Genomic DNA, 115,343 nt, shown 5'->3' with positions numbered 1-115,343 from the left:
AACCCCACAGCTCGTCCCATGATATGGCAGAGTCTACATGATGCATCTGGTATAGCTCGATATGATCGGTCTGTAAGCGGCGGAGGGAACCTTCCAGATGCCGTCTGATTTTGTAGGCGGAGAGGCCAGCTTCGTTGTTGGGACCATCTGTATCATCATGCATGGAGCCATATACTTTGGTGGCCAGAACCACTTTCTCACGTCTGCCACCACCCTGGTTGAACCAACGTCCGATAATTTCTTCGGTAAGACCGGAATTTTCACCCCAACCGTAGATGTTAGCGGTATCAAAAAAGTTCACGCCTGCATCGAGTGCTGCGTCCATAATGCGGAAAGCTTCTTTTTCATCTGTAGCAGGCCCGAAATTCATGGTACCGAGACAGATTCGGCTGACCTTGAGGCCTGATTTACCCAAATACGAATATTGCATGTTGCTTATCCCTCCTGCGTACCTGATTTGAATTCAGCTATATTCTAACCCAGCGGGGAGGTCAGAACAACTTGGAAAGGCCAATCTCTATTGGCTTATAGGTAAAATCTATTAAAGTCATAGATTGTATATCTTGGTCAAATGACCTTCCTTGGAATATGATACAAAAGAGAGATTTAATATGAGACGTTACTTTATGAATAATTAATGAATGAAATATAAGGAGTGGACAACCCAATGGCAGACGTGAAAAAAATTGCAGTTATTGCAGGTGACGGAATCGGGCCTGAAGTCGTAGCTGAGGCTGAGAAAGTTCTTAAACGTACGGAGGAAGTATTCGGTTATCGTTTTGAGACAGAGCATGCGCTGTTTGGCGGAATCGCAATTGATGAGAAGGGTACACCCCTTCCTGAAGAAACACTGAGCGTATGTAAAAGTGCAGATGCAGTCCTGCTTGGAGCGGTTGGCGGTCCAAAATGGGATAACAACAGCAAGGAGCTTCGCCCGGAAACAGGCCTGCTGGGTATTCGCAAAGCACTTGGATTGTTCTCCAACTTGCGTCCGGCTGTCGTATTTGATTGCTTGAAGGATGCTTCAACTCTGAAGCCTGAAGTACTGGAAGGTACAGATCTGATGGTGGTTCGTGAATTGACAGGTGGGATCTACTTCGGTGAGAAATTCAGACGTGAAAGTGCACAGGGCGAAGAGGCTGTAGATACATGTGCATATAATGTAACAGAAGTGGAGCGGATCGTTCGTCAGGCATTCGAAATTGCGCAAGGACGTCGCAAAAAGCTGGCTTCGGTAGACAAAGCCAACGTATTGGAAACTTCCCGTCTCTGGCGTGAAGTCGTGAACCGGGTAGCACCGGATTATCCGGATGTTGAACTGGAGCATGTACTGGTAGACAATTGCGCGATGCAATTGCTGCGTCGTCCGTCCAGCTTCGATGTCATCGTAACGGAAAACATGTTCGGAGATATCTTGAGTGATGAAGCAGCGATGTTGACAGGTTCCATCGGTATGCTCGCATCTGCATCACTGGGAGAGGGCAGCTTTGGCCTCTATGAACCGGTACACGGTTCCGCACCGGATATCGCAGGTCAAGGCCTCGCTAATCCGATTGCAACTATTCTCTCTTTGGCGTTGATGTTCCGTACAACCTTTGGTTATGCAGAAGGTGCGGATGCTATTGAAGCAGCTGTGTCGGATGTATTGAACGCAGGACACCGCACGAGTGATATTGCTGTAGACAAGAGCACAGCGATCAGCACGACCGAAATGGGCGATTTGATCGTGGCGGCTATTCAGAAACAGGCGTAATTATATTACCAACTACAGGCAGCCCTTTGTTTCCAGTTATGGAATGTACAGAGGGCTGTTCCTTTGTCATTTTTGCCACGAAAAATCCTTATTTATAATGATTATAAAAAAATAATGTTTATAATCTTGACTTTGGGAAGTCCGGATGATAACATTTTACTTGTACTTGTTATCAAGGTTCAAATCATTTTAATTACAGGAAAAGCGTACGCGTTTTTCTTGATGATGAGCAATCCGCAAGGATGCTTACATAATCCCAAAGGAGGAATTTTTAGTTATGGCAGAACGTTTGGTAGGTAGACCAGCACCGGATTTCGCAATGGAAACAGTATCGGGAGATGGACAAGACTTTGGTTCCGTTAAACTGTCCGATTATCGTGGCAAATGGCTTGTATTCTTCTTTTATCCTTTGGACTTCACATTTGTGTGCCCAACTGAAATTACAGCTTTGAGCGTTGCTTCTGAGCAATTCAAAGCTTTGGATACAGAAATCCTTGGCGTGAGTGTAGACTCCGTACACAGCCACAAAGCATGGATCAACACACCTGTTGACAGCAATGGTCTGGGTCAATTGAACTTCCCGCTGGCTTCCGACATCACGAAGCAAGTGGCTAAAGATTACGGCATTCTGATCGAAGAAGAAGGCATAGCATTGCGCGGTCTGTTCATCATCGATCCAGAAGGCGAATTGAAATATCAAGTGGTTAACCACAACGATGTGGGCCGTAGTGTTGAAGAAACACTTCGCGTACTGCAAGCACTGCAATCCGGCGGATTGTGTGCAATGAACTGGAAACCAGGCGACACTAACCTGTAAGCAGGTTAACTTGAACGGTTTTTGTTCAAGCCCTCATCCCGTTAGGGATTGAGGGCTTTTTGCACCCTTTTGCCGGAAGTTATCACGAAGTTAATCAAAAGTGTTTGAACAAGCAGCTAAGCGTGTTAATAATATATTAGAAGAAAGTCTTCTTTTTATCTGTTGAAAGAGGAATTGATGGCCTTCAAGGCGAATAGGGTATGGAAACCCGGTAAATATTCCGGTGCTCTGCATTTATAATCTGTACATGAATGTGATACACTGATGGAACTATTCCTTTTCGGAAGTGCTGGAAGTGTACGGGATGGCATTTTAACAAAAAAGTCCCGGCACGTAATAAGGAGGGTGAACAAAAATGAGTTACTGTTGTGGGGCAAGTATGGTTGGAACGAAGGGCACGCTGAAACATTACCGCACCCAGGTTCATAATGTTCCCCTGCTGTTTTGCCCGGTGTGTCATCGGGTTGAGGTGCATTATAAAGTGGAAAATGAATACGAAATTCTGGCTGAATATGCGCATGGAGACGGTGCATCCGAGATCGACTTTCAAGATTATGTTACAGAAGATGAGGATGCGATTTTTGAAAACTGTGTAAACCGTGAGAGTGAGGATGCCATGGTCATTGTGCAGCGCCAGATTGATATGGCTCTGGATTTGCTCAGGCTCGCCAAGGAAACCAAAGACGAGAAGTGGGAAAGCGAACTTAAACGTCGATTAGCTGTGATGAGTCAGCGCAGACTGAAAATTCAGCATAATAAGACCGGACTATAGATGATCTCGGATATATCACAAATTAAAGATATTAAAAACGAAGCTGATTTGCCTATGGGGTGAAACGGCTTCGTTTTTGTGCGTTGTTATGGAACTAATTCGAGGTTTTTTTTAAAATAATTTCCATTCGACACTTTCTCCGATTGACTCTCTTCTATAAACTTGTCTATGATAAAAACAGACTTGCAAAGAGGCGGAGCAAAAAATGTTCGTGTTTGGGAATAGGAGAAGGTCAGAATGGGACAAACGTATATGATTTTCCGGATCGACTGTTGGTTACCGGGAATAGACCAGCTTGAGTTCCGGCCATGCCATCCATATTTTCGGCTCAGCCCCCCAACGAAAGGGCACCGGTAATGAAAAATAAAATCGGCCCTTCCTGTTTCTGTGATGATATGATGTCCGAATGGCAAGTTTATCATTTACGTGAAAAGGAGGAACCTGACATGATTAGTGAATTTCAGGATACAGTGCCTCAACCAACGGATGGATTCCCGCCTGTGCATCTGGATAACAACAAGTACGAGAATGTACTGGAACATCTGGATAGCGGTATTATGTTGTTTGACAGTCACGGTGTATTGACGTTTATTAACGTTCAGATGGCAAAGTTGTTGGAGCTTCCACGAAGTCTGTTGAGCGGCTGCACCCTGATGCAAATGCTGCATCATCCGCAGATGAGCCGATTCAAGAAAAAGAAAATTTTACGTATCTATCGGGAAACTATTTTTCACCGTAAGCGCTATCATGAGTTGATTGATGAATACGGAAGGCATTGGCTGGTTACTGTGACGTACGGTGATCAGATGGATGGCGACTTCTTGTTCAGCGTCAAAGATGTATCTGATTATAAACAAATTGAACAGACCGCTTATCAAAATGACAAACTTGCGATGCTGGGGCGAATTTCAGCATCTATTGCTCATGAAATTCGTAATCCGTTGACTGCAATCCGTGGGTTCATCCAACTGCTCAGGCCCCATTTGCTGCAGCTCGGCAAAGACGAGTACGCTCGAATCATACTGACGGAGATTGATCGGGCGAATGACATCATCTACGAATTTTTGAATTCTTCCAAACCGTCAGCTCCACAGAAGACCGTGATGTCCGTCGACTCTTTGCTCAAAGAGGTGGTCTTGCTGACCGAAAGCGAAGGTTTGATGAAGGGATGCGAGATCGTACTGGATGAAGGGAATGCCCCACTGAATGTATCCATTGATGTCAAACAGATTAAGCAGGTTATTTTGAATATGGTGAAAAACGCAATGGATGCCATTGAGGAAGTCGGCGAAGAACATACGGGTCTAATTCGAATATCTACCGCCACGGAAAACAAGTTCGTGCAGATCTCCATCGCGGATAACGGTCATGGGATGGACCATAACACGCTTGTACGTCTGTTTGATCCATTCTTCACGACCAAGGAGAGCGGAACGGGGCTTGGACTTTCGGTGAGTTACCGAATCATCAAGAACCATGGAGGCACCATCTCTGTGGATAGCAAAAAGGGCGAAGGCACGCGGTTTATAATTATGTTACCCTTGGTATATTGAGAAAAGCGGGGAGTCGAGGAGTTGGCCATTTGCCAACTCCTTTGTTTTATGTTGCCAATAAGGGTTATAGTTAGTAATGAATGCGAATACATAAGCTCCATAACGGAAGGATGAGATGCAGATGGAAATCCAGGGAATGGAACGAATGAATCAACAATTGATGGATCACGTGGGAAAAGTGATTGTGGGAAAAGAGCATACCATAGAGCTGGTGATGACAGCGATCATAGCGTCAGGACATGTGCTGCTGGAGGATGTACCGGGTACCGGGAAAACGATGCTTGCCAAATCGGTAGCCTCTTCATTGGACTGCACATTCCAACGGATACAGTTTACACCGGACTTGCTGCCCTCTGACTTAACAGGGATTCATTTTTTTAATCAAAAAGAAGGGGATTTTGAATTCCGACCCGGCCCCTTGTTTGCCAATCTTGTACTTGCCGATGAGATTAATCGGGCTACACCGCGTACCCAATCAAGTTTGCTGGAGTGCATGGAAGAGCGCCAGATCAGTATCGACGGTTCAACGAGACAGCTGGAACGGCCATTCATCGTTATCGCCACCCAGAATCCTGTAGATAACCAGGGAACTTTTCCACTACCTGAAGCGCAGATGGATCGTTTTATGATGAAAATTCGCATGGGTTATCCAAGCAGTGAAGAGAGTGTAGAAATTTTGAGACGTACGGTAGCCAGTCGTTCTGTTGATGATCTCTCGGCAGTGATCAGTCGTGAAGAACTTTTGAAGGCACAGGATACGTATAAAACAGTGCAAATCAACGAAGATTTGCTACGATATATCATTCAGTTAACCGAAGCGACAAGGCAACATCCCGAGCTCTCGCTTGGCGTAAGTCCACGAGGGGCTCAGGCATTACTCAAGGCAAGTCAGGCATGGGCTGCACTGCATGGCAGAGACTTTGTTTTGCCTGATGATATTAAAGTACTGGCGGAACCTGTGCTGGCGCACCGACTTGTGTTTCGTAACCGGATCAGACAACAAGAGGGCTTGGCGGAGCGTATCATCCAGGAACTTCTGAATCAGACAGAAGTGCCTACGGAGAATCTCGCTACAAGCGGGCGTTAATCTTATGGCATTATTATGGCTTGTCCTTGTTGGAGGCATTGTCGTTGTTATACATGGTGTGTGGTTTGGACGACCTGCACTGCGAAAGCTCAAGTACAGCAGACAATTCAGCAAGCTGCGTTGTTACGCTGGAGATGAACTTGAGATGGTGGAGACGATATCGAATGAGAAACGAGTCTCCGTACCGTGGCTCAGACTTGAATCGATGATGCCAGTGTCGTTTGTATTTCGTTCCGACTCAGGTATGGATATTAGCCAAGGCGAAATCTATCAGAACCATAAGAGTATTTTTACGTTGAAACCGTTTACCCGTATTACGCGCAAGCATCCTTTTACATGTACTCAGCGTGGGATTTATCCATTAAATACAGCAACGATGACAGGTGGGGATCTCTTTGGTGTGTGGCGTTCCACCAAACCGATTCCTTTGCAAATGTCTATGATCGTGTATCCTTCATTAGTGAATGCAGAGGATCTTCCTGCAATTTATCAGGTATGGCAGGGAGAAGTGGAAGTATCACGATGGATCGTTGAAGATCCTTTCTTGATCCTGGGTGTTCGGCCTTATGGTGCAGGCGACCCCATGAATCGTATTCACTGGAAAGCGAGTGCACGTACAGGTGAATTACAAGTCTACAAGCAGGGATGGACGGCTGATCCGCAATCCTGGATTGTAGTTAACATTCAGGAATCTGCAGATATGTGGAGTGTTGTTACTCGACCGGAAAAGATTGAACGGGCACTTCGTTACGCTGCCACGGCTGCAGTGGATGCCATCGGTAGAGGGTTGCCGGCAGGTTTCGCCCATAATGGCTATCATGTGGGTGGAGGCCGCGATACACTTCGGATTGAGCCGGATTATGGCACCCCGCATCTGGAACGGTTACTGGAAGCTATGGCTGAGACAGAGTTGAAATGCATGGTGCCCATGGAGCAATTCCTGAATGATGAAGTACGTCTGAATGAAGAAGCACAGCAAATCCGCAGCTATCTGCTGATTACATCCTATGTATCTGCCGCTATGGAGCAGGAGATTGCACGTCTGCACGAACAAGGACATCGTGTAACGATTCTCCCGGTAGAGGACGTGAAGGGTAATACGAAGGCGGTGAGTGCATGAGGAACAGACCGGTAGCGACGACCACAGGACTCATAGCAATGCTTGCCGTCTTGATGGCGGGCATATACCTTTTCCCGATATTTACGCTTGCTTCATTCTACGCAATGGAACATTTGCCGTTCACATTATTCATCCTGGTTGTTCTTGTAGGTTGGTTAGGACAGTTCATTCAGCATAAAATTCCAGGTTTTAGCGAGAAAAGTACACTCATTCGTGGAGTAACGGCACTCGTCATAGGACTTCTCTTCGCACTCGTTGTTGGGATGAGCCTTATTCTCCCGTTGCCGGATATCATCACATTGGTACTGTGTGGAGTCATCTCGGCTTATGCAGGTCTGACCTTCAAGCCAGTCTTTCATTCAGTGTTGTTATGGCGCTTGCAGATTATGGGTGTAATCAGTGCAATCGTGCTTATGATTGCTTCGAACTCGTTGGAATTCATGCAGCCGATACGAACCTATACCCTATGGATCTATATTGCCGGAGTGATCAGCTTTGCCTTTTGGCTGGTTGGACGATATATGCTGCAACTGGATCAGGCAATACTCAATGACGGCAAGAGAAGATTGGTATTAAGAGATTTTGCACGTGCGAATCATCAGCGGTTCATGTGGATATTTATTGTTATCGTCGCGATTGGTGCTTTCCCAAGTCTGGCTGCCTGGCTGGGACCGCTACGTGATCGCTTGCTCGCATGGATCAGGGGATGGTTTGGTCCGATTTCCGGCGAGGAGCCACGATTACCAATGGACAACCCCAATCAGCCGCTAAATATACCGAATGACTGGAGAGAGCCTCCATCCGAGCCCTCAGTCTTCTGGAACATCCTCGGATGGGTAGTGATGTGTGCTGTAGCAGGAGCAATCCTGTGGCTGCTTATGAGGTTGGGACAAAAAACGATAAACAGACTTATGGACCGATTCAAGGGGATGTTACAACCAGGTGAAAAGAAGGCAGAACCACGGACGGAGTATATCGATGTCAGTGAGACGCTTGATGCGCCAGCAAAAGTCCGAAAGAATTGGTTTCGGAAGAAAGAAGCGCCACCTGCACAGGATGCTGAACGTGTTCGGTATTACTATCGGACTTGGATTGAAAGAGCTGCTCATCGAGGCGTGGGAATACAGGGGACGCACACTCCGCTGGAGGCTGCACAGACCATTATTCAGAATGGTGTGAAGGTAGAGGAAGATGAGCTGTCTTCGAGACTGCCAGATACGTATAATGCCGTCCGTTATGGAGAGAAAGTTCCCGATCGTTCCGATATGGTTGAGATTGACCGAATTTGGAGATCTTATCGAAGTAAATAAGTCCGGAATCCCTTTACTTTTCTTGTCACGTTCAAGTATCATGAGAGGAATACACAAGTTGGTCAGAAAAGGAGCAGACATTAATGAAGACAAATCATTGCAAAATTGTAGATTGTACGATCCGTGATGGCGGATTGGTGAATAATTGGGACTTTAGCGTGGACTTTGTTCAACAGCTATATGCTGGATTGAATGAAGCTGGCGTTGATTATATGGAAATTGGATATAAAAACTCTCCGAAGTTGCTTAAAGGCGCCGAGGAAGCAGGACCATGGCGTTTCCTGAACGATGATTTCCTGCGTAAAGTTATTCCTCAAAAAGGCAATACCAAACTGTCTGCACTGGTTGACGTAGGTCGTGTGGACGAAAATGATATCTTGCCTCGCAGTGAGAGCATGCTGGATCTGATCCGGGTTGCCTGCTACAGCAAAGATGTAGACAAGGCACTTGCACTGGTTCAAACATTCCATGATCGTGGATATGAAACTACACTTAATATTATGGCACTCTCCAATGTTATGGAGAATGAATTGCTGGAAGCATTTGAATTGATCAAAGAAAGCTCCGTAGATGTGGTTTACATTGTAGATTCTTACGGCAGTCTGGATCATAATGATGTGAAATATCTGGTGGAGAAGTTCAAGACTCACTTGCCTAACAAGCGTCTTGGTGTTCACACACATAATAATATGCAACTTGCGTTTTCTAACACATTGGTTGCGGCGGAACTTGGCGTTGAACTGCTTGATGCTTCTGTGTATGGTATGGGACGTGCGGCAGGTAACTGCCCAACCGAATTGCTGGTAGCTCATCTGAAAGGAACGAAATACAATCTGCGTCCAGTACTTGGTGTATTGGAACAGTTGATGGTTCCACTGAGAGAAAAAGAAGAATGGGGTTACATTCTGCCTTACATGATCACAGGTGCGTTGGACGAGCATCCGCGTTCAGCGATGGCGATTCGCTCATCGGAAGACAAGGATAAGGTTGTTGATTTCTATGATAAATTAACAACACCAGAAGTGAATTTTGATAAGTAATATAGTCTGAAATACAGTTGTAAATTAGGAAAACATGGACTCTAACTGGAGATCCATGTTTTTTTAGTTCTTAATGCCTTGTTTTTCTCTATATTTATGAATAAATATTCCTAGGAGTAACTATTTTTTAGTTCACGTATACAAAATTAAATGTTATTATGTACCAGATAGCATGTGTATGCATGTGAATTGAACGTTGGTTAATATGTTTTTTGTCGAATCATGTAGTAAGCTGTTAAGTTTGGTTAATGTAATTCAGGATAGGTGATCCCGGGAAGGAAAACACGGCATGAAGGTTAATCTGCAAGATCAGAGAAAAATAAGTTGGGTCGCTGTGTGCGGCTTAATGTGTTTCCTCGCAAGTCAATGGTTTCGTTATTCTTCAAGTTCTGATCTGATCATATCGGGTTACCCGGTTTTGACACTCTTGGGTGGATTTGCTGCGGCAGCGGCTTGTATCGGCATCTACAATCAAAGCTGGTTGTTTCGGACACAGAAGCTAACTCTTCGGAGGACATTATTGACAACACTCTTTTTATTGATTGGTCTGTTTGAACTGGTTCATATCGTTTCATTTGCAGAAGAGATTCCAAACGGAGCCATGATGGAATCGGAGTTCTCCTTAATGATGACAACCATGGGATCTTTGGTATGTTCAGTAGGTTTATTGCTCGTGTATACCTTAAATGAAAAAGAAATTGCATTACCACGCAAATTCTTACTGTTCAGTGGGACATTGGGTACCTTTGTTATTTTGTACATACTGGCTATTCAGGAATGGAGTATGTTACCAAGTATGCTTGATGGGGATGTGCTTGGTGGAATCTTCACCCGAGTTCATTTTATGGTCGGATTGCTCTATGGCATTATTGCAGTTCTTTTGTTTGTACAATGGAAAAAAACCAAAGACGGTGATTTACCAACCATTCTATGTGGCATTCTGTGTTTCTTTTTTGGTGAATGTTATTTTGTTTCAGCAACTGGGGTGAACGATCTCAATCTGTTATTAGGATTGCTGAGTAATTGTATGGCATATTTTTTCATTCAAAAAGGACTGTACACGTCTGTAGTGGACACGCCTTTCCTGCAACAGCAGGTGGCGGAAGCCAAGATGAACTATATTGCTCATCATGATGATGTAACGGGACTTCCAAACCGTCGTCGCCTTTCACAGCGGTTGAAAAAGATGATGGATGATGCCGTGGTGCAGGAACAGCTTGTGGGTGTACTGGTCCTGAATATTAATCGGTTCAAGACCATTAATGATTCGCTCGGACAGCAAGCAGCTAACCGGGTTTTGCGTCAGGTAGGTCAACGACTGAAACATTCGTCACTTCCAGGAGAAGAAGTCTTTGGATTGGGAAGAGATGAGTTTGCATTAACGATGACAGATTTCAGTTCAACCGATACAGCGTTGCGTCGGACAAGATCCATATTGCAACTTTTTGAGAAGCCGGTCTTGGTTGATGGCAATGAGTATCATCTTACCCTTGGAATTGGGATGGCCATTTTCCCGCATGATGGGGAGTCACCACTGGAGATTATTCAGAATGCCGATACGGCTCTGCACAGTGCAAAGGAACAAGGGATGGAACTGAATCGTTTTGCCCATGCAATGCAGATGAAGGCACAGGAGCGTATGCAGCTTGAAAATGATCTGCGCAAGGCGTTGGATCGAGGTCAGTTCTACCTGGTCTACCAGCCGCAGGTTAATCTGCAAAGTGGGCTAATCGTTGGCATGGAAGCATTGGTTCGTTGGCAGCATCCGCAGCGAGGTTCGGTATCTCCGGCAGAATTTATTCCTCTGGCAGAAGAGAGTGGGCTCATTGTGCCACTTGGCGAATGGGTGCTGCGTGAAGCGTGTGCACAGAACAAACAGTGGCAGGAAGCCGGTTATCGTAAACTGTGTGTTTCGGTGAATTTGTCGATGAGACAATTCAGGCACTCCCATTTGTTGGACAATATCAATGGAATTCTCAAAGAGACGGGACTAGAGCCTGTATGGCTTGAACTGGAGATTACAGAGAGCATGACATTTGATAAAGATCGGTCATTCGAACAGTTGCGCAAAATCAAAGAAATTGGTGTGCATATCAGTATTGATGACTTTGGAACGGGATACAGCTCGTTGCACTATCTGAAGGATCTGCCGATTGATCGGCTCAAGATTGACCGTTCATTCGTTAATGAAGTCATGGAGGACAGCAATAACGCCGCGATCGTATCTACCATCACTTCAATGGCGCATCATTTACAATTAAAAGTGACAGCTGAGGGCGTGGAGAACGAAGATCAGATGGTCTTTCTTCGCGATCAGCACTGTCACGAGGCTCAGGGTTATTTCTTCAGCAAACCGATTAAAGCCGCTGAATTTGAAAAGCAGTTTTTGAGAGATGTGGATAAGCCTACAGGATAGGGAACAGCGGGGGCGCGAGGGTGCTCCTGCTTTTTTAAGATGGATGTGTAAATGAAAAAAATTGTAAATGTGACTTGCATGCTATAGAGGATCATGGTATATTATTCTTTGTAAAATCACTGTTAAATTCCGAACGGAACTTAACAATTAAATCTTCAATCATGCGGGTGTAGTTCAATGGTAGAACTTTAGCCTTCCAAGCTAATAGCGTGGGTTCGATTCCCATCACCCGCTTAACGAAGCAGTACCCAGAGCCCCTGCGATGCAGGGGATTTTTCTTTTTCCCTAAAAAAATCTGGGGATACCCTTTGCTTTTTTACAATGATCTGGTACAATAACGGAGAAATTGATACTACACATGAATGAGAGGTAACCATACGTCCCATGAAGTAAAACACATGAATTGAACCCCAGTTAACTGCAGACGGTTTTATGACGCAGTCAGCCAGAGCGGCTGAGCAATGAGGGGATTCGTGTGTCCAAATTCAGCTATGGGAAAAGGTATGGAGCAAGTAAGCCATTGAGGTTTACGTGTACCCTGTGTTTGGGGTTTCTTTGTTCATGCCGTAGCTTACCTTAGATCTGTCTTTGAATGCTTGATCCAACCCTGAATTGCCAAACCGCCGGCTGATGCCAGCGGTTTTTTTTGTTCAGCAAAAAGGATGCAGGAAGGATGAGGCCTCATGATGACATTGGTACGCTTACATGAAGTATCAAAAGAGTGGAACGGTATTGAATTGTTTACAGGATTGAATTTGGAGATTAATGAGGGCGAACGACTCGCCATTTTGGGTCGCAACGGATGCGGCAAGACAACGTTGTTACGTATCATTTTGGGTGAGGAGCATGGTGGTGGACGGATTGAACGTCATATCCCTCAGCAGGAATGGGGGTTCATGCGCCAGCGCTCGGAGATTGAGACCGGGATGAATGTACTGGATGCGGTCCGGCGTGAGAGCGGTCAGATCTATGAAGTGAAACGGAACTTGGAAGAACTGGAACAACGGTTGAGCATGAGTACTGAAGCGGATGAAGAGCTGCTTGCAGCTTATACACAAGTGATGGAGCAATATGAACAGTTGAACGGTTATATGTGGGAGACTGAGGTAGAGAAAGTACTGACTCGCCTCGGATTATCCGCAGAGCATTGGAATAGACCCTATCATTCCTTGAGTGGTGGACAAAAAACAAAGGCTCGTTTGGCGGGGCTACTTGTCAGCAAACCCAAGTTCCTGATCCTGGATGAACCGACGAATCATCTGGATGAGGGAAGCATGCGTTGGCTGGAAGAGTGGTTATCCTCATATGAAGGTACGCTGTTATTTGTATCACATGATCGTACGTTTATTGATCAGGTAGCAACAGGAGTCATTGAGTTCAGTCCAGATGCCCTGACCAAATACAAGGGCGGATACTCCGACTACAAGATCCACAAAGAGCGTGAATTACGCGAACAGGAAACGATCTACCGCAGGCAGGAATTGGAACGTAAGGCGCTGGAAGAAACGATTCGAAATTATCAGGAATGGTTCCATAAAGCGCATAATTCGGCGACTGATGTGGAGGTGAAGATCACCCAGAGCTTCTACAAAGCTAAAGCCATCAAAAATATTTCACGTTACCATGCAAAACAAAAACAGCTGGAGCGTTTGGAGCGGGAACGGGTGGATAAACCTCGTGAAGCCGCAAAGTTGAACATGGAATTACAGATGAATCCACTGGCTGCACGCCAGTTGCTTGCGCTGGAAGAGGTGAGTTTTTCATATACGGGAGACAAACTATTGCTGCGCAATCTTCGAATTACTGTGGAACGCGGAGATCGGCTTGCTGTACGGGGTCCTAATGGAACCGGCAAGACAACACTGCTGAAGTTGATGATTGGTGAACTGGAACCTTCGCAAGGCAAGGTCACACGGCATCCACAGCTGAAAATCGGTTACTTTTCACAGGAGCTGGAAGGGCTCCCTGAGAACCTGACGCTGCTGGACAGCTTGCTTACCCTTCCATCGATGACACAAAGTGCGGCACGTACCATTCTGGGATGTTTCCTATTTTCCAGGGATGATGTGTTCAAGCGCATTGGGGATTTGAGCATGGGGGAAAAGTGCAGAGTGGCATTTCTGAGACTGTATTTTGGCGGAGCGAATCTGCTGGTGCTGGACGAACCAACGAACTATCTGGACATCGATACCCAGGAAGTCATGGAAAATGTATTAAAACAGGCTTCAGGTGCTTTGGTGCTTGTATCCCATGACCGGATGCTGACGAAGTCACTCGCGAATCGGTTATGCGATCTGGAGGCTGGTGGCACAGCAACTCTGTTTGAAGGAGGTGTGTCGGATTGGGAGCAGTCCAACAAACTTCGGGAGGTGGCGCTGGAGACCCGGGAATCTGATGACGAGCGGTTACGATTGGAGATGCGACTATCGGAGTTGCTGTCTCCTGTGAGCACTGCTGGAAAAGACAGTCTGACACAGCCGGAGCATTCGAATGAGCGAGCAGTCGAGGCAGCTGAGATTCGCGAAATCCAGCAGCGCCTGAAACAATTGAAAGATAAAGGTGCAAACATAAATTAGAACATGGACGGCTTGCTATTTCGATCTATTTTGCATATAATTATGAACGATCATCGATGATTACATCGATATGGGTAAACTAAGCAAACGTGATGATGGAGATAAGTAAGCAGTGCCTCTGGACAGGGAGGAAGCGCCGTAGATTGAGAGCGTTTCTGTAGAACAAGGCTGCCGAAATTCACTCCGAAGCGGTTCCCTGAACCTGTTTGTGTGCAGACACAGAGGCAACAGTAGGGGCAAACGGTTAACGGTCGTTATTCCGTACAAAGTGAGACAGAACCAGTTGCAGGCCAGAAGGGCCACGCAGCAATGGATGTCTAACAAGGGTGGTACCACGGTCTTTTCGTCCCTTCAGGGGAGAGAAGGCCTTTTTTTGTTGCAAAAACACCACAAAAAGGGGGCAATTACACATGAAAGAACGTTTAGAGGCATTGAAGATCGAAGCGCTGGAGCAGTTGTCTGGTGTGAATGATCCGCAGACGCTCGGTGATCTGCGTGTAAAGTATTTGGGGAAAAAGGGTGCATTGACTGAAATTTTGCGTGGTATGGGTGCGCTTAGTGCGGAGGAACGTCCAGTTATTGGTCAAGTAGCCAATGATGTTCGGGCTGCCATTGAGGAAGTCATCGACAGCAAGCAGGATCAGTTCCAGAAGGAAGAGACAGCGAAGCGTCTGCAATCCGAGAAAATTGATGTGACCCTGCCAGGACGTCGTGGACGTCAAGGCGGACTGCATCCACTGACCAAAGTGGTACAGGAGATCGAAGATATTTTCATCGGTATGGGATACCGCGTTGCGGAAGGTCCTGAAGTCGAAATGGATTATTACAACTTTGAAGCATTGAATCTGCCGAAGAATCACCCGGCGCGCGATATGCAGGATTCTTTCTATGTTACCGAAGACTTGTTGATGCGTACCCATACATCTCCTGTTCAAGTACGTACCATGCAGAGCATGAAGGGCGAAGTGCCTGTCAAAGTCATCTGCCCAGGTAAAGTATACCGCCGTGATGATGACGATGCGACGCACTCTTTCCAATTCAACCAGGTTGAAGGATTGGTCATCAGCGAAAACATTCGTATGAGCGATCTGAAAGGAACCCTGCTGCAATTCGTACGCGAAATGTTCGGTTCCCACACGGAAATTCGTCTGCGTCCAAGCTTCTTCCCGTTCACAGAGCCAAGTGCGGAAGTGGATGTAACCTGTGTACAATGTGGCGGCAGCGGCTGTCGCGTATGTAAGCAAACAGGCTGGCTTGAAATTTTGGGCGGCGGTATGGTTCACCCGAAAGTACTGGAAATGGGTGGCTATGATCCGGAGAAATACAGTGGTTTCGCATTTGGTATGGGCGTAGAGCGTATCGCGATGCTGAAGTATGGAGTCGATGATATCCGTCATTTCTACAATAGTGATCTGACCTTCCTGAAGCAATTCGGAAGGCTGTAACTTTAAGACAAGAAAGATTAACCATATAGAGCAAGCGAATGAACCGGGAACACCAATTTATAGATGAAGGAAGTGAACGTCCATGAGAGTATCGACAGATTGGCTGTCTGATTATATTTCCCTTGAAGGTGTGACGCCACAGGAATTGGCAGAGAAAATCACCCGTGCGGGTGTCGAAATTGATGTAGTGGAGAACCGCAACAAGGGCGTGAATAAAGTTGTTGTAGGTTATGTGAAGAGCAAGGAGAAACACCCGGATGCAGACAAACTGAATGTATGTGTTATTGATGCTGGTCAGGAAGAAGATCTGCAGATCGTATGTGGTGCAAAAAATGTGGATGCAGGCCAAAAAGTAGTCGTAGCCCTGGTTGGAGCAAAGCTCCCTGGTGGATTGGATATCAAAAAAGCCAAACTGCGCGGTGTTGTCTCCCTTGGCATGATCTGTTCCGCCAAAGAGCTGGGCATGAACGACAAATTGTTGCCGAAAGATCAGCAGGAAGGTATTCTCGTTCTGCCGGAACAAACAGAGGTTGGCACGCCAATCAGTCAGGTTCTTGGTCTTGACGATCATGTGCTTGAACTGGACCTGACACCGAACCGTTCCGACTGTCTCAGCATGCGTGGTGCAGCTTATGAAGTGGGTGCCATCTTGGGTCGTGAAGTGAAGCTGCCGAGTCCCAAAGACCAACTGGCTGAGGTTGGTGATGCGGCTGCGAATCATATCTCTGTAGCGATTAAAGCGCAGGAGCAATGCAGTCACTATGCAGCTCGTTATGTAACAGGCATTAAACTGGGTGCTTCCCCGCTGTGGATGCAAAACCGTCTGATGGCCGCAGGCGTTCGTCCAATCAACAACATCGTTGATATCACGAACTATGTCATGCTGGAATACGGTCAACCGCTACATGCATTCGATGCGGATAAGCTGGAAAAAGGCCATATTGAAGTGCGGATGGCCAACGAAGGCGAAACGATTGTTACGCTGGATGGACAGGAGCGCAAGCTGGAGCCGCACATGTTGCTCATCACAGATGGCGTGAAACCTGTAGCCATCGCTGGGGTTATGGGTGGCGAGAATTCCGAGGTATCGGAAGGCACGGTGAATCTGTTGCTGGAATCCGCCAAGTTCGATGGTGGAACCGTTCGGAAAACGTCGCGACAATTGGGGCTACGTTCCGAAGCAAGCATGCGTTTTGAGAAGGAAGTAGACCCGGGTGCGGTGATTACGGCTTTGGATCGTGCGGCTGAACTGATTCAGCGTTATGCTGAAGGTGAAGTGCACCAGGGAATCGTGGAAGCTGGAGCAGAAGCTGCGGAGAAACGTGTAATTCAATTGTCGCTGGACCGACTGAATCGTTATTTGGGAACCGATCTGTCTTTGCTTGAGGTGAAAACCATTTTCGCTCGCTTGCACTTTGCATGTGGTGATGCTGATCAAGGATTGCTGGATGTGGAAGTACCAACACGCAGAGGGGATATTACGCTCGATGTAGACTTGTTTGAAGAGATTGCACGCCTGTACGGATACGACAACATTCCAACCACATGGATTGAAGGACCTACGACTCCAGGGGCGTATACACGCTCTCAAGCGATGCGTCGCACCATTCGTGGAGTGCTCTCAGGCAGTGGCTGGCAGGAAATGATCAGTTACTCCTTTGTACACCCGGATAAAGCGACATTGTTCCCGGCATTGACACAAGGCAGTAAAGCCGTGAAACTCGCGATGCCTATGAGTGAGGACCGCAGTGTGCTTCGTACGAGTATTTTGCCGCAAATGCTGGATGCAGCGGTGTATAACATGAACCGTAAACAGGATTCACTGGCTGTATTTGAAGTGGGCAATGTGTTCTTCACTGAAGAAGATCAGTTGACCAAGCAACCGCATGAGATTCCGGTACTGGGCTTGCTGCTCACCGGGAATCGTGCAAGCCAGCAGTGGAATGTTGGAGCGGAGAAAGTAGACTTCTTTGATCTGAAAGGTGCTCTTGAGCATCTGTTCGCCTATGTGGGGCTTGAACAACGCATTCGCTTGGTAGCAAACAGCCCTGAAGGATTCCATCCGGGACGTTCCGCATCGGTTTACCTGGAAGGTAAGGATGGCGGGGAAGGCAAATTGATCGGTACATTGGGTCAATTGCATCCGGAACTGCAACAGCAGTATGATCTGAATGATGTGTACATCGCAGAGATTGCACTTGAATCGATCTACAGCGAAGCAGACGCTGACATTCGTTATCGTGAGCTTCCGCGTTTCCCAGCCATGGAACGTGATATCGCGGTTGTTGTGGATGAAGATATTGAAGCGGGAGATATGCTGCGCGCCATTCGTGAATCGGCGGGTGAATTGTTACAAACCGTACAGGTATTCGATGTGTTTACTGGCAGTAAACTGGGTGAAAACAAGAAGAGCGTGGCGATGGCACTGGTATACCGGAATCGTGAACGTACACTGACCGATGAGGAAGTTACTGAAGTTCATGCCCGTGTAGTGGCTCGTCTGGAAGAGCAATTCGGAGCGGAATTGCGTAAATAGGACAAAAGAAGATTTTTTGAACAAAGATTAGCAGGAATTGTTTGAAGTCACATCGAATCCTTAGCATTAGAGGATCGATGTGACTTTTTTGTGATTACAGCTTAGAATCAACATACAGACTTGAAGGAGGGCACAACTGTGACTACACCTGATCGTACACGCGTCACCGTAGAGATCTACGGGACTTCCTATAAACTGGTTGGCAGCAGTGCCGACTATATGAAACAAGTAGCTAACCTGGTAGATGAGCGTATGGGCGCAATCTCCAAGCAAAATTCCCGTCTGGATACTCCGCGTATTGCGGTACTGGCGGCTGTACATATGGCTGAACAGTCTCTTCAGACTCAGGAAATCCGTAATGAACTGAAGATGCTTACTGGAGAACGTACAGAACTGAGAAACGAATTGAATCGGTTGAACGCCATACAAAATGAACATCAACAAGAATTGGAACGGCGTGACCAGGCTCTTGCTGAATTGCAAAAGCTGAAGCTTGAAGCAGAGCAGGCGCTGCAAAAGGCTGAAACGGACAAAAATTCAGAGATAGCCAAGTTGAATACGCTGCTGGAGCAAGAACGCGCTCAAGCAACGGAGCGAGTGCAGAAATTGCAGGCCCAAGCGACGGCACAACTCAAGGAAGCAGAAGCCAAGGGAACGAAACAGCTGAAGGAAATGGAAGAGAAAGCGGCTAACCAGCTTAAAAATGCACAGGCACAGGCTGCTTCCCAGCTCAAAGAAGCTCAGAACCGTTCTGCAGCTGAATTGCAGCAGGCGCAGGCCAAAGCTGCGGCGCAATATAAAGAGTTGCAGGACAAGACTGCAGCTCAATTAAAAGAAGCCGAAAGCCGTGCCGTTGCAGAACGTCAACAGATTGAAGCCAAAGCTGCGCAGCAGGTTCAGGCAGCCAAGGAAGAAGCCGAGTCGGCCATTTTGTCCGAGTTGGAGCAGGCAGAGAGCAATCTGAAGAAAGCTCAGGAAGAAGCAGCGCTGCAATATAACGAACTTCAGCAACAGATGGAACTTCGTCTTCAACAGGCTGAAGAAAAAGCGCTGCAACAGACACAAGAGCTCACGGATCAGGCGAATCAGGAACGGGCTGCCTTGCAGGAACAAGCGGAGCAGAAGCGCCTGACTGAGATAAATCAGTTGAATGCGGAGTTCAAGGCGTTATCCGAGCAGTTGGAACTCGAATGGATGGAGAAAGAAGCAGCCCTCGAGGAACAATTGCAGCAAGCCAAGGAAGCAGCAGCGTCCCAGGCAACAGAAGCCGCATCGGCTGCAGAGGCCATACTTCAAGAAGAACGGGGCAAGCTCAAGCAGCAACTTGAGGAACAACGTAAACAGGCGGAGACTCGACTATTAGATGTCGAAGAACAATTAGAAGAAGTAATGACCCAGCTCATCAGTGCACAGGACATGGTTGCAGAGCAAGAACAGCAGCTTCAGCACGAGCGTGGTCAATTGGAATCGTTACGTCATGAGCATGGGGTTCGTAAACAGGAGCAGGAAGTTCAGACCCGCCGAATTACGGAACTGGAGCAGCACCTGGAACAGTTGAAAGAGGACCGTTCCCAGTTGCAGGAGCTTCTTCGTGAAACGGAACAGGCTGCCCAGCAATCCCGTGATTCACAGGAACAATGGAAGCAGAAGTATAATGAAACTGTGGATAGAGAAACCTCTCTCACAGCACAGCTACGCAAACTTCAGGAGCAACATGCACAGCTTGAACAGGAAGCCCAAAAGCTTCGTGAGGCTGAAGTGAAGTCGGAAGAGGAACAGCGCAGACTGCAAAAAGTGCTTGAACAGGCTCATGCTGCGGTGCGTACATTGCAGCATGAGATCGGCACGCTTACGGAACGTGAGCAGTCCTTGAAGGACCTTGCTGAGCAGCGATTGGCTGAGATCGGAGACCTGGAGAATCAGATTCTTGAAGTTGCTGAACAAAATGAAACGTTGGAGTCTGGTGTACAATCCCTTCATGATGAATTGTCCGTGGTGAAGGAAGAGTCTCGTTTCAACCATGAAGAGGCTGTGCAGTACCAGAAGGATGCAGAGCTTTTGGAAGAGAAACGTAATCAGCTTGAAGTTGAGCTAAATGTTGTTCGGGAAGAGCTGAACCGACTTCAGGATAACTATAAACAAATCCGTAATGATTACAGTGATGCATTACAACGGGAAGAGAATTACAGTTCCAAGCTGGATGAATTGAGCAAAGAGAAACAAGAGATTGTGAGCGCACTTGAAGAAGCAAGAAAGTCTTCAGCTAAACTTTCCGAGCGCTACTCGGAGCAAGAGAGTCGGCTAGCCCAGACTGAGGAAGAAGCGTTGGAGTGGCAGATCAGACACGAAGAACTGTCAGCCAAACAGACCGAGTTGGCATCCCGTCTGGAGCAGTTTACAAGACGTGAAGAAGAACTTCGCTTAAGTGTTGAACAAGCAGAGCAGAACGACCAGGTATGGCAACGCCGTGCAGACGAATGGGCGGCTCAGGAGCAATCCTGGCAGGAGCGCTGGGCTGCACTTGAGAATGAACTGACGGTTTGGAAGAGAGAAAGTGCGGCAAGTAGTGAGTTGCTGGATGGACTGGAGCAAGAACGACAGCAGCTGGACAAATTACGTGCAGAAGCGACCCAAGAAAAAGAGATCATGGAAACGGAACTGCTTGAGATGGGGGAGCGTTACGAACTAGCGGCCAATCAATTACGTTTGTTACAGGTTGAACGTGAAATGGAGCAGGAGAAGGCAGAGCAGCTGAACACTGAATATCGTCAGTTGCATGATGAATATACGAAATTGCAGACGGAATATAACGAATGGATTGAATTGATTGAACAGGACCAGACCTAGCGGAATGAATGTAGCAGAACTGGCTCGTGGGCAACGTACTCTGGTACAATTTGTTATACTAAAGAAGGAGCTCCCGTCGCTGCGGGGGCTCCTTGTCTTGAATACTATTCTTCAACGATAATTTTGGAGATCATGCTGCTGTGTCCTGAACCACAGAAGACAGAACAGGACATTTCAAACTCACCAACCTTGTCCGGGGTTATGACTTTGGAGCTGTTTCTGGTATCCAGTTGAAGATTCAGCTCAGGCACAAGCATACCGTGATTTCCGTTTACATTTTCATAAACAATGTTAACGGGAACGCCTTTTTTAAGATGGTACTCAGGTTGATCGAATTCATAGTTACTTGCCTTGATGACCAATTCTTCACTGGCTGTAACTCCAGCATCAGCATCGGATCCATTGCTGCCAGATTCTACGGACTGTTTCGCCCCTCCACATGCAGTGAGTACCAGAATTAACATACAGGCAGCAAGCCATGTAATGCCTTTCTTCATCATATGCCTCCTTAAAGCGTGATATGGATAAAATTTGAATGATTGCTCCAGTCATCATACCGCAATATGTGAATGCCTGTACACGCTGTGTATGTCGTTTTTTTGAAAATTGTACGTGTACGGCAGAGCGTGCGTACTGCCCGAATGAAATAAACCCCTTCCGGCGCAGGGCCTTCAGAGGTTTAGGAGAATTCATGGGGACGTTAAGGTGAAGTGGAGATTAACTTTTGGAGCTTCGTCCGGCATCAAAAGGGGTGGATACCGGGATGAAGAGATCGATAATCCCGATGACCAGCGCAGCGAGAATGGCACCGAGCAGGCTGACTTCAACATGATCTACAACATATTGACCAAGCCAAATCACCAGTGCGCTAACGATAAATCCGACAATACCGCGACCAAACGGGTTGACTCTTTTGCCGAAGATACCTTCAACGATCCAGCCGAGCAGGGCAATGACAAGAGCAAGCAACAGGGCGCTCCAGAAGCCACCAACGGCGAATCCGGGAACGATCCAGCTAACCACCATTAATACAATTGCAGCGATGATAAATCGCACGACATGTCCCAGGAAATTCATGGTGTTTACCTCCTTTTAATCGGATTGAACTGAGCAGGGCAACTCCAAGGGGATGGAGAGGTTGCACAATCCTGACACCTGTAGTTTGTGGTGCTATGGTTGAAGTTATGTGTGGAAGGATTCGTTAAATAGCGTAAGAAAGTTTCTTTCGTTATAATACAGATATAGTTTGGAAGGAGTTGTACACTTGGACACGAAAATTCTACACACACTGGAATATCGCAAAATTTTAAATACATTGCTTAGCTTTGCCCAGACGACCATGGGAAAAAAGAAAGCGGAGCAACTTGAACCAAGCAGTGAACTTGAAGAAGTGAAGCGGTTGCTGCAGCAAACCGATGAAGCCTTCACATTTGATCGCCTGAAAGGCTCACCGTCGTTTGGGGGAATTATAGATATTACGGCTTCCATCAAACGTGCTGAAATTGGAGGCACACTTAACCCTCACGAGCTTTTGGGAATATCCAATACGACCTTTGCGGCGCGGCGATTGAAACGTCAGATTGGTACTTTGCATGAAGATGAGCTCATCGAATCATTGTTCTATATCAGTGATCAACTGTCAGAGCAAAAAACGCTTGAGGATGCCATCAAAATCTGTATTGACGATAATGCAGAGGTTGCCGACAGTGCGAGCGTAACGTTGGCGCAGATTCGTCGTGAGCTGCGAGGCGGAGAAGTGCGGATTCGCGAAAAACTGGATTCCATGATTCGATCCTCTACCGTATCCAAGATGCTGCAGGATCAGCTCATCACCATCAGAGGAGACCGTTTTGTTATTCCAGTGAAAGCTGAATATCGTTCGTACTTTGGCGGGATTGTGCACGATCAATCTGGTTCGGGAGCAACATTGTTCATTGAGCCGGAATCCATTGTTGCAATGAACAACAAATTACGCGAAACCCGGATTCGGGAAGAACGCGAAATAGAAATTATTTTGCAGAAATTGACGGCACTTGTCAGTGAGCAGGGAGAGTGGCTGTTGTATGATGTCGACTTGCTGGGATCACTTGATTTTATCTTTGCCAAAGCACGTCTGGCTCGTGAACTGAAAGCAACATTGCCTCGCATGAATGACCGCGGGTTCCTGAAGCTCAAGAAAGGCCGTCATCCACTGATTCCGATTGAAAACGTGGTTCCAATCGACATAGAGTTGGGCAATGATTACACATCCATTATCGTGACAGGTCCGAATACGGGTGGTAAAACGGTAACGCTCAAAACGATTGGATTGCTGAGCCTGATGGCTATGTCCGGTTTATTTGTTCCGGCTGAGGATGGCAGTCAGTTATGTGTATTTGATGCGATCTATGCAGACATTGGGGACGAGCAGAGTATCGAGCAGAATCTGAGTACTTTCTCCAGTCATATGACCAACATCATTCGCATTCTGAAAAACATGACACCAAAAAGTTTGGTATTACTCGATGAACTTGGCGCAGGGACAGATCCGGCTGAAGGTTCCGCACTGGCGATCTCCATGCTGGAGCATATGCACCGGACGGGATGTCGCATGGTTGCAACCACTCACTACAGTGAACTGAAAGCATACGCATATGAGCGTAAAGGTGTCATTAATGCCAGCATGGAATTTGACATCAACACACTGAGTCCAACCTATCGCCTTCTGGTGGGTGTACCTGGACGAAGTAATGCATTTGCCATTGCAGAGCGACTGGGACTGCCGGGTTACATTCTCGACTACGCCCGTGGCGAAGTGAAGGAAGAGGATCAACGGATTGAGCACATGATTGCTTCTCTTGAAGAGAACCGTCTTACGGCTGAACAAGAGCGTGAGAAGGCAGAGAGCCTGCGCCAGGATATGGAGAAATTACGCAGTCGTCATCAGACTGAACTGGAGAAGCTGGAACAGCAGCGTGATCGCCGGATTGAAAAAGCAGAAGAAGATGCACGCAGCATTGTGGACAAGGCTCGCGCGGAAGCGGAGAAGATTATAGCCGATCTTCGCCTGTTGGCTATGGAAGAAGGTGCTTCCGTGAAGGAGCACAAACTCATTGCTGCCCGCAAACAGCTGGACGAGGCAGAACCGGAGAAACGCAGGAAAACGTTCAAGAAGACGGCAACAGCGCCGAAGACTCGTGCTATCGGTCCTGGTGATGAAGTGCTTGTCTACAGTTTGAATCAAAAAGGGCATGTTGTAGAGATGTCGGGTAGCAAAGACGCTATGGTACAACTGGGGATTATGAAAATGAAAGTATCTCTGGATGACCTGGAACTGCAGCAATCGGCTCCCGCAGCCAAACCGAAACAAAAACCGGTAACGGGTATGAAACGTACACGTGATGACAATGTGAAAAGTGAATTGGATCTGCGTGGTACCAACCTGGAAGAAGCCCTGATGGAGACAGATCGGTTCATTGATGAAGCTTTCCTTGCCAATCTGGGCCAAGTTTATATTATTCACGGTAAAGGTACAGGAATTTTACGTTCCGGTATTCAGGATTACCTGCGTAAGCATAAACATATTAAAAGCTACCGGCTGGGCAATTACGGAGAAGGCGGGAACGGTGTGACCGTCGCAGAATTGGAATAGCCGGTCCATGAATCAATGATATTCTGTGACCTTATTCATGAAGGTCGCAGATGGGGAGAGGGGAACGGTGCGTGATAGAAAGCATTGACCAATTGCTGTCTCATCCCTTGGGGATGGTACTCGGTTTTTTCTCGGTAGCGATTATGGAGCTGCTCGTATTTCTGGCTTGCTTCGAACTGGTGACCAAGTATAAATGCTGGACAGAGATCAAGAAGGGCAATGTAGCCGTTGCGATGGCTACAGGAGGCAAGATCTTCGGGATCTGCAACGTATTGCGGTTTTGCATACAAGCCAAATCTTCGGTGTATGAAGCCATGACGTGGTCAATTGTAGGGTTTATCCTTCTGCTCATTGCCTATTTTTTGTTCGAATTCCTGACACCCGTGTTCTCCATTGATAAGGAGATCGAAGCGGATAACCGAGCTGTCGGATTGATATCCATGATTATTTCAGTCTCGCTGTCGTTTGTTATTGGCGCGAGCATTATCTAGGGGGACCGGTCATGAAGATATTGATACGGATTCTGTTTGCGGCATCGATCGTATTTTTTGCCATCGGTGTGATCTATGTAATGAATACATGATGATTTGAAGAGAGAGGTTGATTCAATATGGAAACAACAATATGCCCTTGGTGTCACACGGAAATTGTATGGGATGAGGAACTCGGTCCTGAAGAAGAGTGTCCATACTGCCACAATGAATTAAAGGGATACCGTACGCTCAATATTAACATCGATGATGAAGAGAACGATGAAGCTCAGGACGACATCTATGATGTAGACGATGTAACGAACGAGAAACAGACTACGGATCTTTCGGATCTGTGGGGGGATGAAGTTGAACTCAAATTGCCGGAGTTGCGAACGTTAACCAAATACGCGGATGAAGGTAATGATCTCATTCAGTATGAACAAGGTGTACAGAAGCAACTTGATCATCAAGAAGAAGTACCAGAGTGCCCGAATTGCCGGGAATTCATGATTCTCGCAGGTACACAAGCTGCAACGCAGGATAACTTCATGCCAGTTGCTAACGCAGCTTCAGGCGAAGGGTCACTATTGGCATCACCTTTTAAAGTATTGACCTATGTATGCTCGGGATGTTTCCAAGTTCAATACAGTCTGTCTGAGGAAGATCGTCTGCGTCTGATCAAGAACCTGAGTACGCAGAAATAAACATTTCGGAGATTCTAACCAATTTCATAGCAATCCTGAAGATTCATCATGTTTTCCTCTTGCTTGGGGCACGTTAACCCTAAGACCTACCTGTACATAGTTCACTTCAGGTGGATGAAGGAGGAGCAGATGAAGATTACTTTAGGCCGACAATCCATTCTGCTTTTGGGCGTGAATGGATTGTTTGCGTTAGCCGGAGCACTCTCGGGAACCTTTTTGAATGTGTTTCTGTGGAAAAGCCGTCCGGATTATGCCATGTTGGGGTGGTTCACTCTAAGCCAGCAACTGGCCATTGGACTGACATTCTGGCTTGCTGGCAAATGGGTCAAGGAACACAATAAAATGAGTGCACTACGACTAGGTACTGCGCTGTCCGGCATATTTTATATGATCGTCCTCTGGGCTGGTTCCAAAGCTGTAGACTGGATATGGCCTCTGGGTATACTACTGGGTTGTTCCCTGGGGCTATTCTGGATTGCATTTAATGTCGTGTATTTTGAAATAACGGATCGGGAAAACAGGGATCTGTTCAATGGCTGGGTCGGGTTACTTGGCTCGATGACAGGAATTATAGGTCCATGGTTCTCCGGTCTGATTATTACTCGCATGACAGACAACACAGGATATCGGCTCATCTTCACAGTATCGCTCGTTATTTATGTCATAGCGGTAGTCTTCAGTTTTTTTCTGAAAAAAAGAAAGGTGAGCGGTACATACCGCTGGTCAGAACCTTGGATACAGCTATCCAAGCGGGATAGTCCCTGGAGGACCTTAGCCTTGGGTTTATTCGCTCAGGGCGCACGTGAAGGTGTATTTGCCTTCCTGATTGCACTGCTTGTCTACGTGGCTACTGCACAGGAGTACAAGTTGGGGCAGTTCTCACTCATCACTTCTGCTGTGGCACTAGTAAGTTATTGGGCAGCCGGGAAATGGTTCAAACCACAGTATAGATCGAAAGGCATGTTCATTGGAGCCCTCATTCTGCTCGTTGTGCTTCTTCCTCTTCTCTGGAAAGTGACCTATGTTACCCTGTTAATCATGGGGATTGGGAGTGCTGTTGCGATGCCGTTGTATGTACTACCGATGATATCAGCGGGATTCGACATGATGGGCACAAGTGGCGAAAATGTGGAGAAAAGGGTTGAACTTGTCGTTTTGAGAGAGTTATGCCTGATGCTTGGCAGACTATGTGGATTGGCCATATTCATTGTGACGGTCATAAATGCTCCGTCTCTACGCATGTTAACCTGGCTTATTATTGTCCTCGGTGCTTCTCCGCTAGTTGGATGGATCTTTATGCGCAAATTATTGAACCGAACGGAAGGGCAAGAGCCCTCGGCTTAGCAGGCTTCCCAATATACAAACAGGGTACAGCGGCGGGAAAGAGAACTTTCCGTGTGCTGTACCCTGTTTGTATTGATTTATTTTGATATTTTGATGTTATACAGGAGATGGTTTACTTGTACGTGTGAGTGAGAATAGGTCCATATCAGGGTTTTGTTTGCCAGTAATAGCATCCACAATTAAGGAAGCAGCAATCATGCTGTATACAGTCCCGTTACCTCCATATCCTTCTACAAAATATGAATGCGGATAATCGGGATGTGTGCCAATCAGGGGGAGGCCATCATTCGTATTACCAAACACGGCACCCCAGGCATAATCGACTTCAAGATCATCTAAAGGGAAATAGGAACGGACCTCTTCCAGGAGTGTATCTCCCCGGTGTTTTGACCGTATTTCACGTTGATCCTCCCGAGGTATTTCTTCATCCAAACCGCCTGCGATGATTCGGCCGTCGGGTGTTGTTCGCATATACAAATATGGACGAGCTGTCTCCCAAATCATGCTGTGTTCAAACCATTCACTAAGATCAGACAACGGTTTGGTAGCAATCGCGTAGGTCGTTTTCAGATAGGCTCCGCGATCCTTTTTGATGTCCTGTGTCTCGTAACCGGCAGCAAATATGACCTTCTTGGCACGGATTTTACCGTTGGCAGTGTGGCAGACTACACCATCTTCATCGTATTCACAATGTATCATCTCCGTCTGACCATAGATTCGGGCGCCATGTTTATTTGCGGATTCAAACAAGGCATGAACAAAACGATAGGGGTTCACTTCCGCATCTCCCATTGTGTACAGTGCAGCGGGTTTGCTAAAAGGGAAATGCTGGCTTATTTTGTCGGCATCCCACAGTTCAGCTTCAAAACCATAACGCTTCAAGGTCTGATATTCTTCCTCCAATAGGGTCACATCATCTTCACTGCTTGCAAAACAAAGACTTGTTCGTGGGATAAACCAAGGGTCTGTATCCAGACTGTCTGCAATTTGAGCAAGCTGTTTCATGGCTTCACGACAAAGCTCATAAAAACGTACGCCTGTTGCTTCACCAAAAGTGTTGATACATGAGGTTAGTGTTTTGTCATTGGTGTATTGTAAAAGACCTGTATTGGCAGAACTGCTGCCGTGGGCAATGTCTCGCTTATCAATGACAACGGTGTTAATACCCTGCTCCGTGATTAGTTTAGATGTCAGTGCGCCTCCCATGCCCCCACCAATGATGAGGCAGTCACAAGAGATGTCTTCTTGTAGAGCAGAATAATTAAATGTTGAATTGAAAGTGGAGGGCCAGAAAGGTGTACCATAGACCAGATCCATTAGAAACATCTCCTTTATGATTTAAATTTGTATACTTTTGTGTGACCGGGCTAACAATAATTGCGCATAAACTTTATGCCGAGGAGGCCATCGAAACATGCAGAATCATACTATGCAAGCGCTGAGTCCCAAGGAATTGAACTACATTGCGGACTCTATCACCAATGAAGAACTGCTGATTAAGCAGTGTGCAGCCACAGCTTCCATCACACATAATCCACAAATTCAACAGGCACTGAATCACTATGTTCGCTCACATGAACAGCATCTGAACACGCTTGTCAATGCGCTGCAGCAACATCAGTCTCTTGCACCTGCGCAAGTTCAGTAATTGAAGACAACTCTAACTGTATAGGAGGAAAACGCATGTATTCTCAATCTTTATCATCTAATGGCGCTTTTATGCAGGAGCAGGATCTGCTGAAGTCGATTCTTGCAGATTTAAGACGAACCTCGCGCGAATATACGACTGCGACAACGGAAGCTTCCTGCCCCATGACTCGTCGAATGTTCACAGACCTGACGAACGATACCCTAAGATTACAAGGGGAACTGTTCAATCTGATGCAGCAAAACAACATGTATTCTGTCTCGTCCAAGGCACTTCGTCAGGATGTGGACAAGCAGATTCAGTCCGCACACCAGACTCAACAAAAGTGTCAGCAATTCATTCAGGAAAAGAATACGCAGAACAGTTCATATAGCCAAGCTCCTAATGTGTCTCAGCATCAACCGAATTACGGTAACCCTTATTACATGTAACCTTTGCAAAAGAGGTTTGAAGCACCCAACGTTCCAGGACCATACCACCGCTTGCCTGAATTCAGGGCAGGCGGTCTTTTGTCTATGCATCAACGTTAAATTCATGTAATATAAGTATTAATTCATTTTCAGGAACCTGGATGACGCTGGAGGGAAAACCATGAAAGATTTGAACGATCTGCAATTAAAAGTTCTGGATCTGCTAAAGGAAGACGCGAGAAGGACTCCCGCACTGCTGTCGACGCTGCTGGGGGAGTCGGAAGACAAGATCAAGAACGCCGTGGCACAGCTAGAACAAGACCACGTCATCGTGAAATACGCAACCGTCGTGAACTGGAGCAAAATAGATGATGAAAAAGTAACGGCCCTGATTGAGGTGCAGATCACGCCGGAGCGTGGTCGTGGCTTTGAAGGGATTGCCGAACGAATCTATCTCTATCCGGAAGTGAAGTCCGTGTATCTCATGTCCGGTGCATACGATCTGCTCGTTGAAGTGGAAGGTGGCAACCTGCGTGAAGTCGCTAATTTTGTGTCGGAGAAACTGTCTCCGATAGACTCTGTACTTTCAACCAAAACGAATTTTATTCTTAAAAAATATAAGCAGGACGGGATTATTTTTGAAGACCATCAGGAAGACAACCGTCTCATGATCTCGCCGTAAAGGAAGATGTGTCATGATAGTGAATGAACAGACAACCGGGAACAACAAGAAAATGACATCTTATCTGGCACCCCTCGTGCAGCAGATACCTCCATCCGGAATTCGTAAATTTTTCGATCTGGTTGGAGACAACAAGGATATTATTACATTGGGTGTGGGTGAACCTGATTTTGTTACCCCTTGGCATATGCGTGAAGCTTGTGTATACTCGCTGGAAAGAGGTATGACCAGCTACACATCCAACGCAGGTATGCCGAAGTTGAGAGAAGCCATCAGTGAATATCTGGATACTCAGTTTGATACCAAATACGATCCCAAGGATGAGATTATTGTTACCGTGGGTGGCAGTGAAGCGATTGACCTGGCTTTGCGCGCATTAATCGTACCTGGCGACGAAATTCTCATTCCTGAACCTTCGTACGTGGCGTATTCACCAATTGCTTCAATCGGTGGCGGTATACCGGTTGGTGTTGAAACCTACGCGAAAGATCAGTTCAAGTTAACAGCTGAAGCGCTTGAGGCAGGAATCACACCGAAGTCAAAAGTGGTTATTCTGTGTTATCCGAGTAATCCCACTGGAGCCATCATGACGTATGAAGAGTGGCTGCCTATTGCTGAAGTGATTAAAAAGCATGATCTGATTGTGATCGCTGATGAAATTTACGCTGAATTGACGTATACGCAAAAGCATGTTAGCTTTGCAACTATTCCTGACATGAAAGAGCGGACCATTCTGGTAAGCGGATTTTCGAAGGCTTTTGCGATGACAGGTTGGCGGATCGGTTATATGTGTGGTCATCCTGAGCTTATTGCAGCCATGCTCAAAATCCATCAGTATACGGTAATGTGTGCACCGGCCATGGGGCAGGTTGCTGCACTTGAGGCATTGACGAACGGTTTGGGTGAGAAAGATCGGATGGTAGAATCGTATAATCAGCGTAGACGTTTGATTGTGCAGGGATTCAGGGACATTGGGCTCGATTGTCATGAACCTCAGGGAGCATTCTATGCATTCCCGAGCATTCAAAAGACGGGTATGAGTTCCGACCTGTTTGCTGAGCGATTGTTAACGGAGAATAAAGTTGCTGCTGTTCCCGGCAATGTTTTTGGCCCTCAGGGTGAAGGCTTCTTGCGTTGTTCTTATGCTACTTCTGTATCCCAATTGAATGAAGCTTTGGAACGAATAGGAAACTTTGTTTACAAACTGAAAAAAGAGGGTTAATACTAAAGTAGAATCTTTTTACAAATGTGACATTTTTATGATTGGAAAAAAATAACTTTATTTTACAAAATAATGTGATATAATTCAAATTTGAAATAAGTTTTCATATATTTGGAAACCATTTTTCCAAGGAGGGGTTGGCTTTGTTTTGTGTTGAATATGATTTACCGACGAATCGTGGGCACTATCTGGCAGAAGGCGATCATGGCGACCGATGGTCGGTGAAACCCGATAACGCATCTTTGCATGACATTTCCTTGGAAGATGAAATTCATATGCTTCGTCGCAAGATGGAACAGATCTTCCTCGAAGAGAAATCATTCACATCCGATATTGTAATTGAAATCAGCAGTTTGCTGGATTTAAAGATTAATGAATACATGAAGGCTAACCCGATTAAAGCAAAATAACGTTTATGCTGGATTGAAACGTTTCATTAATCGAATTAGAAAGGGAGACCTGAGAAGGTCTTCTTTTTTTGTGTGTAAAGGCAGGGTGATCCCCCGATAAGCCAGGTTATTTTTTTGCGTGGAACAATTGTGATATATTGGACATAGGAGACTAAAGGGGGAACTGGAATGAAGAGATTTTGGGGGCTTACTGCAATCATTTCTATCGTTTTTCTGCTTGCTGGTTGTGGAGGTAAAGATGGTTTTTCCATTTTCATCATTGATAACCAAGGAAATCCATCTGTAATCTCAGAGCAGTTACAGGCCAATCTGCAACAGAAACTGGGTGAGGAACCCAAGGTGGAAGTGATTACCAGTGCAATGTATGATGTTCAGAAAATTATGGTAGAATATGCGGCTGGAGGACATGATATCTTCATTTTGCCTGAGTCCGACATGAAACAATACGGAAGTAATGGCTCCAATGTTCCGCTGGATGATACTTTTGACCCCAAGAAGTTTGAACGGGGTGTATTTGAGGGTGGAGTATTGGTAGAGAAGGGTGAAGGAGATGGAGGTTCAGATCTCAAGCAAGAATCACATCTTTACGGCATCCCACTCGAAGATATGAAAATGTTTAAAGATGTAGAATATGCTGCGAGCAATTTGTTCGCCACCATTCCAGTGTCATCTTCCAATGTCGAAGAATCCAAAAAAGTGCTGAAGGCGCTGACAGAGTAAAGAAAATTCAGAAGTGGCTATGGAAGGAGGGAAGCGGATTGCTGATTACGGTCACAGGCGGCATAGGTAGTGGTAAAACCCGGTTTGCCCTCAAGTACGCAGCCGGAATTAGCCGGGAGGGTGTATATTTATCCACTGGTGATCATGATCCCGTTATTCCCGAATTGCCATCCGCTCATTATCGTGCCATTCATGCCGGAAACGGTCAGCATCTGACAGAGGTGATCACCCAGATTAATCGGGAATCCAATCTGTTTTTGGCGGATCAGCGAATTGTAATTGTAGACAGTCTGACCTCCTGGATGGCTGCCGGTTTCAGGGCAACAGAGGATCTGGATCATCAGCGTTCAGAGACACAGCTTTTGCTTGATGCGTTATTGTCTTATCAGGGGAAGTTGCTTGTGATTACCAATGAAATGCATGGCACATTACATCCTACCGAGGAAGAACGAATATTTACAGCGAGAATGGCTTCGGTTAACCGGATGCTGCAGATACATGCTGAAAAGATGTACTTGCTGGTATCTGGTCTGGCTATCGATCTTAAGAGTCAGGGCATGCGAAATGAAGATGAACGATAGTGAGATGACATAAACGGGTGACATAAAGAAGCCTCCTTAACCACGAATTGGTGGCGAGGAGGCTTTATTTATTAATCTATCCTTTTTATTTCTGTTTTTTGCTACGTCTGATCCACCAGATGATACATCCGATGACAATGATGGCGAGAATGACGTACACTACAATGGAATAAACGTCCATAAAGTGCAAAATGCTCTCCCATGATGCGCCAAGCGCAGCACCAACGCAGACAAGAATGACATTCCAGATCAATGTACCAATGGTTGTAAAGAGAAGGAATAAACCAAATTTCATATTGGACATGCCTGCGGGAATGGAGATAAGACTACGGACGAGCGGGACCATTCGGCAGAATAATACGGTCCACATGCCATATTTGTCAAACCATGCATCGACACGGTGAATATCCTCTTTTTTGATGCGCAGAACATGTCCCCAGCGTTCCACAATTTTCTCAAGGCGTTCGACGTCAATGAGTAGACCAATACCATACAGGATCACAGCACCAAGGACAGAGCCAATAGTTGCGGCGATAATAACTCCTGGAAGAGTGAGACTGGTATAGGTGGTCATGAATCCGCCAAACGGCAAGATGATTTCGGATGGAATCGGGGGAAATACGTTCTCAAGAGCAATAATGAGTGCAATGCCTATGTAGCCGTATTGTTCCATGAAATCGGTTATCCAGTTTTGCATAATCGTCTCCTTTACTTTTGGTTTCCTTCGATTTGTCGTATACTCGGCAGAGCACACCAATTCTTATATACGTGTAAAGCGATAGACGGGTTTCTGAAAAAATGGCATTCCCGTATTCATTATTATATTACCAATTGGAGGGATAACGATGGGCATATATACACGAACAGGTGACGAAGGACAGACTTCGGTCATCGGTGGACGCGTCATCAAGGATGATGACCGAGTTGAGGCTTATGGCACGATTGATGAATTGAACTGTTTTGTAGGCCAGGCGATCAGCTTTATTGACTCTGCTCAAGGGGAATTTGAAGATCTGCGTGAGCATCTGCTGGAAGTTCAGCAGGAACTGTTTGATTGCGGGTCGGATCTGGCCTTCGTGAAGATTAGTGAGACCAAATATAAGGTGAGAGATGAAATGGTCACACGTCTGGAACAATGGATCGACCAGTATGATGCAGAGAATCCAAAAGTGGAACGATTCATTATTCCTGGTGGCAGTCAGCTTTCTTCTGCTCTTCATGTGTGCCGTACTGTATGTCGTCGCGCAGAGCGTCGCACGGTAACACTCGGACAACATACAGATATTAATCCGTCTGTACGGAGGTATCTAAACCGACTGTCTGATTACTTCTTCGTGGTTGCACGGACGGCCAACGCGAGACAACAGGTGGCGGATATTGAATATGTGCGGAGCAAAAAAGTCTTCCGCCGCAAAGAATGAGCCAATATTATTCGCCGATTGTCTACACGGTGACCGAACAAGAAGATGGCTGGCTGCTGAAGACCGTGCTTCAGCGGCGGCTGCTGGTGTCGCGTAAGCTTTTGTCCAAAATCAAGCTGACGGAGCAAGGTGTCATGCTTAATGGAGAGCGCGTGTACATTAGCGTGAAGGTAGCTGCGGGTGATGTCGTTGAAGTTCGGATGGAGCAAGAGGAATCGGATGATATTTTGCCTGAACCTATTCCATTTACCGTTCTGTATGAAGATGAGCACTTGCTTATTGTCAACAAGGATGCGGGCATCATCGTTCATCCGACGCATGGACATTACACGGGTACTTTGGCAAATGGAGTCGTTCATTACTGGAAATCCAAGGGTGAGCGCTTCCGGTTCAGACCGATTCATCGACTTGATCAAGAGACGTCAGGAGTGCTGGCGATAGCCAAGAATCCCTATGTACATCAGCATGTGTCTGAACAGATGATTGCAGGAACGGTGGATAAGAAATATATTGCGCTTGTGCACGGCAGCCCTGTCCCGGAACAAGGGTCGGTGGACGGACCGATTGACCGCGATCCTGAAGAGCCACACCGCCGAATCGTAACACCTGATGGCTACGCTGCAAGAACGTTGTACACGACCTTAACACGTTGGTCAGGGGGCAGTGCAAGTGCAGTAAGTCTTAAGCTGGAAAGTGGCAGAACCCATCAGATCAGGGTACATATGACGTCCATCGGCTGTCCATTAATCGGTGATCGAATGTACAAGACACTACCTGTGCATGAGATCGATGAGCAGACAATGGCTGTTCGGGAGGAACGGGATACCTGGATCGAACGCCAGGCATTACATGCCTGTGAATTGACGTTTGAACACCCAATTCTACAGGAACGCATGACGTTCCAGGCTCCTTTTCCAGCAGATATGGCCGCGCTGGAGAAGCGTTTGAATGATGAGGCAGCTCCCAGAGAAGAACTGTAATAAGCTGCGACGAGGCTCTTAGATTTCCTTAGATACGAACCCTGTGTCATAGCTTTCTGTACGGCAAGCCCTGGTTGAGGTTCAACGCTAGTGGGCTATTCCATGTGAGGGGTGCTTAATGCACCCGAACAACATGCCGTAGGCTAATCTTTATGGTTCAATGGTTTCATGTATGGATGTTTAGCATTTTCATAATAAATCTGTTAACATGTCCAAACTTTAAAATGCTTTTAAAGTGATTAAAGCAAAGTAGTAAGGTCTTGATCCAAAAAAATATAGCGAATGTGAGTTTTTGATTTCATTTGCAAAAGTCAGTAAAGTTGCATGGCGATGGTATCGATTTGGAGCGACTTTTGGATTTGCGAAGCAAACCAAGGGAAGCGAGAAGTCGAAACCGGAGCCACACGAGGAGGCAAATCAATGAGTAACCTAAAAGTATATCAATATGCCAAATGCGGCACATGCCGCAAAGCTGTAAAATGGCTTGAAGCTCAAGGACATGAGCTGGAGTTAATTCCTATTTTTGACTCACCGCCATCAGAATCTGAACTAACAGAACTCATCCAAAAGAGCGGACTGGAAGTGAAGAAGTTCTTTAATACGAGTGGGGAAGTGTACAAAGAACAACAATTGAAGGACAAGCTGCCGGGCATGTCCGCTGATGAACAGATTCGTTTGTTGGCTTCCAATGGTCGTCTGATCAAACGTCCGATCGTTACGGATGGAGAAAAGGTGACGGTTGGATTCAAGGAAGAAACGTACGAGCAGGAATGGAATAACGCATAAACGCGCTGAATATCGGCCTTGAATTGTTCAAAATTCAGGGCTTTTTTGGCTGAACGATGGTTGGCGGAACTATGCTATAATGATAGAATTAGTTTCGATAATTTATATGCTAGATTTGGATAGGAGAGAACAAATTCAAGTGAATCAACGTAATGAACCTACTTTGTTGCTGGTAGACGGTATGGCGGTGTTGTTCCGTGCTTTTTATGCGACATCTGCAAGCGGATATATCAGACGTACAAAGGCAGGATTGCCTACCAACGCAGTCTACGGATTTATCCGTTATTTCTGGGATGCGGTTCAGACTTTTGGGCCAAGTCATGTCGTATGTTGTTGGGATATGGGCGGTAAGACATTCCGCGGTGAAGAATATGCAGCCTACAAAGGCAACCGGGCCGAAGCTCCGGATGACCTGATTCCCCAGTTTGCTCTGATTCGTGAAGTGATGGATAGCCTGGGTATTCCGAATATAGGTGCACAAGGATTCGAAGCCGACGATTGCATCGGGACGCTTGCGAAGTATTATACCGAAGAGACCGATATGAATGTTATGGTACTGACGGGTGACCACGACATGTTGCAACTGATCAATGACCGCACGAGTATCATCATTATGAAAAAAGGCCATGGCAACTACATGGTGTATAATCCTGAAACGCTCATGGCTGAGAAACAACTGACACCTCGTCAAGTGATTGACATGAAGGGTCTGATGGGAGATGCCAGCGACAATTATCCCGGAGTACGGGGAATTGGTGAGAAAACAGCGTTGAAGCTTGTACAGGAATACGGTTCCATTGAAGGGATTTTGAGTAACATGGATAAACTGACCCCTTCGGTGCGTAACAAGATTGAGAATGATCTGGATATGCTTCATCTGTCCCGCAAACTGGCAGAGATTCATTGTGCTGTTCCGGTTGCCTGTGCGCTGGATATCTGTGAATTGCGTCTTGATCCGGATATGGTGATGGACAAGTTTGAACAACTTGAGATGAAGAGCCTTGGCTCTTGGATGGGAGTGGCAATAGGGTGAGCAACATGCAGAACGTACGAACAGGTAAAAAGTGGTGGACAGGGGCTATGGCCCTCGTCCTCGCCTTGCCCGTAATTCTTTCGGGAGCAGTAAGTGCGCCACAGACAGTGGATGCCAAAGCAGCAATTAGCACCAAAGTACAGAAAGTAAAAGCAGCAGGACGTAATTTTACCGTACAGACCGTTTCGATTCCAAAGGGAACACCGGTTACTGTGGGACTCGCGAAGAAGCAAGTTGGCCAGACGGCAACATTGCCATCGATCGTGAAAGCCTATGGTGCACAAGCAGCTATTAACGGAGCATTTTTTGAAGCATATAACGGAGCACCAGATCCATACGGTATGTTAATAGCAAATGGTAAGGTCATACATATTGGAAGATACGGAACATCCATCGGATTTAAGGAAGACGGCTCGGCGATCATGGATTCACTTCAGGTGAGTTTGACAGGTAAAGTAACGGATACAAAAGGTAAATCACGGAGTTGGTATGCAACCTTTATTAATCGAACACCTTCAGCGAATGCAAGCATTACGATGCTGTATACGCCTGAACGAGGTGCCACAGTCGGGTTCAAAGGTGGCACTGCGGTTGTTATGGAGAAAGGTATTGTGACCAAAAAAGTGCCCAATACAAATGTGGCGATTCCTAAGAATGGCTCGGTACTGGTCTTCACAGGTAACCAGAAGTCTTCTTCGGATCGTTTCACCGTTGGTTCGACCGTAGAAATGAATTATAAGTATACGAACGCAGCAGGCAAAGAGATCCCTTGGCAAGATGTAGTGACTGCTGTGGGAGCAGGACCACGTCTGGTGAAAGACGGCAAGGTAGCTGTAAATCCGACGAGCGAAGGTTTCAAGGATGCCAAGATTCTTAATGCTTCGGGAGCCAGAAGTGGTATTGCGATCATGGCAGACGGTTCTGTTATGCTGGCTACCGTTTCCGGAGCAACAATCAAGGAGTGGGCAGCGGTGATGCAGAAGCTTGGTGCCAAACAGGCCATGAATCTGGATGGTGGTGCATCCTCAGGCATGTATGCCGGGGGAAAAATGCTGACTTCTCCAGGTCGGCTTTTGAGTAATACACTTGTATTTGGCGGCTCTGTGCGTTAAAAGAAAGTGATTATGGGAGGTATGACGCAAATGACACTCACATCTGATCGAAAGCCAGGGGAGGGCAATACAGCTGTTCTGGCCATTAATGTAGGACTGCCGCAGCCGCTCCCTGGGCAGAAGCGTGAAGTGCTGAGCGGCATTGTGAAACATCCTGTATCCGACGCGGTTTTCCTGTCATTCACTGGAATGACAGGGGACGCGCAGGCGGATCTGGTGCATCATGGCGGCCCTGACAAAGCCGTTTGTGTATACGATTACAGTCGTTATCCGGTGCTAGAACAACTGATGGATCGCAAGCTGGATTGGGGAGCTTGTGGAGAAAATCTGACAGTTGAAGGCTGTGCCGAAGAAGACGTCCGGATTGGTGATGTGTACGAGTTGGGCGAAGCCACAGTGCAGGTCAGTCAGCCCAGACAACCTTGCTTCAAGCTGGGTGCGAGGTATGATTATAAGGAGCTGCCTGTTTATTTTCAGGAGAGTGGATATACCGGCTTTTACTTTCGTGTACTGCAAGAAGGTGAGGTAAGGCCTTCATCGATATTTCGACGGATCAGCACCGATCCTGCATCAATGACGGTTCTTGAAGCCAATCGAATAATGCATCAGGGGAAAGAAAATGTCGATGGTATCCAGGCGTTGCTGGCCATTCCTGCGCTGTCAGACAGCTGGAGGCAAACGTTAATGAAACGATTGTCCAAGCTGGAGAACAATTAGCAGGGTAATTATAGTGTCATCAAGTAAAGCAATCCGAATTCCTTTTTAAACTAACTTGGGAGTGTGACTAACATGACGATCTTAGGCGCAATTGAAGCAGGCGGAACCAAATTTGTATGTGGTATTGGCACAGAAAACGGAGAAGTTTTGGAACGCGTAAGTTTTCCAACAACAACACCGGAAGAGACCATGGCTCAAGTGATTTCGTTTTTTGAAGGCAAAGGCATTGAAGCTCTGGGCGTAGGTTCATTTGGCCCGATTGATCCGATTGAAGGAAGCCCAACATATGGTTATATCACAACAACACCGAAACCACATTGGGGACAATATAACGTGATTGGCAAGCTCAAGGAGCATTTTGATGTACCGATGACATTTGATACGGATGTGAATGGTGCGGCACTTGGAGAAGCAACCTGGGGCGCTGCACAAGGTCTTGAGAGCTGTCTGTATATCACTGTGGGTACAGGTATTGGTGCAGGCGCTGTGGTTGGCGGTAAAATGGTCCATGGATTGTCACATCCAGAGATGGGACATATCATTGTACGCAGACATCCGGAGGATACATACGAGGGTTTCTGTCCGTATCATGGTGACTGCCTCGAAGGCCTTGCAGCAGGACCGGCCATTAACAAACGTTGGGAGCAACCGGCTTATGAACTGCCTGCAGATCATAAAGCTTGGGAGATTGAAGCACATTACCTGGCACATGCACTGATGAATTATGTTCTCATTCTCTCTCCGCAGAAAATCGTCATGGGTGGCGGAGTAATGAAGCAGGAGCACCTGTTCCCGATGGTTCGTAGCAAACTGCAGGAGTTACTGGCTGGATACGTTCAGCATCCGGCACTTCAATCCGAGATTGACCAGTATGTTGTTTCACCAGGACTTGGCGACAATGCGGGTCTGTGTGGTTCGCTGGCGCTTGCCAAGTTGGCATTGAATAAGTAGGTCATTAAGGGATTGACGAATTTTACCATTGTGGTATGATATGGGCAACAGCATAGTACGGTTAATGAGGAAGCACCTCTCTTGCATGGATTTTGCAGGAGAGGTGTTTTTTTGTGCTGCCTGCAGGTAGCGTAACTAACCCGTATAGGCTGAAATGTTAAAGGGAGGGAACGGAAAATGGAAGTCATTTTCATGAACAGATTGTCCAGAATGTCAGATCAGAATGCAGAGTATGCACAGTTATGGATTGGGGAAGAGGAAGATAGTTGGCAGCTGGGATGGAGTCGCTACGAGGAAGGAGAGCGTGAGGACAGCATCTGGTATGAAGGGACTTCTTGGGAGGAGCTGCTTCATATTTACCGTCATCAGCTTGCCATACAGATGAGTGAGGGGTACCGACCGCAGTTGCAGGGGTTATTTCATGAGAATGATGATCTGAAGTCACGCAGTTATGGTGGACAGCGGCTCCATTGTTACAGTGAGCTATACGGCAATGAGCAGTTATATACGGATCTGTGCACATGGCGCAGGAAGAGAGCCGTGTCTGACCGGAAGGCACCGTATTTTATTGCAACGAATCGTCTGCTACGTTTGATCAGTGCCTTTGTTCCGCAATCGCTGGATGAACTGATGCAACTGCCGGGCGTAGGAGAGAGCAAAGCAACCGACTATGGTGCGGAATGGATGGAGATTACGAACGGGCTGGAGCGTTCAACGACATTCCCGCTGGACTGGGTATACACGGCGCTGAAGGAAGAAGAGTATGAGAGCTGGTTATACAAGCAGAGAGAGCAGAAGTACAAGCAGGAACTTGATAAGTTCACCACGCGCAAGCAGGTGCTTGAAGGCATGAAGGAAGGATATACGTTAGAGGAGATTGTTAATCGATCCGGATTATCCCGACGCGAATTGGTTGAGCTGTTAGAGGCACTGGATCACGAAGGTTATGACACCGATTGTCTTCTTGATGTGGAGCTGGCAGTGATGCCAGAGAACGAACAAGAGGCCGTATGGAGTGCGTATGAGGAGCTGGGAGATACGTTCCTGAAGCCAGTATTACATAAGGTGTATGGAGGAGAGAAACCCGATGGAGGAAGTCTGGAGCAGGTCTATGAAAGACTGCGCATGATTCGAATCCGCTTTCGTCGGCACGCAGAGACAGAGAAGAATGTTGGTTAATGATCAGAAATGAAAAAAGACGAGGCGTTTCTCCCGGAGGAGCGCTTCGTCTTTGTTATTTCATACGAGTTCATACCCAGTCTTTCTTGCGGAAAATGAAGAACATGCTCAGGCCCAGTGTAACCATCAGGCCAATCACAACAAAATAGCTATATTTCCAGTTAAGCTCTGGCATATTGGTGAAGTTCATACCGTATATACCGGTAATGACCGTCAGTGGCATGAAGACCGTAGTAATGGCGGTAAAGACACGCATGATCTCATTCGCCCGGTTCGCAATACTGGATTGGTAGGCTTCTCGCAAGTTGCCCATCAGGTCGCGATACGTCTCAAAGGTTTCCGATATTTTTACAGCATTCTCATAGATGTCACTAAAATACTTTTGCAGTTGATCATCGATGAGACGCAGATCTTTTTTGTTCAGTGTATTAATGACCTCTTTCTGAGGTCCAAGGACTTTTTTCAGCCACAGAATCTCACTGCGCAGCCCGATGATTTCACTCAGATGTGACTTTTTCGTGTGCATCAGAATGTCTTCCTCAAGCTTCTCAATACGAGCTTCAATTCGGTCACCTACGGTAAAGTAATTATCAACAATCAAGTCAACCAGCAAATACAGCAGACGATCCGGCGTACTGATTTCCTGTTCCCACAGGATCGGTTTCAGTGTGCGCAATTCGCTGACTTTCTGTTTCGTAACACTGATAATGAAATGTCTGCCGAGGAAAAGGTTAACCGCACGTAGAAATATCTCTTCATCATCGAAACGGATGCTATTAATCACAATAAAATAATGGTTCTCATAAATTTCAATCTTCGGACGTTGTTCTTCATCACTAAGACAGTCTTCCACAGCCAGATCATGCATCAAGAACAACGGCTGAAGTACCGCCAAATCGTCTACGTCTGCATCAATCCAGTAAAATCCTTCCGCTGGTGGAGTCAGCGCCTGCTGAATGTCGTCCACCGGAATAAATACACCGTTGTTTACCAACCGGATTTTCATTGTTAATCTACTCCTTCTGCACCCGCCAACTTGGCGGATATTATCATTATGGGCGCAAAAAGAACAAATCAGCCGGTCGGCAGCGGAGCCTGGAGATCAGGGCTGCGTTCACTATATAATCAAACGGAAGTCACGTCCCGCTGCCGGCATGCTGATGTCAATTCTCTATGCAGTTTGTCGGAATTCGGCTGCCAGTCAGGCCTCGGGTCGCCATCCATTTAATATGTCACCTCTCACATAAGGGTTTATAACACCTTGTTTAGTATACCGCTGGTACAAGGTGCTTTCAAGCGCAAAAATGTGTCTATTTCGCGCCCTGAGGCAGTGTATGACAACGGATGATGAACGGTTCCGATCTGGAACGCAGACATCGAACTGCAACTTGACGTGAGGGCATTAATGTAATAAAGTAGACGGTGAACCATATTAAATTACAATCTAATACAGCGAAATCTTATCAAGAGTAGGTGGAGGGACTGGCCCGATGAAACCCGGCAACCGGCGGTATACCGTACGGTGCTAATTCTTGCAGCGACCAAGTGTCAAGTGGCACTGTTGTAACTGAGAGATGAGAGAGGCGCATATCTATTTACATATGACCTTTCTCGAAATCCGAGGAAGGTCTTTGTCATATGCCCCGACTTCTCAGCAGTGATTTTCGCTAAGGAACTTGAGGTTGTTCGTAACGTTGGATGAAAGAGCAATTCAATGTTTTTACAAGCTCAAGGCAGTCTATAACTGTACTGATGTGAAGACATCAAGCCAGGGGTAGCTGCATCTATCTATGCACAAGGAGGAGTTAGACTTACTATGCCAATCAAAATACCCGATACTCTACCAGCAAAAGAAGTACTTGAAGGAGAGAATATCTTCGTCATGGATGAAACTTCTGCATATCAGCAGGATATTCGTCCACTCCGTATCGCTATATTAAACCTGATGCCCACAAAGGAAACGACCGAAACACAATTGCTTCGTCTGGTGGGAAACACGCCTATTCAGGTCGATGTCGTTCTCGTACATCCCAAATCCCATACGTCGAAGAATACGTCTCAGGAGTATTTAGATCTGTTCTATAAAACCTTCGATGAGATTGAGCACCGCCGTTTCGATGGAATGATTATTACGGGTGCCCCGGTGGAACAGATGGATTTCGAAGACGTGAACTATTGGAATGAAATCCAGGAGATCTTCGAATGGACCAAAACCAATGTGACTTCAACTCTCCACATATGTTGGGCTTCCCAGGCAGGTTTATACCATCATTTTGACGTACCCAAGGTTGCACTTGATGAGAAGTGTTTTGGCGTTTTCCCGCATACCATCAACAAACCTCATGTTCCGTTGTTACGTGGATTCGATGAAGTATTCAATGTTCCACATTCCCGTCATACGGAAGTGAGACGCGAAGATATTGAGAAGAACGAGAAACTTGAGATTTTGGCTGAATCCGAGGAAGCGGGGATCTTCCTGGTTGCTACCAAAGACGGCAAACAGATTTTTGCTACAGGACATGCCGAGTATGACCCGTTCTCATTAAAATGGGAGTATGACCGGGATGCAGCCAAAGGGTTGGATATTGCATTGCCTAGACATTATTATCCGAATGACGACCCTTCCCGTGTGCCACCGGCTACTTGGCGCGCTCATGCCAACTTATTATTCTCTAATTGGCTCAATTACTATGTGTATCAAGAAACACCTTACGATATTGGCCCGCAAATCTAATCGAGATTACAGGAGGATGCAGCAATGGAAGACAACAACAAGTTGAAAATCGAAAGCCGCTTAGCACAAATTGGGTCCATCAATGAACCGGTTACAGGCGCCATTAACTTTCCGATCTATCAATCCACTGCGTTTCGCCACCCGAAGCTTGGACAAAGCACGGGGTTTGATTATATTCGTACGACCAACCCAACTCGCAAAGTGTTGGAAGAGGCGGCCGCAGCGCTGGAGTCCGGTGATGCAGGATTTGCCTGTAGCTCAGGTATGGCCGCGCTACAAACCATCTTTGCCATGTTCGGTCAAGGGGATCATCTGATTGTATCGCTGGATCTATACGGCGGAACCTATCGTCTGCTTGAACGGATCTTGTCCCGTTTCGGTGTAACCGCAAGTTATGTGGATACAAATGACATTGCAGCACTGGAAAATGTTCGTCAGCCGAATACCAAAGCTGTATTTATTGAGACACCAACCAATCCGTTGATGATGATCACAGATGTGGAAGCTGTCGCTTCCTGGGCGAAAAGTTACAACCTGTTGACCATTGTTGACAATACGTTGCTGACTCCATTTTTCCAACGTCCGATTGAACTGGGTGCCGATATCATCATTCATAGCGCTACCAAATATCTGGGCGGACACAATGATGTGTTGGCCGGATTAATTATAACCAAGGGTGAGGCATTATCTGCAGAGATGGCGTTCCTCCATAATTCCATCGGAGCGGTATTATCTCCAAGTGATTCCTACCAGTTGATGAAAGGTATGAAAACCTTGGCTCTTCGCATGGAGCGTCATGAGCACAATGCGCTTACCATTGCCAAATACTTGCTTGAGCATCCGGCGGTTGGTGAAGTGTATCATCCAGGCCTATCGGATCATCCGGGGTATGAGGTACAGAATAAACAATCCACGGGTAACACTGGTATCTTCTCTTTCAAAGTGAAGGATGCACGTTATGTTGAACCATTACTTCGTCATATCAAACTCATTGCTTTTGCCGAAAGTCTCGGTGGAGTGGAATCTCTCATGACTTATCCAGCGGTACAAACTCATGCGGATATACCTCTTGAAATTCGTGAAGCCGTAGGTGTGGATGACCGTCTGCTCCGGTTCTCCGTAGGCATTGAACATGCGGATGATCTGATTGCAGATCTCGGCAATGCTCTGACAGCTGCACAACAGGAAGTGGAAGGAGGCGTGCACTCATGAGTGAGTCCAACAACAAGCCCAATTCCGAGTTGAAATTTGATACCAAGTTGCTCCATTTTGGCGATGAGATTGACAAAACGACTGGAGCCTCCAGTGTACCGATCTATCAAGCATCAACATTCCATCATTTTGATATCTTCAATCCGCCTCAACATGATTACAGTCGTTCGGGTAATCCGACACGTCAGGCTTTGGAAGATTACATCACATTGCTGGAGGGTGGAGCACGAGGATTCGCCTATTCTTCGGGGATGGCTGCGATCTCAAGCGTGTTCATGATGTTCTCCGCAGGGGACCACATGATTGTAACGGAAGACGTATATGGAGGTACGTATCGTTTGCTTACTTCCATATTAAGCCGTATGCAGATCGAGACAACCTTTGTAGACATGACCAATATAGATGAAGTAAAAGCGGCACTCAAGCCAAACACCAAGGCAGTTTATATGGAAACACCGTCGAACCCTACACTGCGAATTACGGATATCGCTGCTGTAACTGACTGGTCGAAGGAACATGACCTGATCACGATTCTGGATAACACCTTTATGACACCGTATTATCAGCGTCCAATTGAGCTTGGTGTGGACATCGTCGTACATAGTGCTACGAAGTTTCTTGGAGGTCACAGTGATGTACTGGCAGGGTTAGCGGTTGCTCGCACGGAATCACTTGGCGTACAACTGAAACAGTTGCAAAATGGACTTGGAACTGTACTCGGGGCACAAGAATCCTGGCTTCTGATGCGCGGGATGAAAACCTTGGGTGCTCGCATGGCTCATAGTGAACAAAGCACAGCCAAACTGGCGGCATGGCTTAATGAGCGCAGTGATATTACCGCTGTCTTTTATCCTGGACTGGAAGATCATCCGGGCCGTGAGGCCCATGAGCGCCAGTCAACAGGATATGGAGCTGTCGTTTCGTTTGATGTCGGTTCAGGGGATCGAGCAAAGGCTGTTCTTAACCGGGTGAAGTTACCGATTGTTGCTGTAAGCTTGGGAGCTGTAGAGAGCATTCTGTCCTACCCTGCGATGATGTCTCATGCGGCAATGCCGGCCGAGGTTCGCCGTGATCGTGGAATTACAGATGGGTTGCTTCGTTTCTCTGTTGGTCTGGAAGACATCGATGATCTGATTGCCGATTTGGAACAAGCACTTCAGGAATCCTAGAAAAAGTGGGTACCGGAATACGCCTATGTGTATCGTTCAATATCAAATAAATTTAATTTCATATGTAAAAATTTTTACTTGTTTTTAAAGCACCTGTTCATAAGGTGCTTTTTTTCACATGTAACCTGTGTTACGATATGTGGAGTACAGAAATACGATGTTGCCACCAGAACTTGCTTCTCTTGAACAAGTTGGGACGGATCGTTATATAATTTCTCTTCATGAGGGAGGCTTTTTTACGATGAGTACGGTAGACCGTATCTTAGATAAAGCCCTTCGGGGCGGACGTTTGGACTTGGAAGACACGATTCAGCTATTTGAATCCAATGAAGTGGACAAAATCGGGGCAGCTGCCAATGTCATTATGAAACGCATGCACCCTGAACCATACAGAACATTTGTAATTGGGCGTAACGTCAACTACACGAACGTGTGTGATGTGTACTGCCGTTTTTGCGCTTTCTACCGCAGACCTGGGTCGGATGAAGGTTATGTGCTTCCGGACGAAGTTATTTTCCAGAAGATTCAGGAAACGGAAGATGTGAATGGTACCGAGATTTTGATGCAAGGTGGAACGAATCCAAACTTGCCTTTCAGCTATTATACAGACCTGTTGAAAGCCATCAAAGAGCGTTTCCCGAACATCACGATGCACTCTTTCTCCCCAGCGGAGATTATGAAAATGGTTGAAGTATCCGATGGTCTTACATTGGAAGAGGTTGTTCGTGCCATTCATGAAGCTGGACTGGATTCCTTGCCTGGCGGCGGCGCTGAGATTCTGGATGACCGCACACGTCGGAAGATCAGCCGCTTGAAAGGTTCATGGCGGGATTGGATGGACGTTATGCAAACTGCACACCGTATCGGCATGAACACCACGGCAACGATGGTTATCGGCCTTGGTGAATCGATGGAAGAGCGTGCATTACACTTGCTCCGTGTACGTGAAGCCCAGGACGAATGTATTGCGAACAAGTATGACTCCGAAGGATTCCTGGCGTTCATTCCTTGGACTTTCCAGCCAGACAATACAAACCTTAAGCTGGAGCGTCAGACTCCGGAAGAGTACTTGAAGACTGTAGCCATCAGCCGATTGGTGCTTGATAATATCAAGAACCTTCAATCCTCTTGGGTAACCATGGGTCCGGAGATCGGTAAGAAGTCGCTTGAGTTTGGCTGTAATGACTTCGGTAGCACGATGATCGAAGAGAACGTTGTATCTGCTGCAGGTGCAACATATAAAGTTAACATTGAATCCATTCTCCGTTTGATTCGAGAGTCCGGTTATATTCCGGCACAACGTAACACCCGATACGAGATTGTGCGCATGTTCGACGAAGAGAATTCCGTGCATGAAGATTTCGTAATGCAGAACTAATTATGATATTTGAATATTACTCCCATAACTACTGATCGTTAGATAAGTAGTTATGAAGCCAAGCCCGCTGACTACTCCGTTTGGAGAGACGGCGGGCTTTTTGATTTCTTTCTGCGGTTCGAGGTCATCAAACAGTACATGTTACGCAATTGGCGATATTTTATATTGAAATTGAACTGTTACAATGAAAGGGAACTTGTGTAGTCAGACACGCTGGAAGGGGTTAAACCGATGAAGAGAAGAATACTTGGCAAGACGGAACTGGACGTACCTGTATTGAGCTTTGGAGCCTCCTCACTCGGTTCTGTATTTCGTGACATTGACCGGGACGAAGGGATTCGCACTGTACATGCGGCCGTAGATGCGGGGATGAATTACATAGACGTTTCGCCTTACTACGGGCTGACAAAGGCGGAGACAGTGTTGGGTGAAGCCATCCGCAGCTTGCCGCGCAGTTCATATATGTTATCAACCAAAGCCGGACGGTATGGGGAAAATGAGTTTGATTTTTCACGTCAGCGGATTCTGGAGAGTGTGCAAGAGAGCCTGGTTCGATTGCATACAGATTATATCGACATTCTGTTCCTGCATGATATTGAATTTGTGCCAGCAGAGATCATCGTAGAAGAAGCCTTTCCAACGTTGCTGCGTCTGAAAGAGCAGGGAGTTATACGACATGCGGGCATTTGTGGCTTACCCTTGCCTTTGTTCGAGAAGGTTCTGCCACAGATCGATGCGGATGCGATCATCTCGTATTGTCATTATTCATTGAATGATATCTCATTAATATCGTTATTGCCCTTGTTGGAAAAAAAAGAAATTGGCCTCGTCAATGCTTCGCCTCTTTCTATGGGCTTGTTGAGTACCCGAGGGGCTCCTGCCTGGCATCCGGCAGATGATCGTGTGAAACAGCTCTGCCTGAAGGCTGCACGCTTCTGTGCAGAACAAGGCAGTGACATTGCCAAGCTGGCCGTGCAATTCTCCACGTCGAATGAACGAATACCGACAACACTGGTGAGCAGTGCCAGCCAGCGCAATATCCTCAATAATGCAGCCTGGATAGAGGAACCGATGGATCAGAGCCTGCTGGATGAAGTGCTGCGCATTCTGGCTCCATTGCATAACGAGACGTGGTCAAGCGGACGACCTGAATATAATACGAAGCCAAGCAACATGACAACAGAAGCATCCGAGGGGGAACAACGATGAGAGCCATTGTATGTGAAGAAATAGATCAATTGAAGCTTCAGGACTTGCCTCAACCAGAACGAGCAGAAGGAGAGGCGTTGGTTGCCATTCGGCGGATTGGGATCTGTGGAACGGATCTGCATGCGTACAAAGGCAACCAGCCATTTTTCACCTATCCTCGTGTTCTGGGTCATGAATTGGCGGCTGTTATTGAAGAAATCGGTCCGAACGAGGCTGGGTTACAGCCTGGGGATCAGGTAAGTATTATTCCGTATCTGCACTGCGGTCACTGTATTGCATGTCGCAGTGGAAAAACCAATTGTTGTGCATCCATGCAAGTCATGGGGGTGCACGTAGATGGAGGCATGAGAGAAAGAATCAGCGTGCCTGTCTCACATCTGCTCTCAGCAGAAGGTTTGACGCTGGATGAGACGGCAATGGTAGAACCATTAAGCATTGGAGCCCATGCCGTCAGAAGAGCAGGAATTAAACCTGGTGAGCATGTGGTTGTGATTGGAGCTGGCCCCATTGGATTGGGTGTGATGGCATTCGCCAAACAGGCGGGGGCGCGTGTTATTGCCGTTGATCGTAATCTGGACAGGCTGGAGCTTAGCCGGACTTGGGCTGGAGCGGATGACCTGGTACAGGCCAATGAACATACTGTACAACAAGTGGCTGAAATTACGGGAGGCGACTATGCTACAGCTGTCTTCGATGCAACAGGTAACGTGAATTCCATGAATGAGGCCATTCAATATGTTGCGCATAGTGGTCAACTCATTTTTGTGGGACTGGTGAAAGCGAATATTACCTTTCATGACCCCGAATTTCACAAGCGGGAGATGAGTATCCTGGGCAGTCGAAACGCAACCCGTGAAGATTTTGAACAAGTCCTGTCCACCTTGCGTCAAAAGAAATTAAGCATGGATGGGTATATCACACACCGCGTGGAATTTGATGAGTTACCTACTGCAATAGACCAATGGTTATTGCCAGATTCACATGTAGTCAAAGCCATCGTTGAGCTATAATAACAAGTAAGTCTGATAACAGAAAAAAACGCTCTCTGACCTTGTTGGACAAAACTGTTCATCCATAGGGTAAGAGAGCGTTTTTTTTATTTTTCCGGATTTGTCACAATGCCCGCATGTGGATCAATGTGACGCACAATGGACTTCAACAAGATCATCTCCAGCACATGTACCTCATAATAAAGTGCACCCGGGATTTGCCTGATCCATCCTTCCGCCATCGCGAGTTGTGTTGAGTCAGAAGTGGCTTCCAGAATTCCAGATTCACGGCGCAGCCGTTTGCGTACAGCTTTTTCAACTTGAGAGCTTTGTGTGGTCAAAATGCATACTTTGCGTTTGGAAGAGAAGCCCCTGAACGCAATGTACACCATTTCATAAGCAATAAGATAGGCGATTACGGAATACATCGCTTGGTCCCAGCCAAAGACAACACCAGCGGCTGTCAGTATCAACAAGTTAAGCAGCATGATTATTTTTTCGATAAGCATCCGTTTTCCGCTAAATACACGTTCAGGTGGGCGGGAAGACGGATCACCGATTTCCAGCGTATCCAGTGTCCCGCCATACCGCACGACGAGCCCAATTCCGAGTCCGAGGCATAATCCGCCAAACATGGCGGCAGCCAGCGGATGCTCTACAAGTGGCGGCATGGGATGAAGCACAATGGCACCGATCGAAAAGACAACCAGACCTAGAACAGTAACCAGTACAAATTTCTTCTGCACAATCTTGTAAGACAGAAATATAAACGGAACATTGAATAAAAATAGGAACAAACCAATCCTCATTTCGGTCCAGTGGGCGAAGAGTGAGGAAATGCCGGTAATGCCTCCAATAATAATCTTATTGGGGTGTAAGAACAATTCAAGTCCCACGGAGGCCAGAATTCCGCCCGCAATAACGAGAAACAGGTTTAACCAGCGGCGGGTAGACGATATCCTGGTCTTGGCGGTGTTTGGCACCGGATTAGCCGATATCAGAGGTGCTTTCATAGGTCATCCTCCTTAGTGCGGCTTTCGAGCCATTCTCCCTGGGTTAGTCACAGAAAGATCGGCGTAAGAGCCGCGAAGTACGTTAGTATGTCTGTTCTGTACAGACATAGGAATTATCCTTCTTTCTGCAGAACCTTTGGTTCTTCTTTCTTTTTCCGAGGATCTTTGAACTTGAATATTTTATCCAATAAACGGAATACATGTTTGGACTCTTTGGTTAATAAAGGACCCAGAATGGCCAGAATTAGGACATACAGCGCGGCAAACGGTTGAATCATTGGCAACAGTCCCCCGGCTTTACCCATGTTCGCCAAGATGATGGAAAATTCACCCCGTGACACAATGGTTAATCCGATATTGGCCGATGCTTTGGGTGATAGTCCTGCACTGCGTCCAGCCAGCATACCTGCCAGGAAGTTACCGAACAATGTAATAACAACTGCAATCAGAGCCAACCATACGGCATCGCCACCCAGGGACAACGGATCAATGGACAATCCGAAGCTGAAGAAGAAGATTGCTCCAAAGAAGTCACGGAACGGCAGAATCAAGTGCTCAATCCGTTTTGCATGTTCTGTTTCAGCAAGCACAAGACCAACCAGTAATGCACCGATCGCTTCGGCAACATGAATGGTTTCAGAGAAACCAGCTACCAGGAACAAGGCTCCGAATACAACGAGAGAGAATAGCTCATTCGATCGAATTTTAAGCAATTTGTTTAGTAGCGGTGTTGCTTTACGTCCAAGGATAATCACGATAAGCATGAATCCGAGGGCAATAAGTGCGGACATGATGACGCCTCCGATGGAGGATGAATCACTAAGCACAAGTCCGGACAAGATCGAGATATATACAGCGAGGAATACATCTTCGAACATAATAATACCCAATATCATCTCTGTTTCCGGATTGGCCGTTCGTTTCAAATCGACGAGTACCTTGGCCACAATGGCACTGGAAGAGATGGTAGTTATACCTGCGATAATAAGTGCTTCTGCAACTGGGAAACCGGACACAAAACCGAATATTAATCCCAGCGTAAAGTTAATGGCGATGTAGATTGAGCCACCAACTGCAATAGAGCGACCCGATTTAATTAAACGACCTACCGAGAATTCAAGTCCAAGGTAGAAGAGAAGGAACAGAATACCGATCCGACCCATAAATTCAATAAAAGGCTGACTCTCAATGAAACGGAAGTCCAGATGCCAGATTTTCATGGCATGTGGCCCAACGGCCATCCCGATCAGAATATAAAACGGAACGACCGAAAATCTTAGTTTTGCCGATAAAAGGCCGGCTGCCGCAATGAGCACAAGGGCCAGACCTACTTCGAATATCAAATGATCCATCTATTTACCCCCTTCCAGTCAGGAGGAGGGATTTAAACAGTTTCTGCTGATTGCGTTCGCCAACGGCTACCACCGTGGATTCTGCACTGATAACTACCTCCGGACCTGGGCTGATGTGTTTTTTGTGGTTTTTCTCTACAACGGCGATAACCGTTGCCCCAGAGTTTTGACGTACGTCCAATTCACCGATGGATTTACCGATACTTCCGAAGGATGGTTCGATTTTGTACCACTCGATAATCAGGTCGTCAAACGTTACTTCAATATTTTCAAGCTGCTTTGGTTTGTAAGTTAATCCACCAACAATAGCAGCAATCTGTCGTGCTTCGTAATCGTCAAGTGTGATCATCGAGATGCTTTGATCGGGATCATCATACTCGAAGTGGTACATTTCCCGGCGACCGTCATCGTGAATAATAATGACCATTTTATCACCGCTGCTTGTTTCAATCTGAAATTTTTTGCCGATTCCCGGCAAGTCTGTTTCGCGTACATCCATGGATTGTTGCCTCCTTATAATTAGGGGCTGGCCACAGAAGACAGGCTTATTTCCCGAAAATGATTAATCTGCTGCTCAAAGGAACATCAAAAGATACGGGTAAACAGAGCCAGAAATTCCTGACACAGCCATATGATTTGAATTTGTCGGTGTGGGTACAACAAAAATAGGTACTATCATAAATATTGGTTTATCTAACGTGTGCTAAAAGGGTTATAAGTTATGCACAAGCACACCGTCTTAAATACAGAGGTGTCTCCATGCAAAAGCAACCTGTAAATACGTCGTAACGGCTAGTGAATAGCGTTCACGTATTTTGGTGCTATAGGGGTGAGGGATACATACATGCTGGTAAACTTAATAGGTAGCAGAAATAATTTGCGTTTGAACAGACAATACCACGGTTTAAAGGACAGACCCGTTGTAGGAATTCGCAGCATCAATAACAATGCGAGGACAAGAAAGACAGGCTTATTATGCGTAACCGCAATCAGCTTGGACATGACTTGTGGGTATTTGCGAATGACAGGTTTCTGCTGGGATTCGGATATTTGCAACAGCACTTCCTTGTTGGAAGTTGCTTCTACAGGCACCCCAACGGCAGATTCGGACTGCATCGGAACAGGGAAGCACAAGGCTTGGAAAACGCACAAAATGATAATGATCGTGTAGTGGAGTATTCTAGGTTGTTGTCTCATTTTGGCTTCCCTCCTTTTCCGTGAAACATACTGTTATTAAAATAATAACACATTTTTGTCTTAACTCCAAACCTCTTCATAATATACTGAGAAATCATGACACGCTTTCCATCAATCCGCTTCGTATATCCCCATCGGCCTTGCCATATACTTTGAACAGGAAGGAAAGGAGTGATTCTTTTGGAACTGTTTGCTGTATGGACCGATGTATCGGGGCAAGAGGAAGCGGATCAATTTTATCGTTGTGTCAAGGAAAAAACCAAAGGTTTACATATAAGTAAAAGAGGATTTCGGCTCACCTTCAAACATAATGATGGAAGAGCAACTTGGGTGTGCAGAGGGAATGAGAATCACGAAGACTTCCAGCAATGGCTTCCCCGGATCAGTGATCTGCTCTCCCTTGGACTCGCCGACTTCATTATGGAGACACAAGAACGGAGCATGGCGGAGGATATGATCGCCAAGGCATGTTCTGTCATGGATGAGCATGAGGTGGAGAAGGTCAATCGAATTTGCATGCCACTTCTATTAAATGGTGATTTGGATCAGCCCGGACTTCGGGAGCGCCGCCGTACTACGTTAGCCAATGGACTACGGCAGGACCTGGAGGATGTTCACTTTTTTCACCTTGAAGGTATTATCAACTTCCGCATACGGCCATATAAGCAGGAGCTTCAGGAATTAGTGGAGTATGCGCTGGATGAGTTCTGGATGGATCGGCAGTATGAAGAGTTTATGGGGCTTTTAAAATATTTTGTGTTTTTTCAAGAAGCCAAAGTACCTCTGGTCCATCTTGTACACAAGGGAAAACATGAATTTCAGGTCCTGGATGCTGGACTTAATCTATTACCCGTGCAAAAGGATGAACAGGTCGTTGTGGAAATGCCGGGTCTGGAACTGGAGATGGATATCGAAGATATGATTGTAAGTACACTCATCTCGATCTCTCCTGAGAAGGTCATGCTCCATACACGCACCCCGGATCTGCCAATCATCTCGACCATCTGCCAGATCTTTGAAGACAAAGTGCAAATATGTCATCATTGCCCGGAATGCGAAGTGCTGCGCTCAGGATTGTTGACAGGTCTTGACGCAAGTGATCTCGGCAATTATAATAACTGTTGATCCATGAATTTTTCATGTGAACCTTTGAACCAAAAGCGTTGACAAAGACAACAACCACACGCAAGATCGGTGCAGAGAGAGGGACCCAGGCTGAAATTTCCTCCGGATATCACGTATGGTTTACCCCTTTGTAGCTGCAATTTTGAAAGTGGAGTTAGAATATCGCCTTTATTGGGGATTATCCGCGAGTAAGGATCTGCCGGGTCATGCCCGTTATCGTCATGCCAATGAGGGCTGTATTTCCGAATATGGATGAATCAGCTGAATTAGGGTGGAACCACGAGTATACATCACTCGTCCCTTTGCCGGGACGGGTGTTTTTTGCGTTCCTTTGCAAAATGACTGGAATAGCAATAGATAATCAGTCCATGAATATCTGGACACGAAGGTTACATTAACAGGAGGAATGAGACAAATGGCAGTGAACATTAAATTACCGGATGGTTCGGTACGTGAGTACGCGGATAGCAGCAGCATTGAGGACGTAGCCGCTTCAATTAGCAGCGGATTGCGCAAAAATGCCGTAGCCGGCAAGCTGGATGGTATCGTGGTGGACTTGTCCACAACACTTCATGAGGGAGCATTGGTGGAGATCGTAACTCTGGATTCACCAGAAGGACTTGAAGTGATGCGTCATAGTACAGCTCACTTGATGGCTCAAGCAGTGAAACGTTTATATGGTAACAAAGAGGTACGCCTCGGTATCGGCCCTGTCATTGAAGATGGTTTCTACTATGATATGGACCTCGAACATGCGCTCAATCCCGAAGATCTGCAAAAGATCGAGAAGGAAATGGAACGTATTGTGAACGAGAACTTGCCAATTGTACGTAAGGAAGTTAGCCGCGAGGACGCGATCAAAACGTTCGAAGAAGTGGGCGATCCGTACAAACTTGAGTTGATTCGTGATTTGCCAGCGGACAGCGTGATTACGATTTATGAGCAAGGTGAATTCTTCGACTTGTGTCGTGGTCCTCACGTACCATCAACTAGCAAAATCAAAGTGTTCAAACTGATGAATGTCGCGGGTGCTTACTGGCGTGGAGATAGCAAAAACAAAATGCTGCAACGTATCTATGGTACGGCTTTTGTGAAAAAAGCACAGCTGGACGAGCATTTGCACTTCCTCGAAGAAGCTCGCAAACGGGATCACCGTAAGTTGGGTAAAGAGCTCGAAATGTTCACATTCTCCCAACTGGTCGGCCAAGGCCTGCCAATCTGGTTGCCTAACGGTGCGAAGCTGCGCCGTACTCTGGAGCGTTATATTGTGGATCTGGAAGAAAGCCTGGGATACCAGCATGTATACACACCGGTTCTGGGTAACGTGGAATTGTACAAAACATCTGGACACTGGGAGCACTACCAGGAAGATATGTTCCCGAAAATGGTTATGGATAACGAGGAACTCGTTCTCCGTCCAATGAACTGTCCTCACCATATGATGGTGTACAAGTCCAGCATGCACAGCTACCGTGATCTGCCAATCCGTATTGCAGAGCTTGGTATGATGCACCGTTATGAAATGTCGGGGGCATTAACAGGTCTGCATCGTGTACGTGCAATGACACTGAACGACTCACACATTTTTGCACGCCCGGATCAGATCAAAGAAGAGTTCGCTCGTGTTATCGAGTTGATTCAAACAGTCTATAAGGATTTCGGTATCAACGAATATCGTTTCCGTCTGTCCTATCGCGATCCGAAGGATACCGAGAAATACTTCCAGAACGACGAGATGTGGGAGATGTCCCAACGCATGCTGCGTGAAGTTGTGGAAGAGCTTGACCTTCCTTTCTACGAAGCTGATGGTGAAGCAGCGTTCTACGGTCCGAAACTGGATGTTCAGATCAAAACAGCCCTGGGCAAAGAAGAGACATTGTCTACGGTTCAACTGGACTTCCTGTTGCCTGAGCGCTTTGAACTTGAATATGTGGGAGATGACGGACAGAAACATCGTCCGGTCGTTATTCACCGCGGGGTAATTAGTACAATGGAACGTTTCACAGCATTCTTGCTGGAGAACTTTGCAGGAGCTTTCCCGCTGTGGTTGTCTCCGGTTCAGGCAAAAGTGATCCCAGTATCCGGAAACTTCGACGATTATGCGCGTGAAGTGGAAGCGAAGCTGAAACGTGCGGGAATCTCTGCTGAAGCCGATCTGCGGAATGAGAAGCTTGGATATAAAATCCGTGAGGCGCAGCTTGAGAAAATGCCTTATATGTTTGTTGTTGGTGAGAATGAGCGTAATGCAGAAGCCGTATCCGTGCGTAAGCGTGGAGAAGGCGATCTGGGTATGAAACCGGTCGATGAAATAATCGCTCAATTGAAAGAAGAAATCGCAACACGTTTGGTATAAATGAACAAATGATCTATTAGATGACCAGTGCATAGGTTGCGCTGATCACTCTGCATAACGCCTGGATAACATGGGATTGACCTATGTTATTCAGGCGTTTTTTCGTAGTGTTTGCAGTAAAAAGTATAGATTAATTGCTTTTTGGAAAACCTTTGCAGTGAGGGGGAGGTTATACAATGAAAAAGCAATTCTCAATTCAAAAGAAACATATACGGGGTTTATTGGTTGGCTGTGTGATGTTCGCCGGGATGATGATTAACCTGAATCAGGCGGATGCCTATACATTTGAAGAGGAAAGTACAGTACTGCATGTCGAGAGTCAGAGCAGCGGTAGTGAAGGTCGGATTATTGAGACTTCGAGCAAGTCTGATCAAAAATTTCCAGAACAGGTCAGCCATCAATACAGCGATGAGGCCCAGCTGACGACCATGGTGTATATGGCTTTACTGTGGTCACCACAACCGATGGTCATTCCAAGGCCTGAACTTCCAGAGAAACAAGTGGCAGATCCGTCTATGCCGGTGCTTGCTCCGCGTTCAGAACAAATCCTGGGTACACAAAAGGTTACAGCAACGGGATATACGGCAGGTGTGGAGTCTACAGGAAAAGGACCAAAACATCCTCAATACGGAATTACGTATTCTGGTGTAAAAGTACGTCGTGATAAAGAAACAGTTTCCACGATTGCAGCTGATCCAAAATTGTTCCCGATGGGGTCCATTCTGTACATTCCGGGCTATGGTTACGGAATTGTTGCAGATACCGGTTCAGCGATCAAAGGCAATAAAATCGATCTGTATTTCCCGACAACCAAGCAAGTGTACAAAGAGTGGGGCAAAAAGGATGTGGAGGTACAGGTGATCAGGCAAGGCGCTGGAAAGTGTACAGAAAAGATGCTCAGCGAGTTGGCCGATGCGATCGATGTGTACAAATCCGTACCGGATTCGTGGTTGGACAAGGCCATATAATTTCACATGTTGAACATGAATAACTGAAGTGCTCTCTTCACATAATACTGACTGGGGACGAACCCCGCGGTGCAGCAATGCATCGTAAATATGAAGAGAGAGGTGATTCGTTGTGGCTAAGAAATCTCAAGGATCCCAAACGCCGAACGAGAAGTATAATGCAGAGTTTGGAGAAGAGAATGCAGCAGCTAAAGTGAAGCAATCCGCTCAAAACAAAGTACAAGATAATTTCCAAACACCTGATGAAAAATTCAATGCCGAGTTCGGTGTAGAAAACACAGGCCAAACAGGCAAAGGTCAAGGTAAAGCATCAAAATACAAAAAATAATTGAAGATTCGTTAATTAAATGATGATTCAGCACCCTGGAGCAGCAGCTCCGGGGTGTTTTAAATATGTGAGTATTTTTACATTAATATCCTCCTATCTCAGTCTCAAGACCGAGATGACTTCCATCTGCCGCCGCTGTTCTCATTGTCTTGTCTGAGTTACACTGGATACATAATACAGACAAAGGAGACATGAGCGATGAAACGATCGACGCGTGACCGCTGGTGGGTTGGCATACCTCTTATTGCTATTGGTGCGATGATCTTGTTCAGACAATTGGGATATGACATTGATGTAGGATATATTTTCAGAACATATTGGCCGTTATTTCTAATCTGGTGGGGGGTCAAAGGAATCTCCGAGATTCGTCGCAACGGGGATTACGCCTTTATTGGACCGGTAATTGTACTGGCGATCGGTGGTTACTTTCTTGCCCGTAACCTGGGATGGATTGATCACTCCATGGGGGAGTTCATTCGTTATCTGATTCCAGTTATGCTGATTGGCGGAGGATTATTTGTACTGATTGGGCCACGACGTCGTGATCGGAAACATCATGACAAGATGCAGCCGCCTCCAGCACCTGAGCAACCTTATAAACCGTTGGCTCCGGAGGATCTGGAGATGCCGTCGTCGTTTGACGAACAATTCGAGAAAACATTTGGTAAACCAAAACAGGAACAGAAGAACGATGCACATGGCCCTCATTTCACAGGATCAACGGATTCATCCTCACAAGGGCAACAGTATAAGAAGAAACATCAATCGTATAACTCTAACGATACCGGATATGGAGAACATTATGATGATGGCTACGGAAATGGTTATGGGGATTATGGCAGTGGCAATACCATTAACAAATCGGCGTTCATCGGTGATCTGTACATGGGGCAGGAAGTGTTCTCGTTAAAACCAATGAACATCTCGGCTTTTATCGGAGATACCGTAATTGATTTGACCAAAGCACAGATTCCTTACGGTGAGACAAAGATAGTCATTTCTTCATTTATTGGTGATGTGAAAGTATTTGTACCAGAGGATATGGATCTGGGTGTGACGGTGACGACGAATTCATTCATTGGAGACATGTCATTGTTGAACCAGAAACGCGGCGGATTCCTGAGTAGTGCCCAGGCTGAAACTGCCCATTACCATGAAGCAAGCAAAAAGGTACGGATTATTGTAAGTGTGTTTATCGGAGACGTCAAAGTGAATAAGGTGGGTTAACGCATGATTCGAACAATTGTCAAGGCCAATAAATGGGAACTGATGATGTATTTTGCGCTAACTGGTCTGATTACGCTGGGCGGATTCTATCTATTGTATGGAGAGGTGTTGATGGGGGCTGGTCGTCAGCGGGCATGGACCTATGTTGCCGTTGTTGTGCTGGCCACGGTTATCACCGGATATATCGCTGCATTACGGCTTCAGCGCAAGATCGACCTGCTTGATCTCAACATGTTGAAAGTGTCCAAGGGTAATCTGGCGGTGCGCATGCCTGAAGCGGATGACGCTTCGTTTGGTCGTGTCTATCAGGAGTTCAATGTCATGATGGATTCGATTGAGAAAAAGATGAGACTGCTTCAGCGCCTCGGTGAGCAGGAAGTCATTGAGAAGGAGCAAGCCTCGGAGCGGGCTGTGCTTGAAGAGCGCAAACGAATGGCAAGGGACCTCCATGACACGGTTAGCCAGCAGCTGTTTGCCATGCATATGTCGGCTTCGTCCTTACCTCGTCTGCTGGAGATGAATCCTGAACATGGTGGTAAAGTACTGGACCAGTTGATCCAGATGTCACATATTGCACAGCGTCAGATGCGAGGACTTATTGCCCAACTTCGACCGGTGGAGCTGGAAGGGCGTGACCTCACCGCAGCACTGGATAGTTGGTTTCCTGATTATTGCAGGCAGAATGGTCTTAAAGGTGTGAAAGAGCTGGAACTGGATGGCGGAATCTCGGATGCCATTGAGCACCAGCTGTTTCTTGTTATTCAGGAGGCGGTTGCCAATGTCGTGAAGCATGCAGAGGCAGGGGTGGTTAGTCTGTCCATACGGGAGAGTGAACATCAGATCAGCATGAGCATCAGCGATGATGGCCAGGGATTTTTGCAGCAAGCGGAGCGTCCGGGTTCATACGGGTTATCTACCATGCGTGAACGGGCGGAGAAGCTTGGGGGGCAAGTTCAGATTATATCGAAACCGGGAGCGGGAACGACGGTACGGGTATTGATCCCGAAATTCCCGAACGTTTCGGAGTGAACCAGAGGGGGAGACGGAATGAGTGGTAAAGTAAACGTGATGATTGTGGATGACCATGATATGGTGCGCATGGGGTTGAAAACATATCTGATGCTGGAACCTACTTTTCATGTGATGGGAGAAGCGGGCCACGGGCAGGATGCGCTTGATCAGTTGCGTAAGTTAAATGATAGTGAAATGCCGGACCTGATTCTAATGGATCTGATGATGCCTGTAATGAATGGCGCTGAAGCAACAAAAGCCATCATGACTGAATTTCCAGGGATGAAAATTGTGATGCTCACCAGTTTCCTGGAGGATGATCTGGTTGTGCAAGCGATTGAAGCGGGTGCGGTAAGTTATGTACTGAAGACAGTCTCTGCTGAAGAACTGATCTATGCTCTGCAAGGGGCCTATAGAGGCATGCCTGTTATGACAGGTGATGTGTCGCAGGCGTTAACCCGGGGAATCAGACAACGTACAGCGAGAGAGAGTGAATCGGGTCTGACTGAACGGGAGAAGGAAGTGCTGCTGCTTATTGCAGAGGGAAAGACCAACAAAGACATTGGAGAAGAATTACATATCAGTATCAAAACCGTCAAAACACATGTGAGCAACCTGCTGATGAAATGTGAGATGGACGATCGTACACAATTGGCCATCTATGCGCATCGTCAGGGTTGGGTGAAAACGAAAGGGTAAAATGCTGTCATGACGGGGAAAAGAGTCTATTCTTACGTGCTTTTATCTCCTTTTTAATTGTTTTTAAGGTACGGTTAAGGTTTAAAGTACAAAATAAGGACAGTTAAAGAATATCTCTTGGGAATAAGAGATTGGGAGGTAGAGAGGCATGGACGAACGCAACTATAGATCGAACCGTCAAGACGAGGAAAACGAAACCAAACAAACGGAGAATCGCAATTCTTCCGGAACGGACGAATCCTCCTATTATTATTCTTATGGACCTTTTCAGTCCGTGAATCAGGAAGATACAGCAAATCACATGGGAAGCAATAATCAGCGTGAAGAAGGAAATGTAGAGATTACAAAACCTGATCCGGTGAGACCCGTACCTACTTACTATAATAGTGAATCATCCGAACAAGCGAAAAGATCATCAGGAGGCGGCGGAAACGGCTCAGGTAACGGTGGAGATCAAGGGAATGGCGGCAAAGGCAACTGGAACTATAATAACCGCAAGCCGCGTTCTTCCGTAAGATCACTTCTATTTTCCTTTATTGCCGGTATGTTGGTCATCACCGTTCTCATGTACACAGCTGACAGAACAAACATGTTCACACCGGAGACGGCACTTACGAACACGGACAATCAAAGTTCAGGACAGGAAGCATCCACAAACACAGGCGGAGGCAACAATGTCACAGCGTCGTTACTGCCAACAGGCAAAGAAGATGTGTCTTCCGTTGTAACAAGTACAAGTCCGGCTGTCGTCAAAATCGAAACACTCGCGAAGCAGTCCTCGCGTACAGGTGCGGGTCAGGGTGGATCGAATACAAGTGATCCGTTGTACCAATACTTCTTCGGTAATGGGGGCGGAATGGAAGGCAATCAAGGCCAGAGCCAGCAACAACAGCAAGGCAGTAATCAGTTGGTACCACTAGGCATTGGTTCCGGATTCATTTTTGACAAAGAAGGATATATCCTGACGAATCAACACGTAGTTCAGGGTGCGGACGTAATCCAGGTAACCCTGGAGAACAACAGCAAGCCTTATGAAGCTAAACTGCTGGGAAGCAGCTTTGATCTGGATTTGGCTGTATTGAAAATTGAGAAAAATAGTGGTGACGATGCGTTCCCTGTAGCTCCACTGGGTGATTCCAATAGTACTCAAGTCGGTGAGTGGCTTGTAGCTATCGGTAACCCTGAAGGGTTCGAACACACGGTTACAGCAGGTGTACTGAGTGCCAAAGAACGTACGATCAGCATTCCAGATGAAGAAACAGGAAAAACACGTGAGTACAGCCATTTGCTGCAAACAGATGCTTCGATTAATCCGGGTAACTCCGGTGGTCCGTTGCTTAACCTGAATGGGGAAGTTATCGGAATGAACGTTGCAGTAAGCGCAGATGCACAGGGAATTGGTTTTGCAATCCCGTCGAGCGTCATCTCTGAAGCCGTTAAATATCTTAAAGAAAACAAAGAAGTTCCCAAAGAGCCAGTACCCTTTATCGGTGCGTCTCTGATGGCTCTCACGCCTGAAGTTGCTAAACAAATGGGAACAGACGTTACCGAAGGTTCAGTTGTAGCCAGCACGATCTTCCAATCACCGGCTTACCAAGCAGATCTTCGTGCATATGACATCATCACAGGTGCCAACGGTACGCCTTATGCGACAAGTCAAGATCTGATTGATTTTATCAAGAAACAGGAAATCGGCAGTGAAGTGACATTAAACGTGGTGCGTGACGGTAAGAAAATGGATCTGAAAATCAAAATCGGCAACAAAAATGATTTTGATACTTCACAAACCACAGATACACAACAGCAGCAACCATAAATATCGGGTAAGGATTAACAGAACGGAAGGGTTTGAAGGCCCTTCCGTTCTTTTTGCCCTGATGGAGCAAGGTTACAATGTACCAGGACGGATTGGAGACGCCTACTTGAAGATGCAGATTGTGCTTCTGCCTGTTACAATGGGATAAAACGTTAGGATAAAGGAGAAAGACCACCATGCGCTCAACTATTTTGATTGTGGATGATGACGAAAAAATTGTATCCATGCTCCGCCGGGGGCTGGCTTTTGAAGGATATGAGGTACAGACGGCTTCCAATGGAGCCGAAGGCCTCAGCAAACTGATGGACAAGGAGCCGGACATCGTTGTGCTGGATGTGATGATGCCGCAGATTGACGGATTTGAGGTATGTCGCAGATTGAGAGAAGCAGGCAGCAAAGTGCCTGTGCTGATGCTGACGGCCAAGGATGAAGTACAGAGCCGGGTGACCGGACTGGACACAGGAGCCGATGACTACCTTGTAAAACCTTTTGCGCTGGAAGAATTATTGGCACGTGTCCGTGCATTGTTGCGCCGCAAGTTAGATAGTGCGGGTACGCCGGACAACCGCTTAATGTATGAAGATATCATTTTGGACAATGACTCACGTGAAGTATTGCGAGATGGGCAACGTCTGGAGCTGACTGCCAAAGAATTCGAACTGTTGAATCTGTTCATGCAAAATCCAAGACGGGTACTTTCCCGTGATCTGATTATGGATAAAATCTGGGGTTATGATTACAGCGGTGAGTCTAATGTGCTTGAAGTGTACATTGCCATGCTCAGACAGAAGACCGAAGAATACGGTGGCAAGCGTCTAATCCAGACCATCCGGGGAGCCGGCTATATTCTGAGAGGTGACTCCTGATATGTCCATCCGGTTAAGACTAACCGCATGGTATTCTGGCATTTTGGCGGCTGTTCTTATCTTTTGGGGCGTTGTAATCTATGCCTTTGTTTATTTTAACTCCTATCAGGAAGTCGAACAGCAATTGAAGGTGAAGAGTACCCGGATTACGGAGCAGATTGGCGTTAATCCTCTTTCGCAGTCATTGGATCTGGACCCATTTACAGAGAGCCAGCTTCAGGAGGCGCAAATCTATATTCAACTCTGGGATTATCAGAGTCGTTCAGGCAGAATTTCCGGTAATATGGAGAAATTAGGGATTCAGTTTCCGGTATTAAAAGCCAATGAGATACTTAAAGACCGAGGGATATCCAAAATCTATGTGGATGGTACGCCGTTTCTGGTGAATCAGCTTCCCCTTTCTCTTCAGGGTACCAATGAGGTACGTGGAATACTTCAGGTAGGGGCCAATGTAAGTTCACAGGAGCGCTTGCTGGAGGCGTTGCTTAATATTCTGGTCTTTGGTTGGCTGGTGGCTATGGCATTGGCTATAACCTCAGGTCTTGTTCTGGCCCGCAAGTCGATGCGTCCACTCGTGAATGTCATTGATGCTGCGAATCAGATTCAATCGGGAGATGACTTAAGTGTACGTATTCAATATGCGGGGCCTAAGGATGAGATCGGGCGTCTGATTGAAACGGTTAATAATATGCTTGAACGTACAGAATTGTCATTCCGCGGTTTGGAGGAGACGAATGCTGCCCAGCGCCGCTTTGTATCCGATGCATCGCATGAACTGCGTACACCGCTGACCACCATTCGCGGGAACGTAGACTTCCTGAAGAAGTTATGGGATCAGGAGGGAACCGACCGACCGAATCTGGATGAAGAAACGGTCAGACAGATGTCCGTCGAGGCGCTGGAGGACATGGCCGATGAAGGCAAACGCATGAGCAGGTTGATCAGTGACATGTTATCGCTGGCGAGAGCGGATACGGGTCAGAAAATTGAACTGAATCCGACCCCGCTGCAGATTCTCGTACAGGAAGTGGCACGTAGAGCACAATTTCTGGATCGTCAGGCAGACTGGCTTCCAGGAGATTTTTCCATCCTTAATGGCATTTATGTGAACGGTAGCAAGGACTATCTGCAACAGATGTTGTTTATTTTCATCGAAAATGCGTTTAAATACACACCTGAAGGCTCTGTGACGCTGGATGCTGTATTATACAAAGGTCAGGTGGGACTACGCATCAGCGACACCGGTATTGGGATGGATCGGGACGAAGTGCCGTTTATCTTTGACCGTTTCTATCGGGCAGATGAATCACGCGGGGCTACACCGGGCATAGGTCTGGGACTTTCGATTGCGAAGTGGATTATTGAGGAACACCATGGATCGGTTGAGGTTGTGACCAGACGTGGAGAAGGAACCACCTTTATTATCTGGTTGCCGGTTGTCTTTGCTCCGCCTATCGAATAAAGGTATAATAGACAGGACTGCAATTACATCGGCAACGTTGCCGAGAAAGAAAGCGGGTGGCAACCAAGTGGAAGTACTGCGAATTTCGCCGCGGGGATATTGTTACGGCGTTGTGGATGCGATGGTGCTCGCGCGTCAAGCGGCACGCAATCTGGATTTACCACGACCTATTTATATATTGGGTATGATTGTGCATAACCAACATGTGACGGATTCCTTTGAAGATGAAGGTATTATTACATTGGATGGTCCGAACCGGATGGATATTTTGAGCCAAGTGGAGAGTGGCACGATTATTTTCACAGCTCATGGTGTATCTCCTGAAGTGCGCAAGTTGGCACGGGACAAAGGGTTGACAACAGTGGATGCAACATGCCCTGATGTCACCAAGACCCATGATCTCATTCGGGAGAAGACGGCAGAGGGTTATCAGATCATCTATATCGGCAAAAAGAATCACCCTGAACCAGAAGGTGCCGTAGGCGTTGCACCAGATCTCGTTCATCTGATCGAGAAGGAAGAAGAGATCGAAGAACTGAACGTACCTTCAGGCAAAATCCTTATTACGAATCAGACAACGATGAGCCAGTGGGATATCAAACATATTATGAGCCGTCTGCTGGAGAAATTCCCGGGCGCAGAGATTCATAATGAGATTTGCCTCGCAACTCAAGTGCGTCAGGAAGCTGTCGCTGAACAGGCGGGGCAGTCTGATCTGGTTATCGTGGTGGGTGATCCTCGCAGCAATAACTCTAACCGTCTGGCACAAGTGTCGGAGGAGATCGCCGGGGTTACGGCCTACCGTGTATCCGATGTCTCCGAGATTCAGCAAGAATGGCTGAAAGGTGTTAATAAGGTGGCGGTTACTTCGGGTGCATCAACACCAACACCGATCACGAAGGAAGTCATCCTTTACCTGGAGCAGTATGAACATGACAAGCCGGAGACGTGGGAGATCAAACGTACCGTGAACATGAGCAAACTGCTGCCTCCAGTTCGAGAAAAAACACGTACACCGTAGGGCAAAGGAAATGTAAAAGTAAGTCTAAGTGTATGTGAATTGCAAACGAGATGTGAATGAGAAGAATCCTGTTACGCAGATCCGAATGTCGGAGCCTGTGGAGCAGGATTCTTTTTGTATATGGATAAGGAATGTGTACCTTGACGCAATAAGATAACTATGGTATATTCACTTTAACGGATAAAAGCTTAAAAGCGAACAAGCGTTTAAGCGCGACAGAGTTTTTATATTTAATCAGACGCACGTTAAGAAATTATTGTGCTCTCATACAAGGAAGGATGGGATTTAATATGATCGTTATTGCAGGCAAAGCTACTCCGGAGGAACAGATTCAAGATATCGTTACAGTCATTGAAAAAGAAGGGCTTCAGGTGCATATCTCTCGCGGAGAGGATCGTACTATCATTGGTTTGATTGGCAAAGTTGAACCTAAAATGCAAGAGCATCTTCGCCAAATGAAAGGTGTCGAGAATGTCGTTAAAATCTCGAAGTCCTACAAATTGGCAAGCCGCGACTTCCATCCGGAAGATACGGTGATCTCCATCAAAGGTGTAGATATCGGCGGAAAAGAACTTGTTGTCATGGGCGGACCATGTGCGGTTGAATCCGCTGCACAGATTGATGAGATTGCCGGGCTTGTGAAAGCTGCTGGTGGGCAAGTGTTACGTGGGGGAGCATTTAAGCCTCGTACGGGTCCTTACAGCTTCCAGGGAACGGGCGTAGAGGGATTGATCATGATGGCGGAAGCAGGCAAGAAACATGATCTGCTGACCATTACAGAAGTCATGACGCCTGAGTATGTGGATATTTGCGCCGAGTACGCAGATATTCTGCAAGTAGGTACACGTAACATGCAGAACTTTGACCTGCTCCGCAAATTGGGCGAGTGTGGCAAACCGGTATTGTTGAAACGTGGCTTCAGTGCGACATACGATGAATTGTTGAATGCGGCTGAATACATTCTTGCGGGTGGTAACCCAAATGTTATGCTGTGTGAACGTGGTATTCGTACGTTTGAATCCTACACACGGAATACGCTGGATCTGTCAGCGATCCCTGTTCTGCAGTCTCTGAGCCATTTGCCGGTTATTTCTGACCCGAGCCATGGTACTGGACGACGTGAACTGGTGGAACCGATGACAAAAGCTTCCGTTGCTGCGGGTGCCAATGGCCTGATCATTGAAATGCATACCGATCCGGATAACTCCATGACAGGAGATGGTGTGCAGTCTTTGTTCCCTGACCAATTCGCCAACCTGCTGCAGGATCTGGAGAAATTGGCACCAATCGTGGGTAAATCATTCAGTACAGCCAAACAACCGGCAGAATTTTTCCCGGCACGTGTAGGCGTGTAATAAGAATTTCATAGTCAAGGTCTGGATCATCATCCGGGCATCTCCTCTGATCTCGTTCATTGCAACGGAATCAGATAGATGCTCGGTTTTTTGCATATTTTGCAGTTTTGAACGTATTTATTAATCAATGGTGATAAGAAACATTTATGATGTGAAGTTTTTTACATTATTTAGGTTAAAATAAGGGTCGCTTTACCGCATTAAACCAGTTAAATATTTATAAAACTAGTTGTTATATGAATTTAGGTTATTTATAAAATGTGAGTATATCTAACATACCTTCAAAAAATACCTTACATAAGTATTGACGATGTCATGTTTTAAAATTTATAATGACGACAGAAAAAAATTCGAATTTAGACATTTTCTTAGTGGGGTTGTTTAATGTTCGGAATATTTGGGAGGACGAATACATGTCGGTTGAAAACGTATTGAAATCAATTCAAGAGAACAACATCGAGTGGGTAGATTTTCGTTTTGTAGATTTAGCTGGTCGTGCACATCACATCTCGTTGCCAGCTTCGGCTGTTGATGCAGACACATTCGTAAATGGAGTAGCTTTTGACGGTTCTTCTATCCAAGGTTTCCGCGGAATTGAAGAGTCCGATATGGTTATGATGCCAGATCCTGAAGCGACTTATGTCGATCCGTTCACTGCACACCCTACATTGAATGTTATGTGTGATATCTTCACTCCGGATGGCGAGCGTTATGAGCGTGACCCACGCGGTATCGCTGTTAAAGCAGAAGCTTTCCTGCAAGAAAGCGGCGTAGGTACAACAGCATTCTTCGCACCTGAATCCGAGTTCTTCATCTTCGATGATGTTCGTTATGAGAGCGGCACGAACAGCTCTTCCTACTTCGTTGATTCCGAAGAAGCTTCATGGAATACCAACCGTCAGGAAGAAGGCGGAAACCTGGGCTTCAAAGTTCGTACTAAAGGCGGATATGTTCCAGTAGCACCAGTGGATACACAACAAGATATTCGTAGCGAAATGTGTCGCCTTTTGGAAGAAGCTGGCCTGTCAATCGAGCGTCATCACCATGAAGTGGCGACAGCGGGTCAAGCCGAAATTAACTTCCGTTTTGATACACTGAAGAAAACAGCAGATAACCTGCTTGCATACAAATACATCGTGCACAACACTGCACGTCAATATGGCAAAGTAGCAACATTCATGCCAAAACCATTGTTCGGTGATAATGGTAGCGGAATGCACGTTCACCAATCCATCTTTGATGGCGATTCCCCATTGTTCTATGACAAAGCGGGATATGCTAATCTGAGTGAAATGGCTCTGCACTACATCGGAGGTATCTTGTACCATGCTCCGGCACTGATCGCTTTGACTAACCCGAGTACAAACTCGTTCAAACGTCTCGTACCTGGTTACGAAGCACCAGTAAACCTGGTTTACTCCAAAGGTAACCGTTCCGCAGCAGTTCGTATTCCGGTTGCAGCTGTGACACCGAAGGGTTGTCGTATCGAGTTCCGTACACCTGACTCCACAGCTAACCCTTACCTGGCATTCTCCGCAATGCTGATGGCGGGTCTGGACGGAATCAAACGTAAAATCAACCCAACTGAGCTTGGATATGGTCCGCTCGACAAAAACATCTATGACCTGTCTGATGCAGACAAAGAAAACATCCGCAGTGTGCCAGCTTCCCTGGAAGAAGCACTTGATGCTCTGGCAGCTGACAACGAGTTCTTGACTGAAGGCGGCGTATTCACAAAAGACTTCCTTGATAACTACATCAACCTCAAGCGTGACGAAGCGAAAGCAGTAGCGATTCGCATTCATCCGCATGAGTACAGCCTCTACTTCGACTGCTAATCGGTCGAGGTCGGAACAGTTCTTGTTCCAACTTAAAGCCTCCGGGACACGCTCTCGGAGGCTTTTCCTTGAATTAAATAATGTAGTGCTTTAACTTTGCAGGGTGATAAAGGAATTTGATGACCTGAATTCAACACTTTAATGCATATTGCCCTTGAAGCAGATAGAGAATACTGATATCATAGCGATAATATTCACTTTGTATGTTAGCTACGGATGGAAAGGGTGGGGGATTTTTGTGACAAAAAGAGCGTATAACTTTAATGCAGGACCTGCGGCGTTACCACTTGAGGTACTGGAGCGTGCACAGGCGGAATTTGTAGATTTTCGTAATACAGGCATGTCGATTATGGAGATGTCTCACCGTGGAGCGGTGTATGAGTCTGTACATAATGAAGCTCAGGAGCGGTTGTTGTCGCTTCTAGGCAATCCCAAAGGTTACAAGGTTCTCTTTCTGCAGGGCGGTGCAAGCACTCAGTTCGCGATGTTGCCAATGAACCTGCTCGGTGCAGGGCAGACTGCAAGTTACGTGATGACTGGCAGTTGGGCGAAGAAGGCACTGTCTGAGGCGAAGTTGATCGGCGAGACGCATGTTGCTGCATCTTCGGAAGCAGAGAAATTCATGAAATTGCCGGATGTTTCGAATCTGAGTTTGCCTGAACGTACGGCTTATGTGCATCTGACTTCCAACGAAACGATTGAAGGTACGCAATTCAAGTCGTTCCCGGATACCGGTTCAGTACCTCTGATTGCGGATATGTCGAGTGATATTTTCTGTAAACCATTCGATCTTAATCAGTTCGGCATGATCTACGCGGGTGCACAGAAGAACCTGGGTCCATCCGGAATTACGGTTGTAATTGCTCGTGAGGAACTGGTGAGCGAATCGCCTAAAACGATTCCAACCATGCTTCGTTACAGCACACATGTAGATAACAACTCCCTGTACAATACGCCGCCATCCTTCTCTGTATATATGGTGAATGAAGTATTGAAATGGATTGAAGAACAGGGCGGATTGGCTGGTATTGAGCAAAAAAATACGAAAAAAGCGGAATTGCTCTATAACACAATTGATTCTTCCGGTGATTTCTACCGTGGTTGTGTGGAAGTAGAAGATCGTTCCCTCATGAATGTAACCTTCCGTCTTGCTTCTGAGGAACTGGAGAAAAAGTTCATCAAGGCATCGGAGGAAGAAGGATTTGTAGGTCTGAAAGGACATCGCAGTGTGGGTGGTCTCCGTGCCTCCATTTATAATGCTGCTCCTTATGAGAGTGTTAAGGCACTGACAGACTTCATGAGCCACTTCCAGAAGACAAATGGATAATTAAGTATAGGGAGCCTTCCACATTGACGTGTGGAGGGCTTTTCTTTAAGATTAGAGGGTTGTCGTCAACATGAAATGAAAAGGAGATTGAACACATATGGCTTTACACATCGTTCTGGTTGAACCAGAAATTCCGGCGAACACAGGCAATATTTCGCGTACTTGTGCGGCAACCGGGACCCATCTGCATCTCGTACGACCACTTGGATTTCGAACAGATGATGCTACATTGAAACGGGCAGGGCTGGACTACTGGCATGCTGTTCATATTGAATACCACGACTCATTCGCTGAGGTTCAGGAAAAATATCCGGAAGGTCGTTTCTTCTACGCAACTACGAAGGCCAAGAACCGATACAGTGATTTTAATTTTCAGGATGGGGATTTCCTCGTTTTTGGTAAAGAGACTAAAGGCCTGCCACCTGAATTAATTGCTGCGAATCCCGATACATGTATGAAAATGCCAATGACTGGTGACGTTAGATCATTAAATCTGTCCAATTCGGCAGCAATTATTGTATATGAAGCGTTACGCCAGCTCAATTTCCCGGGGTTAGAAGGATAAATTTAGGTTATAAATGACGGCTAGAATTCGGTAAAAAAACATTTTTCAAAAAAAAGGACAAAAAATGTTTATTTCCAGCAGGATTCGACAAAATCTTGGCGAATCTATAAACATAGTACAAATGTACCTAGAAATTTAGAGTAAGATAGGAGAGGTGTGCCGTAGCTATGAAGCCAGCTGGAGTAGTTCGCAAAGTTGACCAATTAGGTAGGATCGTATTGCCTAAATCTTTGCGTAAAAGGTATCAAATGAATGAGGGAGATCCTGTAGAAATCTTAGTACAAGGGGACCATATTATCTTGGAGAGATATCGTCCAAAATGTATTTTCTGCGGATCCGTCGAGGAAGTCAACGAGTTCAAAGAGCGTTACATATGCGCACAATGTTTAGATGAAATGACTCAGCTTCCACAGCACGCATAAGAAGTAACGCCATGGGGTTTATGACTCCATGGCGTTTTTTGTTTTATTATCAATCGGATGGCATAATTGCAAATTTTAAAAAAGATAAAATACGTAGACTAACGCTAATTGTAAAGGGGTAAAACCTCATTCCATACGGCATTCAGGATGCCTTGCATATTTTCTTCCACACTATTAATACATATGACAGCTTCCTTTGAGGGAATTACGATACACAACTGACCATAGGCGCCATCGGCGCGGTAAGCATCATGGGAACACATCCAGAACTGATACCCGTAACCTTTTCCCCAATCACCGTCTCCAGTCGTTTCGATCTGCTGGGACGTAGCCTGTCCAATCCAAACCGCAGGTACAAGCTGTCTGCCTTTCCAAAAGCCCTCCTGCAGCAGTAACTGTCCAAATCGACTCAGTTCCTCATTACTTATCCAAAGACCAGCACAGCCAAGCGTTACGCCGAGTGGAGAGGTTTCCCACTCTACATCATGAATGCCAAGTGGATCAAATAACCGTGGAGTCAGGTAATCTTTCACGGTTTGGCCGGTAGCAGCCTGTAGCATGACTGAGATCATAAATGTATCCCCACTGCTATATGTAAATTGTTCTCCAGGTACCCGGTCCAGAGGCAGAGACATATAATATTTCCCCCAGTCCTTTTCGGTCAATGAAGCTCGTTCATCAGCCCAAAGAGGGGGAGCGTCATGGCCCGAAGACATTCGGAGAAGATCACGCAGTTTCAATTCTCGCGGCGAGGGGAGATTGTTATGTGCACTGGATACATGATTATAAGAGAAATAATCACCAAGTGTCGCATCCAGATGTAACAGACCTTCTTCAAGCGCAAGACCCACGGCCATACACGTGAAGGATTTACTGATGGAATGTTGTACCCTGCGCTGATCCTTATCTCGGTCCCAATGGGCAAGCAGATGCCCTTTTTGTAATATGCGAATGGAAAAAACATTCAATTGTTGCTCCGTAATCGTATGAATGAAACCTTTGAGTTGCTCAGACATATTAACCTCCCTAATATCAAGGTGAAACCTGAGTAAAATCGGTTGGTGAAACGTTTCCGTGATTCGAATGCAAAATCAGAACCCATGTTAGTATAAACCTGGTTTGGTGTCAATTAAAGTTGTAATAGCACTGACTAAATTTTCATTTTTTCGTAATAATAGTGTCTTTCGACGCAAATTTAGACTTGAAAAAGCATTTTTTCGAGAAAAAAACGCGAAATTTGTAAAAGGGTTATTGACAGGGTTTACTCATCAGGCTTATGATTTATTCGAAACGATTCGAAGAAATCGCTTCCACATTAAAAGTGTTGTAATGAAGTCCATGTGAATCAACGTTGGCTATGTTTTGAAACGATTCGAGAAAATCGTTTCGATAACCCATCGTAATACAAGGGAATCTACAACAGCCTGCAATCCAACGCCAGAGAAACGAATGAGTAAAGACAGCAGGCGATGATGAGAGGGGTTACATTTATGGCACATATAACGATCGAAACTGGATCGCCAACCTTATGCATGAATACCAGCATACATGTTGTGTCCAGTGACTCCGGAGAAACTTCAGGCGGTACACTATATCTGTTGCACGGGGCAGGCGATAATGCGAGTACCTGGCAGCGGTTAACCACAATTGAGATGTATGCAGCGCAATATGGCTGTACTATCATTATGCCGGAAGTGAATCGAAGCTATTACACCGATATGGAATACGGCCTGAATTACTTCCACTACATCACTCAGGAGTTACCTGAAATATGCAAGCGTCTGCTCAATCTGAATCCTGATCCGGAGAAAACATACGTCGCCGGTTTATCCATGGGTGGATATGGTGCACTGAAATGTGGACTAACTTATCCAGAGCGATATCGCAAAGTAGTGTCTCTATCCGGCGTAACGGATATCCAGACACGACTTCATGATCCCCATATGCCAGCGACCATGATCAAGGAAATGAAAGCGGTTTTTGGAGAACGTTTACAGGTGAAAGCCGATCAGGATATTTACGCACTGTCGGCCAAGCTGCTGGAACAGGGTGTTCCTTTACCGGATATCCTCAGTTGCTGTGGCGATAGTGACCCCTTCGTAGAGATGAATCGCGACTATGCGAAATACATGCAGGGGACTGCCTTTGATTTTCGGTATGTGGAGACGCCGGGGGCTCATGAATGGAAATTTTGGGAGCACCACCTGAGAACGATGTTTGATTTTCTGTACAACGACAAGACCATAGTAGAGTGAGGAGATGCAATGTGAAACCTGCAGCCGAAGGACCTAGCAAAAAGCTGAAGGGAAACGTGAAGGGCAATTCGCTCTGGACTGAAATCTGGAAGCACCGAATGACATACACCCTGCTTATTCCGGGGCTTGTCTGGCTAATTCTGTTTGCCTACATGCCGATGGGTGGCCTGTCTCTGGCATTCAAAGATTACAAGGCTAACCTGGGCATCTGGGGAAGTCCATGGAGCGGATTCGAGAACTTCAAATATGTTTTCCGTGATCCAACCTTTATCGACGCAGTATGGCGTACGCTGTACATCAATATTCTGAAACTGATTATTCAGTTCCCGTTCCCGATCATTTTGGCGCTGTTGCTGAATGAATTGCGGATGCGCAGAGGGAAAAAATTGTTCCAAACCGTTCTTACGTTCCCGCACTTCCTGTCCTGGATCATCGTATCCGGGGTAGTCATCAATGTGCTGGCATATGACGGACTGGTAAATAGTGCGCTCGGATTACTCGGATTGCCAACGATTAACTTCCTGGGGTCTGAATCCAACTTTGTACCAATGTTGCTGTTGACTGATATTTGGAAATCAAGTGGATGGGGCGCGATTATATTCCTGGCTGCCATTTCCGGTATTGATCAGGATCAGTATGAATCAGCACAGATTGACGGGGCTTCCCGTATGCAACAGATGTTCAAAATTACTTTACCGAACATCCTTCCAACCATCACAATCATGTTTATTCTCTCGGTTGGTGGATTGATGTCTTCCGGGTTTGACCAGATCTTCAACTTGGCAAATGCCGCTACCAAAAATGTATCGGAAGTACTCGATGTATATATCTATCGGATTACGTTCCAGTCATCTACCGATTTCTCATTCTCGACAGCGGTCAGCTTGTTCCGTTCCCTGGTGAATATGGCCTTGCTGCTTCTTGCTGACAGATTTGCCAAGTGGCTTGGCGGAGACGGTTTGTTCCGATAAGAGAGGAGGAAAAATGAGATGAGCAAGAAAGCTAACAAAAAACCGAGAATTGGTACAGAAAAAATGACACTTCTCGATTACATTATTTTCGCCGTATTACTAGTGCTTGCCCTGATGATCCTGATTCCGTTCTGGAATGTCATCATGATCTCGTTTGCAACACAAAAAGAATATGCTGACAATCCATTTTTGATGTTCCCTAAAGAATGGACATTGGATTCCTACAAGGCATTGTTCGCTGACGGAACGATTCTGACGGGGTACAAAAATACAATTATATTGCTAGTCATCGGCTTGCCACTCAGCTTGTTCCTGACAACAAGCATGGCATATGGCCTTAGTCGCAACAAATTTCCGTTTAAGAAATTTCTATTTTTCCTGGTACTGTTCACCATGATCTTTAATGGTGGTATCGTACCACTGTACCTGATCATGAAATCACTTCATCTTACAGGTACGCTGTGGTCCGTTATCCTGGCGGGAAGCTTCAGTGCTTTTAACATGATTCTGATGATGAACTACTTCTACACTTTGCCTGAATCACTCATGGAATCGGCGAGACTGGATGGAGCCGGAGAGTGGAAAATTTTGTTCTCTGTTGTTCTTCCGCTGGCTACACCAATTATGGCTACAATCACGTTGTTCTACGGTGTGGCTTACTGGAACAGTTGGTATGATGCGATGATATTCCTTCGAAAAGCGGATCAGTTACCGCTCCAGAATGTACTCAGAAACATTATCGTGACATCTCAGACGAATGCATCCAATGCATCCAGTGTGGATGCTGCCCAGGCAAGTAACTTCTCAATGGGCATGAAGATGGCAGCCGTATTTGTCACCATGGTACCAATTATGTGTTTCTTCCCAATGCTGCAAAAACACTTTGCCAAAGGGGTATTAACAGGGGCAATCAAGACCTGATATACGTATAGGATTTTGCAATAAAATTCTACTAAAAAACATGGGGGTAAAACATGAAAACGAACAAAAAGTTGTCAGTAAGAGCTCTCTTTGCCATCACGCTTAGTGTAGTTATGCTGATGGTGACCGCTTGTTCCAGTCAAGGAGCTTCAGGTGGTAACGAAAAAGATGGAGAGGGAAATTACAAAGACAACCTGACCATCTCTGTAGCTAACCTGACAGAAATCAAAAACGGGAACCTGGATAATGACTTCCACAAGTTCTGGACAGACAAATTTAATTTAACATGGGACTACAACTATATCGATTGGGATTCATGGGGCGAGAAGCTTCGTCTGTGGATCAACTCTGGCGACTTGCCGGATGTAGCGGTATGGAACTACGTACATGGCGATGCCATTAACAGCATTGAACAAGGTTTGTTCTACAAATTCCCGGATGACTGGAAAGAACGCTGGCCTAACGTGGCAGCAGCTTACAATTTGACGGGTCTTGGAGACAAGTTGGAAGAACTGACGGGTGGAACATATGTCCTGCCTAGACCAATCTATTTCGAGAACAAACCAGCTGACCCACTCACGAACCAAATTGGTGTCATTGCGCTTCGTAAAGACTGGGCTGAAGCAGTTGGTTTTGAACTAAAAGATGCTTATACAACAACCGAATTGAATGAATATGCTGCGCTAGTGAAAGAAAAAGATCCAGGCAAAGTGGGTAACAAACTTGTACCTCTGTCCTACAATGCGGCAGATGCCATGACAAACATGATTATGCCAAACAGTGTGCATGCCATGACTGATTCTCCGTTCTACAAAGGTGAAGATGGCCAATTCCACTGGGGACCAGCAGATCCTGAAACGCTGACAGGACTTAAATTGATGCAAAAAGCCTATAAAGACGGACTGCTCAATCCTGAGTTCTACACATGGAAAAACAATGAAGGTCAAAACAACTTCAAAGTAACAGGTACAGCTGCTGTAACAAGTCTGGGCGGATTGGCTTCGTACAGACAAGGTCTGGATTCTGATATGAGAAAAAATCTGGGTGTAGATAGTGATGAACTGGTACACACAGCAATCGTAGTAGGCGATGACGGTAAATACCGTAACATGGAGCAAGCCAACTTCTGGTCTGCATTGATCTTCAATCCAGACATTAGTGACGAGAAATTCGAACGGATCATGGATCTGATCGATTACTCTGCAACAAAAGAAGGACAGTTGCTCATCAACATGGGCTTTGAAGGAACCGATTGGAAATATGATGAAAACAACGAACTCGTTAGCTTGTTGCCAGAAGGAACGGTATTGGAAGATAAATATCCAGCACGTTTCGAAGGTCTGTACCTGCTCGGTGACGACTTCAGTGTTGTAAACCCTGCAATCAAAAAAGATTACCGTGATAGAGCCGTGAAATTGTTCGAAGAAAAAGCAAAACTCGGTACAGAAGGCAAATCGCTTGCAACATACGATTGGGATGTCAACCTGTACGATTCCAAAGCTAAGAGTCAGGCTTCATTCGACTACCAGAACGAATATGCCAACTTGATCCTCAAAAACGGAGATCTAGAGGCGAACTGGAAAGAATGGGTAAACAGTAAAATGTCCCTGGTTCAACCTTATCTGGATGAGCTAAACGATAAATTCTAGTAATCATTCAGTAATTAATTTTGAACCCGGTGCGCGGTCTCTCCCCGAACGCAGCCGGGTTCTTTATTTCAACAACTTATTAGTGGAGGATACGATCAGATGAATAACGAGCAGTTGCTAGATCTGGTAAAACAGATGACGTTGGAGGAAAAAACAGCTCAGCTTCTTCAGTTGACTGCCAACTTTTATGAAGGAACAAATGTCGAAGGTCAGATCACAGGACCGATGGAAGAGATGGGAATTACGGAGCAGTCCGTGGATGCCAGTGGGTCCATTCTGGGGTTGTCCGGTGCGCAGGCCATCATTGATGTACAGCAAGCTTATATGAAAAAAAGCCGTTTGGGCATTCCGCTTTTGTTCATGGCTGACGTAGTTCATGGATTCAAAACCATTTTCCCGATTCCATTAGCGATCGGTTGTTCATGGGACACAGAACTGGCTGAGAAAAGTGCTGAAATTGCAGCACGTGAATCAGCTGTATCCGGTTTGCATGTTACCTTTGCACCTATGGTGGATCTGGTTCGTGACCCGCGCTGGGGCCGTGTGATGGAAACAACAGGAGAAGATCCTTATCTGAACAGTTTGTTCGCGGCTGCGTTTGTACGTGGATATCAGGGCGATAGCTTGAAGGATGAGCCAGATCGTCTTGCAGCCTGTGTTAAACACTTTGCGGCATATGGAGCGGCTGAGGGTGGTCGGGATTACAATACGGTGGACATGTCTGAGCGTAACCTGCGTGAGTACTATTTGCCAGCGTACAAAGCAGCGTTGGATGCGGGCGTGGAAATGGTCATGACTTCGTTCAATACGGTTGACGGTATTCCGGCAAGTGGCAATGAGAAGTTAATGCGCGGCATTTTGCGTGACGAGTGGGGCTTTGATGGTGTATTAATCTCGGATTGGGCTTCCATTCGCGAGATGATTGCGCATGGTGCTGCAGAAGATGATCGTGAAGCGGCATATCGTGCGATTCGCGCAGGAGTAGATATGGAGATGATGACACCTTGTTATGTACATCATTTGCCTGAACTGATTGAGAGTGGTGAAGTGGAAGAGAAGCTCATTGATGAAGCCGTTCTGCGAATTCTGCAACTGAAAGAAAAGCTGGGATTGTTCGATAACCCACTTCGTGCAGCTGATCCTGAACGTGAACGTGAGATTGTATTCTCCAAAGAGCACCGTCAGGTATCGTATGAACTGGCAACAAAATCAGCTGTCCTGTTGAAAAATGATGACAGCGTGCTTCCACTTCAACCCGACGCTAATGTTGCCCTTATTGGTCCTTTTGCACAGAGTCCTGATATTCTGGGCTGGTGGTCCTGTGAAGGAGTTAAGGAAGATGCAGTTAAGTTGGGAACAGCTCTGAAAGAACGCCTAACAGGTGGGAAAGTTCAATTCGCTCAAGGCAGTAATGTTCATACGATTACAGCTGAGCAGATTGCCGAAGCCCTGGAAGTTGCAAGCAAAGCAGATCTGATTGTCCTTGCTCTTGGTGAAGACTCCGAGATGAGTGGAGAAGGTGGCTCGCGCACGGATATTCGTCTGCCAGCAGCCCAATTGGAATTGGTTAAACAGCTCAAAGCAGCGGGAAAACCGATTGCCAGCGTTATTTTCAACGGCCGTCCATTGGATCTGCATGGTGTAATCGATGAATCGGATGCTGTTCTTGAAGCCTGGTTCCCAGGTAGTGAAGGCGGAGCAGCGATCGCAGATGTTCTGACAGGTGTAGTGAATCCATCCGCACGTCTGACGATGTCTTTCCCGCAGTCCGTAGGTCAGATTCCGGTCTATTACAACCATTTCAATACAGGTCGTCCACTGAACCCGGAGAAGACGGAAGAACGTTATGTCTCCAAATACATTGACAGCCCGAATGAACCTTTGCTTCCGTTCGGTTATGGTCTCTCATACACTTCGTTCTCTTATGGTGATCTTGAAGTGTCAAGTAACGAGATGACTGCCGAAGAGTCCCTGAGCATCCAAGTACGTGTAACAAACACGGGTGAGCGCGCGGGCGTGGAAACCGTTCAGTTGTACGTTCGTGATGTAACAGGTGAAGTCGTTCGTCCTATGCGTGAGCTGAAAGGATATGTGAAGCTTGCACTGGCGCCAGGCGAGAGTGGTACAGCCACATTTACGTTAAATGAAGAACAGCTTCGTTATCACCATTCCGACTTAAGCTACCGCAGTGATCGAGGCGAGTTCCATATTCTTGTGGGTGCAAACAGTCGGGATACTCAGAAGAAATCATTCAGACTTGTTTAATCCGGTGAATGGAAAGAGTAATGTGTCAGGCCTTCTGTTATGGAAGGCTTGATGAACATAACAGGGGAGCGAAGAATGTGGTCAGTATCAAGGATATCGCCAAACAGGCGGGAGTTTCCATCTCTACTGTGTCATATGCGCTGAATGGCAGCAACAAAGTGACCGATGAGACGAGTTCCAAAATTTTGGCCATTGCCAAAGAACTGAACTATGTTCCAAATGCCGCAGCAAGAACACTGAAGAAGAGGGAATCCAAAATTCTAGGTGTATTCTTGACCGATTTTAGAGGAGATGTGTATGGAGACTTGCTGAGTGGCATGAAAGCCGTATGTAATGCTCAAGGCTATGACCTGATCGTGTGCAGTGGTAAACAATCCCATCGCATGCTTCCAGAGAGGATGATTGATGGTGCGATCATTCTGGATCATACGTTTGCAAGTGAGGAACTAATGCAGTATGCCGATCGTGGGCACAAAATCGTTGTATTGGACCGTGAGATGGATCATCCCAACATTAATCAGGTTCTGCTGGATAACAAAGCCGGGGCGACACTTGCGATGGAACATCTTATTGAACAGGGACATAAGAAAATCTATGTGGTGACAGGACCGGAAGGTTCGTTTGACTCTGTGCAGCGGTTAAAGGCTGTAAGACAGGTTGCGGAACGTGAAGCCGATGTGGAATGGATTGAGATCACGGGAGATTTCGAGAAGAGTGGTGGAGAACAAGCCGCAGATCAGATTGTGCAGGTGTATGATGGACCCGCAGCGGTATTCTGCCTCAATGATGAGATGGCTATTGGCTTGTGTGATCGTCTGGCAGACAGTGCACTTGGCGTTGGTCATGAGATTGATGTCATCGGATTCGACAATATTGAATTGAGCAAATACGTCCAGCCGAGATTGGCAAGCATTGATTATTCCAAACGCAAGTGGGGATCGCTCGCTGCTGAACAATTGATCAAGATTATTGCTGGAGAACCCGTTGATCATGAACGAATTTATGTGACATTAGTTGAGGGTGGGTCGGTGAGTGGGCCTATTTCGTCTGATTCGGTTATATCTATGCGGAATGACCGGGCGGTTAGCTATTGATCCCGAATACAGCAAGAGACAAGGCTTAGAAGAATCGAATCATTCTTTTAAGCCTTGTCTCTTGTTATTTCGAGGATGAAGCAATAGAAAAGCCTCTCCAGAGAGAGGCTTGGCCTTTACAAGCCTTTTGTTTTGTCATTGTTGTAGGATGAAGTGAGAATGCCTGTAATGAAGAGAGTCAATACAATTGCAATAATCCAGAATGTCAGTGAAAATGACATGCCCTTCGCACCTCCTGCACAAGCTCATTTTCTTCTATTATAACCATTATAGGTAGAAAAGAAATGCTTCACCCTATTATTTGTAAAATAAAAAGTGTGTGGGAACCGGTCTGAGGCTGCCATCTGAAGGGTTATTCACAACCCGATTATTCAGAATAAGCGAGGATGATCCACCGCCATCCAGATTATAGGCGTCAATCACCCCAAGCTTGTACAACCGCCCTTGCAACTCTTCAAGGGTAGCACCGGAACTTCCGCCCTCATTATATCCGTCAACTACAATAATCAATAACTGATCATCTTTATAATTGCCAATGACTGTACGTGGTGCTCGTTTGGGTGATACTTTCCATTTGGCAGGAATTGTGGTTTTACGCCCATTCTGTAGCAGCACCGGAACAAACGTAGCCCCAAATTGTGGTTGCAGGCGATCCAGTGAGTTTTTGTCGAAGAACTTGCCTCCGACCAGTTTGCCGGTATCGTTAATTCCTACAAAAAACAGATCTTTGAAACTGGCCTGGAAACCGTTCACGTACTTCCCGTCCATGACGGTTGTGCTAAGTGGATAACGTTTGCCGCCACTGTCAGCAAATCCACCTGCGTTAATCCCGGCAATTGCGCCGTTACGCTTCACAGCCTGCATGGTCGTCTCAGAACGCCCAGGTTCACTGTCTAGAGCCATCTGCATGGCCGTAGGGTCTTTTAGCTTGATCTTCATGGCATAGCCCTTATAGCTGCCAGGATTCACTCTGTACATTTCAATCGTTAGCCGGTCACTGTCTACCCGTTCAAATGGAACGCCAAGCTTGGATGAAATCCGTTTGTTGTAAATCTTTTCCGGACGATCCGCCTGGGCGGAAGCCTTCTGCACAAGTGTAGACATCGTACTTGTTGTTTTATTATAGAGCTGTGTCGTTCTTTTAATAGAAGAAGAAGTCTGGACAGCAGCGTCTTTTGCCCCGGCAAGCTCTTGGCTAATTGCTTGGGTCCGGGGTGTAATCGTATCCTCTGACAGTTCGGTAGGCATCAAACCTCCGGGTTCAAGTGGAGGACGAAGCAGCAGCAGGCATAATATCAATCCAACAAAAGGAGCGAGTGCAAGCATAAAAAAACGATTAACCTGTTTGACGGGTGTAATCATTTGAGCAGGTCCATCTTTTTCTGGAGTGTCTCCAGTTGTTTTTTGACTTCGCTCAGCTGGGTATACAGTTTGTTGCTGTTATCCGTTTTGTCACTTGCATTATCCTTGGTGAAAGTCAGCAATTCATTGAAGGATTGAACCTGTCCCTGCAGGTCTTCTACTTCCTTTGATATCGTTGTTAGCTGATTTTCGTAGTCGGTTTTTAGCGCTGCAATCTGCTGCTGATTATGGGCTTGAAGCTGGTTAATCATCTGTTGCTGGAGATGGTTACTATAATAGTAGGTTCCAACGACTCCTAGTGCAATGAGAACAATCCACATTACCAGAAACAGCTTGATTGAAGATCCAGCCTTGCCTTTGGCGCTCCGGGTGTGATGGATGTCAGAGGACGGGGCAGATGGTTTCATATCATCACTCCTGGTCATTTATAGGTACAAAAAAATTTCCAGTCCTCATTCTATCATGCCCCTATTGATTACGCAAAAATGAAATTCTTTACTTAATAGAGTAAAAAGAGATTGCATCGGAAGGAAGTCCTAGGATACAATTTCTTATAGATGCAATAAGTAGGAACTTTGGGCAGGTTTTTCGACTTTTTTAGATAGAAATGCAGGAAATTTATACTATATTTTGATCTTTCCGGGGATGGGGAGATGGACGTCATGGTGTTTTTATAACAAAATACAGTGAAAATAGAGCTTTTTTATCAGCTTCCTCCTGTATTTTTCTGTTTTTCGACATAATCCGACCTATGCTTCTTCTATACTCGGATTGTCGCATAGACGATGAAATCATCATGACAAAATTTAAAAGTTATTTGTCCAATACATAACAGGGGGAACAACAATGAAAAAAGTATGGCAGGTGGTCATCATAGATATCCACCCCACCAGCATGCTCGGTACAAAATTGATTTTGGAAGAGCAGCAAGATCTGACGGTACGTGGCATGACTTCGACCGGAACAGAAGGGCTCGATCTGGTGAATATTCACCAGCCTGATCTGATTCTCATGGATTATCGTCTTCCGGAGGGTCAGGCAGATCAATATATTGCCCAGATGAAGAATCTGTCAGCTCACAGTCACATCATTATTTTGACGGATGAAGACAATGTGAAGCTGTTTCGTCATCTGATGAGCCTTGGTGCAAGCGGCATGTTATCCAAACAGGCTTCCCCTAGCCAGCTGATTCATCTGATCTCTGGATTACGTGAGGGCCATGTGTCCATTCCATTGTCGTGGTTAAACAGTGCGGAGTGGGCGCAACCTGTGGAGTCTCCGACAGAAGCACGTGTCATTGAATTAACAGAAACCGAAACTTTTATCATGGAAAGAATTGTTCAGGGCGTAACCTATGATAAAATAGCGAATGAGATCAACGTTAGCAGACGTTCCATTGATAATTACCTGCGTAAAATATACGTGAAGCTGGAAGTAAGCAGTAGAGCACAGGCCATTGAACGTTATGCCTTGCATGCAAGACAAGTGAAGACGGGATCCTGACGCAACAGGTTTGTTCTTCCCATGATCACAACAGTTCTGTATGCATCCGGTCATATTCGATGGCGAGCAGGAATAGGTTGTAGGGCTGCGGACTGCGAGTACAGTTTCGGAATAGGGACGAAAGGGGAACGGATCGATGAAATATTTCTTTGCTTCCCGTATCAACAGGCTTTTGTCATCACCGCTGAGGGATATACGTGAGATGTCTGGCAGGGATTATTTCATCTCTCTGGCAGAAGAATTGCCTGCGGAGGAGTTGTTTCCTTTCAAATTGTTGGAAGAAGCAGCCGTGTCTGTCTTTAGTTCAGGCCCCTCCGCTTTGCAATATGGAGAGCCAGCAGGCTACACACCCCTAAGAGAGTGGTTGAACAAAGACTGGAATGCACGCAAAGGCATACGAACGGTACCCGAGCAGATTCTGTTGACCACTGGTACCCAGCAGGCCATCGATCTGGTGATGCGTCTACTGCTTGAGCCAGGAGATTCTGTACTGGTTGAACATCCCACATCTCCAGGCTGTCTTGAGGTTCTGGAGATGCAAGGAGCCAAGATTGTGCCCGTAATGGGTGATCGGGACGGCATACTGCCAGACCTTTTGGAGCATCACATGCAGCAGGTTAGACCGAAGCTGCTTTTTGCTGCACCCAGTTTCTCGAATCCCACTGGTGCTTTGTGGAGTATGGAGCGGCGGGAGGCAGTCCTTGAGCTATGTTCGCGCTATGGTGTGCTGCTTGTGGAAGACGATTCTTATGGAGAGCTCCATTTCGATGGCCTTGAGCCAACGGAATTCTATCGTAAATATCCTTCACTCTTTGCACTGGATACTGCCGATCAGGGTGGACATGTTCTCTACATTGGTTCATTCAGCAAAACGGTAGCGCCCGCTCTTCGAACCGGATGGGCCGCTGGACATCCTGCGCTGATTCAGGCAATGGCCTCGGTTAAACGGATTGCAGATGGTCAGTCCAGTCCGATGAATCAGCGGCTGTTATATCAACTGCTTGCCCATTCCCCTTTTCGTTGGAGTGATCACCTATCCATGTTGAATCGCGAGTATAAGACAAGACTCAAACTGATGCTTGAACTGTTGAAGAGACCTGGCTGGAAAGGGTGTCAGTACAACATCCCTGAGGGCGGAATGTATCTGTGGGTACAGTTGCCTGAAGGATTAGATAGTGGCGCTCTGCTTAAGGCGGCTTTGCCCAAAGGTGTATCTTTTCTTCCTGGATCATTATGCTCCACAGGTGTACAGGATCAACGTTACATTCGGTTGAACTTTAGCCATCCGGGCCGGGATGAATTACTGCTTGGCATGAACCTGATCAGTGAAGCCATTTCCGAATTTACGGCTCGTAGCTAAGTCAGATCAAAATAGATTTTGTAGCAAAAATTAAAAATGGTTCATGACCAAAGTGATTACGTTATTGCATCCACTAACATTTTTATATATAATATGAATTAATGAGTTGTTGGTTTCTTTATATAAGCTACAATGGTGGCCGGTTCAGAAAAAGCACTCATATATTTTATCTAACGGGGGAAAAATCAACATGTCTAATATTTTATTTGTTAAAGCAAATGACCGTCCTGCAGATCAAGCAGTCAGTGTTAAATTGTACGATGCATTCTTGAGCGCATATAAAGAGTCCCACCCAGGTGACACAGTTACTGAGTTGGATCTCTACAATACAGATATTCCTTACTATGGCAACACTGTAATTACTGGTGGCTACAAAGCTGCAAACGGCATTGAAGCAACTGCCGAAGAGCAAAAAGCTGCAGCACTGGCTGCACAATTGCAAGATCAATTCTTGGCAGCAGACAAAGTGGTATTTGCATTCCCACTCTGGAACTTCACTGTTCCGGCTCCACTGGTGAACTACATTTCCTACCTGAGCCAAGCTGGTAAAATGTTCAAATACACAGCTGAAGGCCCTGTAGGTCTCGTAGGCGACAAAAAAGTGGCATTGCTGAACGCACGTGGTGGCGTTTATTCCGTAGAGCCAATGGCTTCTATTGAAATGTCTGTTAAATATGTAACTAATGTATTGGCTTTCTGGGGCATTCAAAACCCTGAGTTGGTTATCGTTGAAGGACATAACGCTTCTGCAGATCGTGCTGAAGAAATCGTTACTGCAGGTCTGAAATTGGCTTCCGAAGTAGCAGTAAAATTCTAATAGCAATCTTCTATATAGAACACATCAAAACACCTGTAGTCTCCAGTGGAGATTACAGGTGTTTTTTTGCATTCTCATTTTTTTTCACATCCGTTACTTCAGATGATTCCGGTTCAGATATGGCCTGTTTTTTCAAGTGAAACTCCGCTGCTTCAGCGATGTGTGCAAGGTCGTCCTTATTTTCAGCAGATACAGAATACGTTACATCAAGTTCATTAATGGTTCGTTCGATCATATCATTATCCTCAAGCATGTGTGCATGATCGGTTAACGCCTGTACTCCCTTAATCGTCAGAATATACTTTCCACGGGAGAGGCGTTCAAACCAGCCATAATAATTCTTTTGCAGAATCGCTGCTGCAGAGCCTACGCCTGTCTGTCTGGCAAGGTTGGCTGGAGAGGCTTCTCCGTTCGTTCGTAGAGCGGATGCGACCCGTAAGGCCTTCTCACGATATGCTGTGACCAGCTGTCTGCGTGTACTGCCTCCTGTATTGTAGTCTCCGCTGCGTTCGTCGAATTCCTTAAGCAAGCGTTTCTGTCGAACACCGCTTTTACGGGCAACCTGATTGCGGCCAGTGAGGGGGATCGGGGCGGAGGGCTCGCACAATACATCAATCAGGGGGGCTTTGGTTTTGTAAAATGTGACAGTTAGCAGCCCCAGACCAAGTTGTCTGCATAGTGCAGCCAGTTCGCTCCAGCGTTGGTTCACGGCTCCGCGTTTACTGCGATTGCGCTCGACGGCCAGATACACCAACGGGCTAAGCTTCAAGCGCTGCATGCCCTGTAATAACAGGGAGAGGTTAAATGTTTTTTTCATCTCCACGATGAGTGGTTCGTCCCGGTCCGATCTGACCCCTACGAGGTCACAATGCCTGACTTCCGCCTTGACGTCGAAGCCACGCTGCTCGAAGAATGCCTTCACAGGCGAATATAATTCGGTTTCGTATTTCACTGCCATTGTCCGTGCTCCTTTCCAGAGGTGGCCTGTCTCTGACCATGTGTTGTCCGGTTTCCTGAATTTAGAACCCTCATTATATCATATTCGTTCTTTTTTTTCTGAAGGCACAAGATGTCTGATAGAACAGGGAAAAGCCAAAATTCGAAGCCGTTGATTGAAAAAAAGAGGTCAACTTATCCGAATTGCCGCATAGGTATGTAATACACTTTTCACAACAAAACAAGACGTTTGGACAGAGGGTGGCGGGACTACACAGGACCGCAAGATTGGTATTCAAGCAGGAGCCGCAATTCTATTGATTTCTTCATACCATTCGGAATGGTTGACAATCACACTAAAGGAGCCATGGGAGGTACCAAGCATGAATATTTTTGAACGCGTTGCGGAACATCGGGCAGAGAGTGACCGTTTGACATGGAACGGAACATTTGAAGATTATATTGCAATGCTGAGAGAGGACCCGACTCCGGCAATGACGGCTCACGCCAGAGTGTATGAGATGATTGAATCGTTTGGCGTGGAAGAAGTAGGTGGGCATAAGCGGTACAAGTTTTTTGAACAGGAGATCTTTGGGCTGGACCGTTCGATTGAGAAGCTGGTTGAAGAATACTTTCACTCGGCAGCACGCCGTCTGGATGTACGGAAGCGGATTTTGCTCCTGATGGGTCCCGTAAGTGGAGGGAAATCGACGCTGGTGACGCTGCTGAAGCGGGGGCTTGAACAGTTCTCGCGGACAGAGAAAGGTGCCATATACGCCATTGATGGATGCCCAATGCATGAGGAACCGCTACATCTGATTCCACTGGAGCTTCGTCCTGAAGTGGAAAAGGAAATTGGAGTCCGCATTGAGGGTAACCTTTGCCCATCCTGCCAGATGAGACTCCGTACCGAATATGGTGGTGATATCAGCAAGGTGCCGGTGGAACGGGTCCTTGTTTCCGAAGATAATCGGGTGGGGATAGGAACGTTCAGTCCATCTGATCCGAAATCACAGGACATTGCCGATCTGACGGGGAGTATCGACTTCTCCACCATTACCGAGTTCGGTTCCGAATCCGATCCACGTGCCTATCGTTTTGATGGGGAATTGAACAAGGCGAACCGTGGGTTAATGGAGTTTCAGGAGATGTTGAAATGTGATGAGAAATTCCTGTGGAATCTCCTGTCGCTCACACAGGAAGGAAATTTCAAAGCAGGACGCTTTGCCTTAATCAGTGCGGATGAGATGATTGTGGCGCATACGAATGAATCGGAGTATAAGTCGTTTATCTCCAATAAGAAGAATGAGGCACTGCAATCCCGGATGATTGTCATGCCGATTCCTTACAATCTGAAGGTGTCCGAGGAAGAGAAAATCTATGCCAAGCTGATTCAGCAAAGTGACATGAAGCATGTTCATATTGCACCGCATGCACTGCGGACTGCAGCCATTTTTTCCATACTTACCCGCTTGAAGGAAACGAAGAAACAAGGCATGGATCTCGTTAAAAAGATGCGCATGTATGATGGTGAAGAAGTAGAAGGATACAAAGAAGCTGATCTGCGCGAGATGCAAAATGAGTATTTGGATGAAGGGATGTCCGGCATTGATCCACGGTATGTCATTAACCGGATCTCCAGTGCTTTGATTAAGCAAAATCTTCAGTGCATTAACGCGCTGGACATTCTGCGGGCGATCAAGGATGGTCTGGACCAGCATGCCTCGATCACGAAGGAAGAGCGGGAGCGTTATCTGAACTTTATCGCTCTTGCACGCAAGGAGTATGATGAACTGGCCAAGAAGGAAGTACAGAAAGCATTTGTGTACTCATTCGAGGAATCCGCAAGAACGTTATTCGAGAATTACCTCGATAACATTGAAGCATTCTGCAACTGGTCCAAGATGCGTGACCCGCTCACGGATGAAGAAATGGACCCGGATGAGCGTCTGATGCGATCCATTGAGGAACAGATCGGGATCTCCGAGAATGCAAAGAAAGCGTTCAGAGAAGAGATTCTGATCCGAATCTCGGCTTACTCCCGCAAGGAGCGCAAGTTCGAATACAGCAGCCATGACCGTTTGCGTGAAGCGATTGAGAAAAAGTTGTTTACTGATCTGAAAGATATCGTCAAGATCACAACCTCAACCAAAACACCGGATGCAACACAATTGAAACGTATGAATGAAGTCATTAAACGCTTAATTGAGGAACATGGATACACCGCAGCCAGCGCGAATGAACTGTTACGTTATGTGGGTAGTCTGCTTAATCGCTAATCGGCAACAAACCATTCCGGATCAGGCTCCTGATGCCTGCTGTGAGGCTCCTTCACAGCAGGGTCAGGGCCTTTTTAATTACATGAAGGTCATATTAATCTAAAAAGCTGACAAATAAGGTTAATTTTAAAGAGAATTAGTTCTAATGGTATATGTATATTTAGGTATTTTAGTCTATAATCAATACATATATTTACAATTTAAAGTAATTTAGTGTTTATTAAGGAGCTGACTGAACCAGATATGAGCAGTATTTCCGCAACAAGACAGAAGCAACTTGATTACATGGGATTAACCGCAGGGGATCTAAAACTGCTTGCCGATCATCGGCCTGTTTTTAAAAAAGTCGTTAATGAAGTGGTAGATCATTTCTACAATCATGTGGGAAACTATCCTGAATTGGTAGATCTGATCGCCCGATTCTCTACGATTGATCGTCTAAAAGAAACACAGAAGATGTACTGGTTATCGATGACGGACGGGGTCGTTGACGACGCATATATTGAGCAACGGATTGCGATTGGACTTGTGCATTCACGGATTGGTCTATCTGAAGATTATTATCTAGGTACCTATATGGTCTACCTGGATATTGCAACGAGCATATTCCAACAGGTTATCCCTGATTCCTGGCATCTTGTCATCCAGGCGCTCAGCAAAATGTTTAATCTGGACTCACAGCTTGTCCTTGAGGCCTATGAGAAGAAAGAAAAAGAAAAGTTATCACAGCTAGCCGATGATCAACAACATACATTGCAGGCGATTACGCAGATTACCCAAGAGCTTACAGGCATGATTAGTGAATTAAATGAAAGTGCAATGGCTATATCGAGTGTTGCCAAAGAAACAGCGGCTTCTCAGGATCAGGCTCAGGTTATGCTTACTGAATTAACAGGAGAGATCCAGCAGATCGGAAAAATGGGTGAACTCATTCGCGAGATATCGGATCAGAGTCATCTTGTCGGTCTGAACGCAGCGATTGAAGCTGCTCATGCAGGAGAGTTTGGACGTGGCTTCGAAGTAGTCGCTAGTGAGGTGCGCAAGCTTGCAGCCAGTTCCCGAGATGCCCAGGGTAAGATTCAGTCTAATCTGGAGCAGATCATGAAGAAACTGAGCAGTGTGCAGCAGGAGTCGGATCATACGTCTCGCGGAGCACGTAGCCAAGCTTCACGCTCGGCTGAACTCGCTGTATTTGCAACAACAATGGAGAAACTGTCTCTGGATTTGAAGAATCTGGAACAGCAGGAATAGAGCTTAAAAGCATTAGGAACCTTCCATACCGTTTCAGGCTGTTTTAAGCTATAATGGGTAGACAAACCTGCCGATGTTATAGAAAATGCAGCCGGAGACAGGGGATTCGAAAGAGGTTGAGGTGATCAGATGGCTTCTATCCATGATGTAGCCAAGGAAGCGGGAGTATCTGTTGCAACCGTTTCCAAAGTGATAAACGATTATCCTGATGTAAGTGAAAAAACACGCAAAAAAGTCAATATAGCCATCGAATTATTGAAATATCAACCTAATGTGGTCGCACGTGGACTTGTCAAACGCCGTTCATGGACGGTGGGAGTACTGTTAACGGTTCCGTTTACAAACCCTTTTGTGTCGGAGTTGCTGGAAGGGATCAAGACAGCGCTGGAGAACAGTGGATATGATCTGGTCCGGTTGTCTACTCGATTCGATGATCCGGCGTACTCGTTCATCAAACATTGCCGCAGTCGTAATGTGGATGGCGTTGTGGTATTCGGGGAAGGCAGAGAAAATGCGAGTATTCAGGAACTGGTGGATGCAGAGATTCCAACGATGTTTGTTGATACGGACATGTTGGGCAAACGTGCTGGTTACATTACTACGGATAACGCGAACGGAATCTCGATGGGTGTCAAACATCTGCATGAGCTTGGGCACCGCAAAATTGCCTATATCTCAGGGACACTTGGACCTGCTGTAGCCAATCTGCGATTGGAAGGATATCGGGAAGGGCTACGAGAATGCGGCATCCCGTATTCTACGGTATATCTGGAGATCTGCGATTATTCCTTCGACGGGGGAAGCAAGGCTGCCCGACGATTGCTGGCACTTCAGGATCAACCAACGGGAATTGTCTGTGCATCAGACATGTCTGCCTTTGGTGCGATTCATGAAATTGAAAAGCATGGACTGAGTGTACCAGAAGATATCTCGGTTGTCGGGTTCGATAACACGTATTATGCTGAGGTATTCAAACCGGGGTTGACCACGGTGAATCAGAATATCTATTCCATTGGCATTAAGTCCATCGAATATCTGATTGCCATGATCGAGAATCCATCTTATTCTCCTCCTGTAGTGACGGAACCTTCCAATCTGGTCATCCGTCAGACGACAGCACCTTTAAAAGCTTAAAAAACGTAAATAGTAAAGATGTTTACACGAAGCACAGCTAATAAGCTGTGCTTTTTGTCGTTATACATCTCATTTGGAAACATATGGTTTATGGAGTGGTGCAAGTCCTATAGTTTAACGGGTAAACAAAGTTTACTGGCAATCGTATAATGAAAGTGCTTACAATTTTCTGTCCATTTGCATCTATCCATCCTGTATAACGATCTTGTAAAGGGCTGGCACATGGCAGAGCAAAGGTTATTCTTCACAAACAACGAACCAAGGAGGAGATCGGATGCATTTGAGAAAATGGTGGAGCTTGTGCTTGTCGGCTGTATTGATCTTCAGTTTGTTCCCAAGTGTGGGAACAGGAGGGACACGTGCTTCGGCAGCGGACGTTAAGACTGGCTATGATGAAGTACTGTTCAAGGCTGATTTTGAAGATGGTGTGTTGGGACAATGGCGTCCACGTGCGAGTGAAAAGCTTGATATCGTAACGCAAGTAGGTCACGACAGTACACGCAGCCTGAGAACCTCTTCACGTACCGAAACGTTCCATGGACCCTTAGTTGAAGTGCTGGATCATGTACAGAAGGGTAGCACAGTTCATATTTCATTTTGGGCCATGTACGATGAAGGACCGGACAGTCAGGTCATTAACGGTTCACTCGAGAAAGAATACAATAAGGACGCTTCGAGTCTTGAATATGCTACCTTTGCCTCCGCTACCTTGAACAAAGGACAGTGGAAAAAAGTCGAGGCCGATGTGGTGATTCCCGAAGAAAATAGTGGCATCACCGGATTCCGCATGTATGTGGAGACACCATGGAAGACGTCAGCGGAAGTGACGCCGGCAGATACGATTTCATTTTACGTGGATGATGTTCTGATTACGGCTGCTCAGAAAATTGAAATTGAGAAGGATATTCCGAATCTGGTCGATATCGTGGGACAAAATTACGCAATGGGAGCTGCCATCAACCAGTCTGCACTAGACGCGGAAAACCAGCATTCCCAGTTGTTGATGAAACACTTTAATAGTATTACAGCGGACAATTTTATGAAAATGGATGCGATGCAGCCCAAGGAAGGAGAGTTTGTCTGGTCAGAGACAGATCGCCTGGTGAAGTTTGCCGAAGCAAATGACATGGAAATCAGAGGTCATACGCTGTTATGGCATAGTCAGGTGCCGAATTGGTTCTTTACTGATCCGAATGATGCATCGAAACCTGCCACGCGGGAACAGTTGCTTGCGCGGATGAAAACCCATATTCAAACCATCGTGACCCGGTACAAAGGAAAGGTTCATACATGGGATGTCGTCAATGAAGTCATCTCAGACGGAGGCGGCTTGCGGAATGAGGCCAGTAATTCCAAGTGGAGAGATATTATTGGGGATGTGGATGGCGACGGAGATGACAGTGATTACATTGAGTTGGCTTTCCGTTATGCACGTGAGGCTGACCCCGATGCTGTACTGGTGATTAATGACTATGGAATGGAGGGCAATGGAAACAAGGTGAATGATATGGTGAAGCTTGTAGAGAAGCTGCTTGCCAAAGGAACACCGATTGATGCGGTTGGATTCCAGATGCATGTATCCATGTACGGACCGGATGTAAAGCTCATTCGTGAGGCTTTTGAGAAAGTGATCGCTCTTGGTGTAAATGTACAGGTTACAGAGCTTGACGTTTCGATCTATTCGAGTAATTCTGAACTGGAGATGCCTGTCACAGAAGAATTAATGCTGCAACAAGCTTACCGTTATCGTGAACTGTTCGACCTGTTCGACGAGTTGGGAAAACGCGGTGTAATGGACAGCGTTACAGTCTGGGGACTTGCGGATGATGGTACATGGCTTGATAATCATCCAGTCAAAGGACGCAAAGATGCACCATTGTTATTTGATCGTAAATTAAAAGCAAAACCGGCATTTTGGGCACTGGTCGACCCTACCACCCTTCCGATCTATCGTAATGAATGGACAGCATTGAAGGCCAGCCCTTCTTTCCCGAACCACAAAGGACAGGAAGATATTCTTTGGGGTGCTGTGAAAGGGCTCGAAATTAATCATCTGGCAGATGGTACATCTGCGGTTACGGGTGAGGCTCGTATGATGTGGGATGCCAAAAAGGTGAATTTAAGAGTGGAAGTGAAGGATACCACACGTCGCAAAGGGGATCAGGTGCAGGTTTTCCTCGCGGAAGAAGTCAAGGGGACAGGCGCTGCAACTTCTGAAGCTGATCTGTCTGCCAAGAAGAAAAATCCGCCGTCCGCAAATGGTCAATATACATTTAAACGGGATGGCGGTAAAGGCAAAGATAAAAATGCTTACAACGTACAGGAGACAAAAACCGGGTATGTTGTATACGCATCACTGCCTATGTCGGCTGCTTTACTTACTGAAGGCCAGGTCTTGTCTCTGGATTTTCGGATTACGGATGAACATGCGGCTGGAAAGACAGCGACCATTGTTTGGAATGATATTTCCAATCAACAGCCCGACAAACCAGCCAACCGGGGCAAACTGAAGCTCGGTTCTGTTTTGAAACAAACCAAGGTCACTTATGGCAAACCTGTCATTGATGCAAAAAAGGATAACGTCTGGAAAAAGGCTGCATCTGTTAAAACGGATGTCTGGGTGGTCGGAAACTCCGGTGCAACGGCGACTGCACAGCTGTTATGGGATGAGAAATACCTGTACGTATTAGCAGATGTGAAAGATCCTTTGCGAAGCAAATTAAGTTCTAATGCACATGAGCAGGATTCAATTGAAATTTTTATCGACCCGAGCAAAGATCAGACAACATTCTATCAGGAGGATGACGCCCAGTACCGGGTCAATTTTGATAATGAGGCTTCTTTTGGAGGAAATGCACGGAAAGAAAGTTTCAAATCAGCTACCCGATTAACAAGCGGAGGGTATACAGTTGAAGTGGCAATCCCACTAGACAGCGTTCGTGCTGAAGGGCAAAGATGGATTGGGTTTGATCTTCAAGTTAATGATGATGGCGCGGGAGATGGCAAGCGAAGCAGTGTGTCCATCTGGAGTGATTCATCAGGTAATTCTTATCAAGATACTTCCGGTTTTGGCAGTCTGTTATTGACTCGTAAATAGAATATTTAGTTGTGAATTAGAATATGAGAATGTTAGCTATTCAACATTGTATATCTGGAAATAAGTGTTGATTTTAAAGGCTGGGACGTTTAGACTATATACATTCATATAAACGGGTTCCAATGTATGACAACGGCTTCAACTAAGTCTGTTATCACGAGTCAAATGATGCGGAGGGAGTGCCTGTCATCCAGACAGCGCACTCGCTTCTTTTTTACATTTTTGCATACATACAAGGCATTTCCCGGTTGAAAGGACAGAGTGAGTGGAGCACCTACATGGCACGTACAACTTAGAACTTGTTATTTTATCCTATATTATTGCATCGTTAGCTTCATACGCTGCCCTTGACCTTGCAGGCCGTGTAAGTCAGGCTAGCGGGATGGCGCGGAATGTATGGCTTACCTGCGGTGCAGTATCGATGGGGCTGGGAATCTGGTCCATGCATTTCGTAGGTATGCTTGCTTTTGTTCTGCCTACGCAAGTCTCCTATTCCACCGGTAAGGTTGTTTTATCTGTTCTACTTGCTATTGTCGCATCGGGGGTGGCCTTGAACATTGCGGGTAGACAATCGGGCAGGATAAGCAAGCTCATGATTGCTGGAGTACTGATGACAGCAGGGATCAGCTCAATGCATTATGTGGGAATGGCAGCGATGTCAATTCCGGTTACGTATGAACCAGGCAGAGTGGTGTTATCCATTCTGATTGCAGCGCTTGCTTCATTTGCGGCATTGTGGCTCATGTTTTTCTTCCGTTATCATCAATCAAGACATACCTGGGTTTACAAGATGGGCAGCGGTCTCATTATGGGTATTGGAATCTCTGGCATGCATTATACCGGGATGTCAGCCGCACATTTCCATCATTCACATGGCTCGATGGTAAGTTCAGGTATGCAGATTGAGCCAGGCATTCTCGCCTACTTGATCGCATCGGGCACATTTATTGCTTTGGGTTTGACGTTGTTTGGCATATTCATCAATCAACGAATGTCACAGAAAGATCGACGGATTCATGAGAATGAGCAATGGTATCAGGCCCTGTATCATAACCATTCGGATGCCATTATTTCAGTGAACAAGGAAGGTATTGTCAAAGGGATTAATGCTGCTGTAACAACAATCACCGGATATCTTGAAAAAGAGGTCATGGATCGTTCCATTGATGAGATCGCTCAGCAAATCGATATAGAGTGGATAAGTGAATTTGATTCCATCGATTGGGATGATCATGGGCTGGAGCAGGCGCACTACATGGCCAAAATGAGAGACGTACAGGGTGAACTTCTGGACCTTAGTATTGTTGTAGTTCCTGTTGTCATTGATGGCAGACATGTGGGAAGTCACATTTTGATCAAAGACGTTACGGAGGAGAAACAGGCTCAGGAGAGGATTCGTCACCAAGCTTTGCATGATCCGTTGACGGGACTGCCCAATCGGCGCAAGTTGGATGATGTGCTGGCTTGTACGATCCAAGATTCAGCAGAAAAAGGGAATTCTTTTGCCGTTATGGTGATGGATATAGATCGTTTCAAGATGATTAATGACTCGTTGGGACATTCCATTGGAGATGTATTTCTAAGAGAAGTCAGCAACCGGATCATGAAAGCCATAGAGGCTTCTGATCCCTTGGCTATGGAGAATGTCATGCTGGCCCGGATGGGCGGTGACGAGTTCACACTCGTTGTGACCCAGGATCAAGCGACAGAAGTACGAGTGGCAGAACTTGCAAAACAGATTGTTGAAGCCATTCAGTTACCTTATCGACTGAAGGAGAATGACTTTTACGTAACCGCCAGCATTGGAATTGCGATGTATCCGGATCATGGAGTGGGCGTGGATGCTTTGCTGAAACATGCGGACTCCGCCATGTATGAAGTGAAGAAAAACGGCAAGAATGGTTTCCAATTCTACACTGCCCAACTGGATTCGGAACTATATGAACGCATTGAGCTGGAGGGTTATCTTCGTAAAGCGTTGGAACGCGATGAGATGGTCCTGTACTATCAACCACAGATTCGTACCGAGGATAGCCGCATGATTGGTGTGGAGGCTCTTATACGTTGGAACCATCCACTCAAAGGTCTGCTCGCACCCAATGTGTTTATCCCGCTTGCAGAAGAGACAGGCATGATCTATGAGATTGGCAATTGGACGCTGCGGGAAGCATGCAGGCAGATGAAACTCTGGCATGCTAGTGGCGGACCACTCATTCCGGTATCGGTTAACTTGTCCAGCCAGCAGTTCCACCAATCCAACTTGGTAGAACAGGTCAAGAATGCACTCTTGGAGACAGGGCTGGATGCTCGATATCTGGAACTGGAAATAACAGAGAGCATGATGATGGATGCATCCGTATCCACGGCGATTCTTAATGAACTGACAGCACTGGGTGTCAAGATCAGCCTGGATGATTTCGGTACAGGATACAGCTCACTCAGTTATCTGAAGCATTTCCCGATTCACAAGCTCAAGATTGATCGTTCGTTTGTGACGGACATTACAGAAAGTCACAGCGATCAAGCCATTGTGGCGACCATTATATCGATGGCACAGAATCTCAAGATGGAAGTCATTGCGGAAGGCATTGAGACGAAAGGCCAACTGGATATTCTGATGCAGAATGACTGCCGGGAAATTCAGGGATATTATTTCAGTCGCCCACTGCCAGCAAGTGAAGTGGAGCATGATTTTTTTGTGCCGCTGCGATTGCAGGGTAATGGTACACCGCCAGCACCATCCTAATTTTATGTATGCCAAGCGGCAAGTCCCCGTGTATGTCGGGAACTTGCCGCTTTTTTGTGTTTTATTTTTCGATACTCCGAAACCTTACATAAACTTGCGGTGGTGTTTCTTGCCGTCATACGTAAACCAGATCGGTTTATCCTCGACACGTGTCTCTACATGTACCGTACGTCCCCAGAGGCGATACAGATAAGGCAGAGTGCGTTCCATATATTTCAAATCCAGCTCGATGCCTTCATATTGATGTTTCAGCACGAGTTCCCCTGTCCGCAGATAATCAGCATCTTGCACGACCAAGTAAGGGGAGCCCCCGTTGACACGTGAAAATACGAGCTGATCCCGTATGTTCTCCCAGGACTTGTCGGTGATTTTCCAGTCCGGACCTTTTTTCTCGAATACGTAGAGGTCCAGGTCTTCGGTTAATTGCTTGGTCATGTAATTGCGGATAAAGGAGGTATCGGAATCAAATTCACGCACCTCGAACATTTTGGCACGACCTTGGCCCGGTTTGCGGCCCCAACGTTCCTGTTCTTCACGGGTTGGGTTATCCCAGCGGCGTTCAATATCCTCGAAAATCTTCAGTCCCAAATAATACGGGTTCAGACTTTGTTTGGATGGCTGCACCACGGAGGAGTTGAGCTTCGCAAATTCGATCGTATCCTCACTGTTCAGATCGAGCTCACGGATAATGCGTTGATGCCAGTAGGATGCCCAGCCTTCGTTCATGATTTTGGTTTCCATCTGTGGCCAGAAATATAACATCTCCTCACGCATCATACTCATGATATCCCGCTGCCAGTCGGTCAACACTTCGGAGAATTCCTGAATAAACCACATGACATCCTTCTCCGGTTCAGGCGGAAAATGATGGACCTGAATACCTTCAGCGGGTGCTTCTTCCGTCTGCACGTCATCAAGTGACCACAGATCATCATAGCGGCCTTCCGGCCGTGGTTTTTTCTCACCGCGCTGCTCCCGCATTTTCATCTCCATGTAACGTTGTTTGTCCAAATGGCGGGGTTTAATCAGCTGTGGGTCCACATGTTCCTGAATTGCGATCACGGCATCGATAAATGCTTCGACGGCTTCCGTTCCGTACTCCATCTCATAATTACTGATCCGATCCGCCGTAGCAGCCATGCTTTCGACCATATTACGGTTGGATTTGGAGAAGCGGGCATTATTTTTGAAAAAATCGCAGTGTGCCAATACGTGGGCTACGATCAATTTGTTCTGAATCAGGGAATTGCCATCCAGCAAGAAGGCATAACAAGGGTTGGAGTTGATGACAAGCTCATAAATTTTGCTGAGTCCAAAATCGTATTGCATTTTCATCTTATGAAATGTTTTGCCAAAGCTCCAGTGGCTGAATCTGGTCGGCATGCCGTAGGCTCCAAATGTATAAATAATATCCGATGGGCAGATTTCGTACCGCATGGGGTAATAATCCAGGCCAAAACTATTGGCAATCTCCATAATCTCGGCAATTGCGTATTCTAGGTCGCGGATCTCATCTGTCATCTAACGGTGCCTCCTTCCCGTTTCTGGAAAAAGCTGCGCAAAGCTTTGTACACTTCGCCTTTTTCTTTGATCACATAATACATGAACTGATCCATCTTGATATGACGGTAAGCCGACATCAGTGTGCTGCTACGGTTGTACTGATTCACTTCGCCGTATCCAAACATGTTGCTACGCTTCATTAACTCGCCGATCAGCTTCACACACCGTTCGTTATCCGAGGTCAGATTATCCCCGTCAGAGAAGTGGAAAGGGTAGATGTTGTAGCTGGAAGGTGGATATCGGCTGTCAATAATATCCAGTGCCTTCATATATACAGAGGAGCAGATGGTGCCTCCGCTCTCGCCACGGGTAAAGAACTCTTCTTCGGTTACTTCCTTGGCTTCCGTATGATGGGCGAGGAAAACAATCTCAACTTTCTCATACTGACGGCGGAGGAAACGGGTCATCCAGAAGAAAAAGCTGCGCGCGCAGTATTTCTCAAACGAACCCATGGACCCGGATGTATCCATCATGGCAATAATAACGGCATTGGATTGTGGAATGATTTTGTCTTCCCATGTCTTGTAGCGCAGGTCATCCGGACTGATGTGATGGATGCCTGGCGTACCGGTCGTTGCATTGCGACGCAGATTCTCCAGAATGGTACGTTTCTTGTCAATATTGGACTGCATACCTTTTTTGCGAATATCGTTGAAAACTACCGTATGTGTCTCAATCAGGTCTTTGTCTTTCTGCTTCAGATCGGGTAATTCCAGCTCAGCGAAGAGCATATCTTCCAGTTCCTCAATACTAACTTCGGCTTCCACAATATCATGACCAGGCTGATCGCCAGCTTTTTCACCTTTGCCGGGTTTCTGCGAAGCAGAGGGATCACGACCAATGACGTCTCCGACCTGACTGTCACCATCTCCTTGACCGACATGTTTTTGCTTCTGGTAGTTATACACAAAACGGTACTCATCCAGACTGCGGATTGGTACCTTGATGATTTGTTTTCCATCAGACATGATGATGTTTTCTTCCGTAATCAGATCAGGCAGATTCTGCTTGATGACATCTTTCACCTTTTGCTGATGGCGCTGTTGGTCCTGGTACCCTTTGCGGTGAAGCGACCAATCTTCCTTCGACACGACGAACGAGTAAGGCTGGTGTGGATTTGACATGTAGGCACCCCCATTGATTACGCGGCACAGTTTGGCCTGTCGGTAATTAAGTATATTCACGGGCGAGGACGATATGTGATGAGAGTGGATATAAAATGATACAATTACGCAAGTTCACCTCGAGGTAAGGTGAGTCGTAAGAACAGAACTGCACTGTTTTTTACAGAAATAGTGAACAAGTGTGATATCCTTCCTATACAATAGGAGAAAGACATCAATCATTTAATAGATGCATGAAAAGGAAGGATTTATGTGAATAAAAAGGCGATCAAGGCTTGGATTATGTATGATTGGGCCAACTCGGCTTACGCAACAACAGTACTGGCCGCAGTATTGCCCGTATTCTATGCTTCGGTGGCTGCAGCAACGCTGGATACGGATACCGCCGCCTCCTACCTGGCCTATACACACTCCATTGGTATGTTGTGCGTAGCTCTGCTAACACCGCTGCTTGGCACGTTAGCTGATTTGTCAGGACGAAAGGGTGACTTCCTGCGTGTATTTGCAATTATAGGCGTGCTTGCTACATTGGGATTCAGCGCAATCGGTGAAGGGGACTGGTTCCTTGCTTCCGCTTTGCTGGTCATATCTACGATCGGTTTTGCAGGTGGTAACACCTTTTACGATGCAATGCTGCCGGATCTGGTACCCATGGAACGAAGAGACATGATATCCTCCAAAGGATATGCCTATGGTTATATTGGAGGAGGCTTGCTGCTTGCGGTGAACCTGCTGATGATTCAGCAACCGGGCTGGTTCGGGATGAGCAGTACACTGGCAGGCACAAGACTTGCGTTTATCTCCGTCTCGTTGTGGTGGTTGCTGTTCTCGATACCGATCTTTCGCCATGCTCCGAGACGGCCTGCATCACCGGATCTGCCCGGAACGTGGAAAGGGTATGCTGCGGTGGGCGTGCGCAGACTGCGCCAAACCTTTCTTCAGATGCGGCGTTTTCCCCAGTTAATCCGCATGTTGGTGGCATTCTGGTTTTTTAATGACGGTATTAATACCATCATTCTGATGGCTACAATCTATGGGACAAGTATAGGCATAGGCACAGCCGACCTGATGCTCGCGCTACTGTTAACCCAGTTTATCGGGTTCCCGTGTACATTGTTACTGGGAGCATGGGCACAGCGTTGGGGAGCAAAGCAGGTATTAATCGTTAGCTTATCGGTCTACATATGTATTGTAATTCTCGGTTATTTCATGACACAAGCGATCCACTTCTATGTGCTCGCCGGGTTGGTTGGTGTCGTGCAGGGTGTGAGTCAATCCACAGCTCGTTCTCTGTTTAGCAATCTGATGCCAGCTGGCAGAACAGGAGAGTATTTTGGTTTTGTGAATATTACAGGCAAATTCTCTTCGATCTTCGGTCCATTTGTGTTTGGTTATGTTGGGCAGATCACGGGTTCCACACGTTGGGGTATTCTGTCGCTCATCATCTTTTTTGTCGCGGGCATTGCTGTATTGTTAACCGTGAAGGTACAGAAGGGGATGCAGGATGCTACACGGGCAGATCAGGAAGAAGAGCGAAATGGGAGCGTTGGAGCTACTGGGAAAAGTTCAGATGTAAGATGATTTACCTGATGGTTGTTCAACCGTTTTCATATTAAGTTTCTCAACGGATTACGTATGGCTTCAGGCATTGTTCCTCACAGAACATGTCTGGAGCTTATTCGCGTTTGTGCAATCAGAACATAATTGATCCATGAATAAGTGCTTAAATGACAGACAGCAGAATACAGTGAAAGAGTATCAATTTATGAAAAGGTGAAAATAAAAGATTGACATGATACATTTTGTATCATAGAGTAAAACTATAAATACATATTGTATCAGAGAGTTGTCGAATGTAACCATGTGTTTTGCTTCATTCCCGGGTGAACTTTCGACGGAATATTGCAAAATGCTGACCTATAGCGTGCATATTACTCGTTTTGCCAAACACAAAGGTAGAGTCTGGTCTATCCCAGCTACATATTTATACTAATGAACAGAGGAGAGGCTGCCATTGATCGATGCTCAAGGTAACGGACTTGTTTTCTTACTATGTGTTCCCCGCAGTGGTAGTTCCTTATCCACCGTAATGCTGCAAAATCATAGTCGTATATTTGCCACCCAGGAAATGTGGTTTCTAATGAATCTTGTCGATTTGCCCAAGGCTGATTCACGCGCTTATGGTGGCAGCTCCATCATTCGTCAGTTCTACAATGCCATGGTATCCGAGGATGTCTTCGAAAAGGCGTGCAGAAGTTTTGCTCTTGAGATCTACAATGGATTCCTGGAAGGCAGTGGAGCAGACTTCATCGTTGATAAATCTCCACGGTACTATTACATGCTAGAATGGCTGGATCGTCTGTTCCCTCAGTCCAAGCGTATTCATCTCCAGCGTAATCCTCTGGCCGTAGCTGCATCATTCAAAAAGGTAAATCGCCACACAGGAGAAGAATTCGACCTGATTCATAGTCTGCAGAGCCCCAAATTAAATATGAAATCCGTTGACCTCACACTTGGGATGCTCCGCTTGAATGATTATTTTGCCAAACCTCACTCCAATGCATATGAATTGCAATATGAACGATTGGTTACCAATCCACAGGAAGAACTTGAGAAACTATGCGCGTTTCTGAGAATTCGATATGAACAGGGAATGGAGCAGTATGGACAGTTTCTGGACAGTGCCAAGTCTGGCATGTTCTACAGTATGGGCGTGGGTGATCCATTCCTCTCTTCGCATCAAGAGGCACATCAGGGTTCTGTTAACAACTGGAAAAACATATTAGAACCCCATGAAGTTGAAATGTATTGCCGTGTGATGGGGGCAGATCTGTTCCACCAGATGGGATACAGTGAACAGCTCGCAGAAGCCGAACAATGGACGGGTGTACATTATGATGCAAGTCCGGATCAGGAGGTCATTGATCGAATCACGCATCAGTTGACAGCAGCGACCGGTTGCCAGTGGCAACCGCAATACCAAATGCAGCCGGCAGATTCTGTCGTTCATGATCCGCTTGGGAATCTTAATGACCAAGTTGTTGTCGAAGAACCGGAAAAGACAGACCCCACGCTAGCTGCACTGGTAACGATCAGACAGCTGCAAGCCGCATTACGGGCAGCAGATCATCGTCTGGAACGAGGATACAGTGAGCGAGAACGCTTGAAAGTCCAGCTGGCTTCTGCTCAAAGCAAAATACAGCGTATCAAATCATGGGTACCATTTGGTCATCAGATCAGCGCCTGGGCTTCACAGCGCAAGATTCTACGGGGAGGCAAGTCATGAGCGCCATAGCAGGAATTGTTCACAATGATGGTCAGCAGGCGCTATGGGAAGACAGCTGGCGCTTGTATGCAAGCCTGGGGCATGTCCCTGCGGATACAACAGGGGTGTGGAAAGGCAATGAGGCGTTCCTCAGCTGTCATGCCCAATGGATTACACCGGAGTCGGTTAGCGAGAAGTTGCCTTTATATGATGAGGAAAGTGGTCTGACCATCACGGCAGATGCGATTCTGGATAACCGGGAACAACTGGCAGATCAATTACAGATATCCAGAGCTGAACTGGCTATGTTGGCGGATAGTGAATTGATCCTGCGTGCCTATCAGCGCTGGGGAGACGATGTGGCCGTCCGATTGCTGGGGGATTTTGTATTCGCGATATGGGATGAGCGGAATCGAAAACTGTATGCAGCAAGAGATATTACAGGCATGAGAGCTTTTTATTATCGACATGATGGTTCACGTTTTGCTTTCTGCACACTCATGAATCCGTTGCTCGGGCTTGAAGGGGTACATAAAGAACTTGATGAGACCTGGTTGTCCGAGTTCCTTGCCATTCCCGACATGCATGATTCAGCAGATATCAATTCAACTGTATACCGGGGAATAAGCCAGCTACCTTCTGCACATACACTTGTCTTCCGGGATGGGAGACTGGAGCTGAAGCAATATCATCGCTGGAATGAAGTCGAACCCCTAAGGCTTAAATCCGATGGCGAGTATGTAGAAGCATTTCGAGAGGTCTTTGGGCAGGCGGTTGGATCGCGCTTGCGAACGCACAGACAGGTGGCTGCTGCATTAAGTGGCGGACTGGACTCGGGAGCCGTGGTTGGTTTTGCTTCCGGAACACTGAGAAGTCAGGGTAAACGGCTGCAGGCCTATAGTTATGTTCCCGTACCGGATTTCACAGATTATACGTCGAAAACGTTGCTCGCAGACGAACGGCCCTTCATACGTTCAACCATTAATCATGTAGGCAATATCACAGAGAACTACCTTGATTTTGAAGGCAGAAGTCCACTCAGTGAAGTAGATACCTGGCTCGACATTATGGAAATGCCTTATAAATACTTTGAAAATTCATTCTGGATTCGCGGATTCTATGAAAAAGCGAGCCAGCAAGATGCAGGCATCCTGCTCACAGGCGCACGTGGTAATTTCACCATCTCCTGGGGCCCGGCTCTGGATTATTACGCCAGTCTACTGAAAAGTGGCCACTGGTACCGCTGGTTCCGTGAGATTCAGCAGTATAGTGAACGAACGGGCATGCCTTTCTCACGTATAGCCAAGATCACCGGGAAAAAGGCATATCCGGATTGGTTCAAGGCTCAGTCCAAAGGAGCCAGCCAGGCCGCATCCGTACAGTTGATTCATCCTGACTTTGCGCAGAGAACAGGTGTACTGGAACGACTCAAATCCATTATCGTTCTGCAGGGCGGTGCCCAGGCCGATGCACTCAAAGTGCGTGCCGAGAAATTCAATAATCTGGCCATTGCGAACAAAAACGGTGCTGTCGCCACAAAATGTTCTCTCCGTTATCGGGCTTGGGAACGTGACCCGACCAGTGACGTCAGAGTCATTCGATTCTGCCTGTCTGTACCGATTGAACAATATGTGAAACACGGGACGGATCGTTCATTGATTCGCCGGGCAACTTCGCCGGAGTTGCCTGACAAGGTCAGACTGAATCAGCGGGTACGGGGTGTGCAACCGGCAGATTGGTTACATCGCATCATTCCGAATTGGGATGCCTTTACCGCTGAGTTACGTGCTTTGTGTTCTGACAGCAAGGTCGCTGGCATATTAAACACGGAGCGTATCAAATCAGCCTTGGCCAACTTTCCGAGTCCGAGACCAGAGCTTGCTTCACATCCAGATCTGCGATTGATGATGCATAGTCTGATTGTCTATCGGTTCATTCGGAAATTCTGATATAGCCCGGTGAACTTTGGGCCCGGATTTTTCTTACATTTGACTCATGATAGGAGGTGAATACGATGCAAATGGAAAAAAAGGAATGGCAAGCACCAGCACTGGAAATATTGGAAGTCAACCAAACAATGGCGGGCGCAGGTTACAAACATATCGACTGGGTTACGGTTCACGATGCGGATCTCTACGGAACTAGTTAAAAAGCTTTACCATATGCCATCATATTTAGAAGTGCGAAAAGGAGGTGAATACGATGCAAATGGAAAAAAAGGAATGGCAAGCACCAGCTCTTGAAGTGTTGGAAGTCAATCAAACGATGGCCGGTACTGGCTACAGACAAATTGACTGGGTAACGGTTCACGATGCGGATCTGTACGATCCAACTTCCTAAGTTATTAAGTTTTATGAAGTGTCATCATACTTAAAGGGCGGAAATGCAACAAATCCAGCTTTTCGCCTCCGCCCTTATATTGAGCAACATGAATATAAGGGCTTTTTTTTACATTTTATTACGAAGGAGGCGTCGTTCATTGTTGCCTGTGCATTATGTGGCGTATGGTCTGCGCTGGTCGAGCCAAATTCGAATGCCTGAACTACAGATGGAATCCAAGGATGCGGAGACTGATTTTGATGTCGTGGATGTGCACATCGAGTCTTCAGATCTGACCCCATTGTGGGAGGATTGGGATGTAGGCAACGACAACTTTGTGGCACGAGAGGGCAGTCTTTTTTTCAAAATCGAAGATACAGGTCTGTTTCTAATGGAGCATGGAAAGCGTATCGTTGTATCCCCTCAGCCAGGAGCGGATGAGAAAAAGGTCAGATTATTCATCCTGGGCACCTGTATGGCAGTCATTATGATGCAGCGTGGCATCCTTCCATTGCATGGTAGTGCAGTGGTTATTGATGGCTGGGCTTATGCATTTGTCGGACATTCGGGGGCAGGTAAATCGACGTTGTCGGCCGCACTGGCATCACGCGGATATCCACTTCTCACCGATGATGTTGTTGCACTGACCTGGGATGCCGGAGGAAGAGCTATCGTATCACCTGGTTATCCGCAACAGAAGTTGTGGCAGCCCAGTCTGGATGGATTCGGCATGAAGGAACAGGATTATGCAACGGTTCACGCAGAGATTACGAAGTATGCGATACCTGTTCAGCACTATTTTCATGAGATGGCCGTACCACTAGGTGGAATATTTGAACTTGCTCCACAACCGGAGGAAAACCATACATCTGTTCAACTGGTTGAAGTGACGGGGCTAGAACGACTGCATCTGTTATGCTCGCATACGTTCCGTGGTGGACTCGTTGCAAGACAGGGGCTGGCACAGTGGCTGTTCGAGACGGCTTCAAGACTTTCGGCAAGTGTGGAGATTGGCAGATTGGTCAGAACGGGCGCTGAGTTTACAGCATTTGAGATGGTGGATCGGATCAAAGATCATATACGTAAAGGAGTGCATACAGGACAATGACAGCGACTACGCCGATGAATGTGGAAGACCGGGTAACCCGGAAGGAAGGCAATCTGGTCAGTGATATGGGCAGTGAGAAAGTCATGATGAGCATTAGCTCTGGAAAATACTATAATCTCGGGAGTACCGGTGGACGAATCTGGGACCTGATCGCAGAAGAACGCACGCTGGGTGAAGTTGTTGAGGTACTTGCTGCGGAATATGAGATTGAGCCAGATGTATGTCGTGAGCAGGTGGTGCAATTCCTGGAACATCTGTCCCGTGAAGGTTTAATCGACGTTACTCGCGGAGTGTAGAATGATGTTGCGGAAAATAAAGGCTTATCTCTCGCTCCCGCGGTCGATGCGTCGACTGGTATGGGAGGCCTATATCCTCCTTGGCTGGGCACGCATACAGAAGGCTATGCCATTTGCCAAAATCGCGCCAGGGCTGGGTACGCCTATGGTAGAAACACCGATGACAGGACTCGAACGGAGCGAGGTCATCACTATACGGAATATTTCCAAAGCAATTTCGCTCGCCAGTAAATATACGTTATGGGAAAGTCGCTGCCTTGTAATGGCGATTGCCGGGATGAAGATGCTTGAGCGACGGAAGATAGAGAGTACGTTATACATGGGGACTGCACGGAATAAGCAAGGACATATGATGGCTCATGCCTGGCTGCGAAGTGGTAAATTGATCGTGACCGGAGCTGATACTATGGACCAATATACGGTTGTCGGTGTGTTTGGCAAACGGTGTCCGGAGAAGGGATCTGGGGAGATTGTCTATGATACATGAAAGTGAACTCTATTCATCAGGGTTTCCGAAGGAGCTTAAGCTGATTTTGAGCATGATTAGAGGTGATCTGACGGCTCTATCCCCTGAAGAACTCAAGGCGGGTTTGCAAGGAACCGATTGGCAGCTTTTTCTGCGGCTTGTCTATCATCACCGCTTATACTCTGTCCTTTATGTGAAAATGAAAGAATTGAACTCTGCAATCATTCCTGCAGATGTTATGGAGAGTCTGAGACAACAATATACGGTCAATACGTTCCGCATGTTACATCTAACAGCTGAAATGGAGCAGGTGTGTGGTGCTTTTCGTGAACGCGGTATCCGCAATATTACACTAAAGGGACCAGCGCTCGCCCATGATCTCTATGGCGATGTATCGATGCGAACCTCCAAAGACCTGGATATCCTGATTCCGTTTGATGATGTGGAAGCAGCTGAAGGCATTCTGGCTACCCTCGGATACGTATCCAAGGAAGGGGAGCGGGCACCTACGGTGCGCAGCTGGAAATGGCGGGAACATCATATCTGTTACACCCATCCGGTCAAAAGGACTCAAGTGGAGATCCATTGGCGCCTGAACCCGGATTCGGGCAAAGAAACCGATTTTGAATTGCTGTGGAAACGCAGCCGGTTCAGTTCATACACACAGACACCTGTCCGTATGCTCGAACAAGAAGACCTATGGGCTTATCTCGTAACCCATGGTGCACGACACGGCTGGTTCAGACTGCGCTGGTTACTGGATATCGACCAGATGATCCGCAGCATGCCACTCGATGTGAAGAAAGTAGAGAGACGTCTGAAAGCGGAGGGACGTTTATCGATCGGTTCGCAGGCTCTTCACTTAGCCTCAGATCTGTTAAATACGCCGCTGGATGTCGAGTACAGGTCCTTGATGTCCTTGAGTGACCGTACAGGCAAGCGATTAGCCAACGAAGGCGCAAAGTTCATGAATGAGATGCTGGAAAGCCCGGCTGATATGAAGTCTTATCAATCCTATTTGTTTAAACTTCGAAGTACAAAACAGAAATGGTTTTTCTTTATTGAACGTTTATATCCAAGTACATGGGATGTGGATCAATTGCCGCTTCCGCGTTCTTTGTTTTTTCTGTACTTTCCGTTACGTCCGTTTCTCTGGTTCTGGCGGCGAATTAAAAGGTATACGGTGACGGAAAGGGGTAAAGTATGATCTCGGAATTAAGGTATTTCATGCGAAAGTTGCATCATGTCACGGGGCCCATTTTATATTGGAATCTGCTAGGGATGATCTGTATCAGTCTCATGGAAGGGATTGGCATCTACATGCTTGTTCCGATGCTGAGTCTGATTGGCATATTTGAGATGGGCTCCACAGGCTTAAACATTCCCTGGATTGGCGAAGTGTTGCATCGTTTTTCTGAAAATAGCCAATTGTTACTCGTATTGTTCACCTTTGTGTTGATTGTCTCCGGACAGGCCTGGATGCAGCGTCTCCAGACGATCCGTAATACTCGAATCCAGCAGCAATTTGTACGAACGCTGCGCATGGAAACCTATGGTGCCATCATTATGGCGCAGTGGTCATTTTTTCTCCAAAAACGAAAATCCGATTTTAACCATATATTAACGACTGAACTTGCACGTGTGAGCCAGGGAACGAGCATTATGCTGCAAATGGCAGCCTCTCTGATATTTACTGGAATTCAGATCGGTCTTGCTTTCTGGTTATCCGCCAAGCTGACGGCACTTGTGCTGGTCTGTGGATTGGTATTATTTATCGTCTTACGAAAATTCGTCAAGCGCGCCAAGCAGATCGGGGACCAGACCTCTGAATTCTCGCAAAGTTATTATAACGGCATTACCGAGCATTTCAACGGCATTAAGGATATTAAGAGCAACATGCTTGAGCGCTCACACATGAACTGGTTTGAGCGCATGTGCAGACAGATAGAACGCAATGTCATTCAGTTTAGCCAATTGAACAGTGGAACACAGCTGATTCACCGGATGTCCGCGGCAATCATTATTGCGGCATTCATCTATCTTTCTCTCCGTGTAATGACGGTGCCTCCAGCAAGTCTGCTGCTCATCATCCTTATCTTTTCCCGCTTATGGCCAAGATTTACGGCGATTCAGTCCAATCTGGAGTACATCAGCTCCATGCTACCTGCGTTTCGGGTAGTCAGAGAACTGCAAGCGCAGACGGCGAAGAGTCGTGAGATTAGTGAAGAGATTGCTTCGGCAGGAGACGTTGGAACTGATGGGATTCAACCTATGGAACTGAAGGAATCTATCACCTGTGAGGATGTCTGCTATCGCTATGAGGGCAGTGATACGTACTCATTGAGAAATGTGCAAGCTTCGATTCCAGCAAGGGGTATGACCGCAATTGTAGGTAAATCCGGAGCAGGCAAGAGCACGTTGATAGATCTGATTATGGGCCTCGTAAGGCCTGAAACTGGTCGTATTTTGATTGACGGTGTGCCTCTGTCAGAAGAACGCTTATTAAGCTGGCGAAGTTCCATCGGATATGTCTCCCAGGACCCATTCCTGTTTCATACGAGTATTCGTGAGAATCTGCGTCTGGTTGATCCGAATGCAAGTGAAGAACAGATGTGGCAGGCTTTGCAATTTTCCTCCTCTGCGGCTTTTGTGCGGAAGCTGCCTCAGGGTCTGGATACGATTATTGGTGATCGGGGTATTCGTCTGTCCGGGGGTGAACGTCAGCGATTGGTGCTTGCTCGGGCCATGCTACGTAATCCTTCTGTATTGGTACTGGATGAAGCAACGAGTGCGCTGGACAGTGAGAATGAACAGTACATTCATGAGGCGCTGGAACGATTGAAAGGACATGTGACCATTATCGTGATTGCACACCGATTGTCCACGATTCGGACGGCAGATCGTGTAATTGTGCTCGATGAAGGTCGGGTAATTCAAGAGGGCGGGTACCAGCAGTTATCTACAGATCCGGTAGGGACGTTCAGCAAACTTTTGAACATGCAAGCGGGTGTTGTGGGGCAGTAAGTCGGTTGTAAAGAGGCGCGCCACGATTGGTGCGCCTTTCATGTAAGTGGGTTGTTATTATAATGAGCAAGAATTAATGAACGAGCGCTGTTTTCGTAGGAAGCGGCAGTTGAAGAGCACCGATCTGCTCCAAATGCTGTACGATCTCTTGCACGGCTTCCTCAATGGACCATTGCTCTGTATCGATGATAAATGAAGGAGATTTGGGTACATCATAGGGGGCGGAAATGCCTGTGAAATGCGGGATGTCACCATTGCGTGCTTTTTTGTATAGACCCTTGGGATCACGCCGCTCACATTCTTGAATTGAACAGCGCACATAGATTTCAATGAAATCATCTGGTTCAAATAACTGTCTAACCATCTCCCGATCCTGTTCATGAGGAGAGATAAAAGCCGAAAGTACAAACAACCCGGCATCTACCATTAACTTCGATACTTCACCAATTCGCCGCAGATTTTCTTGACGATCCCCTGCTGTAAAACCGAGATCACGGTTCAGTCCATGACGTACATTATCCCCGTCCAGAACATAACAGCGGACGCCTTGATCGTAGAGATACTGCTCCAGGGCAAATGCAAGGGATGACTTTCCTGCACCTGATAACCCGGTAAACCATATGGCACGACTATGGTGCCCATTATGCTTCTCCCGGTCTTGTCTGTTGATGCTGGATGATTGCCAGGTTATATTGCGCTCTTCCTTCGACATGAGTATCCCGCCTTTTCCTACCATGATATGTATAATATTTTAACATATTTACAATATTATAGCACCTTACAGATTTCTTCAAAATAAGCGTGAATCGACAAAATATCGGGTATAGATGTAGTACATACATAAGCATTATGCATATATCCAAGGAGCGTTTTGAATTAAATGATGCAAAATGCTCACATTGCAGGAGGAACGATGTCATGAGTGAAAACATACAAAACATACAAAACATACAAGTTGGGTTCAAATGCCCGGATTGCCAGCAAGATGTCCGAGCGGAATTTATAAATGAACAGGTCAGCACGGTTCGTTGTAAAGGTTGTGACAGAGCGTATACACTTTTGAAGCCAACCATCGGTGATGAGATTCTACTGGATTGGGAGCAGGAGGCTTTGTATCACAAGCTGAGGGCAGAGCGGTCTGAACTGGATAATCACAATATGTCGGCCTTGATTATCAAAGTTATCGAGTTGCTTACATGGCGTGATCGGGGAGATGGACAGACCCGTGCCATTCAGACCGTGAGGGAATGGCTTGCTTCCAGTGGCAAACCTCAGACCTTACTTGAATTGTTCCATCAATCTCCGCCACAACCTGAAAATAAACGTTTCGATCGTTAATGATTTACATACATTAGCCGTTCCTGTGGCATATTACCTGAAGGTGTTCGTGTGTGCAAACGACTAACCGAATTTTTCAGGAACAGGAGCGGATAGAATGAAGCGAATGGTTCTATATATACTGTTGGGGCTGTTATCCATCAGTATGGTACCGGCACAGACTGAAGCATCACCGGTTACCGGAGCGTATCACTTTGGCTTCAAAAAAAGTCAAAACGGTCAACTGCCCTCCATTGATCAGGAAGGCTTTAAATCGATCTTACAACATAACGATGCCATTTTCCTGGGGGATACAAAGCAGAAGGAATTGTATCTCACGTTTGATAACGGGTATGAGAATGGATTCACACCTGCCATACTGGATGTATTGCGTACCAAGAAGGTGCCAGCTGCTTTCTTTGTGACAGGTCATTATCTGAAAGATCAGCCTGAGTTGGTCAAACGTATGGCGGCTGAAGGTCATATTGTCGGTAATCATTCATGGAGTCATCCGGATATGACCCGCATCTCCAATGAAAAGCTTAGAGAGGAACTTGAGAAGGTCAAGTCGGAGGTCAATCGGCTGACGGGTCAACAAGCGACCTTTTTACGGCCACCGCGTGGGATTTTTAACAATCGTACGCTCGCGGAGAGTCATGCCCAAGGGTATGTGAACGTGTTCTGGTCTGTTGCTTATAAAGATTGGGATACCAATGTGCAGCGTGGCACACAATATGCTCATCAACAGGTGTTGAAACAACTCCATCCGGGCGCTGTCATTTTGCTTCATTCGGTATCCAAAGATAACACGGAAGCTCTGGGTTCCATCATTGATGAGGCACGTAAACAAGGATATGCATTTAAAAGTCTGGATGATTTGCGGACCAAAAATTATTGATCCTGTATCATAATGAGCAATGGACCAAATGTAGATCATTCAAAAGTTCAGCAAAAATATTAAAGGGCATCCTGAGCGATTAAGCTCGGAATGCCCTTTTTAGTTGTATAGGTATGCCAGTCCAAGTATTGGATGTACCACATACAGATTTAGAAGAAAGGATTGGGTAATACGACGATACGATGTAACGTGTAATACTATAAAACAGTGCTATAGATGATTCCAATCGTTTTCGGGCCACAGTGACTGCATACTACACAACCAGCAGTGGTCAGTTCCACACGGGCACCCGTTTGTTCCTGCAAAGACTTCTGCAAATCAAGCGCATCTTCTTCAGCCATGGTGTGCACAACAATCAGCAGGTCTGGATCGATCTGATCCTTCTGGCTGAGCGTATTATTCAGCATTTGTTCCAGAGCTTTCTCCCGTTTTCCGCGCACTTTATAGGCAGGTGCCATCTTGCCATCTGTTACCCGGATGACAGGACGAATCTTCAACAGGCTTCCAATCAGGTTCTGCATGCCCGAACAGCGTCCGCCTTTATGTAGATACTCCAGTGTATCGATGACAAACTCCGTACGTACATTTGATTTCATCGCCTCAATCAGGTGTGTAATCTGAGTCAGGTTTTGCCCTTTATCAGCAGCATGTACAGCTTTCATCACCATCAGCGCAATTCCTGATGAGAGATTCTGTGAGTCAATGACCGATATTCGACCTTCCGGGAACTCGGAACTCGCTAGTCGTGCATTTTGATAGGTAGAGGAAAGTTCAGAAGATAAGCTGATATATAGAATCTCATCCCCTTGATCTATGTAAGGTTGAAATGCCGTTATGAAATCAGCGGGGGAAGGTGCAGCTGTTTTGGGAAGACGCCCATCTCGGCTGACACGTTCATATAGCTGTTCAGGCTTAATCTCAGCACCGTCTTTCAGTGATTCTTCACCGAACACGACATATAAGGGGATGATACCGATATCGTGCTGCTGGATCCATTCTGGAGCCAGATCACTTGTGCTGTCCGCAAAAATTTTGATTCGTGACATGTCAATCTCCTTTGAAAACAATGATTTTGGCAAAAAATATAGATTATACTTATGTGTAAACCCATTCATTTTAATTATAAGGAAACATGACGCTGATGCAAAGCGTTACATCAGCGTCATGCCTACCAAAATAAGTGCAACGAATAACAGAATCATGATCCCATTTAATAGGGTTCCGATAATGGCAAAAACTTTCTTTCGATTCTTGAGAACAAGACCAATAATTCCGACGATGCCTCCGGCCAGATTGAGAATCAGGCAGACCAGGATGGCTAATGAAGCCAGAGCCACTGCTGGATGCAAGGCGATCTCTTCTGTCTGCAGAGGGGTGAGAACTCCGATGGACTCGTTTACAGCCATGGTGGCAATAAAGAATATCAGAACATAACCCAAGATTGCAACCAACCCAATGACAAAGCTGGCGATCCCAGGTCCGGAATGTTTCAGTGGTGCCATTGGTTGCCTCTCATGATCTGGCGGGTATGCTTCATACCCATTGTTATTGTATGGATCTGCATGGCCAGGATTCTGATCCGTGTTGTTATAACCTGAATTATAGGAATCGCGATTATCCATAATGTTGACTTGCCTCCCTTAATCATCGTACTGAGTGTTATTAACCTAATCGATGAGTAATGATTAGCTTCATCCCATCTTCTCGGTACTGAAAACCAATCTTTTTGAACTTGCACTTAAAATACAACGATTACATACCTGTTTACTTTTCCATAATTATCGATAAAAATCAAGGATTTACGCCAGTTTTCTACGATATTTAGGGTAGGGATAGGTTTGTTAAGTATAAACAGACATATGATCTATGAAGCTCCACCCCGACTGGTAAAGGAGGAGTGGATTCGCTACAATAATAGGTGTGAAGTGTAGTTGAATTAAGGGAGAGAACTTACATGCAACGTAGATGGATGATGCTTGGAGCTGTAATGACCATGCTGTCGGTGGCAATTGGTGCGTTTGGTGCTCACATGCTCAAGGATACGATTGGACCGGCGGCCATAGCTACATATGAGACGGGTGTGCAATATCACATGATTCATGCATTGGCCTTGCTCATTATTGGCTTGACGGCTGGTCAACTTGGAGCATCGACAAAGCTGAAGTGGGCAGCGCGTCTGTTGTTTATCGGAATTATCGTGTTCTCAGGCAGCTTGTATGTGCTTAGTATTTCTGGCATCAAGATTCTGGGTGCCATCACACCGATTGGTGGGGTAGCCTTCATTGCCGGATGGTTGTTATTGGCATTAGATGTGTGGCAACGAGGTAAGGATCGCTCCTGATCGGTCCAAACAAATCTCGGAGGGTTCAATCCTGCATGAACCATTGAACTAAAAAGCAACTTGCGTTAGA

Annotated in this window: 99 protein-coding genes, 1 tRNA gene, 1 pseudogene and 1 riboswitch (1 of these 102 running past the window's edge); of the genes and pseudogenes, 82 read left to right on the top strand and 19 right to left on the bottom strand. The window is 46.4% G+C overall.

Features of this window, described 5'->3' with window-relative positions; genetic code table 11:
• Positions 1-430 carry the 5' portion of an aldo/keto reductase gene (locus D829_RS0114635; RefSeq protein ID WP_017689652.1) on the bottom strand. The gene continues 551 nt to the left of window position 1, outside the view, so 430 of the gene's 981 nt are visible here — the first part of the coding sequence; the start codon lies at positions 428-430; its stop codon lies beyond the left edge, outside the window.
• Between the two features lie 237 nt (positions 431-667).
• On the opposite strand from D829_RS0114635, the gene leuB reads away from it, so the two are divergent.
• The 14 genes from leuB to D829_RS0114560 all read left to right on the top strand — a co-directional run bounded on the left by leuB (position 668) and on the right by D829_RS0114560 (position 21,272).
• Positions 668-1,753, top strand: coding sequence for a 3-isopropylmalate dehydrogenase (gene leuB, locus D829_RS0114630; protein WP_017689651.1), 1,086 nt, complete (start codon positions 668-670; stop codon positions 1,751-1,753).
• A gap of 277 nt (positions 1,754-2,030) precedes the next feature.
• Complete coding sequence (locus D829_RS0114625) at positions 2,031-2,570, top strand: peroxiredoxin (RefSeq protein ID WP_017689650.1); 540 nt, start codon at positions 2,031-2,033, stop codon at positions 2,568-2,570.
• 355 nt (positions 2,571-2,925) lie between these two features.
• Positions 2,926-3,342, top strand: coding sequence for a hypothetical protein (locus D829_RS0114620; protein ID WP_017689649.1), 417 nt, complete (start codon positions 2,926-2,928; stop codon positions 3,340-3,342).
• 446 nt (positions 3,343-3,788) lie between these two features.
• Positions 3,789-4,895, top strand: a complete 1,107-nt coding sequence (locus D829_RS0114610; protein ID WP_017689648.1) for a PAS domain-containing sensor histidine kinase — start codon at positions 3,789-3,791, stop codon at positions 4,893-4,895.
• Positions 4,896-5,016: 121 nt separating this feature from the next.
• Entirely contained in the window at positions 5,017-5,982 is a 966-nt protein-coding gene (locus D829_RS0114605) for a MoxR family ATPase (protein ID WP_017689647.1), read from the top strand.
• Positions 5,983-5,986: 4 nt separating this feature from the next.
• Positions 5,987-7,102 (top strand): DUF58 domain-containing protein, encoded by a 1,116-nt coding sequence (locus D829_RS0114600; protein ID WP_017689646.1) that lies wholly within the window; start codon positions 5,987-5,989, stop codon positions 7,100-7,102.
• Positions 7,099-8,412: a DUF4129 domain-containing protein gene (locus D829_RS0114595; RefSeq protein ID WP_017689645.1), complete on the top strand. Its 1,314-nt coding sequence runs from the start codon at positions 7,099-7,101 to the stop codon at positions 8,410-8,412. The genes D829_RS0114600 and D829_RS0114595 overlap by 4 nt, the downstream gene beginning before the upstream one ends.
• Positions 8,413-8,495: 83 nt before the next feature.
• Positions 8,496-9,452 (top strand): aldolase catalytic domain-containing protein, encoded by a 957-nt coding sequence (locus D829_RS0114590; protein WP_017689644.1) that lies wholly within the window; start codon positions 8,496-8,498, stop codon positions 9,450-9,452.
• Between the two features lie 289 nt (positions 9,453-9,741).
• Positions 9,742-11,868 carry an EAL domain-containing protein gene (locus D829_RS0114585; protein WP_017689643.1) on the top strand — a complete coding sequence of 709 codons (2,127 nt, stop codon included), beginning with the start codon at positions 9,742-9,744 and terminating at the stop codon, positions 11,866-11,868.
• A gap of 163 nt (positions 11,869-12,031) precedes the next feature.
• Positions 12,032-12,102: transfer RNA gene (locus D829_RS0114580), tRNA-Gly, on the top strand.
• Between the two features lie 449 nt (positions 12,103-12,551).
• On the top strand, positions 12,552-14,444 hold the full coding sequence (gene abc-f, locus D829_RS0114575; RefSeq protein ID WP_017689642.1) for a ribosomal protection-like ABC-F family protein: 1,893 nt from the start codon (positions 12,552-12,554) through the stop codon (positions 14,442-14,444).
• Between the two features lie 410 nt (positions 14,445-14,854).
• Positions 14,855-15,889 (top strand): phenylalanine--tRNA ligase subunit alpha, encoded by a 1,035-nt coding sequence (gene pheS, locus D829_RS0114570; RefSeq protein ID WP_017689641.1) that lies wholly within the window; start codon positions 14,855-14,857, stop codon positions 15,887-15,889.
• Positions 15,890-15,971: 82 nt separating this feature from the next.
• Positions 15,972-18,425 carry a phenylalanine--tRNA ligase subunit beta gene (gene pheT, locus D829_RS0114565; protein WP_017689640.1) on the top strand — a complete coding sequence of 818 codons (2,454 nt, stop codon included), beginning with the start codon at positions 15,972-15,974 and terminating at the stop codon, positions 18,423-18,425.
• 138 nt (positions 18,426-18,563) lie between these two features.
• Positions 18,564-21,272 carry a hypothetical protein gene (locus D829_RS0114560; RefSeq protein ID WP_017689639.1) on the top strand — a complete coding sequence of 903 codons (2,709 nt, stop codon included), beginning with the start codon at positions 18,564-18,566 and terminating at the stop codon, positions 21,270-21,272.
• 104 nt (positions 21,273-21,376) lie between these two features.
• Here D829_RS0114560 and D829_RS0114555 read toward each other — a convergent pair whose 3' ends face one another.
• Positions 21,377-21,772 carry a cytochrome C oxidase subunit II gene (locus tag D829_RS0114555; protein ID WP_346773279.1) on the bottom strand — a complete coding sequence of 132 codons (396 nt, stop codon included), beginning with the start codon at positions 21,770-21,772 and terminating at the stop codon, positions 21,377-21,379.
• A 217-nt stretch (positions 21,773-21,989) separates the two neighbouring features.
• Entirely contained in the window at positions 21,990-22,349 is a 360-nt protein-coding gene (locus D829_RS0114550) for a phage holin family protein (protein WP_017689637.1), read from the bottom strand.
• Positions 22,350-22,536: 187 nt separating this feature from the next.
• On the opposite strand from D829_RS0114550, the gene D829_RS0114545 reads away from it, so the two are divergent.
• From D829_RS0114545 to D829_RS0114525, 4 genes are all read left to right on the top strand, one after another.
• Positions 22,537-24,903 (top strand): endonuclease MutS2, encoded by a 2,367-nt coding sequence (locus D829_RS0114545; RefSeq protein ID WP_017689636.1) that lies wholly within the window; start codon positions 22,537-22,539, stop codon positions 24,901-24,903.
• Between the two features lie 113 nt (positions 24,904-25,016).
• On the top strand, positions 25,017-25,394 hold the full coding sequence (locus D829_RS0114540) for a DUF350 domain-containing protein (RefSeq protein ID WP_241230782.1): 378 nt from the start codon (positions 25,017-25,019) through the stop codon (positions 25,392-25,394).
• Positions 25,395-25,513: 119 nt separating this feature from the next.
• Positions 25,514-26,080: a hypothetical protein gene (locus D829_RS0114530; protein WP_017689634.1), complete on the top strand. Its 567-nt coding sequence runs from the start codon at positions 25,514-25,516 to the stop codon at positions 26,078-26,080.
• A gap of 129 nt (positions 26,081-26,209) precedes the next feature.
• Positions 26,210-27,424 (top strand): MFS transporter, encoded by a 1,215-nt coding sequence (locus D829_RS0114525; RefSeq protein WP_017689633.1) that lies wholly within the window; start codon positions 26,210-26,212, stop codon positions 27,422-27,424.
• A gap of 96 nt (positions 27,425-27,520) precedes the next feature.
• Here D829_RS0114525 and D829_RS0114520 read toward each other — a convergent pair whose 3' ends face one another.
• Entirely contained in the window at positions 27,521-28,741 is a 1,221-nt protein-coding gene (locus D829_RS0114520; protein WP_017689632.1) for an FAD-dependent oxidoreductase, read from the bottom strand.
• Between the two features lie 97 nt (positions 28,742-28,838).
• On the opposite strand from D829_RS0114520, the gene D829_RS0114515 reads away from it, so the two are divergent.
• The 7 genes from D829_RS0114515 (at position 28,839) to D829_RS0114485 (ending at position 33,097) form a co-directional block, all read left to right on the top strand.
• Complete coding sequence (locus D829_RS0114515) at positions 28,839-29,072, top strand: hypothetical protein (protein WP_017689631.1); 234 nt, start codon at positions 28,839-28,841, stop codon at positions 29,070-29,072.
• Positions 29,073-29,107: 35 nt separating this feature from the next.
• Positions 29,108-29,503 carry a spore coat protein gene (locus D829_RS0114510; RefSeq protein WP_017689630.1) on the top strand — a complete coding sequence of 132 codons (396 nt, stop codon included), beginning with the start codon at positions 29,108-29,110 and terminating at the stop codon, positions 29,501-29,503.
• A gap of 160 nt (positions 29,504-29,663) precedes the next feature.
• Positions 29,664-30,164 carry an Lrp/AsnC family transcriptional regulator gene (locus D829_RS0114505; RefSeq protein ID WP_017689629.1) on the top strand — a complete coding sequence of 167 codons (501 nt, stop codon included), beginning with the start codon at positions 29,664-29,666 and terminating at the stop codon, positions 30,162-30,164.
• Between the two features lie 13 nt (positions 30,165-30,177).
• Positions 30,178-31,386 (top strand): aminotransferase class I/II-fold pyridoxal phosphate-dependent enzyme, encoded by a 1,209-nt coding sequence (locus D829_RS0114500; protein WP_017689628.1) that lies wholly within the window; start codon positions 30,178-30,180, stop codon positions 31,384-31,386.
• A 143-nt stretch (positions 31,387-31,529) separates the two neighbouring features.
• Complete coding sequence (locus D829_RS0114495) at positions 31,530-31,796, top strand: aspartyl-phosphate phosphatase Spo0E family protein (RefSeq protein ID WP_017689627.1); 267 nt, start codon at positions 31,530-31,532, stop codon at positions 31,794-31,796.
• 168 nt (positions 31,797-31,964) lie between these two features.
• Positions 31,965-32,516 carry a hypothetical protein gene (locus D829_RS0114490; RefSeq protein ID WP_017689626.1) on the top strand — a complete coding sequence of 184 codons (552 nt, stop codon included), beginning with the start codon at positions 31,965-31,967 and terminating at the stop codon, positions 32,514-32,516.
• Between the two features lie 38 nt (positions 32,517-32,554).
• Positions 32,555-33,097 carry a bifunctional adenosylcobinamide kinase/adenosylcobinamide-phosphate guanylyltransferase gene (locus tag D829_RS0114485; protein WP_017689625.1) on the top strand — a complete coding sequence of 181 codons (543 nt, stop codon included), beginning with the start codon at positions 32,555-32,557 and terminating at the stop codon, positions 33,095-33,097.
• An 85-nt stretch (positions 33,098-33,182) separates the two neighbouring features.
• On the opposite strand, the gene D829_RS0114480 is transcribed toward D829_RS0114485, so the two are convergent.
• Positions 33,183-33,794 (bottom strand): DedA family protein, encoded by a 612-nt coding sequence (locus D829_RS0114480; protein ID WP_017689624.1) that lies wholly within the window; start codon positions 33,792-33,794, stop codon positions 33,183-33,185.
• Between the two features lie 148 nt (positions 33,795-33,942).
• Here D829_RS0114480 and D829_RS0114475 point away from each other — a divergent pair, with 148 nt between their 5' ends.
• From D829_RS0114475 to D829_RS0114440, 8 genes are all read left to right on the top strand, one after another.
• Positions 33,943-34,518 carry a cob(I)yrinic acid a,c-diamide adenosyltransferase gene (locus tag D829_RS0114475; RefSeq protein WP_017689623.1) on the top strand — a complete coding sequence of 192 codons (576 nt, stop codon included), beginning with the start codon at positions 33,943-33,945 and terminating at the stop codon, positions 34,516-34,518.
• On the top strand, positions 34,515-35,498 hold the full coding sequence (locus D829_RS0114470) for an RluA family pseudouridine synthase (RefSeq protein WP_017689622.1): 984 nt from the start codon (positions 34,515-34,517) through the stop codon (positions 35,496-35,498). The genes D829_RS0114475 and D829_RS0114470 overlap by 4 nt, the downstream gene beginning before the upstream one ends.
• A gap of 420 nt (positions 35,499-35,918) precedes the next feature.
• Positions 35,919-36,284 (top strand): arsenate reductase family protein, encoded by a 366-nt coding sequence (locus D829_RS0114465; RefSeq protein ID WP_017689621.1) that lies wholly within the window; start codon positions 35,919-35,921, stop codon positions 36,282-36,284.
• A gap of 139 nt (positions 36,285-36,423) precedes the next feature.
• Positions 36,424-37,317: a 5'-3' exonuclease H3TH domain-containing protein gene (locus tag D829_RS0114460; protein WP_017689620.1), complete on the top strand. Its 894-nt coding sequence runs from the start codon at positions 36,424-36,426 to the stop codon at positions 37,315-37,317.
• Between the two features lie 5 nt (positions 37,318-37,322).
• A complete protein-coding gene (locus D829_RS0114455) occupies positions 37,323-38,429 on the top strand; it encodes a phosphodiester glycosidase family protein (protein WP_152417041.1) in 1,107 nt (368 codons plus the stop codon).
• A 30-nt stretch (positions 38,430-38,459) separates the two neighbouring features.
• The gene (locus D829_RS0114450; protein WP_017689618.1) at positions 38,460-39,146 is read left to right on the top strand and encodes an MOSC domain-containing protein; all 687 of its coding nucleotides are present in this window, start codon (positions 38,460-38,462) and stop codon (positions 39,144-39,146) included.
• 72 nt (positions 39,147-39,218) lie between these two features.
• Positions 39,219-40,097: an ROK family protein gene (locus tag D829_RS0114445; RefSeq protein ID WP_017689617.1), complete on the top strand. Its 879-nt coding sequence runs from the start codon at positions 39,219-39,221 to the stop codon at positions 40,095-40,097.
• 177 nt (positions 40,098-40,274) lie between these two features.
• Complete coding sequence (locus D829_RS0114440) at positions 40,275-41,276, top strand: HRDC domain-containing protein (RefSeq protein ID WP_017689616.1); 1,002 nt, start codon at positions 40,275-40,277, stop codon at positions 41,274-41,276.
• Positions 41,277-41,346: 70 nt separating this feature from the next.
• On the opposite strand, the gene corA is transcribed toward D829_RS0114440, so the two are convergent.
• Positions 41,347-42,282: a magnesium/cobalt transporter CorA gene (gene corA, locus D829_RS0114435; protein ID WP_017689615.1), complete on the bottom strand. Its 936-nt coding sequence runs from the start codon at positions 42,280-42,282 to the stop codon at positions 41,347-41,349.
• A gap of 451 nt (positions 42,283-42,733) precedes the next feature.
• Positions 42,734-42,857, top strand: a riboswitch (SAM riboswitch).
• Positions 42,858-43,092: 235 nt separating this feature from the next.
• Here corA and metA point away from each other — a divergent pair.
• The 6 genes from metA to D829_RS0114405 all read left to right on the top strand — a co-directional run bounded on the left by metA (position 43,093) and on the right by D829_RS0114405 (position 49,988).
• The gene (gene metA, locus D829_RS0114430) at positions 43,093-44,010 is read left to right on the top strand and encodes a homoserine O-succinyltransferase (RefSeq protein ID WP_017689614.1); all 918 of its coding nucleotides are present in this window, start codon (positions 43,093-43,095) and stop codon (positions 44,008-44,010) included.
• A gap of 24 nt (positions 44,011-44,034) precedes the next feature.
• The gene (locus D829_RS0114425) at positions 44,035-45,222 is read left to right on the top strand and encodes a PLP-dependent transferase (protein ID WP_017689613.1); all 1,188 of its coding nucleotides are present in this window, start codon (positions 44,035-44,037) and stop codon (positions 45,220-45,222) included.
• Positions 45,219-46,391 carry an aminotransferase class I/II-fold pyridoxal phosphate-dependent enzyme gene (locus tag D829_RS0114420; RefSeq protein WP_017689612.1) on the top strand — a complete coding sequence of 391 codons (1,173 nt, stop codon included), beginning with the start codon at positions 45,219-45,221 and terminating at the stop codon, positions 46,389-46,391. The genes D829_RS0114425 and D829_RS0114420 overlap by 4 nt, the downstream gene beginning before the upstream one ends.
• Before the next feature lie 241 nt (positions 46,392-46,632).
• A complete protein-coding gene (gene mqnC, locus D829_RS0114415) occupies positions 46,633-47,769 on the top strand; it encodes a cyclic dehypoxanthinyl futalosine synthase (protein WP_026081176.1) in 1,137 nt (378 codons plus the stop codon).
• Between the two features lie 231 nt (positions 47,770-48,000).
• Entirely contained in the window at positions 48,001-48,978 is a 978-nt protein-coding gene (locus D829_RS0114410; RefSeq protein WP_017689610.1) for an aldo/keto reductase, read from the top strand.
• A complete protein-coding gene (locus tag D829_RS0114405; protein WP_017689609.1) occupies positions 48,975-49,988 on the top strand; it encodes a zinc-binding alcohol dehydrogenase family protein in 1,014 nt (337 codons plus the stop codon). Before D829_RS0114410 ends, D829_RS0114405 begins: the two co-directional genes overlap by 4 nt.
• An 86-nt stretch (positions 49,989-50,074) precedes the next feature.
• On the opposite strand, the gene D829_RS31105 is transcribed toward D829_RS0114405, so the two are convergent.
• The 4 genes from D829_RS31105 to D829_RS32445 all read right to left on the bottom strand — a co-directional run bounded on the left by D829_RS31105 (position 50,075) and on the right by D829_RS32445 (position 53,529).
• Complete coding sequence (locus D829_RS31105; RefSeq protein ID WP_017689608.1) at positions 50,075-50,980, bottom strand: YitT family protein; 906 nt, start codon at positions 50,978-50,980, stop codon at positions 50,075-50,077.
• A 113-nt stretch (positions 50,981-51,093) separates the two neighbouring features.
• The gene (locus D829_RS0114395) at positions 51,094-52,332 is read right to left on the bottom strand and encodes a cation:proton antiporter (protein ID WP_017689607.1); all 1,239 of its coding nucleotides are present in this window, start codon (positions 52,330-52,332) and stop codon (positions 51,094-51,096) included.
• A 4-nt stretch (positions 52,333-52,336) separates the two neighbouring features.
• Complete coding sequence (locus D829_RS0114390) at positions 52,337-52,831, bottom strand: cation:proton antiporter regulatory subunit (RefSeq protein WP_017689606.1); 495 nt, start codon at positions 52,829-52,831, stop codon at positions 52,337-52,339.
• Between the two features lie 293 nt (positions 52,832-53,124).
• The gene (locus D829_RS32445; RefSeq protein ID WP_017689604.1) at positions 53,125-53,529 is read right to left on the bottom strand and encodes a hypothetical protein; all 405 of its coding nucleotides are present in this window, start codon (positions 53,527-53,529) and stop codon (positions 53,125-53,127) included.
• Between the two features lie 171 nt (positions 53,530-53,700).
• On the opposite strand from D829_RS32445, the gene D829_RS31095 reads away from it, so the two are divergent.
• The 16 genes from D829_RS31095 (at position 53,701) to D829_RS0114300 (ending at position 71,912) form a co-directional block, all read left to right on the top strand.
• Complete coding sequence (locus D829_RS31095; protein WP_152417036.1) at positions 53,701-54,654, top strand: putative sporulation protein YtxC; 954 nt, start codon at positions 53,701-53,703, stop codon at positions 54,652-54,654.
• A 415-nt stretch (positions 54,655-55,069) separates the two neighbouring features.
• Positions 55,070-57,007: a threonine--tRNA ligase gene (gene thrS, locus D829_RS0114370; RefSeq protein ID WP_017689602.1), complete on the top strand. Its 1,938-nt coding sequence runs from the start codon at positions 55,070-55,072 to the stop codon at positions 57,005-57,007.
• A 176-nt stretch (positions 57,008-57,183) separates the two neighbouring features.
• Complete coding sequence (locus D829_RS31090) at positions 57,184-57,975, top strand: 3D domain-containing protein (protein ID WP_017689601.1); 792 nt, start codon at positions 57,184-57,186, stop codon at positions 57,973-57,975.
• A 112-nt stretch (positions 57,976-58,087) separates the two neighbouring features.
• On the top strand, positions 58,088-58,303 hold the full coding sequence (locus D829_RS31085; protein WP_017689600.1) for a hypothetical protein: 216 nt from the start codon (positions 58,088-58,090) through the stop codon (positions 58,301-58,303).
• A gap of 198 nt (positions 58,304-58,501) precedes the next feature.
• On the top strand, positions 58,502-59,530 hold the full coding sequence (gene liaF, locus D829_RS0114355; protein ID WP_017689599.1) for a cell wall-active antibiotics response protein LiaF: 1,029 nt from the start codon (positions 58,502-58,504) through the stop codon (positions 59,528-59,530).
• Between the two features lie 3 nt (positions 59,531-59,533).
• Positions 59,534-60,559, top strand: a complete 1,026-nt coding sequence (locus D829_RS0114350; RefSeq protein WP_017689598.1) for a sensor histidine kinase — start codon at positions 59,534-59,536, stop codon at positions 60,557-60,559.
• Positions 60,560-60,577: 18 nt separating this feature from the next.
• On the top strand, positions 60,578-61,240 hold the full coding sequence (locus tag D829_RS0114345; protein WP_017689597.1) for a response regulator transcription factor: 663 nt from the start codon (positions 60,578-60,580) through the stop codon (positions 61,238-61,240).
• A 148-nt stretch (positions 61,241-61,388) separates the two neighbouring features.
• Entirely contained in the window at positions 61,389-63,056 is a 1,668-nt protein-coding gene (locus tag D829_RS0114340; protein WP_017689596.1) for a trypsin-like peptidase domain-containing protein, read from the top strand.
• Between the two features lie 176 nt (positions 63,057-63,232).
• Positions 63,233-63,922: a response regulator transcription factor gene (locus D829_RS0114335; RefSeq protein ID WP_017689595.1), complete on the top strand. Its 690-nt coding sequence runs from the start codon at positions 63,233-63,235 to the stop codon at positions 63,920-63,922.
• Position 63,923: 1 nt separating this feature from the next.
• Complete coding sequence (locus D829_RS0114330) at positions 63,924-65,384, top strand: HAMP domain-containing sensor histidine kinase (RefSeq protein WP_017689594.1); 1,461 nt, start codon at positions 63,924-63,926, stop codon at positions 65,382-65,384.
• 67 nt (positions 65,385-65,451) lie between these two features.
• On the top strand, positions 65,452-66,405 hold the full coding sequence (locus tag D829_RS0114325) for a 4-hydroxy-3-methylbut-2-enyl diphosphate reductase (RefSeq protein ID WP_017689593.1): 954 nt from the start codon (positions 65,452-65,454) through the stop codon (positions 66,403-66,405).
• Between the two features lie 290 nt (positions 66,406-66,695).
• Positions 66,696-67,760 carry a 3-deoxy-7-phosphoheptulonate synthase gene (gene aroF, locus D829_RS0114320; RefSeq protein WP_017689592.1) on the top strand — a complete coding sequence of 355 codons (1,065 nt, stop codon included), beginning with the start codon at positions 66,696-66,698 and terminating at the stop codon, positions 67,758-67,760.
• 413 nt (positions 67,761-68,173) lie between these two features.
• Entirely contained in the window at positions 68,174-69,598 is a 1,425-nt protein-coding gene (glnA, locus tag D829_RS0114315; RefSeq protein ID WP_017689591.1) for a type I glutamate--ammonia ligase, read from the top strand.
• A gap of 238 nt (positions 69,599-69,836) precedes the next feature.
• Positions 69,837-70,925 carry a 3-phosphoserine/phosphohydroxythreonine transaminase gene (gene serC, locus D829_RS0114310; protein ID WP_017689590.1) on the top strand — a complete coding sequence of 363 codons (1,089 nt, stop codon included), beginning with the start codon at positions 69,837-69,839 and terminating at the stop codon, positions 70,923-70,925.
• 97 nt (positions 70,926-71,022) lie between these two features.
• Complete coding sequence (gene trmL, locus D829_RS0114305; RefSeq protein WP_017689589.1) at positions 71,023-71,490, top strand: tRNA (uridine(34)/cytosine(34)/5-carboxymethylaminomethyluridine(34)-2'-O)-methyltransferase TrmL; 468 nt, start codon at positions 71,023-71,025, stop codon at positions 71,488-71,490.
• Positions 71,491-71,657: 167 nt separating this feature from the next.
• Positions 71,658-71,912 carry an AbrB/MazE/SpoVT family DNA-binding domain-containing protein gene (locus D829_RS0114300; protein WP_017689588.1) on the top strand — a complete coding sequence of 85 codons (255 nt, stop codon included), beginning with the start codon at positions 71,658-71,660 and terminating at the stop codon, positions 71,910-71,912.
• A gap of 104 nt (positions 71,913-72,016) precedes the next feature.
• Here D829_RS0114300 and D829_RS0114295 read toward each other — a convergent pair whose 3' ends face one another.
• Positions 72,017-72,928, bottom strand: a complete 912-nt coding sequence (locus tag D829_RS0114295; protein WP_017689587.1) for a serine hydrolase — start codon at positions 72,926-72,928, stop codon at positions 72,017-72,019.
• Positions 72,929-73,402: 474 nt separating this feature from the next.
• Between D829_RS0114295 and D829_RS0114290 the strand changes: the two genes are divergently transcribed.
• The 6 genes from D829_RS0114290 to D829_RS0114265 all read left to right on the top strand — a co-directional run bounded on the left by D829_RS0114290 (position 73,403) and on the right by D829_RS0114265 (position 81,067).
• The gene (locus D829_RS0114290; RefSeq protein WP_017689586.1) at positions 73,403-74,167 is read left to right on the top strand and encodes an alpha/beta hydrolase family protein; all 765 of its coding nucleotides are present in this window, start codon (positions 73,403-73,405) and stop codon (positions 74,165-74,167) included.
• A gap of 11 nt (positions 74,168-74,178) precedes the next feature.
• Complete coding sequence (locus tag D829_RS0114285; protein ID WP_017689585.1) at positions 74,179-75,138, top strand: ABC transporter permease subunit; 960 nt, start codon at positions 74,179-74,181, stop codon at positions 75,136-75,138.
• 18 nt (positions 75,139-75,156) lie between these two features.
• Positions 75,157-76,059, top strand: coding sequence for a carbohydrate ABC transporter permease (locus D829_RS0114280; protein WP_017689584.1), 903 nt, complete (start codon positions 75,157-75,159; stop codon positions 76,057-76,059).
• Between the two features lie 53 nt (positions 76,060-76,112).
• Entirely contained in the window at positions 76,113-77,708 is a 1,596-nt protein-coding gene (locus D829_RS0114275) for an ABC transporter substrate-binding protein (protein ID WP_017689583.1), read from the top strand.
• Between the two features lie 99 nt (positions 77,709-77,807).
• A complete protein-coding gene (bglX, locus tag D829_RS0114270; protein WP_017689582.1) occupies positions 77,808-79,973 on the top strand; it encodes a beta-glucosidase BglX in 2,166 nt (721 codons plus the stop codon).
• 77 nt (positions 79,974-80,050) lie between these two features.
• Positions 80,051-81,067, top strand: a complete 1,017-nt coding sequence (locus tag D829_RS0114265; protein ID WP_017689581.1) for a LacI family DNA-binding transcriptional regulator — start codon at positions 80,051-80,053, stop codon at positions 81,065-81,067.
• A gap of 297 nt (positions 81,068-81,364) precedes the next feature.
• Here the strand turns inward: D829_RS0114265 and D829_RS0114255 are convergent, their stop codons facing one another.
• Both D829_RS0114255 and D829_RS0114250 read right to left on the bottom strand, forming a co-directional pair.
• Positions 81,365-82,429 carry a phosphodiester glycosidase family protein gene (locus D829_RS0114255; protein WP_017689579.1) on the bottom strand — a complete coding sequence of 355 codons (1,065 nt, stop codon included), beginning with the start codon at positions 82,427-82,429 and terminating at the stop codon, positions 81,365-81,367.
• Entirely contained in the window at positions 82,426-82,836 is a 411-nt protein-coding gene (locus tag D829_RS0114250) for a uroporphyrinogen-III C-methyltransferase (RefSeq protein ID WP_017689578.1), read from the bottom strand. The genes D829_RS0114255 and D829_RS0114250 overlap by 4 nt, the downstream gene beginning before the upstream one ends.
• 439 nt (positions 82,837-83,275) lie before the next feature.
• Between D829_RS0114250 and D829_RS0114245 the strand changes: the two genes are divergently transcribed.
• The 3 genes from D829_RS0114245 to D829_RS0114235 all read left to right on the top strand — a co-directional run bounded on the left by D829_RS0114245 (position 83,276) and on the right by D829_RS0114235 (position 86,109).
• A complete protein-coding gene (locus tag D829_RS0114245) occupies positions 83,276-83,932 on the top strand; it encodes a response regulator transcription factor (protein WP_017689577.1) in 657 nt (218 codons plus the stop codon).
• A gap of 136 nt (positions 83,933-84,068) precedes the next feature.
• A complete protein-coding gene (locus D829_RS0114240; protein WP_017689576.1) occupies positions 84,069-85,292 on the top strand; it encodes a PLP-dependent aminotransferase family protein in 1,224 nt (407 codons plus the stop codon).
• A gap of 190 nt (positions 85,293-85,482) precedes the next feature.
• Positions 85,483-86,109, top strand: coding sequence for an FMN-dependent NADH-azoreductase (locus tag D829_RS0114235; RefSeq protein ID WP_017689575.1), 627 nt, complete (start codon positions 85,483-85,485; stop codon positions 86,107-86,109).
• Positions 86,110-86,353: 244 nt separating this feature from the next.
• Here D829_RS0114235 and D829_RS31080 read toward each other — a convergent pair.
• Positions 86,354-87,067 (bottom strand): annotated as a pseudogene (locus D829_RS31080) (DUF2161 family putative PD-(D/E)XK-type phosphodiesterase); the annotation flags it as partial.
• Between the two features lie 361 nt (positions 87,068-87,428).
• Between D829_RS31080 and D829_RS0114225 the strand changes: the two are divergent.
• The 5 genes from D829_RS0114225 to D829_RS0114205 all read left to right on the top strand — a co-directional run bounded on the left by D829_RS0114225 (position 87,429) and on the right by D829_RS0114205 (position 97,552).
• Positions 87,429-89,324 (top strand): PrkA family serine protein kinase, encoded by a 1,896-nt coding sequence (locus tag D829_RS0114225; protein WP_017689573.1) that lies wholly within the window; start codon positions 87,429-87,431, stop codon positions 89,322-89,324.
• Positions 89,325-89,567: 243 nt separating this feature from the next.
• Positions 89,568-90,575, top strand: a complete 1,008-nt coding sequence (locus D829_RS0114220) for a globin-coupled sensor protein (RefSeq protein ID WP_017689572.1) — start codon at positions 89,568-89,570, stop codon at positions 90,573-90,575.
• A 129-nt stretch (positions 90,576-90,704) separates the two neighbouring features.
• Complete coding sequence (locus D829_RS0114215; RefSeq protein ID WP_017689571.1) at positions 90,705-91,709, top strand: LacI family DNA-binding transcriptional regulator; 1,005 nt, start codon at positions 90,705-90,707, stop codon at positions 91,707-91,709.
• Between the two features lie 274 nt (positions 91,710-91,983).
• Complete coding sequence (locus D829_RS0114210; RefSeq protein WP_017689570.1) at positions 91,984-94,806, top strand: endo-1,4-beta-xylanase; 2,823 nt, start codon at positions 91,984-91,986, stop codon at positions 94,804-94,806.
• A gap of 265 nt (positions 94,807-95,071) precedes the next feature.
• Complete coding sequence (locus tag D829_RS0114205) at positions 95,072-97,552, top strand: EAL domain-containing protein (RefSeq protein ID WP_017689569.1); 2,481 nt, start codon at positions 95,072-95,074, stop codon at positions 97,550-97,552.
• An 84-nt stretch (positions 97,553-97,636) separates the two neighbouring features.
• Here D829_RS0114205 and D829_RS0114200 read toward each other — a convergent pair whose 3' ends face one another.
• Positions 97,637-99,073: a SpoVR family protein gene (locus D829_RS0114200; RefSeq protein WP_017689568.1), complete on the bottom strand. Its 1,437-nt coding sequence runs from the start codon at positions 99,071-99,073 to the stop codon at positions 97,637-97,639.
• Entirely contained in the window at positions 99,070-100,239 is a 1,170-nt protein-coding gene (gene yhbH / locus D829_RS0114195) for a sporulation protein YhbH (protein ID WP_017689567.1), read from the bottom strand. Before yhbH ends, D829_RS0114200 begins: the two co-directional genes overlap by 4 nt.
• 252 nt (positions 100,240-100,491) lie before the next feature.
• Here yhbH and D829_RS0114190 point away from each other — a divergent pair, with 252 nt between their 5' ends.
• From D829_RS0114190 to D829_RS0114145, 10 genes are all read left to right on the top strand, one after another.
• A complete protein-coding gene (locus D829_RS0114190; protein WP_017689566.1) occupies positions 100,492-101,820 on the top strand; it encodes an MFS transporter in 1,329 nt (442 codons plus the stop codon).
• A gap of 433 nt (positions 101,821-102,253) precedes the next feature.
• Positions 102,254-103,525, top strand: coding sequence for a sulfotransferase (locus D829_RS0114185; protein WP_017689565.1), 1,272 nt, complete (start codon positions 102,254-102,256; stop codon positions 103,523-103,525).
• Positions 103,522-105,453, top strand: a complete 1,932-nt coding sequence (locus tag D829_RS0114180; protein ID WP_017689564.1) for an asparagine synthase-related protein — start codon at positions 103,522-103,524, stop codon at positions 105,451-105,453. Before D829_RS0114185 ends, D829_RS0114180 begins: the two co-directional genes overlap by 4 nt.
• A 71-nt stretch (positions 105,454-105,524) precedes the next feature.
• Positions 105,525-105,653 carry a paeninodin family lasso peptide gene (locus tag D829_RS33420; RefSeq protein ID WP_152417039.1) on the top strand — a complete coding sequence of 43 codons (129 nt, stop codon included), beginning with the start codon at positions 105,525-105,527 and terminating at the stop codon, positions 105,651-105,653.
• A 59-nt stretch (positions 105,654-105,712) separates the two neighbouring features.
• Positions 105,713-105,844, top strand: a complete 132-nt coding sequence (locus D829_RS33415; protein WP_105408482.1) for a paeninodin family lasso peptide — start codon at positions 105,713-105,715, stop codon at positions 105,842-105,844.
• A 139-nt stretch (positions 105,845-105,983) separates the two neighbouring features.
• Positions 105,984-106,931, top strand: a complete 948-nt coding sequence (locus D829_RS0114165; protein WP_017689561.1) for a hypothetical protein — start codon at positions 105,984-105,986, stop codon at positions 106,929-106,931.
• The gene (locus D829_RS0114160) at positions 106,928-107,227 is read left to right on the top strand and encodes a lasso peptide biosynthesis PqqD family chaperone (protein WP_017689560.1); all 300 of its coding nucleotides are present in this window, start codon (positions 106,928-106,930) and stop codon (positions 107,225-107,227) included. Before D829_RS0114165 ends, D829_RS0114160 begins: the two co-directional genes overlap by 4 nt.
• Position 107,228: 1 nt before the next feature.
• Entirely contained in the window at positions 107,229-107,714 is a 486-nt protein-coding gene (locus D829_RS0114155; RefSeq protein WP_101313307.1) for a lasso peptide biosynthesis B2 protein, read from the top strand.
• 52 nt (positions 107,715-107,766) lie between these two features.
• On the top strand, positions 107,767-108,900 hold the full coding sequence (locus D829_RS0114150; protein WP_241230780.1) for a nucleotidyltransferase family protein: 1,134 nt from the start codon (positions 107,767-107,769) through the stop codon (positions 108,898-108,900).
• On the top strand, positions 108,900-110,717 hold the full coding sequence (locus D829_RS0114145; RefSeq protein WP_026081173.1) for an ABC transporter ATP-binding protein: 1,818 nt from the start codon (positions 108,900-108,902) through the stop codon (positions 110,715-110,717). Before D829_RS0114150 ends, D829_RS0114145 begins: the two co-directional genes overlap by 1 nt.
• Before the next feature lie 73 nt (positions 110,718-110,790).
• On the opposite strand, the gene cysC is transcribed toward D829_RS0114145, so the two are convergent.
• A complete protein-coding gene (gene cysC / locus D829_RS31075) occupies positions 110,791-111,429 on the bottom strand; it encodes an adenylyl-sulfate kinase (RefSeq protein WP_017689556.1) in 639 nt (212 codons plus the stop codon).
• A 206-nt stretch (positions 111,430-111,635) separates the two neighbouring features.
• Here cysC and D829_RS0114135 point away from each other — a divergent pair, with 206 nt between their 5' ends.
• Together D829_RS0114135 and pdaA are read left to right on the top strand one after the other, a co-directional pair.
• Entirely contained in the window at positions 111,636-112,055 is a 420-nt protein-coding gene (locus D829_RS0114135; protein ID WP_017689555.1) for a hypothetical protein, read from the top strand.
• 97 nt (positions 112,056-112,152) lie between these two features.
• Positions 112,153-112,932: a delta-lactam-biosynthetic de-N-acetylase gene (gene pdaA / locus D829_RS0114130; RefSeq protein WP_017689554.1), complete on the top strand. Its 780-nt coding sequence runs from the start codon at positions 112,153-112,155 to the stop codon at positions 112,930-112,932.
• Positions 112,933-113,129: 197 nt separating this feature from the next.
• On the opposite strand, the gene D829_RS0114125 is transcribed toward pdaA, so the two are convergent.
• Both D829_RS0114125 and D829_RS31070 read right to left on the bottom strand, forming a co-directional pair.
• Positions 113,130-113,978: a DegV family protein gene (locus tag D829_RS0114125; RefSeq protein ID WP_017689553.1), complete on the bottom strand. Its 849-nt coding sequence runs from the start codon at positions 113,976-113,978 to the stop codon at positions 113,130-113,132.
• Positions 113,979-114,083: 105 nt separating this feature from the next.
• Complete coding sequence (locus D829_RS31070) at positions 114,084-114,554, bottom strand: hypothetical protein (protein ID WP_017689552.1); 471 nt, start codon at positions 114,552-114,554, stop codon at positions 114,084-114,086.
• A gap of 332 nt (positions 114,555-114,886) precedes the next feature.
• On the opposite strand from D829_RS31070, the gene D829_RS0114115 reads away from it, so the two are divergent.
• A complete protein-coding gene (locus D829_RS0114115; RefSeq protein ID WP_017689551.1) occupies positions 114,887-115,273 on the top strand; it encodes a DUF423 domain-containing protein in 387 nt (128 codons plus the stop codon).
• Positions 115,274-115,343: the final 70 nt, after the last annotated feature.

It is taken from the genome of Paenibacillus sp. PAMC 26794 (assembly GCF_000316035.1).
Taxonomy (GTDB): Bacteria; Bacillota; Bacilli; order Paenibacillales; family Paenibacillaceae; genus Paenibacillus.
This window is presented reverse-complemented; position numbering and strand designations above follow the sequence as displayed.

Excerpts from the sequence above, each read along its gene's own strand:
- metA (WP_017689614.1), top strand. The coding sequence starts at position 43,093 with ATGCCAATCAAAATACCCGATACTCTACCAGCAAAAGAAGTACTTGAA.
- D829_RS0114420 (WP_017689612.1), top strand. The coding sequence starts at position 45,219 with ATGAGTGAGTCCAACAACAAGCCCAATTCCGAGTTGAAATTTGATACC.
- D829_RS0114345 (WP_017689597.1), top strand. The coding sequence starts at position 60,578 with ATGAGTGGTAAAGTAAACGTGATGATTGTGGATGACCATGATATGGTG.
- D829_RS0114490 (WP_017689626.1), top strand. The coding sequence starts at position 31,965 with ATGAAGAGATTTTGGGGGCTTACTGCAATCATTTCTATCGTTTTTCTG.
- D829_RS0114455 (WP_152417041.1), top strand. The coding sequence starts at position 37,323 with ATGCAGAACGTACGAACAGGTAAAAAGTGGTGGACAGGGGCTATGGCC.
- yhbH (WP_017689567.1), bottom strand. The coding sequence starts at position 100,239 with ATGTCAAATCCACACCAGCCTTACTCGTTCGTCGTGTCGAAGGAAGAT.
- bglX (WP_017689582.1), top strand. The coding sequence starts at position 77,808 with ATGAATAACGAGCAGTTGCTAGATCTGGTAAAACAGATGACGTTGGAG.
- corA (WP_017689615.1), bottom strand. The coding sequence starts at position 42,282 with ATGAAAATCCGGTTGGTAAACAACGGTGTATTTATTCCGGTGGACGAC.
- D829_RS31070 (WP_017689552.1), bottom strand. The coding sequence starts at position 114,554 with ATGGATAATCGCGATTCCTATAATTCAGGTTATAACAACACGGATCAG.
- D829_RS0114215 (WP_017689571.1), top strand. The coding sequence starts at position 90,705 with ATGGCTTCTATCCATGATGTAGCCAAGGAAGCGGGAGTATCTGTTGCA.
- D829_RS0114550 (WP_017689637.1), bottom strand. The coding sequence starts at position 22,349 with ATGAATTTCCTGGGACATGTCGTGCGATTTATCATCGCTGCAATTGTA.
- D829_RS0114225 (WP_017689573.1), top strand. The coding sequence starts at position 87,429 with ATGAATATTTTTGAACGCGTTGCGGAACATCGGGCAGAGAGTGACCGT.
- D829_RS0114160 (WP_017689560.1), top strand. The coding sequence starts at position 106,928 with ATGACAGCGACTACGCCGATGAATGTGGAAGACCGGGTAACCCGGAAG.
- leuB (WP_017689651.1), top strand. The coding sequence starts at position 668 with ATGGCAGACGTGAAAAAAATTGCAGTTATTGCAGGTGACGGAATCGGG.
- D829_RS0114410 (WP_017689610.1), top strand. The coding sequence starts at position 48,001 with ATGAAGAGAAGAATACTTGGCAAGACGGAACTGGACGTACCTGTATTG.
- D829_RS0114150 (WP_241230780.1), top strand. The coding sequence starts at position 107,767 with ATGATTAGAGGTGATCTGACGGCTCTATCCCCTGAAGAACTCAAGGCG.
- D829_RS0114450 (WP_017689618.1), top strand. The coding sequence starts at position 38,460 with ATGACACTCACATCTGATCGAAAGCCAGGGGAGGGCAATACAGCTGTT.
- D829_RS0114445 (WP_017689617.1), top strand. The coding sequence starts at position 39,219 with ATGACGATCTTAGGCGCAATTGAAGCAGGCGGAACCAAATTTGTATGT.
- pheT (WP_017689640.1), top strand. The coding sequence starts at position 15,972 with ATGAGAGTATCGACAGATTGGCTGTCTGATTATATTTCCCTTGAAGGT.
- D829_RS0114405 (WP_017689609.1), top strand. The coding sequence starts at position 48,975 with ATGAGAGCCATTGTATGTGAAGAAATAGATCAATTGAAGCTTCAGGAC.
- D829_RS0114620 (WP_017689649.1), top strand. The coding sequence starts at position 2,926 with ATGAGTTACTGTTGTGGGGCAAGTATGGTTGGAACGAAGGGCACGCTG.
- pheS (WP_017689641.1), top strand. The coding sequence starts at position 14,855 with ATGAAAGAACGTTTAGAGGCATTGAAGATCGAAGCGCTGGAGCAGTTG.
- D829_RS0114200 (WP_017689568.1), bottom strand. The coding sequence starts at position 99,073 with ATGACAGATGAGATCCGCGACCTAGAATACGCAATTGCCGAGATTATG.
- trmL (WP_017689589.1), top strand. The coding sequence starts at position 71,023 with ATGGCTTTACACATCGTTCTGGTTGAACCAGAAATTCCGGCGAACACA.
- D829_RS31090 (WP_017689601.1), top strand. The coding sequence starts at position 57,184 with ATGAAAAAGCAATTCTCAATTCAAAAGAAACATATACGGGGTTTATTG.
- D829_RS33420 (WP_152417039.1), top strand. The coding sequence starts at position 105,525 with ATGGAAAAAAAGGAATGGCAAGCACCAGCACTGGAAATATTGGAAGTC.
- D829_RS0114210 (WP_017689570.1), top strand. The coding sequence starts at position 91,984 with ATGCATTTGAGAAAATGGTGGAGCTTGTGCTTGTCGGCTGTATTGATC.
- D829_RS0114500 (WP_017689628.1), top strand. The coding sequence starts at position 30,178 with ATGATAGTGAATGAACAGACAACCGGGAACAACAAGAAAATGACATCT.
- D829_RS33415 (WP_105408482.1), top strand. The coding sequence starts at position 105,713 with ATGGAAAAAAAGGAATGGCAAGCACCAGCTCTTGAAGTGTTGGAAGTC.
- D829_RS0114590 (WP_017689644.1), top strand. The coding sequence starts at position 8,496 with ATGAAGACAAATCATTGCAAAATTGTAGATTGTACGATCCGTGATGGC.
- D829_RS0114275 (WP_017689583.1), top strand. The coding sequence starts at position 76,113 with ATGAAAACGAACAAAAAGTTGTCAGTAAGAGCTCTCTTTGCCATCACG.
- D829_RS0114605 (WP_017689647.1), top strand. The coding sequence starts at position 5,017 with ATGGAAATCCAGGGAATGGAACGAATGAATCAACAATTGATGGATCAC.
- D829_RS0114440 (WP_017689616.1), top strand. The coding sequence starts at position 40,275 with ATGGAAGTCATTTTCATGAACAGATTGTCCAGAATGTCAGATCAGAAT.
- D829_RS0114235 (WP_017689575.1), top strand. The coding sequence starts at position 85,483 with ATGTCTAATATTTTATTTGTTAAAGCAAATGACCGTCCTGCAGATCAA.
- D829_RS0114555 (WP_346773279.1), bottom strand. The coding sequence starts at position 21,772 with ATGATGAAGAAAGGCATTACATGGCTTGCTGCCTGTATGTTAATTCTG.
- D829_RS31105 (WP_017689608.1), bottom strand. The coding sequence starts at position 50,980 with ATGAAAGCACCTCTGATATCGGCTAATCCGGTGCCAAACACCGCCAAG.
- D829_RS0114155 (WP_101313307.1), top strand. The coding sequence starts at position 107,229 with ATGATGTTGCGGAAAATAAAGGCTTATCTCTCGCTCCCGCGGTCGATG.
- D829_RS0114475 (WP_017689623.1), top strand. The coding sequence starts at position 33,943 with ATGGGCATATATACACGAACAGGTGACGAAGGACAGACTTCGGTCATC.
- thrS (WP_017689602.1), top strand. The coding sequence starts at position 55,070 with ATGGCAGTGAACATTAAATTACCGGATGGTTCGGTACGTGAGTACGCG.
- D829_RS0114530 (WP_017689634.1), top strand. The coding sequence starts at position 25,514 with ATGGAAACAACAATATGCCCTTGGTGTCACACGGAAATTGTATGGGAT.
- D829_RS0114335 (WP_017689595.1), top strand. The coding sequence starts at position 63,233 with ATGCGCTCAACTATTTTGATTGTGGATGATGACGAAAAAATTGTATCC.
- D829_RS0114180 (WP_017689564.1), top strand. The coding sequence starts at position 103,522 with ATGAGCGCCATAGCAGGAATTGTTCACAATGATGGTCAGCAGGCGCTA.
- D829_RS0114250 (WP_017689578.1), bottom strand. The coding sequence starts at position 82,836 with ATGAAACCATCTGCCCCGTCCTCTGACATCCATCACACCCGGAGCGCC.
- D829_RS0114480 (WP_017689624.1), bottom strand. The coding sequence starts at position 33,794 with ATGCAAAACTGGATAACCGATTTCATGGAACAATACGGCTACATAGGC.
- D829_RS0114135 (WP_017689555.1), top strand. The coding sequence starts at position 111,636 with ATGAGTGAAAACATACAAAACATACAAAACATACAAGTTGGGTTCAAA.
- glnA (WP_017689591.1), top strand. The coding sequence starts at position 68,174 with ATGTCGGTTGAAAACGTATTGAAATCAATTCAAGAGAACAACATCGAG.
- D829_RS32445 (WP_017689604.1), bottom strand. The coding sequence starts at position 53,529 with ATGAGACAACAACCTAGAATACTCCACTACACGATCATTATCATTTTG.
- D829_RS0114470 (WP_017689622.1), top strand. The coding sequence starts at position 34,515 with ATGAGCCAATATTATTCGCCGATTGTCTACACGGTGACCGAACAAGAA.
- D829_RS0114395 (WP_017689607.1), bottom strand. The coding sequence starts at position 52,332 with ATGGATCATTTGATATTCGAAGTAGGTCTGGCCCTTGTGCTCATTGCG.
- liaF (WP_017689599.1), top strand. The coding sequence starts at position 58,502 with ATGAAACGATCGACGCGTGACCGCTGGTGGGTTGGCATACCTCTTATT.
- D829_RS0114510 (WP_017689630.1), top strand. The coding sequence starts at position 29,108 with ATGTATTCTCAATCTTTATCATCTAATGGCGCTTTTATGCAGGAGCAG.
- D829_RS0114625 (WP_017689650.1), top strand. The coding sequence starts at position 2,031 with ATGGCAGAACGTTTGGTAGGTAGACCAGCACCGGATTTCGCAATGGAA.
- D829_RS0114465 (WP_017689621.1), top strand. The coding sequence starts at position 35,919 with ATGAGTAACCTAAAAGTATATCAATATGCCAAATGCGGCACATGCCGC.
- D829_RS0114525 (WP_017689633.1), top strand. The coding sequence starts at position 26,210 with ATGAAGATTACTTTAGGCCGACAATCCATTCTGCTTTTGGGCGTGAAT.
- D829_RS0114585 (WP_017689643.1), top strand. The coding sequence starts at position 9,742 with ATGAAGGTTAATCTGCAAGATCAGAGAAAAATAAGTTGGGTCGCTGTG.
- D829_RS0114280 (WP_017689584.1), top strand. The coding sequence starts at position 75,157 with ATGAGCAAGAAAGCTAACAAAAAACCGAGAATTGGTACAGAAAAAATG.
- D829_RS0114350 (WP_017689598.1), top strand. The coding sequence starts at position 59,534 with ATGATTCGAACAATTGTCAAGGCCAATAAATGGGAACTGATGATGTAT.
- D829_RS0114115 (WP_017689551.1), top strand. The coding sequence starts at position 114,887 with ATGCAACGTAGATGGATGATGCTTGGAGCTGTAATGACCATGCTGTCG.
- D829_RS0114330 (WP_017689594.1), top strand. The coding sequence starts at position 63,924 with ATGTCCATCCGGTTAAGACTAACCGCATGGTATTCTGGCATTTTGGCG.
- D829_RS0114220 (WP_017689572.1), top strand. The coding sequence starts at position 89,568 with ATGAGCAGTATTTCCGCAACAAGACAGAAGCAACTTGATTACATGGGA.
- D829_RS0114255 (WP_017689579.1), bottom strand. The coding sequence starts at position 82,429 with ATGATTACACCCGTCAAACAGGTTAATCGTTTTTTTATGCTTGCACTC.
- D829_RS0114520 (WP_017689632.1), bottom strand. The coding sequence starts at position 28,741 with ATGGATCTGGTCTATGGTACACCTTTCTGGCCCTCCACTTTCAATTCA.
- D829_RS0114390 (WP_017689606.1), bottom strand. The coding sequence starts at position 52,831 with ATGGATGTACGCGAAACAGACTTGCCGGGAATCGGCAAAAAATTTCAG.
- abc-f (WP_017689642.1), top strand. The coding sequence starts at position 12,552 with ATGATGACATTGGTACGCTTACATGAAGTATCAAAAGAGTGGAACGGT.
- cysC (WP_017689556.1), bottom strand. The coding sequence starts at position 111,429 with ATGTCGAAGGAAGAGCGCAATATAACCTGGCAATCATCCAGCATCAAC.
- D829_RS0114505 (WP_017689629.1), top strand. The coding sequence starts at position 29,664 with ATGAAAGATTTGAACGATCTGCAATTAAAAGTTCTGGATCTGCTAAAG.
- D829_RS0114595 (WP_017689645.1), top strand. The coding sequence starts at position 7,099 with ATGAGGAACAGACCGGTAGCGACGACCACAGGACTCATAGCAATGCTT.
- mqnC (WP_026081176.1), top strand. The coding sequence starts at position 46,633 with ATGAGTACGGTAGACCGTATCTTAGATAAAGCCCTTCGGGGCGGACGT.
- D829_RS0114300 (WP_017689588.1), top strand. The coding sequence starts at position 71,658 with ATGAAGCCAGCTGGAGTAGTTCGCAAAGTTGACCAATTAGGTAGGATC.
- D829_RS0114295 (WP_017689587.1), bottom strand. The coding sequence starts at position 72,928 with ATGTCTGAGCAACTCAAAGGTTTCATTCATACGATTACGGAGCAACAA.
- pdaA (WP_017689554.1), top strand. The coding sequence starts at position 112,153 with ATGAAGCGAATGGTTCTATATATACTGTTGGGGCTGTTATCCATCAGT.
- D829_RS0114600 (WP_017689646.1), top strand. The coding sequence starts at position 5,987 with ATGGCATTATTATGGCTTGTCCTTGTTGGAGGCATTGTCGTTGTTATA.
- aroF (WP_017689592.1), top strand. The coding sequence starts at position 66,696 with ATGATCGTTATTGCAGGCAAAGCTACTCCGGAGGAACAGATTCAAGAT.
- D829_RS0114240 (WP_017689576.1), top strand. The coding sequence starts at position 84,069 with ATGAAATATTTCTTTGCTTCCCGTATCAACAGGCTTTTGTCATCACCG.
- D829_RS0114425 (WP_017689613.1), top strand. The coding sequence starts at position 44,035 with ATGGAAGACAACAACAAGTTGAAAATCGAAAGCCGCTTAGCACAAATT.
- D829_RS0114340 (WP_017689596.1), top strand. The coding sequence starts at position 61,389 with ATGGACGAACGCAACTATAGATCGAACCGTCAAGACGAGGAAAACGAA.
- D829_RS0114610 (WP_017689648.1), top strand. The coding sequence starts at position 3,789 with ATGATTAGTGAATTTCAGGATACAGTGCCTCAACCAACGGATGGATTC.
- D829_RS0114245 (WP_017689577.1), top strand. The coding sequence starts at position 83,276 with ATGAAAAAAGTATGGCAGGTGGTCATCATAGATATCCACCCCACCAGC.
- D829_RS0114515 (WP_017689631.1), top strand. The coding sequence starts at position 28,839 with ATGCAGAATCATACTATGCAAGCGCTGAGTCCCAAGGAATTGAACTAC.
- D829_RS0114540 (WP_241230782.1), top strand. The coding sequence starts at position 25,017 with ATGGTACTCGGTTTTTTCTCGGTAGCGATTATGGAGCTGCTCGTATTT.
- D829_RS0114290 (WP_017689586.1), top strand. The coding sequence starts at position 73,403 with ATGGCACATATAACGATCGAAACTGGATCGCCAACCTTATGCATGAAT.
- D829_RS0114125 (WP_017689553.1), bottom strand. The coding sequence starts at position 113,978 with ATGTCACGAATCAAAATTTTTGCGGACAGCACAAGTGATCTGGCTCCA.